Below are 107,089 nucleotides of genomic sequence, written 5' to 3'. Positions count from 1 at the left end.
GTGAAAGTAGGTTATCGTCAGGCTTGTTATTCGAAAAAACCCCCATCGGTGATCCGGTGGGGGTTTTTTTACGTCCATTGATTTTATGCATGGCATCGACCGCGTGCCACCTTGAAAGGAATATCTTGTCTGCCTTGCATACACTGGAACAATTACGCGCTGGTCAACTGGCTGGTGTGCGTCGGCTGAAGCTGTCCTGCGGCTTGACGGAATTCCCCCGCGAAATCTTCGACCTGGCCGACAGTCTGGAAATCCTCGATTTGTCGGGCAATGCGCTGTCCTCGCTGCCCGACGATTTACCGCGCCTGCACCAGCTGCGCATCATTTTTTGCTCGGATAACCTGTTCACCACCTTGCCAACCGTGCTCGGTTCCTGCCCTGCGCTGGAAATGATCGGCTTCAAGGCGAACCGCATACGCCACGTGTCGGCCGCAGCCTTGCCGCCCGTCCTGCGCTGGCTGACCCTCACCGATAACGCCATCGAATCCATGCCGGATGAGCTGGGCAAGTGCGGGCAATTGCAGAAACTCATGCTGGCGGGAAATTGCCTGAGCAACTTGCCGGCATCGCTGGTGAACTGCCGCAAGCTGGAACTGGTGCGCATCGCCGCCAATCGCTTCACGGCGCTGCCCGATTGCCTGCTGTCCCTGCCACGCCTGGGCTGGCTTGCCTATGCAGGCAATCCCTGCACGGAGGCGCGTGAACTGGCAGCCCTGAGCGGCGCCGCTACGGCGGGCGTGGCCTGGCAGCGCCTGAAACTGGCGCAGCAGCTGGGCGAGGGGGCGTCGGGCGTGATTTATCGCGCCCGCCTCGATGATGCCGAGTATGTCGCGGTGAAAGTGTTCAAGGGGGCGATGACCAGCGATGGCTTGCCGCGCAGCGAGATGGCCGCCTGTGTCGGCGCGGGGGCGCATCCGGGCCTGATTCCCATCCTGGGCACTATCGATGCGCATCCGCAGAGGGCGTCCGGGCTCGTCATGCCGCTCATCGATGCGGCCTACCGCAACCTGGCCGGCCCGCCCAGCCTGGCATCATGCACGCGTGACGTGTATGCCGAGGGCGTAAGCTTTGACGCAGTGCAAGCCCTGGCCATTGCCCGGGGCATCGCCTCGGCCGTGTGCCAGCTGCATGCGCACGGCATCGTGCATGGCGACTTGTATGCACACAATATCCTGCATGCGGACGGTGGCGCCTGCCTGCTGGGCGACTTCGGCGCAGCGTCCATGTTTGCGCCAGGCACGCCGCAAGGGGACTTGCTGCAGGGCATGGAGGCGCGCGCCTTTGGCGTGTTGCTGGGCGAGCTGATTGCGCACTGTGCGGCACCCTTGCCGGCCATGCAGGTCTTGCAGCAGGCGTGCCTGCAGGAAGAAATGTCGCGGCGGCCCTTGTTTGCCGAGATCGAACGGCAGCTGCTGGCCATGCGCCAGGCATAAAAAATGGCGCAGCCTTCGCAGGCTGCGCCATTTTAATGTCAGACAGGCAAGATTCAGCCGGCGACTGGCTCTTCTTTTTCCGGCAGGGCGATCTGGTTGTCGACGCTGAACTGGTAGTCCTTGAAGACGTGTTCGGCCGTCAGGATCTGGTATTCGCCGTTGTCGAGCTTATGCGTGGTGTCCTTCAGGCGATACGTGTAGTGGCCGCAGGTCCAGCAGTTGAAGTTGCGCATGTGGGTACACAGGCAAGTCTTGTCCATCACGACGACGGTCTTTTGCTCCGGGTGGGCAGCGACTTCGCGGTTGTACGAGTTGATGTACGCGCAGTTGCCTGTCGCGTCGAGCAGGTAGCCATACGATTCGCAGCCTGGACGGATGCCAGCGCCGATGGCGGGCGTGTTTTTCAGCATGCGCATCGGGTAGCCGGTCGGCGAGACGCCGTTGACGATGATGTCTTCTTCCGAGGCCTTGTAGTATTCCTGCTTGACCTTGTTCGGCAAGCCGCATTCCTTGGTGACGGTAAAGCGCGTCGCCACTTGCACGCCGGCCGCGCCCGCTTCCAGGAAGGAGACGGCATCGCTGCCCGTGAAGATGCCGCCGGCGGCGATCAGCGGGATGTCCAGCTGTTCGGCTTTCAGGTAGGCCAGCAGTTCCGCCGTGATCGTGTGCAGGTCGTAATTGGCCCAGTCCATGCCGAAACCCAGGTGGCCGCCGGCCAATGGTCCTTCGACGATGATGAAGTCGGGCAAACGGTCCAGCTTGGCGTTCTTGCGCAGGAAAATCTGCAGGGCGCGCACGGACGAGACGATGATGCCCAGCTTGGCATCGCGGAAACGCGGATGGTCGGCCATCAGGGCAAACGAGCCGAAGTGCAAGCCGGCGGACAGGGTGATGCCGTCGATACCCGCGTCCAGTGCCGCATTCAGGCGCACGCGCAAGGTTTCGCGGGGGCCGTTCATGGTCAGCTTTTCCATGCAGTTGACGAAGATCAAGCCATCGCCTTTTTTCGCTTCCATGGTGCGGCCGATATGCAGGCGCTGCGCTTCCGCCAGGCGGCCCAGGTCGAACTGCACCACGGCCTTGTCGCTGTTATTGATGTTGAACTTGTACAGTTTCGTCTTGTCTTTGACGAAGGTGGTGTCGAAACGGCGATCCGACACGTCTTCCACCATGGCATCGGAGATATGGCCGATACCGTTCAGCCGGGCCGCTTCCAGGGCCAGCTCCGACGTGGAAATATCCACACCCATTCCGCCTATCATGATGGGCACATATTCTTTTTTGCCAAATCGCAGGCGGAAATCATCAACACGTTTCATTGCTATCCTTAGACTACCGTGGTTATCACTGAGCCAGATGTACGGTCATGCCCGCTGCCGGTCAGGCGAGCGGGCGCGCATGTAGCTGTGCACAGCTTCAATTCTACCCCAAGCGGGCGGGCTCTCCGAGGCAGAGCTTGCCGCCATGCCGGCGCAAGCGCAGGCCGGAGCGTGCGCATCATCGAAATTAATCGCGGAAATTGTTAAATTCCAGCGGCATGTCGGGCACGTCCTTGCGCAGCATGGCCATGGCCGCCTGCAGGTCGTCGCGCTTGGCGCCCGTGACGCGCACGGCTTCGCCCTGGATGCTCGCTTGCACTTTCATCTTGCTGTCCTTGATGACGCGCACGATTTTCTTGGCGTCATCCGATTCGATGCCATTCTTGATCTTGATGATCTGCTTGACCTTGTCGCCGCCGATCTTCTTGATGTCCCCTTCGTCGAGGAAGCGGACATCGACCTTGCGTTTGGTCAATTTGTTGGTCAGCACGTCGCGCACTTGGCTGAGCTGGAATTCCGAATCCGCGAACGCGGTCAATTCGTTTTCCTTGTGTTCGACGCGGGCATCGCTGCCCTTGAAATCGAAACGGGTCGAGATTTCCTTGTTGGATTGCTCGACTGCATTCTTGACTTCGATCATATCGGCTTCGGAGACTACGTCAAATGACGGCATGGTCTGTTCCTTTTCTTGTTAAAGCGAGCGCGCGCTCGGCGCGCTGGGCCTTGGCGGCTGATTCTGCGCCATGGGACGGCCCTGTTAAAGATGCGACATTTTAACGGACAACGGGCAAGTCGCCCTTGTCCTGAGGTGGTTTTTTGTCGCTTTCGCTCTATAATCGAGCAAAATTTCCCTATCCCATGCATCCAGAGCTCACCATCGAACACAATTACTCCCTCCAGCGCCTGAATACCTTCGGCATCACGGCCAATGCGGCCGCCTACGTACGCATTACTTCGCAGGCCGAGCTGCAGGCCGCACTGCAGGATCCCGCCCTGTCCGCCATGCCGCGCCTGATCCTGGGCGGCGGCAGCAACATCGTCCTGACCGGCGACTTTCCCGGTGTGGTGCTGCACATGGCCACGCGCGGCATGCGCCTGGCACAGGCGGATTTCGAGACGATACTCGTCACGGCCGCGGCCGGCGAAAACTGGCACGATTTCGTGCAGTGGACCCTGGCGCAAGGCGTGGGCGGGCTGGAAAACCTGTCGCTGATCCCCGGCACGGTGGGCGCGGCACCTATCCAGAATATCGGCGCGTATGGCGTTGAAATCAAGGATTATCTGCATAGCGTGAGCGTCATGCACAGCGCCAGCGGCATCGTCTTCAACATGGACCGCGAAGCTTGCCGCTTCGCCTACCGCGACAGCATCTTCAAGCAGGCGGACGGGCGCGAGCTGATCGTGCTGGAAGTGACGTTCGCCTTGCCGGCCGAGTGGCAGCCGAATTTGCGCTATGCGGAACTGGCGCAGGCCGTGGCCGAGCGCAATCTTGCCGAGCCGACAGCACAACAGGTGGCCGAGACGGTGATGGCGATCCGCCGCAGAAAATTGCCGGACCCGGCCGTCATCGGCAATGCGGGTAGCTTCTTCAAGAATCCGGTGGTGTCACGGGAGCAATGTCTTGCCTTGCTGGAACGTTTTCCTGCGCTGGTGCACCATGCGCAGCCCGATGGCACGGAAAAGCTGGCGGCCGGCTGGCTGATCGACCAGTGTGGCTGGAAGGGAAAAAACCTGGGGCCCGCGGGAGTGTATCCCAGGCAGGCGCTGGTTCTGGTGAATAATGGCGGCGCTCGTGGCGCGGACATTACCCGGCTGGCGGAAGCGATACAGGATGATGTAGAGGCGAAATATGGCGTGCGCCTGTCGCCCGAGCCTGTGTTTGTTTAATCTTCATCAAATCCATGCCTGAAAAAATGTTCAGGGCAAGGCGCATTGCCGAAGACAGTACGCATAGTACGGCGAGGCAGTGCAACGCAGCCATGGACGTTTTTTCTGCATGGATCAGCCGAAGTGGCAGACGTAATCCACGGTTTCGATTGTTTCAATATCAAAATGGCTATTGCCGGGGATTTTGAATTCCGTGCCGGCGCCATAGCTGTTCCACTCCGTCGCATCGGCCAGGCGCACCTTGCACAGGCCGCCGACGATTTCCATCGTTTCCGGCGCGCCCGTGTTGAAGCGCAACGATGACGCGAAGATCACGCCCACGCTTTTCTTCGTGCCATCGGCCAGGATGACGTTGTGCGACACGCACTTGCCGTCAAAGTAGATGTTCGATTTCTTGACGACGCTGACATTGTCCAGTTGTGTGCTCATGCTTCACTTTCCTTGGGGTTAAAAACTATTCGCTGGCGTCATCGGCGCTCAGCACGCTGTTGCGTCCGCCGCGCTTGGCCGCGTACAGGGCCTGGTCGGCGCGGTTGATCAGTTGCTCGATCGTCGTCCGTGGCGACGGCACCACCGTGGCCACGCCGATCGAGATGGTGACGATGCCGGTCGCCGCTGCCGGGTTCTCGATCTGCAAGCCTTCCAGATGGCGCCGGCAGGCTTCGGCGATCAGCAGCGCGCCGGCCGCTTCCGTTTCCGGCAGGATCAGGGCGAATTCCTCGCCGCCGTAGCGGGCCGCCAGGTCGGCAGGCCGCTTCAAATGTTCGGTCAACACGGCAGCCACCTTCTTCAGGCACAAGTCGCCCGGCAAATGGCCGTAGTGGTCGTTATAGCTCTTGAAATGGTCGATGTCGCATAGCAGCAGGCTCAAGGGTGTCTTGTCGCGCTGGCCCCGCTGCCATTCGAATTGCACGGTTTCATCGAAGCGGCGGCGGTTGGCGATGCCCGTCAAGCCGTCGAGGGCCGCGAGCTTCTGCAATTCAATATTCGCGTCGGCCAGGTTTTTTTGACTTTCACGCAGGAAACGAAATGCCTGGTCGCGCTGCAGCCGGCTGATGTGCGCGTTGGAATGGTAGCGTATGCGCGCCAGCAATTCCAGACGGTCCGGCAGTTTCACCACATAATCGTTGGCGCCGACGGCAAAGCTGTGCGCCTTCAGTTTCGGGTCGTCCTTGGCCGACAGCACGATCACCGGCACATGCGCGAGCGCCTCGTGTTCGCGGTACTGCTGGATCAAGCTGAAGCCGTCGATGCCCGGCATCACCAGGTCTTGCAGGATGACGGTAGGCTGCAAACGCAGCGCCGTGTCCAGCGCCTGGCTGGCGTCGGTCACATAGTGAAATTCGATATCCTGCTGGTCGCTCAGCATGCGCCGGATTGCCTCAGCAATGATCAACTGGTCGTCCACCAGCAGGACGCTGACCTTGAATTCGGTCAGCGCAGGCTCGGGCTGGGTGAAGCTGGAGGAAAATTCTGGCATTGCATTCTTTTCAGATGTTAGGGGAGGGCTCCCACCCATTGTTGAGTTTGGCGCCCAGGCGGCTGCGCAAGCTGGCGCCTATTCTATCCAATGGCAGGATGTATTGCGCCGCATCCAGTTCGGCCGCCGCGCGCGGCATGCCGTAGACGGCGCTGCTGGCCTGATCTTGCGCAATGGTGCTCTTGCCTGCGCGGCGCATGGCCAGCAAGCCGTCGCCGCCGTCGCGTCCCATGCCTGTGAGCAATACGCCGATGGCGTCGCCGCGCCAGTGCTGCGCCACGCAGTTGAAAAAGACGTCGACGGACGGGCGGTAGACATAGTCGCGTGGTGCTGCATCGTAACCCAAACGATAATTCTGATCTAGCAGCAAGTGATCATTGGTCTTGGCGATGAGCACCGTGCCCGATACCAGTTCGTCGCCGTCGGCGATCACGCGCACGGGCATGCTGAGCTGGTCGTCCAGCCATTTGGCGAAGTGCGAGGCGAAGGTTTCATCGATGTGCTGCACCACGACGATGGCGCAGCCGGGCGGCGCCGTCCAGCCGGACAGCACCTTGGCCACGGCCGAGGGGCCGCCCGTCGAGGCGCCGATGGCCACCAGCGTCGATACCTGGCCGTCGCCCCGTTCGCCGCCGTTGCCGTTCGCCTGGCGCGGCGGCGGTGCCTCGGCGCTGTGGCGTATCAGCTTGCCGATGGTCTTGATCTTGGCCAGCAGTTCGCTGTCGCCGCCCACCTCCCCCTGCAGCACGGGCGTGGCCGTGACGTCGAGCGCGCCCGCGCCCAGCGCGCGGAAGACCTGGTTGACATTGTCCTGCGGGCGGCCCGTGACGACCAGGATGGCGCACGGGCTTTGCTCCATGATCAGGCGCGTCGCTTCCACGCCATCCATCTCCGGCATGTTCAGGTCCATCAGGATCAGGTCGGGACGGTTGCCCTCGCACATGCGCACCGCTTCGAGCCCCGTGCGGGCGATCCACAGCACCTGGTGCTCCTGCGTGCTGGCGACCACCCGGCGCAGGGCCTCGGCAGCCATGGCGACATCGTTGGCAATGGCAATTTTCATGTATGACAGCTCATAAGCGGGCATCTCCTATCAGGTCGGCCACCGCGTCGAGCAAGGTCTCGTCGTGGAAGCTGCCTTTGGTCAGATAATAGTCGGCGCCGGCCGACAGGCCGCGCGCGCGGTCTTCCGGGCGGTCCTTGTACGAGACGATCATCACCGGCAGCTTGTGCAGGTGCAGGTCCTTCTTGATCAGCGAGACCAGTTCGATGCCGTCCATGCGCGGCATGTCGACGTCGGTGATCACCAGGTCATACTCGCCGCTGCGCACCACGTTCCAGCCGTCGATGCCGTCGATGGCCACGTCGACCTCGAAGCCGCGCGCCAGCAGCAGCTTGCGCTCCATTTCGCGCACCGTCAGCGAATCGTCAACGACGAGGATGCGCTTGGCGCGGCGCTGCTGCGCGTGACCGGCCTGCGCAAGCTGGTGCAGGCCGCCTTCGTGCAGCAGCTTGTCGATCGACAGCAGCAGATCGGGCACATCGAGGATCAGCACCGGCTCGCCGTCGTCGAGCAGGGCGGCGGCGGAAATGTCGCGCATCTTGCCGAAGATCGGATCAATGGCCTGCACGGCCAGGCTTTGCTCGCCGCGGATGGCGTCGACTACCAGCGCATAGCTTTGCTTGCCGCGGCCGATCACCACCACCGGCAGGTCGGTGGCGCCCGTATTCGCTTCGCCCAGCTCGAGCACCTGCGCGGCCGATACCAGGCCCAGGTGCTCGCCCTTGAGCTCGAAAAACTGCTTGTTTTCCAGGGTGTGGATGGCCGCCTGCGGTACGCGCACCACGCTTTCCACCTTGACGATGGGGATGGCGTAGGCTTCGCCGTGGATGTCGATCACCAGCGCGCGCACGATCGATTGCGTCAGCGGCAGGGTAATCAGGGCGCGAAAACCGCGGCCCGGCTCCGATTCCAGGCGCACCGTGCCGTTTTGCTGGCGTATCGTCTCGTGCACGATGTCGAGGCCCACGCCGCGTCCGGACAGCTGGTTGGCCGTGGCCTTCAGGCTGAAGGCGGGCAGGAACAGGAATTCCAGCAGTTCGCCCGGCGACAGCGCGGCCGCCATGGCGGGGCTGGCCATCTTGCGCTCGATGACGGACTGGCGGATTTTTTCCAGGTCGACGCCGCGCCCGTCGTCGCTGATTTCGATGCTCAGCATGCCGGCGCGGTGGCGCGCCTCCATGCGTATCGTGCCCAGCGCCTCCTTGCCCGCGTCGATGCGCTCGTACGGGCCTTCCATGCCATGGTCGATGGCATTCCTGAGCATGTGGTTCAGCGGGCTTTCGATCTTTGCCAGGATGTCGCGGTCGACCAGGGTGTCTTCGCCGTCGATTTCCAGCTGCACTTCCTTGCCCAGGCTGCGCGCCAGGTCGCGCACCATGCGCGGAAACGCGTGGATGCCGTCGCGGAAGGGGCGCATGCGCAGGGCCAGCACTTCGTCGACCATGCCCTGCGAGACGGCCAGCAGGCGCCGTTCATAGGTTTCGATGTCGGCGATGTGCTCGAGCATGAACTGCTTCAGGGGCTGCGTCTTTTGCAGCGTCAGCAGCGACTTTTCCATCAGGCCCGCGTCGCCCGAGCGGGAAATGGCGACGTGCAGGTGCTCGATGGCGGAAAACAGGCTGCTCTGGTTGCGCTTGAAGCGCTGCAGGGCGCCGATAAACGGATGCATCTGGTGCGCGTTGATGCGCGATTCGCTGGCCAGCGACAGCAGCTTGTCGAAATTTTGCGCCTGGGCCTTGGCTGGCGCGCTGGCGCCCGGCCGTGGCGCGGCGGCCGCCGTTTCTTCGCCGGCCAGGCCGCTGGCCACGGGGGCTTGCTGTTCAGCAACTTCCGCCGGCAATGGCGCCGGCACCGCTGGCGGGGCCGCAGGCAGGGCCGGCAGTTCCGGCAGCTCGCCGATGCCGGCGATGGCGTTCAGGGTCTGGTCGATCTGCGCCGCGTTGGCGGCCAGCCACGCTTCGGCGCCCGCATCGTCGAGCCGCGACAGCTGCACGATCAGGTCGACGCCCGACAGCAGCACATCGACCCGCTCCGGCGTGAGTTTCAGGCGTCCATGCTGGGCGGCAACAAAACTGTCTTCCATGCCGTGCGCCAGCTGCACCACCACCTGCAGGCCGACGATGGCGGCCGCGCCCTTGATCGAGTGCGCCGCGCGCATCATCGACTCGACGGCGGCCGCGTCGCCCGCATGGCGCTCCATGGCCAGCAAGCCGTCGGTGAGAATCTGGGTCTGGCTGTCCGCCTCCATGCGGAACAGGTCCAGCATGGAAAAGGCACTCAGGTCGCCGTGCTGGTCCTGGCTCATCGTAATAGTCTCGCAAGTTGAAAGCCGATCAGCGCCGTGTCCAGGCAGCCGATGCGCATGTCGCCCTCGGTGATGACGCAGGACAGGAAGCGCGACAGGCCCTTGTTGATGGTGGCCGCCGGCGCCTGTACGGCGCCCGACGCATAGCGCACGATGCCGTGCAGGTCGGCCACGGGCAGCGCGTAGGCCTGCTCTTCCCAGCGCATCAGCAGCAGCCGGGCGAACGTGTGGCGGCCGCGGGCCGGCGGCGCGCCCTGTTCGTCTATGCCCAGCAGGTGCGCCAGCGACATGCATGGATACAGCTTGCCGCTGATATTGACGATGCCCGCCAGGCCACGCCCGCTGCGGTGCGGCAGCACGTGCGGCCTGGCCTGCGGCGCCACCGAGTCGAACACCTGCGTGGGCAGCGCCAGCCATTCGCGGCCGATGCGAAATACCAGCGCCGAGCTGTCGCGCACTGCGCCGCCGCCGTCCAGCTGGCGGAAGTGGCTGGCCCATTCCTGCCGGTAGTGCGCGTCCACGGGGCGCTGCAGGTTGCGCTGGGCCGCGCCGGCGTATACCTCGCAGTTGCGGCAATGGACGTTGGCCGGCAGCTTTGGGCAGCTCTGGTCGCCGACCACGCCGATATGGTTCCAGCAGTCGTCGATGGCGGCGGGGGACTCGATGGCGATGAGGTTTGTCATGCTGCTTGCCCCTTAGTTGGACGCCTGGCGGCGCTGGTAGATGCGCGCCGCGCGCGCCTTCAGGGTGGCGGCGGCCGTATGGTTGCCATTGCGTTCGGCCAGCAGGGCCAGGTGGCACAGCGCCTCGTAATGGTCGGGCTGCAAGTAGATGCAGCGGCGCCAGTAATCGTCGGCCAGGTCCATCTTCCCGGCCAGTTCATTGATGATGCCCAGCATGAAATACGCTTCCGCCGCCTCGGGCACCCTCGCCAGGTGGGCGTGGCATTTTTCGCCGGCTTCGCGCAGCTGGCCACGGTCGGCCAGCAGGCGCGCCTCGGCCAGCAAATCGGCTGGCGCGGCCGGCGCCGGCGGGGACGACGGCACGGACACGGGCCGCGCGCGCGGCGCTGCAGGGCCGGCGGCGCGCGGTGGGACGGCAGGCGGCATGGCCGGCGGCACGCTGCGCAAGGCGTGGCGCGGCGCCACGGGCGCGACCTGCATGACGGACGCCCGCGGCGCGGCCTCCTTTTTCAGGGCGAAGGCCTGGCGGAACTGCAGCGGCGCAAAGCCGTTCTGGCAGAACGACGGCACTTCCGCATAGCCGGCCAGCAGCATGCCGTCGTCGGCCAGCAGGGCGGACAGGTTCGCGATGGCCGCGCGCGTGGTCGGTTTGTCGAAATAAATCAGCAGGTTGCGGCAGAAGATGACGTCGTAGTGGCGGCTGTAGGCGGCGATATCGAACTGCAGCAGATTGCCTTGCCGGAAAGTGACCTGCTCGCGCAGGGCGTCGATGATGCGGTAGGCGTCATCGGCCACGTGCGTGAAATAGCGTTCGCGGAAGGCCACGTCCTGGGCGCGGAAGGCGTTGCGGCCATAGATGCCGGCCTGCGCCCGCTCGATGCAGCCGGGACTGAGGTCGTAGGCGTCGATGCTGAACGCCTGTTTCGGCACGCCGCCGTCGCGCAGCGCCATGGCCATCGAATACGGTTCCTCGCCGCCGGCGCAGGGAATCGACAGGATGCGCGTGGCGCGCCCCCGTGCCCAGCGTTCCTGCACCAGTTCGACGGTGGCGTAGAACGCCTGCGGATCGCGGAACAACCACGACTCGGGCACCACCACCAGCTCGATCAGCTGCGTCATTTCCACCGGCGTGAGCGCCTGCAGGTAGGCTGCGCTGTCGCTAAAGCCCGTCTGCTCCATGCGCTGGCCGACGGCCCGCTCGGCCACCGATTTTGACACGGACAGGCCGGTGGCGCGGCGCAGCAGCGCTTGCGCCGTCATGCCGCGCTCCCGCCCTGGAACAGCAGCGCGCGCACGTCGGGCGGCAGCAGCTGCTGCAGTTCCACCAGCTGCACGATGCCGTCGGCGTCGCTGGCCACCTGGCCCAGGAAGGGCGCCATGGCCAGGCCGCTGTCTTCAAGCTTGTCGGTATCGATGTCGGCGATGCCGCGCACCTGCGAAGCGAGCAGGCCCAGGGCGTGCGTCGTCCCGCCGCCGGGCGCGCGGTAGTCGACGACGACGATGCGCGTGTCGAACTGCGCGGCGGCGGCCGGCAGTCCGGCCAGGCGCGCCAGGTCGATCACCGGCACGGGCACGCCGTGCAAGTCCATCAGCCCGGCCACGTAATCGGGCGTGAGCGGCAGCTGCTTCAGTTCCAGCAGCGGCAGCACGCGCACGATGCCGGCCAGCGGCAGGCCGTAGCGGTCGCGTCCGATGTGAAAGAGCAGTACTTTCATGGGATCAGATGGTCACGGCGAAGGTCGACACGCTCGACTGCAGGTCGCCCGCCGCATATTGCAGCTGGTGCACGGCTTCGCTGGTGGCTTTTAATGACTCCACCGTCTGCTGCGTGGCGTCATTGAGCTGCATCATGGTGTCGGAGATTTGCGAGGCGCCGATGGCCTGCGACTGCATGCCTTGCAGCACGGCGTCGAACTGCGGCGTGAGTTTCTGCACCTGGTCCATGACGGACGACAGCTGCTCGGCCACTTGGCGCACTTCGCCCACGCTGCGGCGAATTTCCTCCGAGAATTTATCCATGCCCATCACGCTGGCCGACACGGCAGATTGCATTTCCTTCAACATTTGCTCGATATCCCAGGTGGAGACCGAGGTCTGGTCGGCCAGGCGGCGGATTTCCGTCGCCACGACGGAAAAGCCGCGGCCCGCCTCGCCCGCCTTTTCCGCCTCGATGGCGGCGTTCAGCGACAGGATGTTGGTCTGGTCGGCTACTTTCGTGATGGTGATCAGTACGCTGTTGATATTGCTGGCCTTTTCCGACAGGGCGGCCAGCTTGGCGTTGATGGAATCGGTGGCCGAGACCATATGCTGCATGGTCGAATCCATGCGCTTGAGGTTGTTTTGCGCTTCGGCCGTCGCGTTCGTCGTGTAGTCGGCCACGGCGGTGGCGTCTTCCATGGTTTTGAGCAACTGGCTCGTGTTGGCCGAAATTTCCTTGGTGGTGCTGAGAATTTCCACGCTCGTTTGCGCTTGCTCAATACCCGTGGCTTCCTGCTGGCGCGCCGAGGCGGCAATTTCCGTGGCCGACGTCGTCACCTGGATGCCGGCCTTCTGCACATTGTTGAGCAGGCTGCGCAGGTTTTCAAACATCTTCGCCAGGCCGTTGCCCAGCTGGCCGATGGCGTCGCTGCCCGTGATGCCGACCTTGCCCGTCAGGTCGCCCGAGGCCGCCTTGGATACCACTTCCAGCAGCGAATCGACCTTGGCGCGCAGGGTATTCGTGGCGGCCAGCTCATTGGCCTGGTTGTCCTGGATGGTTTGCGCCATGCGGTTGAATTCTTCCGTCACCTTGCCCAGTTCGTCGCGCGAGATGATGGCGGCGCGCGCGCCCTGTTCGCCGGCGGCGATGCGGCCGACGGCGTCCGTCAGGTTGTTCAGCGGACCGAGGATGGAACGGCCCAGCAGGTAGGCAATGCCCAGCGCCAGCACGACGCACAGCAGGCCGCCCAGGGCCAGCGTCAGCATCATGGTTTCCTGCAGTTTTGCCGTGTTGGCCGTGCGCTCGGCCAGCAGGCGCGATTCTTCCGCCGCCACTTCGTCGAGCAGCTTGTTGGCCTGTGCCACGGCCGGATAGCCCGATGGCGGCATGGTGCGCGCCACCGCTTCCGTGGCGCCCGGCGCATTGCCCAGCGCGCGGCGTTTTTCGATCAGGGGATTGATCCAGTCCTTGACCCAGGTGGTGGTCAGCTGGTCGATCTTGCGGAAGCGTTCCGACTGCACCTTGTTATCGGCCGTCATGGCGATGGCTTTTTGCGTGTGCTGGCTCAACACTCCGGTTTCATCCGTTTCCGGCGTCAGCGAGGTTTCATTGCCGGTCAGGATGTAGCCGCGGGTTTCGACCTGGATTTGCAGGATGGAATTGTGAATCTTGTCGATCTCGATCAATACTTCCATCGTGTGCCGGTCCCATGCATTGGCATCCGACAGGCGCGAAAAGCTGTTGTAGGCCACGCTCAGCAGGATCAGGATGATGGCCACGATCGAGCCGAAGCCCAGGTACAGTTTATTCTTGATACTCAGGTCTTTGAACATGGTGGCTCCGGAAGCGGGAAGTTTTCGACTAAGAGCGCCTAACAGAACCGTAGCGAGCGGCAGCGAGTTGCGGCTGAGAAGCGCAACTGTGCGCATGCACAGTGAGCATCGCAGGCCGCAAATCGCGACGCGCAGTAGGTTATGTTAGGTGCTCTAAATTGCACTGTAGCATTTTGCCATGCAGACAGCAAAATGGGGGCGATGTCGGCACGTGCACGGCCGTAAATCGCGGCCGAGTGCGCTCCAGACGTAAAAAAGCCGCCCGGGGGCGGCTTTTGCTGGTGCGGGAGGCGGTGCCTCCCGGCAATTACTTCTGGCCCCGTTTTTCGCGGGCGATGGCGGCGATGCGCATGCGCAAGGCGTTCAGCTTGATGAAGCCGCCGGCGTCGGCCTGGTTGTAGGCGCCGCCGTCTTCGTCGAAGGTGGCGATGTTCATGTCGAACAGCGAATCGGTCTTCGAATCGCGCGACACGACGATGACATTGCCCTTGTACAGCTTGATGCGTACCCAGCCGTTCACGGTTTCCTGCGTGTGGTCGATCAGGGTTTGCAGGGCCACGCGCTCGGGCGCCCACCAGTAGCCGTTGTAGATCATCGAAGCGTAGCGCGGCATCAGGTCATCTTTCAGATGGGCAACTTCGCGGTCCAGGGTGATCGATTCGATGGCGCGGTGGGCCTTGAGCATGATGGTGCCGCCCGGGGTTTCATAGCAGCCGCGCGATTTCATGCCGACGTAGCGGTTTTCCACCAGGTCCAGGCGTCCCACGCCATGCTTGCCGCCAACTTTGTTCAGTTCTGCCAGCACGGTGGCCGGCGACATGCGCACGCCGTTGATGGCGACGATGTCGCCTTTTTCGTATTCGATGTCCAGGTATTCCGCCTCGTCCGGCGCCTTTTCAGGGCTGACGGTCCAGCGCCACATGGTTTCTTCCGCTTCGGCGCTCGGGTTTTCCAGGTGGCGGCCTTCAAAGCTGATGTGCAGCAAGTTGGCGTCCATCGAGTACGGCGCGCCGCCGTTCTTGTGCTTCATGTCGATTTCGATGCCGGCGTCTTCCGCGTATTTCAGCAGTTTTTCGCGCGACAGCAGGTCCCACTCGCGCCATGGGGCGATGATCTTCACGCCCGGCTTGAGCGCATAGGCACCCAGTTCGAAACGCACCTGGTCGTTGCCCTTGCCGGTGGCGCCGTGCGAAATGGCGTCGGCGCCCGTGGCGTTGGCGATTTCGATCAGGCGCTTGGCGATCAAAGGACGGGCGATCGAGGTGCCCAGCAGGTATTCGCCTTCATACACGGTATTGGCGCGGAACATCGGGAAGACGAAATCGCGCACGAATTCCTCGCGCACGTCTTCGATGTGGATGTTTTCCGGCTTGATGCCGAACTTGATGGCCTTGGCGCGTGCCGGTTCCAGTTCCTCGCCCTGGCCCAGGTCGGCCGTGAAGGTGACGATTTCGCACTGGTAGTTATCTTGCAGCCATTTCAGGATGACGGAGGTGTCGAGTCCGCCGGAATAGGCCAGGACTACTTTTTTAATGTCGCTCATATTGCTTCCAGTTGTCGTTGTCGATGTATGTGGTGCGATGCTGCCGGGATTTCTGCAATTCCAGGCGAATTATTGGATTTTACCGAGTAACAGGTATTCGATCAGCGCTTTTTGCACGTGCAGGCGGTTTTCCGCCTCGTCCCACACGACCGATTGCGGGCCGTCGATGACTTCGGCGGCCACTTCCTCGCCCCGGTGCGCAGGCAGGCAGTGCATGAACAGGGCGTCGGGCGCGGCGCGGGCCATCTTTGCGCCGTCGACGATCCAGCCGTCGAAGGCGGCAATGCGGGCCGCGTTTTCCGCTTCGTAGCCCATGCTGGTCCACACGTCCGTGTTCACCAGGTGCGCGCCTGCGCAGGCGTCGGACGGGTTGTCAAAGAAAGTGTAGCGCGCCGTCTTGACTTGCGCCAGGTCAATGTCATAGCCCTTCGGCGTCGACACGTTGACGTGGAAGCCGAATACCTCGGCCGCCTGCAGCCACGAGTACAGCATGTTGTTGGCGTCGCCGATCCAGGCGACGACCTTGCCGGCGATCGAGCCGCGGTGTTCGATGTAGGTGAAGATATCGGCAAACACCTGGCACGGGTGGTGTTCATTGGTCAGACCGTTGATCACGGGCACGCGTGAATTGGCGGCGAAACGCTCGATGATGTCCTGGCCGAAGGTGCGCACCATGATGATGTCGCACATGCGCGACATGACCTGGCCCGCGTCTTCCACCGGCTCGCCGCGGCCCAGCTGGGAGTCGCGCGTGTTCAGGTAGATGGCGGCGCCGCCCAGCTGGTGCATGCCGGCCTCGAAAGACAGGCGCGTGCGCGTGGAATTCTTTTCAAAGACCATCACCAGGGTGCGGTCGATCAGTGGATGGTAGATTTCGTAATTCTTGAACTTGCGCTTGATCAGATGGGCGCGTTCGATCACGTATTCATACTCGTCCAACGTGAAATCGGAGAACTGGAGGTAGTGCTTGATCGGTTTTTTTGTCGACATAATGACCACTTGAAGATGCGCAGGCCGCCGGCGGCGTGCCTTTCCCGCCGGCTTGCATCAGCTGAAACCTCTCTCGCTGATGACGGCCTTGCCCGGCGCGCTGCTGTGTTGATCGTCGTCCGCGCACGCTGGCGGCGCGGAACGATGCGGTTTGCCACGTTGAAAATAATGCAATGGCAGGGACTTCAGCCGTTCAATTATAAGGGTTTTGCTTTTAGATTGGAAAGTCCGTCCGGACGGGTACTTGTATAGGCAAGCAAGCCCGTCCTCGCCGCATGCTAGTAGATGCTGGCCGGCGCGGCGGCGTCGAGCTGGGGCGCCACCAGCGGCAAGTCCAGGGTGAAGCGCGTGCCGGCCGGGCTGCTGGCCACCTCGATGGTGCCGCCCAGCAGGGCCGTGACGATGTTATAGCTGATCGACAAGCCGAGGCCGCTGCCGCCCTGGCCCAGCTTGGTGGTAAAGAAGGGGTCGAAGATGCGCGACAGGTGCTGTTTCGCGATGCCGCCGCCATTGTCGGCAAACACGATCTGCACGCGGGCCCCGTCGAGCGTGGCGGACAGGCGCATGCAGCCCGTGCCGGCGGCGCCGTCGTTGGGCGCGGGGGCGAAGGCGTGCAGCAGGGCGTTGTTGATCAGATTGGTGATCACCTGGCCGAACGGCCCCGGATAGCTGTCCATGGCGATGCCGAAACCGATCTCCATCTCGATGCGGTGGCCCGAGCCGCGGATGCGGTTCATGACGGTGGCGATGATTTCATTGCTCACTTGCTGCAGATCAAACTGGCGCCGCTGCTCGGTGGTGCGGTCGACGGCCACCTGCTTGAAGCTGTTGACCAGGTCGGCCGCGCTGTGCAGGCCGCGCATCACCAGCGCCGCCGCCTTGCCCGCATCGTCGATGTAGGCGGCCAGGTCGGAGCGGCGCAGGCCGGGACCGTTCATCAGGCGTTCCACGTCCTCCGTCTTTTGCTGCATGGTGCTGGCGATCAGCAGGCTGTTGCCGATCGGGGTATTGAGCTCATGCGCCACGCCGGCCATCAGCGAGCCGAGGGCGGCCAGTTTTTCCTGCGACACCAGTTGCGCCTGGGCATCTTGCAGCTGGCGGTAGGCGCTGGCGTTGTCGAGCGCGATGGCGCCATACGCACACAGGGTGCGGAAGATCAGGCGCTCGCGCTCGCCATACGCGTCGGCATGGCAAGCCTGCACCGTCATCACGCCCAGCACGCGCTCGCCCACCGTCAAGGGCACGTACAGCACGCTCTGGTTATGCAGGGTGCCGGGCACCGTGTAGGCATGGCGCTTGGGCGGCACCTGGGCGATATACACTTCGCGCCGGCCCAGCAGGCAGCGCACGGAATAGGCGCGCGGATTGCTCAGCGGAATGGCGTTGTCGGGCAGGGGACGGCCCGCTTCCATGCCGTGCGCGCGCCGCAGCGCCGTGCCGGCAGGATCGAGCATGTAGACGGCGAAGGTGTTGACTGGAAGCAATGCGTGCACATGGCGGTCCAGCACCTGGAACACGGCGCCGGCGTCGAGGTGGGTGGTGATTTCCTGGCCGATGGCCGACAGGCGCTCCAGGGTGTCGCTGGTCTGCTGCAGCACTTCGGCGCGGCGCGCCTCGGAGGCGGCCAGTTCGCGGTGGTGATAGCCTTCCGAGCGCGCGTGCTCCGTCTGGTGGTAGACCTGCATGGCCGTGGCGCGGTTGTTCGCCTGCTGGGTGTGGCTTTTTTCGCGCGCCACGCCCGCGTCGAGCGCGATATCGTAGGCGCGCGCATAGTCGCCCGCGTGCGCATATTCGCGCGCCAGCGCATCGAGCAGTTCGCCGGGCGGCACATAGCCGTCGATGGAGGCGGCCACCTGCAGCGCCTGGTGCAGGAAATGCAGGGCCGGATTGCGTTCCTGCATGCCGGGCGGCGGCGGCAAGTCGTGGCGCGCATGCAGCATGGCCAGCACGCGCAGCGCCGCCACCTGGTGCATGGCGTCGCCCTGGGCGGCGGCCAGCTGGCACGCCCGCTGCGCCGCCTGGTGCGCCTCCTCCGGGCGGTCCAGGTAGGACAGCGCGTGCGCGCTGCCGCGCTGCGCCACGCTGCGGAAATCCGCTTGCCCCAGCGCTTCGGCGCGCTGCGCCAGGCGGCTGAAGGCGTCGAGCGCCGTATCGTAGTCGCCCTTGTCCAGGCTCAGTTCGCCCAAGTGCAGCAGGGCGTTGGCATAGGTGCGCGCGCCCGTGACGGGCGCCAGGGTCTGCAGCGCTTCGCGCAGCAATTCCTCGGCGGCGGCCAGGCGCCCCAGTTTGCGCAGGGTTTCGGCCGCATGCGTCTGGCAAGCTCCGATGCTGCGCGGCCAGCCTGTCGGGCGCGCCAGGTCCAGTGCGCACTGCATCCATTCCAGCGCCGATTCGTGGTCGTTCAGGCTGGCGAAGCAGTCGCCGATATTGATGGCGGCCGTGATGGCGCCGCGCAGCTGGCCGCTTTCCAGCGCCGCCTCATAGCTTTGCATGTAATGGCCGGCGGCCGTGCCCAGGTCGCGCGAGGTATGCGCCAGCAAGCCGTGGAAGTCGTGCACCCAGGTAGCCAGCGGCGCGGGCAGCTTGCCGCCGTCGGCCGGAAACTGCCTGCCCCAGCGGGCCTGGGCGGCTGGCGCATCGTGCAGGACGGCCCAGCGCGCCGTTGCCGCGTCGGCCAGGCTGGCGCGCAAGGCGTCGCCGGCGCGGCGCGCCTGCTCGGCCGCCGCCTGCAGTTCCGCATCGCGGCGCGCATGGTCGCCCCGGTCGACGGCGATCGAGGACAGCAGCCAGTGGGCGTCGGCGCAGGCGGCGCCGTTGCCGTGCGCACACGAGATGGCCTGCGCGGCCAGCGCCAGGCTTTCTGCCGCATCGAGCGAACCTTGCAGCCATGCTACTTCCGCCTGCACCAGCTGCAGGCGCGCACGCGCCTGTTCCAGTGCGGCCGGTTCCAGCCCGGCCAGTGGCAGCAATAAATGGGCTTCCTCGCTCAGCGCAATGGCTCTGGCGCAATTACGCTGGCGCAAATGCCAGGACAGCAACAGCAGCAGCGGGACGCGCCCGGCGCCGCGCAACGGCAGCAAGGCACTGTCCCACTGTGCTACGTCATGTTCGAGCGCGAACATTTCCATTCAAGCATACTCCCCGCAAACAGTGGCGCCAGCCTGCGACGGGACAGGCCATGCGTCACCGCATTGTAAGCTGCATTCAGGGGAATTGTTCAGTGTGCAGGACAGAATTGTGCGCCGCGCGCCGACACCGCGGCATGGCGATTCATGCCCGCCGCGCCATCGTCCGGCGCCGGGTTTAGCGCGATACCAGGCGGATGCCGGCGTTGCCGGAGGCGGTGCTGGCGCTGCGCATGGCGGCAGGCATGTGCAGTCCCGGCAAGAGCTGGGCGTCGTCGATCACCACATGTTCGCCTTCATTGCTGAAGACGAAGGTCGTCCCCCGTCTGGTGACGAATTGGCCGGGTCCCGTCGGGTAGATTTCCACGGCGGGCTTTTCCTGCCATTCGCGCTCATCGATCAGGCGGCCGTAGAAATGGTTGCTTGCCTGATCGATTTGCAGGCGTTGGCCGTTCGACAGCCGGTATTGCTGCTCGATCTCGAAGGCTTGCCGTGCCGTGACGTGGTAATAGGTGCCGGACGTGACGCGCACGCTGTCGGCGGCTTGCGGCGCGGCGGCAGTCTGGGCCTGGGCGGCGCTGCCGGCGAGCGCGAAGACGGCGGCAAGGACGGGGAGGAAGCGTTTGGTATGCATGACATTCACCTTCGATCAGGGTGGCGGGATTGCTCGGAGTTAGATCGCGTGGTCGCTGGCGGGTTTCCGGCAGGGACTGGTGTCAAGTTAACAAACGCGCCGGGCCATCGCCAGCGGCAGGCGATGGATGGCGGGTTTTATGCGATGAAGCGCATAAAACGGCGAATGAACGGTTTTCGGATTAAAGTCGGAAGGCGGGCTCGGCTGCAAAATTATATTTTGCCGGCCGAGGTTTTTATATTGCGATATTTTCTTGGCGGCAACTGCTTAATACAGCGTCTGCGCCGATTCGTGCAGCAGCTGGCCGTACAGCGTATGGCGCATCCTGGTGATCTTGCCTTCAGACAAGGCTTGCAGGATGGCGCACTGCGGTTCGATCAGGTGGCGGCAGTTGTAGAACTTGCAGCCGCCCAGGTAGGGCTGGAATTCGCGGAAAGCGCGCTCGAGCATGCCTTCGCTCAAGTGGTACAGGCCGAATTCCTGGAAGCCGGGCGAATCGATGATGGAGCTGTTGGCGCCCAGTTCGTCGAGCTTGTACAGGCGCGTAAAGGTCGTCGTGTGCTTGCCCGTGTCCAGGGCGGCCGAGATTTCGCGCACGGCGATGTCGGCGTCCGGCACCAGCAGGTTGATCAAGGATGACTTGCCCATGCCCGACTGGCCGATGAGGATGGACGACTGGCCCGCCAGCAGCGGCGCCAGGGTGGCCACGGCGTGCTCCGGCTCGGCGCGCGCCGACACTTCATCGACGGGATAGCCCATCGATGAATACGGCAGCAGGCGCTCGCGGGCCCGCTCCAGCGAGGCCGTCACGTCCGTTTTGTTCAGGATGATGCGCGCCTCGATGCCGGCCGCGTCGGCCGCCACCAGCGAGCGCGAGATCAGGTCGTCGGCAAAGCCCGGTTCCGTCGCCACGACGATGAACAGCTGCGTCAAATTGGCCGCCAGCAGCTTCGATTTGTACTGGTCGGAGCGGTACAGCAGGGTCTTGCGTTCCTCGATGCGGTCGATGACGGCCTGGTCGCTGGAGGTGCGGGTCAGGTGCACGATGTCGCCCACGGCCACATTGGTTTTCTTGCCGCGCGTCACGCATTGCAGCTTGGCGCCATCCACGTCGGCCAGGTAGTGGCGTCCGTGGGCGGCGATGATGACGCCCGTCAACTTGCCTTCGCTCATGGGGCCACCTGGCTGCTCTGGTAAATGAGGTCGGCCTTGGCGGCGCAGATGAAGTCGTTTTCGGACAGGCCGCCGGCGCCCTGGTTGACCGAATGCGTGTCGTAGCGCACGGCGCAGGTTTTGTAAGTAATGATGAGCTCCGGATGATGGTCTTGCGTATGTGTCATGTAGGCCAGGGCGTTCACGAACGCCAGGGTCTGGTAGTAATTCTTGAAGCCGAAGTCGCGGCACAGCTTGCCTTGTCGCACGCTCCATTGCGGCAGCAGCGCGTGCAGGGTGGCGACACCGGTGTCGCCCAGCGCGTGCTGGCGCGGTGCGCAGGACAGCTGGGCCAGCTCTTGCAGTGTGGATGGCGTACTCATGCGGTTGCTCCTTTCAGGTGGCGGATGCGCACGCTGGCCGGCGGATGGCTGTCGTAGAAGGCCGAGTGCAGCGGGTCGGGCGTCAGCGTCGACGCATTGTCTTCATACATCTTCACGAGGGCCGAGACCAGGTCGTCCGCCTGCGTGTGCGTGGCGGCAAAGGCGTCGGCCTCGAATTCATGCTTGCGCGAGCTGAGCGAGGCCAACGGTCCCAGCAGGAAAGTGAATACCGGCAACACCAGCAGGAACAGCAGCAAGGTCAGCGCATCCGTCGGCTGGCCCGTGAGCGCCAGCGCCACGGGATCGACGCCCAGGCCCGCATAGAACCACGGCTGCGTCTTCAAATAGCCCAGCAGCGCCAGAAAGCCCAGCGAGATGACGAACATCATGGCGATGCGCTTGACGATGTGCCTGAGCTTGAAATGGCCCAGTTCGTGCGCCAGCACGGCTTCGATTTCCTGCGGCGCCAGGCGCGACAGCAGGGTGTCGAAGAAGACGATGCGCTTGTTGGCGCCAAAGCCCGAGAAATACGCATTGCCGTGGGCGCTGCGCTTCGAGCCATCCATGACGAACAGGCCTTTCGAGGCGAAACCCACGCGGCGCATCAAGCCTTCGATGCGGCTTTTCAGCGCTTCGTCGGCCAGCGGCGTGAATTTGTTGAACAGCGGGTGAACAAAGTTGGGGATGATGATCATCATCAGCAAGGAGAACGCGCTCCAGACGAGCCAGGCATAGAACCACCACAGGTCGCCACTTTTCGCCATCAGGACAAGAATGACCCAGAGCAGCGGCAGGCCAAGTACCGCCGTGATGCCTATGTTCTTGAGCAAGTCAGTGAAAAACAGGCTCTTGCTCATCATGTTGAAGCCAAAACGTTGCTCCAGCACAAACTGCTGGTAGTACTCGAAGGGCAGGTCGATCAGGCCGGAAATGGCGGCGAAGGCAACGATCAGGCCGATCTGGTATGCCATGCCCGGGCCCGTCAGCTCGTGCATGTGCAGCGCCAGCCATTGCAGGCCGCCCAGCAAGGTAAAACCGATCAGCACGGCATAGTTGACCAGCAGGGTCAGCAGGCCGAACTTGGTCTTCGCCACAGTGTAGTCGGCCGCCTTCTGGTGTGCCGCCAGCGGGATTTTTTCCGCGAATTCGTGCGGCACAAGGGCGCGGTGGGCCAGCACGTGGCGGATTTGCCGCGAGGCCAGCCAGAAGCGCACGGTCAGGGTCAAAACGAGGACGGAAACAAACAAAATCGAAAACGCGAGTGAATACATTCTGTGCCTGTGAGAAAATGGCTGATTATTTAGTTTGATTAGGCCAAGAGAGAATTATGTCACAAGCGACCGACTTAGCTGCATCCACCCCCGCACCCACCGTGCCCGCACGTCCAAACGAAATGAACCTGGTCTGGGTCGACATGGAAATGACGGGCCTGGAGCCCGATACCGACCGCATCATCGAGGTGGCGGTGGTGGTGACGGACATGCACTTGAACCTGCTGGCCGAAGGCCCCGTGTTTGTGATTCATCAATCCGATGAAACCCTGAACAAGATGGATGCCTGGAACAAGGGCACGCATGGCCGCTCTGGCCTGATCGACAAGGTCAAGGCGTCGACCGTGACGGAAGCGCAGGCGGAAGCGGAACTGATCGCGTTCCTGAAGAAATACGTACCGGCAGGCAAGTCGCCCATGTGCGGCAACACCATCGGCCAGGACCGCCGCTTCATGGTGCGCGGCATGCCGAAACTGGAAGCGTTCTTCCACTATCGCAATGTTGATGTATCGACATTAAAAGAGCTGTGCAAGCGCTGGAAGCCGGAAATCGCCACCGGTTTCAAGAAGCACCAGAAGCACACGGCCCTGGCCGATATTCTGGAATCGATCGAAGAGCTCAAGTACTACCGCGAGCACTTTATTAAACTGTAACGTGAAGACGCCTCGCAAAACCCGCTGCGCGTCGGTATAGGCGACCTGCGATGCTCACCGGCTCGGCGCCCCCGTACAGAATACGGGGGCGCTTCTTAGCCGCCTCTCCCTTCCGCCCGCTACGGTTTTGCGGGGCGTCGCGAAGTTTCCATTACAATCGTTTCAAAGTCGAAATCGAGGCCGTGCCAAGCCCCATCCTCATCCCGCCATTCCAGCGCAAACGCTCCCGTTTGCCGTAAAGCCGCGATCCAGCGCACTTCGCCCGGCTGGCGGAAGTATTCCACGCACGGGCCGAACGGCTGGCCCAGCCGGCACAGCACCAATCCCTCGCCCGCCACGGCGCACCATTGCTCATTGACGTCGATCAAGGCCGCGGCCGGGTCGCCATAGAATTCGCCCAGGCTGGCGTGACGCCCATCGGCGGCCAGTACGCTGGCGTGTTCGTATTCGTGCTGGACAATATATGCGGCGCTGCGCGCCAGTTCGTGTGTCGTCATGCGGTCTCCACGGCGGGCCAGACGGTTTCCTGGTCGGCGCGCGCCTCGGCGATCAGCCATTCGCAGAACGCGTGCACGAGGGGCCGCGTTTCCGCCTGGGGCGAACGCAGCAGGTAGTAGCAGTGGGGGCCGCGTACCGCGTGTTCGAACACGCGCACCAGGCGCCCCGAGCGCAGGTCGTCGCCGATCAGGGGGCTGGCGGCGATGGCCACGCCCTGGCCGCTGGCGGCCGCGTCCAGGCATAGATAGGTGTGCGAAAAGCGCGCGCCGCTGTTGCCGCTATTGCCGCTGTAATGCACGCCGCAGCTGTGCAGCCAGCGCGTCCAGTCGATTTCGCCGGGCAGGTGCACCTCCGGCTCGTCGTGCAGCAGCGGGTAGCGCAGCAGGTCGGCCGGCTGGCGCAGGCTGGCCGCGTTGGCGCGGAAATCGGGGCTGCAGACGGCGGAAAACCATTCTTCCATGAGTAAATCCACTTTGAGACCCGGATAGCGGCCCGGTCCCAGGCGGATGGCCACGTCCACGCCATCGCGCGCCAGGTCGACCGGGTGCATGGACGCCAGCACGCGCAGCTCGATCTGCGGATAGCGGTCGCGCAGCCGGCCCAGGCGCGGCATCAGCCAGCGCGAGACGAGCGAGCTGGTGGCCGTCACCGTCACCACCTTGTCGTCGCCCTGGCGGCGCGCCTGCTCGGAGACGTCGGCCAGCTGGTTCAGGATGGGGCCCAGCGACGCCGCATAGCGCTGGCCGGCGCTGGTGAGCACCACGCCGCGCGGCAGGCGCTGGAACAGCACGATGCCCAGCCACGCTTCCAGCTGCTTTACGTGGTGGCCGATGGCGCCGGCCGAGACGTGCAATTCCTCGCCCGCGCGCTGGAAACCTTCATGGCGGGCGGCCGCCTCGAAGGCGTGCAGGGCGGCGAGCGGTGGCAAGGGACGTGACATGGCAGTCTTCAAGAGAATTGAGCCTCAGTATTATTTGGCCTATCCGTGAAGAATATTGGTTTGTTTCATTTTGCGCAAGCGAATATGATGCCGTCACTGCATGAAGTGACCCGCAATAGGATTCACGCACGCATCATCTTCCAGCCTTGCTTGGCATTAATATTTACAACGTCTGGGAAAACCGTCGCGAGCGGCAGTGATTTGTGGCTGAGAAGCGCAACCGTACTTGTACGGGGCCGCCGAGGCGGTGAGCATCGCCGGCCGCAAAGCGCGACGCGCAGCAGGTTTACCCAGGTGTTACTGAAAGAGGTTTAGTCATGTCTGATCGCCGCGCCGTTGCGCTGGTGTTGCTGTCGGCCGCCGGTTTCGGCAGTTCCGCCGTGTTTGCCAAGGCGGCCTATGCGTCCGGGGTCAACCCGTCGACCATGCTGGCCTTGCGTTTCGTCATCGCCGCCATGCTGTTGCTGCCGCTCGTGTGGCTGGGCGGCTGGCGCCTGCCGCGCGGCCGCCTGCTGGCCGGCTATATGCTGATGGGCCTGATGTACACGGCCCAGTCGCAAGGCTATTTCAATGCCCTCATGTATGCCAGCAGCGGCCTGTGCGGCATGCTGCTGTATGTGTATCCCGTGCTGGTGACGATCCTGGCGCTGGCGCTGGGCTGGGAAAAGCTGGACCGGCGCATGCTGGTGCTGATGGCGCTGGCCATTGCCGGCATGGCCATCACCCTGGGCGGCAAGCTGCAGGGCCAGCCGATCGGCATCGCGCTGGCGCTGATGGCCGCCGGCGTGTACGCCGTCTACATTCTGTTTGGCAACAGCCTGTCGAAAAGCCGCGAGAATATTCACCCATTGGCCGCTTGCGTGGTGATTCTGGGCACGGCAGGCCTGTCGAACAGCGCAATTGCTCTATGGCAAGGTGTTTCCTTCCCGGGCACGGCGACGGGCTGGCTGGCCGTCAGCGCCATCGCCCTGTTCTCGACGGCCATCGCCATTGCCGCCTTCTTTGCCGGCGTGGCGCAGATCGGCGCAGCCAAGGCTTCCATCATTTCCACGTTCGAGCCCGTCATCACGATGGCCTTCGGCGTCGCCCTGCTGAAGGAATCCGTCAGCGGCACGCAATTGCTGGGCGGCGCCATGGTACTGGCCGCCGTGGTCTTGCTGGCGCAGCGCCCCGCGGCGAAACCGGCCGCCATGCCGGCAGTACAGGCCAGCGCCTGAGTTCAACGCTGACATTTTCTCAACACTGATCAGTCGTATCGATCGGTCTCCTTTGGCGCCGCGACGGGTTTCCCGTCGCGGCGCTTTTTTTTTGCTCCGTCCTGCGCGCGCACAAATAAGTCTTGATTGCGAATGATTCTCATTTATAATTGATTTCAAGATTCCCCCACCACCAGCCAGCCCATGCCAGCCAGTGTTCGCCCTGAAAGGAGACACCGTGTCGAGCATGCCCCCTGTTTGCAATACCGAGCTGATCGTCAGCGAATTCGCCCGCCTGCGCCGCGAAAGCAAGGCCCGCCACCGCGATATCGCCGAGCAACTGGCCATTTCCGAGGGCGAACTGATCGCCGCGCATGCGGGCCTGTCGCTGGCCGATGGCGCCTTGCTGGGCGCCGAGCGCCTGCAGGCGGACTGGCCCGCCATCCTGGCCGCGCTGGAACCGCTGGGCGAAGTCATGGCGCTGACGCGCAACGCCTCGTGCGTGCATGAAAAGACAGGCGTCTACCGCAAGGCCAGCCACAACAGCCACGTGGGCCTGGTACTGGGCGGCGACATCGACCTGCGCGTGTTCTATCGCCAGTGGGCGCATGGCTTTGCCGTGCGCGAGGTGGACGCGGGCGGGCACGAGGTGCAGCGCAGCCTGCAATTTTTCGACGCTGCCGGCCACGCCGTGCACAAGATTTTTCTCAAGCCGCAAAGCGAGCTGGCGGCCTACGACGCGCTGGTGGCGCGCTTTGCCGACGCCGACCAGGCAGCCGGCATCGCCGTGATGGCGCCGGCGGCGCCACCGGCCGAATTGCCCGACGCGCAGATCGACGTGGCCGGTTTTCGCGCCGCCTGGGCCGACTTGCGCGACACGCACGAATTCTTCACTTTGCTGAAAACATATGCGGTCTCGCGCCTGCAGGGCCTGCGCCTGGCCGAAGCGCGCTTCGTGCAGCAGATCGACACCTCCTGCGTGCTCGACCTGCTCAACGATGCCGCGCGCGAAAAAGTGTCCATCATGGCCTTCGTCGGCAATACCGGCATGATCCAGATCCATTCGGGACCCGTGCACAAGGTTGCCGTGATGGGGCCGTGGATCAACATCCTCGATGCGAGCTTCAACCTGCATTTGCGCGAAGACCATGTCGCCAGCGCCTGGGTGGTGAAAAAACCGACCGTCGACGGCCTGGTGACGTCCGTGGAACTGTTCGACGCCAAGGGCGACACCATCGTCATGTTCTTCGGCGAACGCAAGCCGGGCGTGCATGAATTGTGCGAATGGCGCCATATCGTCGACAGGGTGGCGCAGGAGGGCGAACTATGCGCCGCATGATCGCCGCCAGCGTGGCGCGCCGCATCGCGCTGAAAAAAATGGGGGCCGGAGCGCTGGCCCTGGCCGCGCCCATGCAGGTGCTGGCGGCAGTGACCGACGCGGGCAAGCCGCTGGCCAAAGTGCGGCGCATCGTCAGCGTGGGCGGCGCGCTGACGGAAATCGTGTATGCGCTCGAGGCGCAGGGCGAGCTGGTAGGCGTCGACACCACCTCGCTGCACCCGGCCGTGGCGCAGCAACTGCCGCAGGTGGGCTATGCGCGCACCTTGTCGGCCGAAGGCGTGCTGTCGCTCGCTCCCACGCAGCTGATCGCCACCGAGGAAGCGGGGCCGCAAGCGGTGCTGCGCCAGGTGCGCGACGCAGGCGTGCCGGTGGCGGTGCTCAGCGCGAACAACCGATTCGAAGGCTTGCTCGAGCGCGTAAAGCAGGTGGGCCGGATCACGGGCCGTCCCGACCCCGCCGCGCGCCTGGCGCACAGCCTGCAGCAGCAGTGGGACGGCGCCCTGGCCAAGGTACAGCAGCGCCAGCATGCGCCCGTGCGCGTGCTGTTCATCCTCGCCCATGCGCCCAACCAGGTGATGGTGGGCGGGCGCGAGACGGGCGCCGACGCCATGCTCGCGTATGCGGGCGCCGTCAACGTGATGGGCGGCCAGGGTGGATTCGCCGGCTACAAACCGCTCACGCCCGAAGCCGTGATCGCCGCGCGGCCCGACATCGTGCTCGTCACGGACCAGGGCTTGAAAGCGTCGGGCGGCGTGGATGGCATCCTGAAACTGCCAGGGCTGGCGCAGACGCCGGCCGGGCGCAAGCAGCGCATCGTCTCGCAGGAAGCCATGCTGCTGCTGGGCTTTGGCCCGCGCATGCCGCAGGCGCTGGCCGAACTCGATGCCGCGTTTGCCCAAGCCATGGCGGCATGAACGTGGCTTCCCTGGTCTGCGCCGCGCCCTGGCGCTGGGCGCCTTGGGGCGCCGGCGGGCTGCTGGCCGCGGCCCTGGCTGGCGGCTTGCTCGTCGCCGTGCAGGCGGGCGCCGTGTCCGTGGCACTGGCCGACTGGCTGGCGCCGTTTCAAGCGGGCGACGCGGCGCTGTCCGGCGGCGCGTATGTGCTGTGGCATATCCGTTTGCCGCGCGCGCTGTTCGCCATCCTGATCGGCGCCGCGCTGGCGCTGGCCGGCGGCTTGACGCAGGGGCTGTTCCGCAATCCGCTGGCCGACCCGGGCCTGCTGGGCGTGAGCAGCGGCGCCGCCTGCGCGGGCGCGGCCACCATCGTTTTCGCCGCCAGCCTGCACGTGGCGCCCGAACTGCGCGTGTGGCTGCTGCCGGCCGCCGCGTTTGCCGGCGCCATGCTCGTCTGCGTGCTGCTCGACCGGGTCGCCCGCTGGGCCACGCCCGGCTCCATCGTCGGCCTGCTGCTGACGGGCGTGGCGCTGAACGCCATCACGGTGGCCGTCATGGGCCTGTGCATCTACCTGGCCAGCGACGATCAATTGCGCACGCTGACTTTCTGGACATTGGGTTCGCTGTCGGCCGGCAGCTGGCGCCAGGTGGCGGCCCTGCTGCTGGTGCTGGCGGGCGCGCTGTGGGCAACGCGCTACCTGATGCGCGCGCTCAATGCGCTGGCGCTGGGCGAAGCGGCCGCATCGCACGTGGGCGTCGACGTGGGCCGCCTGCGCACGCAGGTGATCGTGCTGGTGGCCGTGCTGACGGGGTTTGCCGTCGCCTGGTGCGGCGGCATCGGTTTTATCGGCCTGATCGCGCCGCACCTGGTGCGCACCTGGCTGGGCGCCGACCAGCGCAAGGTATTGCCGCTGGCGATGCCGATGGGAGGCTTGCTGCTGCTGTCGGCCGATACCCTGGCGCGCACGGTGGCCATACCCGCGGAAGTGCCCGTCGGCATTTTCACGGCCTTGCTGGGCGGGCCATTTTTCCTGATGCTGTTGCGGCGCTTCCGCCACGGCACGGCCTGAAAGGATGGGCATGACGCCTTTATTGGAACTCACGTTCGCCACCACGCAACTGGGCCAGCAGTATTTCGGCCCCTTCAATGTGCGGGTGGCGCCCGGCGAGCGCATCGCCATCCTCGGCCCCAGCGGCGCGGGCAAGTCGACCCTGTTGAAACTGATGGCGCGCGAACTGCGGCCGCAGGCGGGCCAGGTGGCGTTCGCGGGACGGCCGCTGGCGCAGTGGCCGCTGGCCGAACTGGCGCGGCGCCGCGCCGTCCTGCCGCAGGGCTCGAACGTGGCCTTCGGTTTGCTGTCGGACCTGGTGATCGGCCTGGGCCGGGTGGCGCGCCTGGCCGACCCGCAGCTGGAACGCATCGTGCGGGAGGCGGCCGCCCTGGCGCACGCCGCGCATTTGCTGGGGCGGCGCCTGGACATCCTGTCCGGCGGCGAACAGGCCAGGGTGCAGCTGGCGCGCATCTTCGCGCAGATGTGGGATGTGGAAAATGGCTTGATACTCGTCGACGAACCGCTGGCGGCGCTCGATCCCGGCCTGCAGTTCGAGCTGCTCGACAGCCTGCAGCAGTTTTGCGCGGCGCGCGGCCACGCCGTCGTCGCCATCCTGCACGACATCAACCACGCCTTGCTGGGCTTCGAGCGGCTGCTGCTGGTGCGTTCGGGCCGGCTGGTGGCCGATATCGCCAGCGATGCCGGCGCCGTGCCCGCCCTGGCCGCGCTGTACGGCATCGCCCTGACGACGGCGACCAGCAGCGATGGCGACGTGTGCGTCATCCCCGCCAGAAGCGCCATACGCAGGGCCGCCTGACCGACACATTTATTTACTCGCTCACCACACGTCCGCCGCGCGCGGCCGCGCCATCTGGCCGCTGCCCAGCAGCCAGACCATCAGGGCATCGGCCTGTTCGCGCGTGGCCGTCACTTCCTGCACGATGCCGAAGGCTTTCATGGCGCCGGCCGCCATGGCCTGCAGGCGCGCGCGTTCCTGCGCATCGGCTTCGACGGAGACGAGGCCACGGCAAAGGGCAGCCAGCGCCACCTTGTTGTGCTTGAGCCACAGGCCGCGCCGCTTGCGGTCGATGTGCGCTTCATCGCTGCGCTCCTCTTCGAACAGCATGACGAACGGTTCGCCGTGGCGCAGCAGGGCGTCCATGTCGTTTTCCCACAGCGGGGCATAGCCGGTGACGGCCGTTTCAGGGCGAAAGCGCACGATGGGAAAGTCGCTGACGTCGTGGATGGAAAATTGTGCGGGATTCGGTTTCATGGCGTGCTTCCTAGCGAGGTGGTTGAAAATGCCTGCCAGCCGCCGCCCAGCGCCTTGTAGACCTGGACCAGCGACAGCGAGGCGGTGGCGCGGCTGTCGACCAGCGCCGCTTCGTTGTTCAATAAGGTGTTTTGCACATGCAGCACGTTGAGCAAGTCCGTGCCGCCCTGGCGGTACTGCAGTTCCGCGCTGCCCAGCGCGCGGCGTCCCTGTTTGATGGCTTCATCGAGGCTGGCCTGGCGCCGTTCGTTGGCCTGGTAGCCAGATAAGGCATCTTCCACCTCGTGCCAGGCGGCCAGCACCGTCCGGCGGTAGGCGATGGCCGCTTCCTGCTGCTGCGCCTCGCGCAATTGCAGCTTGCCGCGCAGGCGGCCGCCATCGAACAGGGGCACGCTGAAGCCAGGACCGAAGGCGAAGCGCTTGGCGTCCCAGCCGATGTCGGACAGCTGCATCGCCTGCAGGCCGATGCTGCCCGACAGCGTGATGCGCGGATAAAAATCGCCTTGCGCCACGCCGATGGCGGCGGTGGCCGCGTGCAGCTGCGCTTCGGCGCGGCGGATGTCGGGACGCCGCCCGGCCAGGCTGCTCGGCACGCCCAGCTGCACCTGCATGGCCACGGCGGGAATGTCCTTGTCCGCCGCCAGTTCCGCCCGCAAGCCTTGCGGCGGCAGCGCCAGCAAGAGGGCGAGGGCATTGCCCAGGCGCGCTTCGCGCTGCTGCAGCGGCGGCAGGCGCGCTTCGATGGTGGCCACGTGGGCCGCCGCCTCGGCTTCGTCGAGCTGCGTCGCCGCGCCTTCGCGCAGGCGGATGCGGGTCAGGTCCAGCGTATGGCGGGCGATATCGAGCAGCTGCCGCGTGATGGCCAGGGTCTGCTGCGCGCCGCGCAGTTCGATGTAGTCGCGCGCCGTTTCGGCCAGCACGGCCAGCAGCACGCCGCGCTGCGTTTCCAGCGCCACGCCGACATGCGCGTCGGCCGCTTCCACTTCGCGCCGCACGCGGCCCCACAGGTCCAGCTCCCAGGCCGCGTCGAGGTTGCCTTGCCACAGGCTGTAGGCGGACTGGCCGTTGTTGCGCGACGGGTCGCTCAAGCCTTGTTCGCTGTTGCGCGCGCGGCTGACGCTGCCATTTGCGCCCAGCGAGGGGCCTTGCGCGGCGCCCGCCACGCCCCGTGCGGCGCGGCTTTGCTCCAGCCGGCTGCCAGCCGCCAGCACGTCGAGGTTGGCGCCGGCGGCGCGCTGCAGCAGGGAAGACAGGGTGGTATCGCCAAAACTGTCCCACCAGCGCTGTTCGAGGGCGGCGTCCTGCCGGGCGGCGAAACGGGCATCGTGCGCCTGGCGCCATTGCTGCCCCAGCTCGTGGTGCGGGCGCTGGAAGTCGCTGCCCACGCTGGCGCAGCCGGCCAGGCCCACGGCCATGATGAAGATCAAGGTTTTCATCGCGCGCTCACCTGTTGCAGGTCCTGACGGCGCATGGCCGTATCGATGCGCACTTCGGCCGACATGCCCACGCGCAGGCGGCTGCCGTCATCCTGGCCGGGATCGAGCGCGATCCTGACGGGGATGCGCTGCACCACCTTGGTGAAGTTGCCGGTGGCGTTTTCCGGCGCGATGGCGGCAAACGTCACGCCCGTGGCGGGCGCGATGCTGTGCACCGTGCCGCGCAGGAGCATGCCCGGATAGGCGTCGACGGCGATCCTGGCGCGCTGCCCCTGGCGCACGTGCGTCAGCTGGGTTTCCTGCAGGTTGGCGACGACGAAGCTGCGGTTCAGGGGCACCACGGCCATCAGGCTGGCGCCGGGAGCGACCAGGGCGCCGACGCGCACGGCGCGGCGTCCCACGATGCCGTCGATGGGGGCGCGCAGCTGCGTATGCGACAAATCAAGTTCGGCGCGCTGCAGGCTGGCGCGGGCGCGCAGCAGGGCCGCTTCGGCGGCGCCTTGCTGCGCCTGCAAAATGTCGGTCTGCTTGCGCGTGGCGACGAGGGCGGCGCGGTTCTGCGCCAGGCGCGCGCGGCTCACGTCGAAGCGCGATTGCGCCTGCTGCGCGCTCTGCACGCTGCCGGCGCCCTGGCCGGCCAGGTGCTGCGAGCGGGCCAGTTCCTGCTGCGCCAGCTTTTCCTCGGCCTGGTTGGCCTCGACCAGGGTGCTGGCCTGCTCGATCAGCGCTTGCTGGCGTTCCAGAGTGGCATGGGTATTGAGCCGCTGCGCTTCGGCGCCGGCCACGTCGGCGCGGGCCGAGGCGAGGGCCGCCTGGTAGTCGCGGTCGTCGATGCGGGCCAGCAGCTGATCCGCCTTGACAGTCTGGTTGTCTTCCACCAGCACCTCCCGCACGATGCCGCCCACCTTGGGCGAGAGCACGGTGTAGTCGGCGCTGACGAAGGCGTCGTCGGTGCCTTGTTCTTCGCTGGGGGAAAACAGCAATTGCCAGGCGCAAAAGGCGAGGGCGCAGGCCAGCAGGGCCAGGCCGAGGAGAAAAGCGCGCGAGCGCAGGATGGGGACATTCATGGTGAGGCTCTTTCGTGAAATAAAAGTCAGGCTGCGCGCGGCGCATAGACGCGCGTCGGCAGGATGGGAATGATCACAATCATGGCCAGCGCGATGGCGGCGACAATGAGGTACAGGTCGGACGAGGTCAGGGTGACGACTTGCGCATGCATGCGCGCGCTCAAGCCGGCCATGTTCAGATCGCCGGGCAGGTTACCCAGGCGTTCGCTGAGCACCGTCGAATGAAAGTGGTTGCGGCGCGTGATCAGCGTGTCGAGCACGCCCGTGGCGACGACGGCCGACATGCCCTTGATGGTGTTGAACCAGGCCGAGGCGAAGGGGCCGTCCTGCGGCGCCAGGCCCGTGGTGGCCAGCAGCAGCAGGGGAATCACGGCCATCGGTTGCGCAAAGACCTGCACCGCCTGCAGCAGGTAGAAGTGTGTGCGTATCCAGTCCGGCGACATGCGCGCGCCGAGCACGCAGGACAGCGCCAGCAGGGCCAGGCCGATGGCCAGCACCCAGCGGCAGTCGACGGCGCGCAGATTGCACAGGGCGGCCACCAGCGGCAGCGCGATCAACTGCGGCATGGCCACCATCAGCATCACGGGCGCCGTCTGCAGCGGGCGGTAGGCGTGCACCTGCGCCAGGTAGGACGAGGGGATCAGGATCACGGCCAGCAGCACGAACAGCACGCCGCCCAGGGTCAGCAGGGCGTGGCTGAGGTTGCGCCGCGACAGCAGCTGCAGCTTGAAGAACGGCAGCGGATGCGACCATTCATTGATAAAGAACAATACCAGCAGCAATAGACCGCCGCCCAGCAGCACGCAGATCAGCGGCGAGGCGAACCAGGCCAGGCGCTCGCCCTGCAGCAATCCGACTACCAGCATGCTGATGGCGGGCAGGCCCAGCAGCAGGCCGCGCCAGTCGAATTGACGGAAACGCTCCAGGCGCAGCGGGTCTTGCGGCAAGCCCCACGACACCATCAAGAGGGCGGCGATGCTGCCCGGGACGACTTGCCAGAACGCCCATTGCCAGCCCAGGTATTCGCTCCAGAAGGCGGCCAGCGGCGTGCCCAGGCTGGGGCCGAAGGTGGCGCTCAGCGCATAGCCGCCCAGGCCATACAGCTTGATGTTCGGCGGCAGGAAGCGCAGCGCCACCGTCATCAGCATGGGCGGCAGGGCGCCGCCGGCCGCGCCCTGCACCACGCGCAGGACGAGCAGCACGGAGAAATTCGGCGCGAACGGGCACAGCACGCCGGCAGCCATGCAGACCACGATGGCGGCCAGGGTGACGCGGCGCAGCGAGAACGTGACGGAGCACCATGGCGCGAACGCCATGGCCGACACCGAGGCGGCCGCGTACAGGGCGACGAGCCAGCTGGCGTCGTCGCGCGCGATGCCCATGGCGCCGCGGATGTCGGCCAGCGCGATCTTGGTGATGTTTTCGTTCAGGCCGGACACCAGCACGGCCAGCAGCACGCCGGCCAGGCCCGTGGCCAGGCGCAGGCCAAAGACAGGTGGGGCGGGAGGCGCGGCCGCGGGGGCGGCGCCGGGTAGGGGTACAGCGGACACAGGGAACTCCGTGGATGAGAATCAGTCCACGCAGTATAGGTAGCCGTTAATCTTGTGAAAATTGATCATTGAGGAAGTCTGAATTGCGTCTGGCGCAATGATTCATTCGTCCGGCGGCGCGCTGCCGCACAGCTCCTTGATCATCCGCCGCAGCCAGCGGTGCGCATGGTCGTGGTCGAGGCGCGGGTGCCAGGCCTGCATCACGTCGACGCTGTCGACGGGAATCGGCAGCTGGAAGGTGCGCAGTTTCAGTCCCAGCCGCTCGACGATGGGCAGCAGGGGCGTGGGCATCAGGGGCAGCAGCAGGCGCGAATCGGCCACGGCGAAGATGGCGGACTGGAAGTTGGGGCTGATCAGCGAGACCCGGCGCGTGTAGCCCCGCTCGGCCAGGGCCGTGTCGAAGGGGCCGCGCGCCAGGCCGCGCCGCGAGACGCTGATATGTTCGTACTCGGTAAAGCTGTCGAGGTTGACGGGGCCGTCGAAGATCGGGTGGTCGCTGCGGGCGATGCCGACAAAGCCGCTGCTAAACAGCTGCTGCAGCTTGATGTCGGGCGCAAAGGCGCGCCGCGCGCTGATGTACAGGTCGATGCGGCCCGCGTGCAGGGCGTCGTTTTCCGTGGCGCCATCGCCTTCGGGCACGAAGCGCAGCACCGTATTCGGCGCATGGCTGGCCAGCAGGTCGCGCAGCTTGCCGCCGTAGGCGCCGACAAACACGTCGTTGGCGCACAGGCTGAAGGTGCGTTCCAGGGTGCGCAGGTCGACTTCGCGGCCGGAAGTGAAGATCGCGTGCGCCTGCTCCACCACGCTGCGCACCTGCTCGCGCAACTCCAGCGCGCGCGGGGTGGGCGCCAGGCCGCGCCCGGAGCGCACGAAGACGGGGTCGCCGATGGCGTCGCGGATGCGCGCCAGGGTGCGGCTCATGGCCGGCGCGCTCAGGTTCATGCGCCGCGCGGCGGCCACGGCGCTGCCTTCCTCGAGCAGGATGTCGAGGGCGACGAGCAGGTTCAGGTCGGGGAGTTTCATGCGGCGATTATAGCCCGGAGGCCAGCGCCAGCGCTGCGCCGGCAGGACGCCGGCGCAGGGGGAGATGCTATAGCGTTATTACTCGGCTGCCGGCTCTGCGCCGCAGCATTTCTTGAACTTCTTGCCGCTGCCGCAAGGGCAGTCGTCGTTGCGGCCCACTTTCGGCTCTTCGCGCTTCATGGTTTGCACCGGTGCCTTGCGGCGCGGGACCCAGAAACGGTGGATGGCCGGCAGGTTCGCTTCCAGTTCCTGCGCCAGCTTGTGCGCCTTGACCGGGTCTTCCACCAGTTTCAGCTCTTCTTCCTTGATTTCGTCGGCGCCCAGCAGGTAGATCGGCTGCATCAGTTCGGCCACTTCGGAATCCCAGATTTCGTTCCACGAGCCTGGACGCAGTTCCATGCCGTCCCAGAAGCCCCAGCACCAGGCTTCGGCGTCGATCAGGGTCTGGCCTTCGTAGTCGTGTTCGACGAACAGGGCTTCGAATTCCTTGGGCGCGACTTCAAACGTCACCAGCACTTCGTTCATGAAGCGCATGATCAGGTTGACGATGCGCTCTTCTTCCTTGCCGTTCTTGAATTTCGGCGCATCTTCGGCATCTTCGCCCCACACGCGCGGCAACCACTCGGCCGGCATGATCGGTTCCGGGCCGATGGCCACGGCCGTCAGATAGCCGTGCAGCATATCCATGGTCATGGCGTCTTCGGAGCACCGGTCCGACAACAGGAATTGGTCTAATTCGTCGAATTCTTTTTCTGATAATGGCTGTTCGAGTTGCATGGCTTGCTCTTTGATTGAATGTAAGCCGCCAGTATACGCCTTGCGGTGCATCATCACCGAAGTGTTTGCACCGGCGGCACGCGCGCGCCTTACAATGTCGCTTATGCACAATGAAAACCAGCCGCACGAGGACGACCGGCCCGTCCATCCCTTTTCCGCACTGAGCCCCGACTGCGTGCTCGACGCCCTCGACAGCGTGGGCTTGCGCGGCGATGGCCGCCTGCTGGCGCTCAACAGCTATGAAAACCGCGTCTACCAGGTGGGCATCGAGGATAGCGCGCCCCTGGTGGCCAAGTTTTACCGTCCCGCGCGCTGGAGCGATACGGCCATCCTGGAAGAACACGCCTTCGTGTCCGAACTGGTCGAGCGCGAAATCCAGGTGGTGCCCGCGCTGGCCATCAACGGCAGCACCCTGCACCAGTACCAGGGCTTCCGCTTTGCCGTCTTTCCCCGCCACGGCGGCCGCGCGCCCGAGCTGGACGACCCGGCGACGCTGGAATGGATAGGGCGCTTCATCGGCCGCATCCACGCCGTCGGCGCGCTGTCCGCCTACAAGGAACGCCCGGCGCTCGATCACCAGACGTTTGGCGTGGAACCGCGCGAATTCTTGCTGGAAGGCAACTTCTTGCCGCCCGAACTGCTGGCCGCGTATTCCAGCGTGGCGCAGCAGGCGCTCGACGGCGTCAAACGCTGCTACGACCGGGCGGGCGACGTGGCCGTGTTGCGCACGCACGGCGACTGCCATGGCGGCAACGTGCTGTGGACGGACGCCGGCCCCCATTTCGTCGATTTCGACGACAGCCGCATGGGTCCGGCCATCCAGGACCTGTGGATGATGCTGTCGGGCGAGCGCGGCGACCAGGTGCGCCAGATGAGCGACATCCTGGCCGGCTACGAAGACTTTTGCGATTTCGACCCGCGCCAGCTGTACCTGGTCGAAGCGCTGCGCACCCTGCGCCTGATCCATTATTCGGCCTGGCTGGCGCGCCGCTGGGACGACCCCGCCTTTCCCGTTGCCTTCCCCTGGTTTAACACGCAGCGCTATTGGCAGGACCGCATCCTGGAATTGCGCGAGCAGGTGGCGCTGATGGACGAGGCGCCTTTGTGGCCCATCTGAATGCATATTTTGCCAATCAAACCGTAGCGAGCGGCAGCGCGACGCGCAGTAGGTTTGATTGGTGAAATGATGAAAAGGGCGGTAAAACTGGCTCTTCTTGCCGCGCTGATTTGTGCATGCCTGTTCGATAATGGTGGTAATAAATTCCCATAAGCAACGGAATTCACCCGAATAAGCGAGAAATCATGCAAGCACAGCAAAATCAGCGCCAGGCCGTTTCCCTCACCGTCGCGTATTCCGCCGACGACGAGTTCGACCAGGACAGCATCGTTTCGCTGCATGATTTCAAGGACCTGGAGAGCAAGGCCGAGGCGCCTGCGCCTGTCGCCGCCGCCCAGCCGCAGGCTGCCGCCGAGCCGGAGCAGGAAGCCGACATCAAGGCGCCGGCCGCCGAACGCCAGAAAATGGAATTGAAGGCCATCCACGAGGCGATCGCCCGCGTGGAAGCGGAAGCGAAAGCCACCTGCGCCGCCGAAAGCCGGGCATTGGCCGAGGCGCGCGTGCGCTCGCTGGCCGAGGACCGCGCCGCCATCGATGCGGCGGCGGCCGCCGCCGCGCAGCAAAACGCGCAGGCGGCCGAGGAGGCCATCGCCGCCAACCGCGAGCGCCTGGAAACCATGCGCGCCGCCGCGCAGGCGAGCGTGGCCCGCCTGGAAGCGGTCAAGCAGGAGACGGCCGAACTGCGCGCCCGCGTGGAATCGGACAATGAAATCCGCCTGGCTGCCGAACAGCGCGCCCGCGCCGAGCAGGAAAGCCGCCTGCGCGCCAGCGAACAGGTGGCGGTGCAGTCGGAACTGGCCGAGCAGGCGGCCCGCGCCGCCGAGGAATTGCAGGTGCAGACGGAGCAGGCGCGCCTGCAGGCCGTCGAGCGCGTCGCCGCCGTGCAGGCGGCCAAGGAAGAAATGGTGGGCATCGCCTCGGCCGACGCCCGTGTCGCCGTGCTGGCGCGCGAACGCGAGCGCCACGCCCACGGCGCGCGCCAGACGGCGCAGATGCTGGCCGAAGCGGAAAGCGAGGCGCTGGAACTGACGGTGCAGCGCGAGCGCGCCGACCAGATCGCGCTGGAATCGGCATTTAATCGCGCCGCCGCCGAAGTGCGCGCGCTGGAAGAGGCGCGCGCGCTGGCCCACCTGGAGCAGGAACGCGAAGCCATCGCGCTGGCGCAGGCGGAGTCCGAGCGCCATGCGGCGCAATCGCTGCACCTGCGCCTGCAGACGGAAAAGGAACTGCGTGACGCGGCCGTCCACCGCGAGCGCCTGGAAATGGTCGCCGCCGCCAGCGCCCAGGCGCGCCGCGACGCCGACATGCGCATCCTGGCTGCCACCGAGGCGCGCATCGAGGTGGACCGCCAGCTGCGCGCCGTGGCGCTGGCCCGCGTCGCCGCCGAACAGGATGCGGAAATCGCCGGCCACGCCAAGCTGGAAGCGGAAACGGCCGCGCTGGAACAGACCAAGGCGTTGGAAGCTGCCGAGCAGGCGGCCGCCGTGGCGGCGGCCCGCGCACTGGAAGAACAGCAGCGCGCCGCCAGCCTGGCGCAGGAACGCGCCGAACTGGCGCGCCAGGCGGCGGAACTGGCTGCGCGCCAGAACGCGGCCGAGGAACAGGAAATCGCCAGCAGCGGCGCGCACCTGGCCGCGCAGGCGCAGTCCTTAGCGCTGGCCGAGGAAAAGGCGGCGCAGGCCGCGCGACTGCAGGCACAGGAGCAGGAGCGCCTGGCCGCCGAACAAGCCGCCATCGTCGCCTTGAACGAGAAACTGGACGCGGAAGCGCTGGCCTTCAACGCGGCGCAGGAACGCATCGCCGCCGAAGCGGCGCAAGCGGAACTGCTGCGCGGCCAGCACGCGGCCGAGCAGGCCTTGCGTGTCGCGTCGGAAAAGGAGGCGGACGCCATCCGCATCCTGATGGACCAGGCGCTGGTCGAAGGCGAACAAAAGGCGGCCGCCGCGCAAGCCGTGCAGGCGCAGGCGCGCCTGGCCGTGGAACTGGGCCAGGTGCATAGCGAGCGCGCCCGCGTGGAAGAGGACAAAGCCCGGGAAGCCGATGCGCTGCTGGCGTCCGAACGCGACTTCGTTGCCGCCGAACGCGAATCGCTGGCGCTGATCGCGCAAAAACTGGTGCAGCAGCGCCAGACGACGGCCGCCGAAGAGCGGGCGTCGAAAGCCATCGCCGGCCGCCTGGAAGCGGAAAAGCAGGCGACGCAGGCCGCCGAAGCGCGCGCCGGCATGGAACAGGAAGCGCTGGAGGCCATGCGCCAGCGCGAGCAGCTGGAACTGGCCGCCCGGCAGGCCGCCAGCGAGAAACTTGACGCGCAGCAAGCCTTGCTGGCCAGCGCCCAGGCCCATGCGGCCCTGCAGCGCAAGGCGGCCGACACGACGCGCGCCATGGCCGCCGCCAAGCAGCAATTGCTGGAACTGGATATTGCTCGTGCGCAACAGCAGGAGCGCGAACTGGCCGCCCTGCGCGCCAGCCTGGACCAGCAGCAAAGCGCGTTTTCCAGCTCGCTGGCCGCCGCCCGCGCCAAGGCTGAACAGGTAAGCTCGGCCAGTCTGACGCGCGAAGTGATCGAGCGCCTGACGCAGCCTAACGAGTCGGCCGGTGCAGTCTGGCGTTCGCGCTAGGCAGGATACCGAACCAAACCTACTGCGCGGCGCGCTTTGCGGCTGGCGATGCTCACCGGCTCGGCGCCCCCCGCACTAAAGTACGGTTGCGCTTCTCAGCCGAAAATCACTGCCGCTCGCTACGGTTTTGTTCGGCATCGTTACTTTGGCGGAAGAGCGAGTTTTTTTAGTTTTTTTCATCAGAATTTTCTTCCCACCCCCACCAAAATCACATCCGCATCGCGGTGGTAGTCCGTCACCACCCGGTTCCACGCCACTTGCGCCACCCAGCGGCGGTCGACGTGGTAGCGGGCAACGGCTGACAGCAATCCCGTCAGGCGCGTGCTGTGGCCCTGGGTGTCGCGCGCATCCCACGCCAGGTAGGGGCCGCCGCCCATGCCGAATTCCACCTTTGCATTGAGCGAGCGGATCAGCCACAGCTGCGCGGCCACGCCGCGCCGGTGCGCCAGGTCCGTGTCGCCTTCATCGAGGGCGGTGACGGTCCAGTCCACGTATTTTCCCGCCGCGCGCCGGTATTCCAGGGTGAACGGGCGCGAGGACTCCGAGCGCAGGCTGTTGACGATGGTGTGGCCCGTCGAGACGGTCAAGGTGTCGTCGTGCGCCCAGTTCTGCAGGTGCAGCTTGGCGCCGGGCACGCCGTCATAGCGGTAGCCCGCGCCGATCAGCAGATGCGTGGTGTTGTCCTTGCCATCGGGCTTGATGCGGTTGATCTGCGCCTGCGCATACCAGCGGTTGTCGAATTGCCAGCGCGCCTGCAGGCTGACGATGGAGCCCCAGCCGTGGTCGTTGTCGAAGTTGTGCAGGCTGTCGTCGGTCCTGGCCGTATCGAAGAAGAAATAGCGGCCCGCGCCGGCGCCCAGCATCAGCCCTTGCTCCACCTTTTTCGTGCGCAGCCAGAACTGGCCCGCCATGCCGTCGCGGTGATGGTCTTGCGGGTGGCCCTCATTGATGTAGGACAGGCTCATGGCGTTGTAGTCGCCTACCGGCTGCGTGTAGCTGACGGCGGCGACGAAGGTGCGCTCCTTGGTTGAACTGACTTTCAGGGCGCCGGCCATGCCGGAGATATCCTGCGCCTGCAGCGACAGGGGAAGCGAGCTGGCCAGCAGGAGCAGGCCGGAGAGGCGGATGCGCATGGTGTTTCCGGTAGTGGTGATACACGCTATTGGTCGGCTGGCTGGGCGTCATGCGATAGCGCAAAGGTCACGCACATTTACTACATTAGTAAAATGTCTCAGTCAGAACTAATTGCTGTAGTGTATAAGAAAGTGAGAATGTGTGAGGCACGTAACAAATTTCTTGCTAGAAATTCATTGCCGCAAAGACGAGGGAAAGGCGGGGAAGAGGGCGCCGGCCTGGAATGGCCGGCCGGCGCGGCAGTGCTGGAATGCGCGGCTTACTGGCTCAAGACCACTTTGTCGGCAAAGTATTCCGTCTCGCCGAAGCATTGCGTGGGCACGCCCTTGTGCTGGCTGTAGGTGACGAGGATGCGCTTGCCGGCTGCGGCCGTCAGCTGTTTTGCCACTTCCTCGTCGCGCACGCTGAACTGGAATTTTTCCGGGATGGTGCCGGGCAGCGCCGTCAGCAGCAATTCCCCTTCCCACGTCTTGCAAATCCAGCCCCGCTTGGAAAACTTTTGCAGGTAGCCCGCCCGTTCGCCTTCCGAGTACGAGAAGCTGAGGGCCATCCACGTATAGGCGGCCAGCAGCAGGAAGCCGGCCACGAGGAAGATGGCGAAGGCGAAGGTGACTTTTTTGCTCGTAGGGGTCATGGTAGGGTTGTCTAGGTAAAAAAAATGGGGATGCTTAAAAATGTTCAGGGCAAGGCGCATTGCCGAAGACAGTACGACTAGTACGGCACGGCAATGCAACGCCGCCATGGACTTTTTTAAGCGTTCCCTCAGTCTTTGCGGCCGGCTTTCCAGTTCAGGCCAAAGCTGTAGCGCTCGTCCATGGCCTGGTGCGCCGTGATTTTACCTTGGCCGCCGAAGTATTCCACCAATTTTGTCACCTGCAGGTTGCCGCCGTGGTTTTCCAGCATGGCGATGGCGCACATGGCGTGCTGGCTGTCTGTGTCGAGGCGTACTTCCACCGTGGGCTGGCCGGGAATCTCGATCGTCACCACGCCATCCGTGGCAGCCCAGTTCGGCACGCCTTCGTAGATGAAGGCGTAGACGAGCACGCGCTTGATCTGGTCGAAATGGCTGCCGTTGATGAAGATGTTTTCGCCGCTGCTGACGCTGCCCGTGCGGTCGTCGCCTTCCAGGTGGATGTACGGTGGCCTGTCATACGCGCCCCAGCTGTTGCCCAGCGCCTGCACGGCGCTCTTGGCGCCATTGCTCATCTCGAACAGGCAGCCGATATCGAGGTCGATGCCGCCCGCGCGGCCGGCCGGCTTGTTGAACAGCTTGCCCAGGAAGCCCGTGTCGAGCTTGGACGCGGGCGCCTGCCCTTGCGACGCGTTCTGGTTCCAGTTCAGGTTGACGCGGATGCGGCCATAGCCGCCGCTGTCGCGCTTGTCGAGCGAAATCTTGTCGCCGCGCTTTTCCAGGCGGATTTTCGACAGCGAGATTTTATTTGCCGCCGGCGGTGCCGCCGGTGTGGGGACGGGAACCGGTGCAGGAGCCGGGGCCGATTGGGCCGCTTCGCTGCCGCCGAAGTGCTTCAGCAGCGCCGCCAGGCCGCCCGCAAAACCCTGGCCCACGGCGCCGAAGCGCCAGCTGCCGTCGCGGCGATACAGTTCACCGATGATGACGGCTTTCTCGTCCTGGAAGTCCGTGCCCGTGAAGGCAAACGTGGCCGCCTGGCCCAGCGCCATGCTGGAGTTGCCCAGCGCGCGCATGCCGCCCTGTTCCGTCGCCGCCGTAAACACCAGCTTGTCGATCGAGGCGGGCAGGCGGGCAAGGTCCACCTGGAACACGGAGCGGGAACCGTTCAGTTCCACGGTGACGGCGTTGTCCGGCGCGCTTTTCTGGTTGTAGAACACCATGTAGCGGTCGTCCGACAGCTTGCCGGCTGCATCGACGCCGAAGCAGCTGACATCCACTTCCATCGAACCGGAAGCGATATCGAGCGTGACGGCGAACGGGCCGTTCAAGCCCAGGTCAGCCAGTTTGCCTTTTTGTCCGCGTGTGAAATTGGTCATGGTCGTGCAGTCCCTTCGTCGCTGGAGAGTTGAGTATTCAAGGAGTGATGCAAATGGGGGGGCGATGCCGCCGCGCCGTCGGCGTGGCGGATGCCGAACAGGCGCGCCTGCTCGATGATGCGCTGCGCCCAGCTGCTGTGCGTGGCCACTTCGCACATCGATTCCTGCATGCGGAACACGGCCGGGCTGTCCGGGTCGATGATGCGCAGCGCCAGTTCGATATCCGACTGCGCCACCTGGTAGTGGCGCTCGATCTGCGGCACCTGGTCCGGGTGGATGGCCGTCTTGGCGATCATGCCGTGCGCCATGTCCTGCGCCACTTCGGCGTCGAGCCAGCTGCCCTGCGACAGGTGCTCGAAGACGGGCGCCGTCAGCTGGAAGCCGTGCGGCTTGAAAATCGTCACCAGGCGGCCGATGACCTGGCCCAGCGGCGTCTGGTAGATGGTGCCGCTGGTGGGGCGGCGCAAGCCCAGCAGGGCTAATAAATCGTTGCCGCCGATGCGCAGGGCCAGGATGCGGCGCCGCACTTCCGGCGCGGACAGGATGAGGCGGAACTGCTTCATTTCCTCGTCGTCGAACACTTCCGCCGTTTCCAAGGTCGGCATCAGCAGATGATGCGTGTGGCGCACGAGGTCGAAGTAGGCGGCGAAGTTGTGGCGCGTGGACTTGGGCAGCACGAAGCCGCTCAATTTGTCGGCGCCGGGCATGGCCAGCACGCGCGCCAGCACCTCGAGGTTACGCACGCGCACGAAGCGCAAGGTATCGGATTCGTCGGCCATGTTTTGCAGCGCCAGCGACAGGTTGAACAGCGCGTAGCTGAGGTCGCGCTCGGCGATGGCGTCTTCGGTGCAAAGGATGACCGAGCGCAAATGGCTGAATTTGTCGCCATTGGCGATCGCCAGCAAGTCCTTGTGCGTGGTCGGCACATACATGGAGGCGCCCAGCGCCGCCTTGTGCTCACTTTGCGGGTGTAGGGAGTTGTTATCCATCGACTGCGCTCCTGATAAGGGCGACCGCCTGGTAAGGCAGCGCCGGTTCTACGGTGACGGGTATGGCTTTTTCCTGCGCCAGAAGCAGCAAATGTGCCACGTCCGGCGCATTCGTGTCGCGCACGATCAGGCGCTCGGGCACGCGGCGCAGCAGCACCCGCGTCGCTTCGCCGATGCCCGGTTTGATCAGGTTGATGTCGCTGATGCCGTATTGCTGCTGCGCGGCGGCCATGTAGGCTTGCGAGCGGGCCGCCATGGCGGGCGCGTCGCTCGCCTCGGCCAGCGGGATGCCGCTGCTGGCGGCAATGGCCATGGCGTCGGCCACCAGGCCGTCGGCGAAAGCGCGCGACTGGTCGTGCTGCTCGAACTGCGCGTAATACACGCAGCCGTGGAAGTCGTTCGGACCAATGGCTTCATTGAGCACGGAGCGGCTGACCAGGCCCGAAACGGTGGCGTTCAGGATGCTCGACGGGATCAGGTAGTCGCCCGACGAGGCGGCGCAGGCGGCCGTGCCGGCCAGGTCGGACAGCACGAACAGGCCGCCGTCGATGGCCGTGCCATTGGCGGCGTTGAAATCGTGGACCGTCTGGCGCAGCTCGCGCGAAATCACGCCCTTGCCCGTCCAGCCGTCGACGAAGACGAGGGACGCGTCACTGTGGCCCTGCGCCAGGATATGGTGCAGGGCGTTCGCGTCGATGCCGCGGTCGCGGATGATGGAGACGGAATAATGGCTGCACTCGCGCTGGAAGACCTGGCGCAGCAAGTGCCCCAGGATGACGCCCACGGGCGTGCCGGCGCGCGCCAGCGACACCAGCGTGATGGGCCCCGTGCGGCGCGCCGCGATCAGGGCTGCCAGGCGCAGGCAGTCGCGCGCCATCTGCAGGCGGTTGGCGGCGAATGCGCTCTGGAACAGGGCCAGGTAGGCGGGCGAGGGCAGGGACTCCGGCGACAGCATCTCGCTGTAGTGGCGCTGGCCGGACTGGATCAGGCGCTCTTTCTCGGCCAGGTCGAGGATGGGCTCGAGCGCCATCGGCGTGAGGAGGAACTCCACGTCTTCCTGGCGGTAGCTGCCGCTGAAATGCTGCGTGCTGTCGGTCATAGCGCCGCCACCGTGAGGGCCGCCAGCTGGGTGCCGTTGGGGATGATGGCGTAGTCGCAGGCGGCCATGAAGCGGGCGTCCGAGCGGCTGTCGCCCATGCCGAAGCTGACGATGGGGCCATGCTCGGCTTCCAGCTCGGCGCGCAGGTAAGCGACGGCGCGCGCCTTGTTCAGGGTCTTCGGCAGCACGGCCAGGTTGTTGCCGTTGCGGTGGATGAAGTAGTCGGACCCTTCGGTCGCGATCCACTGCTGCAGCACCTGCTCTTCGATGTCGGCCAGGCGCTCGCCGCGCGCTTCATGGTCCTTGACGACGATGTAGAACGGCGTGTTGTAATCCTCGATCAGGCGCGCGCGCGAGGGCATGCCCGTCCTGGCCTGGAAATCGTCGATGATGCGCATGGCGTCCCGCAGGCCGGGCAGCGCCGTCTGCATGTCGTTCTGCATCAGCGCCAGCCAGCCCGCGTCGAGCGCGCCGCCCGGCTGCAGCACGATGCCGCCGTAATCGAGCACGCTGTAGCTGGTAAACGGCAGGTCGACGCGGCGGAAGGCGTCGCCATTCCTGGCCGTGGCGGGTATCAATGTCATGCCGCTTTGCGCAAACTCAAAGAAGGCGCGCTGGCGCGCCGTCGTAAACGAGCAGGCGTCGCCATTTTTCAGGTAGGCGGCCGGCTGCAGGCCGGTCTCGCCCGGGCATTTTTTCGGCGTCTGGAACAGTGTGTCGTCCAGGTCAACAAACAGGAATTTCTTCAATTTTGGTCTCTGACTGAAAGTGGAACAGGCGGCCGTTCAACTGGCCGGCGAGTTGCATGAGGGCCGGGCTGGCCGGGGTTTCATGGCAGATGAACACGTGCTGGTACTGGCCCGGCGCCACGTTGTACAGGTAATTGGCGATGCCTTCGCCGTAATTGTCGTCGCAGTGGACGATATGCCCGACGGAGCCCCACGACAGGATGGGCGAGCGCGTGGTCGATTGCACCACCACGTTCTTGCCCAGGCTTTCCAGTTCGCGCGCCAGCAGGAAGGACGGGTGCATGAATTCGCCCGTGCCCAGCACCAGCACGGAGTCGCCGGCGCCGATTTCCTGCGCCAGCTGCACGGCCAGGCCTTGCGGCGGCGCCAGGGCGCGGCCCACGCCGATGCGCCCAAAGGCGGGGCTGGCGCCCCGTTCTTCGTTGGCCTCGAAGCGCTGCGCGCTGGCTGCCACGGGCGCGGGCGCCTCGCCGGCCTGGAAGGCGTAATGGCCGGACAGCGCCGCGCCGATGGTCGTGGGCAGGCCGAAACGCTCACTCAAGCCCGCGTTGGCGGCCTGGCCCATGAAATTGGTGATCACGCCCAGGTGCAGCTTTTCCAGCTGCGCATAGCGCGCGCGGCACACTTGCACCAGATTGGCGAAGGTATTGCCGGTCGACGCTTCATCGTCGATCAGCACCAGGCTGCGCGCCGTGGAAAACAGGGCGCTGGCCGCGTCCGACAAATGCAAAAACTGGCGCGGCGCGTGGCTGTGCGACTCCTCGAATTCGAAGAAGGGCACCGTGCCCACGCGGTAGCGCGAGCTGTGCAAAAATAAGGCCTTGCCGTTCGGGTTGGCGCGCAGCCACGCCTCGAACACGCCCTGGCCCAGGCCGACGGCCGTTTCCGCCATGGCGATGAAGACGACGGGGCCGGGCAGGCTGGGGGGAATCTGCGCGGCCAGGTCGTCGTGGATGGCTTGCATGGCGCGCGGCGTGACGGGCCAGTGCTTGCCCAGCACTTTTGACAGGAACAAAAAGCCCCGCTTGGCGTTGGCGCGCGCGGCAAAGCCGATCAGCCAGTCCAGCGGAAAGCGCGCCTCGTCCACCTTCAGGGTCAGTTCGCCCGTGGGCATCTGCTGCTTGACGAGGTTCATGGCAGCTCCACGGCGTAGGCGGCTTCGCCCACGCGCATGCCAGCGCGGATGGCGGGCACGGTGAGCTTGTCGAAACCCTGGTCGAAGCCGGCCAGCGCCAGGTAGGGCAGGTTGGGGCCGGCCGCGCACGCCATGCCGATGCCGCCCGACATGCGCGGATTGATCTCCAGCAAAGCCAGGCCGTTGGCGCCTTCGCGGAACTGGATGTTGAAGACGCCGTTCAGGCGGTAGTCGCGCGCCAGTTTGTCGCAGGCGGCCAGCAGGTCGGCGCGCAGCTCGATCAGCTGGCCGCTGCCGCCCCCATGCAGCTTCTTGCGCGGCACGGCGCAAATGAGCGTGCCCTGGTCGGCGACGCAGTCGGCGCTGTATTCGTGGCCGTCGAGGTATTCCATCAGCAGCAGGGTCTTGAACGATGCCATCTGCGCCAGGCCGTTGCGCAGCTCTTGCGCATTGATCTGGTAGGCGGCGCCGGCCAGCAGCAGCTGGGCGCTGGTGCGCTCTTCATCGAGAATGGCAAAGCCCAGGGCATACACGGATTCGGACGGTTTGATGCACAGCTTGCGATGCAGCGGGCGCAGTTCGGCGTAGGCGGCGTCGTATTCCGCGATGCTGGTCACGGCGCGGTAGTCGGCCGGGCGCGCCATCGGCAGGTCGAGGCCGTCGCAGAAGCGCGCCTTGTCGTGCATCAGGGTCAAAGTCTCTTCGCTGGCCACACTGAGCACGCGCGTGCCGAGGGCGGCGAAGCGCGCGCTGGCGCTGCCGATCAGTCCCGCTTCCTTGCCGGGCCAGAAAATCGTGATGCCCCGGTCGCGGCAAAACTCCAGGCACCACTCGACATAATTGTGGCCCGTCAGTCCAGACGGTTCGACCACATATTCGTGGGCCGACAAAAAGGCGGCCGCATGCGCATTCGTATTGCTGCACACGATGTGATAGCGCGGCGCGCCATTGGTCGCGGCCATATCGGCTTCGCGGATCAGGCGCATGGCCGTGCCGACCGAGGAAAATGTTTTGTTGAACCAGACTCTTTGCATGTACGGGGACCGGGTGGAAATAGGGGAAGCTGCGCGCAGGTGCGCGCGCGGGGAGTCTAAGCGACCAGACTTAACCTGGCCTTAGAAGTTTTTCGAACAACAAACTAACAGCGCCTGACAAAACCGTCGCGAGCGGAAGGGAGAGGTGGCCGAGAAGCGGAACCGTACTCTGGTACGGTGAGCATCGCAGGCCGCCTATGCCGACGCGCAGTAGGTTTGGTCAGGTGCCCCTAGCCGGCTTTGCCGCTGGCTGTCCATTTGAGGAAGGCGTCGCGGTTGCGCGAGCAGATGAAGACCTTGCCCGAGCCGGAAAAGCGCAGCACGATGCCTTCGCCGCTGGTCACGCTGTTGACGATATTGCCGAGGAAGCCGCCGATGCCGCCGCCGCTGGCACCGCCGCCCGTGGTCACGGAAATCTCGTATTTCAGGCTGTTGTCCCAGCAGACCACGTGGGAATTGTCGATCACGACGTCCTTGCCCGGCTCGACGTCGAGCTGGAACATGGAGCCGAAGCCCGACACCACCACTTGCCCAGTGCCGGCCGTCTCCATGACGAAGAAGCCGCCCGACTGCGCGAACAGCGCGTTGCCGATGCTTTGCGTGCGCACTTTCATTTCCGTGCCCGAGGTGGCGGCGACAAAGGCGCCGTCATTGAGCAGGTACTGGCGCGCGCCCACGTCGACCACTTCGATGGCGCCCGGCAGGGTGGGCGAGAGCAGGCAGTCGCCGCCGCCGCGCACCGCTTCGATATGCTGCTGGAAGAACGATTCGCCGTTGGCGAAGCGGCGCATGATGGCGCTGCCCAGGCCGCCCGTCATCTTGCCCTTCAAATCGAGCGCCGTTTCCATCATCACCATCGCATCGGATTCGCAATAGATGGTTTCGCCCTGCTTCATGCTGACGTGGAGGAAGGGATCGACGTCGCCCGTGACACTAAATACTGGCATGATTAATCTCCAAAAAAAAGCCGCCTGAACTGTGCAGGCGGCAGCAATGATATGACAAAAGTGCAATTCACCTCGGAAAACCGTCGCGCGCACGCTCGATGCGCGGCGCAGCAGGTTTAACGAGCGTGAATTTTAGGCGTTCACGCCGAACGAGCGGGCCAGAGGGCCCAGGCCGCCGTTGAAGCCCTGGCCGATAGCCTTGAACTTCCATTCGCCGTTGTAGCGGTAGATTTCGCCAAAGATCATCGCCGTTTCCGTCGAGCTGTCTTCGGACAGGTCGTAGCGGGCGATTTCTTTTTCGCCTTCCGCGTTCAGGCAGCGGATGAAGGCTTTCGAGACCATGCCGAAGTTCTGGCGGCGCGCGTCGGCGTCATGGATGGTGACGGTGATGCTGATGCGGTCGATGTCGTTTGGCACGCGGGTCAGGTCGATTTCGATGCGCTCATCGTCGCCTTCGCCTTCGCCGGTCGTGTTGTCGCCCGTGTGCACGACGGAGCCGTCGGTCGACTTCAGGTTGTTGTAGAAGATGAAGTCAGAGTCGCCGCGGACTTTGCCGTCGCTTTTCAGGAGGAACGCGCTACCGTCAAGGTCGAAGGTGGCGCCGTCCGTCGAACGAGGATCCCAGCCGAGGCCGACGATGATCTTCTTCAGGTTCGGTGCTTCCTTGCTCAGGTTGACGTTGCCGCCTTTTTGCAAACTGATTGCCATGTGGTGCTCCTTAAAAAATTAAACTCGATCATGCCTTCATGGGATGAGCGCGTAAGGCGCTCGTGCCATCACTCTCTCAATTGGGGACGATCGCCCCGATTTCAAGCTTGTGCCGCGTGCCGTTTGCGATAACGCAAGGACGACCACAGCGAGACCAGGATGAAGGCCACGCCCGACAGGCCCGTGAACCACTCCGGAATATGGTACTTGACGGACGCCAGCATGATCAAGGCCAGGATGCCGATCGCATAATGGGCGCCGTGCTCGAGGTAGACGAATTCGTCCAGCGTGCCCTTGTGCACCAGGTACACCGTCATCGAGCGCACGAACATGGCGCCGATGGCCAGGCCCAGCATGATGATGACCACGTCGTTGGTGATGGCAAACGCCCCGATCACGCCGTCAAAGCTGAACGAGGCGTCCAGCACTTCCAGGTACAGGAAGCCGCCGATGCTGCCGCGCGCCACCGTTTTTACCAGCTCGCCATTGCCGTTTTTGGCTGGCGCGGCGCCTTCCTCCTCGTCATCCTGCAAGTCCGGCTCGCCTTCTTCCAGCAAGCCGCTGATCCAGTTCACGCCGATGTAGACGGCGATGCCGACGATGCCCGAGGCCAGCACGCTGTATTTGGCTTCCGCAGGACCCATGGCCACGCAGGCGGCCACGGCGCCCATGGTGATCAGCACGGCCAGGCTTTCGGTGCCCAGCGCGTTGACTTTTTCCTCGGCCCAGCCCAGCCAGTGCAATTCCTTCTCGTCGTCGAATAGGAAGTTCAGGAACACCAGCAGCAAAAAGGCGCCGCCGAAGGCCGCCACCTGCGCGTGGTTGTCCGTCAGGTGTTTCGCATACACGTCGGGCGTGGTGGTGGCCATGGTCCACACGTCCACCAGGCCCAGGCCCGTGGCGACGGAAACGATGACCAGCGGAAACAGCAGCCGCATGCCGAAGACGGCCACAAGAATACCGACCGTGAGGAACAGTTTTTGCCAGAATTCATTCCAGTGGCGCAAGACCGAGGCGTTGACCACGGCATTGTCGAACGACAGCGACACTTCCATGACGCCCAGCACGCCCGTGATCCACAGCGCGTTGATCAGGCCGGGCATGCCGCCGTGGCTGTAACCCCACCAGCCGGACACCGCCATGAGAAGGAAGCTAACTAAGAAAGAAATTCTGAAATGCCGCATGAATACCCCGTTGTGTGAAAGACGTTTGATGCGCAGCGCCGCGCGGTGCGCCACTGCTGGTGTTGATATACGTCAATTGTTGTATATGCCATGATTTTATATTAGTTGCCGCCGGGGGCGGCGTTTTGCAGGACGCGGATGGACAGTTTTGCTGGCGCGGGCGATCTGCGATAATTGCGGCGCGCCTGTCTCTCCAGACACACTCTCTACCTATAAAAGAAGGAATACCCCGTGGATATCGCTTACCTCGTCACGCCCCTGATCACCTGGATCCTGGTCGGACCGATCAAATTCCTGATCAACAGCGCCCGCACCCGGCAGTGGGCCTTCGGCCTGGTCGGCAACGGCGGCTTTCCCAGCAACCATAGCGCCGTCGTTTCCAGCATGGCCACCCTGATCGCCCTGCGCGAAGGCATAGGCCATCCCGCCTTCGGCGTGGCCGTGACCCTGGCCTTCATCGTCATCATCGACGCCAACAGCCTGCGCCAGCACGTGGGCAAGCAGGCGGCGGCCATCAACCGCCTGGCCGGGGAAGCGGCCAGCGCCGCGCACAAGACCTTGCGCGAGCGCATGGGCCATACCCTGGTGGAAATCGCCGGCGGCCTGTGCACGGGCGTGGCGATCGGTTTCCTCGTCAATTACGTCTTCGCCCGCTAAGCACTCGTTTCCTCCCGTGCAAACCCCGCCTGAAGGCGGGGTTTTGCGTTTCAGGGCGCAAAAACTACGTTTCATCCATTGATTAAAGCATTACAGGAAACGGCCGATTGACATGGCCGGACACGCTCATGGATACTTTGGCGCTTGTGGTTTTAATAAAAATAAATGCCCGCTATCGATTGCCGCCCTATCCGGGCGGACGGACCGATAGCGGTCCTATCTATCCGGAGAATTACCCATGTTGCGCAAAACCCTGTTTGTTCTGGCAATCGCTTCTGCCCTGGCCGCCTGCGGCAAAGAGTCCAAAGATCCTGGCAAGGGCGCTGGCAAAGGGGGCAAGGACGAGAAGGCCGCCGCCGCCGTCAATCTGCTCGTGTCCCCGGAAGACATGCTGACCATACAGAGCAATGCGCTGGCGTCCGGTCCCGTGATTACCGGTTCGGTGCAGCCCGAGCGCAACGCGGACTTGCGCGCCGAAGTGTCGGCCGTCGTGATCCAGGTCATGAAGGAAAATGGCGAAGTCGTCAAGCGGGGCGACGTGCTGGTGCGCCTGGACGAAACGGCCATCCGCGACAGCCTCAATTCGGCCGAGGAAGCCAGCCGCGCCGCGGGCCAGGTGCTGGAGCAGTCCGAACGCATGTTCCAGCGCATGAAAACCCTGCGCGCCTCGGGCATGACGTCGACGCAGGCGCTGGAAGACGCGGAAATCCGCCGCAACAATGCGCAAAGCGATCTGTCCGCCGCGAAGAGCCGCGCCGTGCTGGCGCGCCAGCAGCTGCAGCGCACGCTCGTGCGCGCGCCGTTCGACGGCATCGTGAGCGAGCGCAAGGTATCGAATGGCGATACGGCGCAAATCGGCAAGGAATTGATCAAGGTCATCGATCCGACCAGCATGCGCCTGGAAGGCCTGGTGTCGGCCGACAAGATCGGCGTCGTCAAGGTGGGCCAGCCCGTGTTGTTCCGCATCAATGGTTATCCGGGACAGGATTTCGCGGGCAAGGTGCGCCGCGTCGATCCGGCCGCCAACGCCGTCACGCGCCAGGTGGCCGTGCTCGTCGATTTCAACGACAAGCAGCAGCCGCGCGTGGCCGGCCTGTACGCGGAAGGGCGCATCGAGACGGAAACCGTCAGCGCCCTGATGATACCCGACTCGGCCCTCGTGAAGGCGGGCGACGTCACGTACACGTGGAAAGTCAAGGACAAGGCCTTGCATAAAACCAATTTGCGCATCGGCGCGCGCGACGTGCGCACGGGCCAGTGGGAAGTACAAAGCGGCCTGGCCAGCGGCGACACCGTGCTGCGCACGCCCGGTTCGACCTTCAAGGATGGCCAGAAAGTGGAACTGACGGCGGCCAAGGCCCTGCCGGCGGCCGCCATGGCCAGCAGCAGCACCGCCGTTGCCGGTAAAGGAAACTAAGCCATGTTCCTTTCCGATTTCAGTATCAAGCGGCCTACGGCCACCATCGTCCTGATCCTGGCGATGATGTGCGTCGGCTTGCTGGCGCTCAAGAAACTGCGCGTCAACCAGAACCCGGACGTCGAAGTGCCGTTCATCGTCGTCAGCATTCCTTACCCTGGCGCCTCGCCCGATACGGTCGAGCGCGAAGTGGTCAACCGCCTGGAAAAGTCGCTGCAAAGCATTTCCGGCGTGACCGAAGTCAACAGCGATTCGAACGAAGGTGCGGCCAGCATCTTCCTGAAGTTCACCTTCAATACCAATCTGATCGAAGCGTCCGACAATATCCGCAATGCCATTGCCGCCGTGCGCTACAAGTTGCCGACGGAAATGCGTGAACCCATCCTGCAGCGCATCGACCCGGCTGCCGAACCGATCATGCAGCTGGCCCTGTCGTCGAACTCGCAAAGCCATGCGGAAATTTCCCGCCTGGCCGAAGACGTGCTGTCGGACCGCTTCCGCACCGTCGACGGCGTGGCGCTGGTCAACGTGGGTGGCTCGCTCAAGCGCGAACTGTCCGTGCTGTTGCGCGCGGAAAAATTGCGTGAATACAATGTTTCCGTCAGCGATGTCGTCACCGCGCTGCGCAACCAGAACACCAACGCCCCTGTCGGCAAGGTGCGCGGCACCCTGGACGAGAAAAGCATCCGCCTCGTGGGCCGCATCGAGTCGCCAAGCGACTTCGAGAAAGTAGTGATCAAGCGCCGCGGCGAGGAAATCGTGCGCCTGGCGCAAGTGGCGACCATCGAGGATGGCTTTGCCGAGGTCAACAGCCTGAGCATGCGCAGCGGCAAGCCCAACGTGGGCATGTCGATTACCCGCGTGCGCGACGCGTCCACCGTCAGCGTGGCCAACAAGATCCGCGACATGGTGGCGGAAATCAACAAGACCTTGCCGCAAGGCACGATCCTGCAAGTGACGCGCGACGGCGGCGAAAACGCCCAGCATAGCCTGAACAACGTGATCGAATCGCTGGTGCTGGGCGCCGTGCTGACGATTTTCGTCGTCTACGCCTTCCTGAACTCGTGGCGTTCGACCCTGATCACGGCGCTGAGCCTGCCAACGTCCGTGATTGCCGCCTTCATCGCCGTGTGGCTGTGCGGCTTTACCCTGAACTTCATGACCCTGCTGGGCCTGTCGCTGGCCATCGGCGTGCTGATCGATGACGCCATCGTGGTGCGTGAAAACATCGTGCGCCACATGCAAATGGGCAAGGACCGCCGCACGGCCGCGCTGGAAGGCACGGCCGAGATCGGCATGGCCGTGGCCGCCACGACCTTCTCCATCATCGCCGTCTTCATTCCCGTGGCCTTCATGCCGGGGATCTCGGGCGAGTGGTTCCGTCCGTTTGCCCTGACGGTGACGTGCTCGGTGCTCGTCAGCCTCGGCATCTCGTTTACGCTCGACCCCATGTTGTCGGCCTACTGGGGCGACCCGGTCGAGGAACACGCGGCGCCGAAAAAGGGCATCGGCCGCGTGCTGGAGAAATTCAACCACTGGTTCGACCACCAGGCCGACCGCTACGGCCGCGTGATCGCCTGGGCCCTGCATCACCGCCGCTGGATGGCCGTCATCGCCTTCGGCAGCCTGGTGGGCGCCATCGTCCTGCATTCCACGCATGGCGGCACAAGTTTCTTGCCGGCATCTGATTCCGGCAATCTGATGATCAATGTGCGCACGCCGTCGTCGAGCAGCATCGAGTACTCGCGCCTGAAGCTGGAAGCGGCGGCCGTGCTGGCGCGGTCCTTGCCTGAAACCAAGGATACCAACAGTTCCATCAATGCGGGCGGCGGCCGCGTGTATGTCGACATCGGCAAGCGCAACACGCGCAAGCGTTCGGCCAAGGAAATCGCCGTCGAGCTGCGCGAGAAGATGTCGCGCCTGGTGGGCGCCGAATATGTGGTGCAGGACGATTTGAGCAACGGTTCGCAAAAGCCGATTCAGGTGGAATTCACGGGCCCGGATTCGCGCAAGCTGATGGAAATCACGAATGCCTACATGGACAAGCTGCGCGCCATACCCGGCGCCGTCGACGTGGGCCTGTCGGAGCAGGACCCGAAGAACGAGCTGCAGATCGAGCTCAACCGCGGCCTGGCCAACTCGATGGGCATTTCCGTCAATGACGCGGCGCAATCGCTGCGCGTGGCGTTTGCCGGCGTGGAAGTGGGCGACTGGGTCGATCCGACGGGCGAAACGCGCGACGTGGCCGTGCGCCTGCATCCCGACGACCGCGTGGCATCGGAAAACATCGAGCGCCTGCCGATCAGCGTGACGGGCACCTCGCAAATGGTGCCGCTGGACCAGATCGCCACCATTACCATGGGCAAGGGCCCGTCCGGTATCGAGCACAAGAATGGCAAGCGCACGATCACCGTGTCGGCCAATGCGCAGGGCCGCTCGAACGGCGAAGTGACGAGCGACGCCATGAAACTGGCCAACTCCATCGACTTCCCGCCCGGCTACGGTCTGGCGCTGGGCGGCGCCGGCCAGGACCAGCAGGAGCTGTTCACGGAAATGCTGATCGCGCTGGTGATGGGTATTGGCCTCATGTATTTGATCCTCGTCATGCAGTTCGGTTCCTTCACGGCGCCGGTGGCCGTGATGATGTCCCTGCCGCTCAGTTTGATCGGCGTGGTGGTGGCGCTGGTGATCACCAACAACACCCTCAACCTGATGAGCTTTATCGGCATCATCATGCTGATGGGCCTGGTCGCCAAGAACGCCATCCTGCTGCTGGACGCGGCGCGCAAGCGCGAGGAAGAAGGCCATGGCCGCGAAGACGCGCTGATGTATGCGGGCCGCATGCGTCTGCGCCCTATCCTGATGACGACGTTCGCGCTGATCGCCGGCATGTTCCCCGTGGCGCTGGGCCTGGGCGAGGGTGGCGAGTTCTACCGTCCATTGGCGATCGCCATCATCGGCGGCACCATCACCTCGACGATCCTGACCCTGCTGGTCGTGCCGACCTTCTATGACAGCATCGAGATCGCCCGCGATGGCGCCGTGGCCAAGTTCCACCGCCGCGCCGCGCGCATGCCCGTGGCCGTGGCCCTGATATTGACCTTGCTCGAGTGCGTGCTGACCCTGCTGCTGGTGCGCTTCGTCTACCGCATGCTGAAGAAGGCCGTGCTGTTCCTGATGGGCCGCCGCGCGCCGAAAGCGGCGTCCGTCAGCCTGCAAAAGTAATTCAAGCCGGCCTCAACTGCGCAATCCTTGTGCCAGGTCAAAGAGCCTTCTTCGGAAGGCTCTTTTTACGTCTGGTGCTCTACAATCGTAGAACGGATGGGCAGATTCGCCGGTCCGTATAGGGATATTTTTCAACGGCGATGTGGCACGGCAACGTATCGGACCAGCACCATGTTTTCCAGCATCCGGCAGCCCATACTCGGCATCCTCACGGCATGCCTGCTGGCCGCTTGCGCCGTCGGGCCGGACTTCCAGCGTCCCGCCGCTCCCGGCGGTGGCGAGCGCTACACGCCGGCGCCCTTGCCGGCGCAAACGGCGGCGGCGCCTGGTCCCGCCGGCCAGGCGCAGCGCTTTGTGGCCGGCCAGGATATCCCCGCGCAATGGTGGTCGCTGTTCCAGTCGCCGGCGCTGGACCAGCTGGTGCGCGGCGCCCTCGCGCGCAATCCCGGCCTGGCGTCGGCCCAGGCGGCCCTGCGCCAGGCCGATGAAAACTACCGCGCCCTGTCCGGCAGCCTGCTGTATCCGGACCTGCGCGCCCGGCTGGGCGCCAGCCGCGAGAAGAACAGCAGCCTGGAGGGCGTGGGCGGCGTCCTCAATTTGTATAACGCCTCGGTGAACGTGTCGTATGCGCTGGATGTGTTCGGCGGCAACAAGCGCCAGCTGGAAGGCTTGCAAGCCCTGGTTGACTATAGACAATACCAACTGGAAGCGACGTGCCTGGCCCTGACGGCCAATCTGGTGACGACGGCCATCCGCGTGGCGTCCTTGCGCGCCCAGCTGCAGGCCACCAGCGAGATACTCGGGGCGCAGCAGAAGCAGCTGGACCTGATCGAACAGCAATTCCAGTTTGGCGCCATCGCCCGTGCCACGGTACTGCTGCAGCGCAATACGGTGGCGCAGACGCGCGCCGGCGTGCCGCCGCTGGAAAAAGCCCTGGCCCTGGCCCGTCACCAGCTGTCCGTGTATGCGGGCCGGCTGCCCAGCGAACCCGGTATGCCTGAATTCGACCTGGCGTCGCTGCATTTGCCGCAGGACTTGCCCGTCTCCCTGCCGTCGGCCCTGGTGCGCCAGCGCCCCGACATCCGCGCCAGCGAGGCGCTGCTGCAGCAGGCCAGCGCGCAGATCGGCGTCGCCACGGCAGCCATGTACCCCCAGTTCACCCTGACGGGCAATGTCGGCGCGCTGGCCACCAGCATTCCCGCGTTGCTGCACGGCGGCTCCTCCGTGTGGGGCGTGGCGGCCGGGCTGGCCCAGCCCATTTTCAATGGCGGCGCGCTGCGCGCCGGGCGGCGTGCCGCCATCGCCGCCTACGAGGGCGCGGCCGCCGATTACCGCGCCACCGTGCTGGGCGCTTTCCAGAATGTGGCCGACAGCCTGCGCGCCCTCGAGACCGACGCTGCCGCCTTGCAGCAGCAGGCCGAGGTGGAGGCGCTGGCCGGCGAATCGCTGGCGCTGAGTACGCAGCAATTCAAGCTGGGCGCCATCAGCTACCTGAGCCTGCTGGACGCCCAGCGCACCTACCAGCAGGCCAGGGTGGGCCTGGTGCAGGCGCAGGCGGCCCGCCATGCCGATAGCGCCGCGCTGTTCCAGGCGCTGGGCGGCGGCTGGTGGAACCGCCCCGCGCTGCCGGCCGTTTCCACGGCAACGACTTTGCCGGTGGCGGCAGGCAGGGACTGAGGGGCTTGCAACATATGGCCTTGCAACAATATGGCCTTGCAACACGGGGCCTTGCAACACGGCACGCGCAATGGCAGCGGGACGCAATGACAAGGAGCGCATCCATGACGAAACGCACGAAACGCATGCTCATCATGCTGGGGGCGGTGGCGCTGTTGATTGCCCTGCTGGCTCTGGGATTTTTCCTGCACATCCGCCAGCTCATGGCCAGCTCGCCCAAGCCCGCGCCGCAGACGGTGTCGGCGACCATCATCCGCAAGGTCGACTGGCAGCCGCATCTGTCCTCCGTGGGCACCCTGGTGGCCGTGCGTGGCGTCGACGTGACGAGCGAAATCGCCGGACTCGTCAGGACGATCAACTTCAAGTCCGGCCAGGAGGTGAGGGCAGGGCAGGTGCTGCTGCAGCTGAACGCCGACGCCGACCTGGCGCAGCTGCGCGCCCTGGAGGCGGCCGCCGAACTGGCCGCGTCCGTGCTGGCGCGCGACCGCCAGCAATTTGCCGTGCAGGCGATCAGCCAGGCGCAGATCGACAACGACGCGGCCGACCTGAAAAGCAAGCAGGCACTGGCGGCCCAGCAGGCGGCGCTGGTGGCAAAGAAAACCATCCGCGCGCCGTTCGCGGGCAAACTCGGCATCACCACCGTCAATCCGGGTCAGTATCTGAATCCCGGCGACAAGATCGTCACCTTGCAAACCATCGATCCCATCTACGTGGACTTTTATATTCCGCAAAAGCAGCTGGGCGGCCTGCAGGTGGGCCAGGTGCTGAACCTGACCAGCGATGCACATGCGAATACGGCGTTTGCGGGCAAGGTCAGCGCCATCAGTTCCAAGGTCGACCCCGCCACGCGCAATGTGCAGGTGGAAGCCACGGTGGCCAATCCGCAGCGGCAGTTGCTGCCGGGCATGTTTGCCAATGTCCATGTGGAAGTGGGGGGCAAGCAGCCGTACCTGACCTTGCCGCAGACGGCCATCACCTATAACCCTTACGGTTCCACCGTCTTCGTCGTGCATCCGGCGCCGCCGCCCAAGGCCGGCGCGCCGCCGCCGAAGGCGGGCGAGCTGGTGGTGCAGCAGGTGTTCGTGACGACGGGCGAGACGCGGGGCGACCAGGTGGCCGTGCTGACGGGGCTCACCGAGGGACAGCAGGTCGTCACCAGCGGGCAGATCAAGCTCAAGAACGGCAGCCCCGTGGTGATCAGCAACGTCGTCGAGCCGCGCAACAATCCGCAGCCCACGCCGCAGGAACATTGAGTCGAGGCGCCGCCATGAACTTCACCGATCTCTTTATCCGCCGGCCCGTGCTGGCCATGGTGGTGAGCCTGCTGCTGGTGGTGCTGGGCTTGCGCTCGCTGTTCAGCCTGCCCATCAACCAGTATCCGAAGACGCAGAACGCCGTCGTGACGATCTCCACCACGTATTACGGCGCCGACGCGCAGACGGTGGCCGGCTTCATCACGCAGCCGCTGGAATCGGCCATCGCCCAGGCGCAGGGCATCGATTACCTGTCCTCGTCCAGCAGCAGCGGCGTGTCGACCATCACGGCCACCTTGCGCCTCAATTACGACGCGAACCGGGCTTTGACGCAAATCAATACCCAGGTCAGTTCCGTGAAGAACCAATTGCCCGCCCAGGCGCAGACGCCCGTGCTGACGGTGCAGATGGGGCAGACGACGGACGCCATGTACCTGGGTTTTTACAGCAAGACCTTGCCGACGAATAATGTGACGGATTACCTGAGCCGCGTCGTCAAGCCCAAGCTGGACGCCGTCGCCGGCGTGCAGACGGCGGAATTGCTGGGCGCGCGCCTGTTCGCCCTGCGCGCCTGGCTGGACGCGGACAAGATGGCCGCGTTCGGCATGACGGCGGCCGAGGTCAGCAGCGCCCTGGGCAACAACAATTACCTGGCCGCGCTGGGGGCCAGCAAGGGCCAGATGGTGACCGTTCCCCTGACGGCCGGCACGGACCTGCACTCGGTCGAGGAATTCAGGAAGCTCGTCGTCAAGCGCAGCGGCGACTCCATCGTGCGGCTGGAAGACCTGGCCACCGTCGTGCTGGGTTCTGAAAACTATGATTTCAACGTCGCCTTCAGCGGCGTGCGCTCCGTCTTCATCGGCATCAAGGTGGCGCCGGAAGCCAATATCCTCGACGTGGCCGAGCGCGTGCGCGCCAGCTTTCCCGATATCCAGTCCCAGCTGCCGGCCGGGCTGACGGGGGAAATCGTGTACGACTCGACTTTCTTCATCAATACGTCCATCAAGGAGGTCATCAAGACCCTGGTCGAGGCGCTGCTGATCGTCACCATTGTCATTTATCTGTTCCTGGGCAGCCTGCGGGCCGTGATCGTGCCCGTGATCGCCATGCCGCTGTCCCTGATCGGCACGTTTACGGCCATGCTGGCGCTCGGCTATTCCATCAATCTGCTGACCCTGCTTGCCATCGTGCTGGCCATCGGCCTGGTGGTCGACGATGCCATCATCGTGGTGGAAAACGTGGACCGCCACATGAAGCAGGGCCAGTCGCCGCTGGAAGCGAGCCTGCTGGCGGCGCGCGAGCTGGGCAGCCCCATCCTGGCGATGACGGTGGTGCTCGTCGCCGTGTACGTGCCCATCGGCTTCCAGAGCGGCCTGACGGGGGCGCTGTTCACGGAATTCGCCTTCACCCTGGCCGGGGCCGTGGCCGTGTCGGGCATCGTGGCCCTGACCCTGTCGCCCATGATGTGTTCACGCTTTTTCCGCCCGGAACAGGACAGCGGCCGCTTCGTGCAAGCCATCGACCGCGTCTTCGGCAAGGTGCACGACAGCTACCGGCGCCTGCTGCGCGCACTGCTCGATACCTGGGTGGTGCTCATCGTCATGGCGGCGCTATTGATGGTGGTGCTGGGCCTGATGTTCAGGATGTCGCAGTCCGAGCTGGCGCCCGAGGAAGACCAGGGCGTCGTGCTGTCGCAGGTGGTGGGCGACCCGACGGCCACCTCGGACCAGATGCAGGTGTATGCCGAGCAAATCTACCAGGTGGCCAAGGCCATGCCTGAATACAGCCAGATGTTTCAAATTACGGGCGTGCCGACGGTCAACTCGGGTTTTGGCGGCATGCTGATGACGCCGTGGGGCGAGCGCGCGCGCAGCGCCCAAGAGGTGCAGCAGGACTTGCAGGCGGGCTGGAACCGGATCGCCGGCGCCCGCGTGGCCGCCTTCCAGTTTCCCGCCTTGCCCGGCTCCTCGGGCTTGCCCGTGCAATTCGTCATCGCCACCACGGAACCGTTTGAAAACCTCGACGCCATCGCGCAGCAGGTGCTAGAGAAGGCGCGCGCGTCGGGCAAGTTTTATTTCATCGACACGGACTTGAAGATTGATAAACCGCAAGCCACCGTCGTGATCGACCGCGACAGCGTGGCCGCGCTGGGCATGACGCAGCAGGATGTGGGGCAGGCGCTGGGCGCGGCCCTGGGCGGCAACTACGTCAATTATTTTTCCATCGCCGGGCGTTCCTACAAGGTGATCCCGCAGGTGCTGCAGGTGGACCGCCTGAATCCGTCGGCCGTGCTGGACTTTCATATCAAGACGCCTGACGGCGCGATGATACCGGCCAGTACCGTCGCGCATATCCAGTACGACGTCGTGCCCGAGTCGATCAACCGCTTCCAGCAACTCAATTCCGTGACGCTTTCCGGCGTGTCCGGCGCCTCGCAGGGCGAGGTGCTGGCCTTCATGCGCGAGACGCTGGCCCAGCTGGCGCCCAGCGGCTACACGGCCGACTATGCGGGCCAGTCGCGCCAGTTCGTGCAGGAATCGGGCGGCTTCATCGTCACCATGCTGTTTGCCGTGGTGATCGTCTTTCTGGCGCTGGCGGCGCAGTTCGAGAGCTTCCGCGACCCCGTCGTGATCCTCGTTTCCGTGCCGCTGGCCCTGTTTGGCGCCACCATGTTCATCTTCCTCGGCTTTGCCTCGATCAACATCTACACGGAGGTGGGCCTGGTGACCCTGATGGGCCTGATCAGCAAGCATGGCATCCTGATCGTGCAAGTGGCCAACCAGCTGCAAAAGACGGGCAAGAGCAAGCGCGAGGCCGTGGAAGAGGCCGCCGCCGTGCGCCTGCGTCCCATCCTGATGACGACGGCGGCCATGGTGTTTGGCGTGCTGCCGCTGGTGATCGCCTCGGGCGCGGGCGCGGCCGGGCGCCACGCGATGGGGCTGGTGATTTTCACGGGCCTGTCCATCGGCACCCTGTTTACCCTGTTCGTGGTGCCGGCCATGTATCTGTTCCTGGCCGCCGACCACCAGGCGCTGGGCGCCCGGGCCGCGGCGAAGGCGGCGCCGGCCCATTGACGCGCTGTGGCAGGAAGAACTGTCGCGCTGCGCAAAGAGCCTTCGTCGGAAGGCTCCTTGCATGTATTCCTCTGTATTCTGCCGCCGGTGTGTGGCGCCGGCTGTCCGGCCCGCCGCCGGGGCGGCGCGGGCGCGGCTGAATGCAGCCGGGTACGGCTGCTAGCTGCGGCGTGGCGGCGGCGTGGTGGTCTCGGACCCGGTCCCGGTTCCGGTTCCGGTTCCCGGCGTGGTGCCGGGCGGGGTCGCCGGCGGCGTCGTCGTGCCGTCGGGGTTGGCGGTGGTGCCCGGTGCAACGGATGGGGTGGCGGGCGTGGTGGCATCCGGCGTGGTGGTGCCGCTGGTGCCCGAGGTGCCGCTGCCGCCCGTGCCGGGCGTGGTGGCGGGCGCCGTGTTGGGCGTGGCTGCCGGCGCCGTGGTGGTGGACTCATTGTGCTTGTTGCAGCCGCCCAGCAACGCGCACACGATGGCGGTGCCGAGGACAAGCTTGCTGGTGCTAGGGAGTGGGGCCGTCATGATTGTTCCTTTCTCGTTGGAAAGCTTTCGTGGGTGAGCATCGCTTGCCAGGCAGGCTGCCACGGCGCGGGCAGGCTGTCTTAGCAAGGCTGGCATCGCTTGCAAAAATTAGAGTAGGCAGGCGCGCGCAGGTTCACGGGATTTACAAATCAGCAGCCATCGGCGGGGAGAGAGACGATCTGCTTTGACATGGCGCAAGCGCGCCACGTGAACGGGAGGGGAGGCGCCAGGACAGGACGTCCCGGCCGCCGGCCATGCTTATTTCGACGACGAAACCTTGCTCACTTCCACTTCCCAGTCCACGCCCGATGCGACGTGGTGCTTGGCGGCAAAATCGCCCTGGCTGATGGCCACGGCCACGTCGAGCAGGCTGTTCAGGTAGACCAGGGGCTTGCCCTTGGCGACGCCGCCAAACGTGTGCTCGAACGGCGCCGTGACCTTGGCCACTTGCTTGCCCTTGTGCAAGATGCGCACCTGCAGCGGATCGTGCAGTTTCACCTGCAATTCGTCGAGCAGGGATTTCGGGATATTCGTCCAGACATTGCCATATTTGACGTCCAGCACGGGCACGATGCCGCGGATGGTATTGCCGTCGCGCACAGGTTTTTGATAGGCGATCTTGACCACGGATGCGCTGGGCAATGTCGGTCCCACCTGTTCATAGCTGATGGCGCCCGAGGCCAGGCGCGCACCGACATACGCGTACACGTCGCGGCCATGGAAGGTGTAGGACTCGCCGGAGCCCGCCAGACGGTTGACGTTTTCATCGATTTCGCGCAGTTCGGCCACGCCGTCGCGCTCGGCGATCAGGGTGAACAAGCCGTTGTCCGGCCCCACGAAATAGCGGCCACCCTGGGTTTTCAGCACCACCGACTTGCGGCTGGTACCCACGCCCGGATCGATGACGGAGACGAACACCGTGCCTTGCGGCCAGTAGTTGGCCGTCTGGTACAGGCGGTAGGCGCCCAGCCAGATGTCGTAGTCGGGAATCTGGTGCGTCAGGTCCGAGATGGTGAGCTGGGGATCGACGCCATAGGCGACGCCATGCATGGCGGACACGGCGCCGTCGGCCGTGCCGAAGTCCGTCATCAGCACCAGCGGCGCGGCAGCCTGGGCGGCGGACAACAGGAGGGCGTTCAGGCAGGCGCCGGCGACGAGATGGGATACGTGGTGGGAAATCCGGTTGATGATCATATGCTCTTTCCGTGACGTTAGAAGGTGTAGTTGAGTTTGGCGTAAAAATACGCGCCATTGACGCCGATGGGGTTGATGAAATTGTAGGGCAGGGCGCCGCCATACGTGGCGTTGTTCGTCTGGCGCACGCGTTGCGGATAGCGGTCGAGGATATTGTTGCCGCCCACGCTCACCGTCACTTGCTTGCTCAATTTCAATTGGCCTTCCAGGTCCAGCGACCAGACGGCGCCGAAGCGCTGGGCGGGGATGCCGTCGATCAGCGGCGCATCGCTGTCGTAGGAAAAATCTTTCAGCTCGCCAAAGCGCGTGGCGCGCGCCTGCACGCCCCAGCCGGCCGCCTGCCAGTCGGCGCCGAGTATCAATTTGCTGTTGGGTGATGCATGTTTGATGCGGAACAAACCCGTCTCCGTCAACAGGCTCAAACTGGGATCGATGGCGGCCAGCGCGGCGGAACTCTGGCGCACCTTGTCGAGCGTCGTCTTGTTCAGGTTGAGGGCCGCGTTCAGGTTCAGTTTGCCTGACGCGAATGCCAGGTCGTGGTTCAGCACCACGTCCAGGCCTTTGGTGCGCGTGTCGAGCAAATTGGCCAGGTAGGCCACGGACTGGATGTCGCTGCGGCCATTCGCGGCCAGGTAGGCCGTGACGGCATCGCTTTGCAAGTCGCTCGAGCGCGTGATGCGGTCGCGGATGCGGATCACGTAGGCGTCCACCGTCAGGCTGGTGGCGGGGGCCGGTTTCCAGGCCAGGCCCAGCGAGACGTTGGCCGATTTTTCCGGCTTCAGCTGTTGCGCGCCGAAGCTGCGCGCCAGCGCGTCGCTGGCCGGCAGCAGGGCCGCCGTTTGCAGGGCCGTGCCATCGGCGTTGAAGTTCAAGGTGGCGAAGCGGAAACCCGTCTGCACGAGGGCCGGCGCACGGAAGCTGTTCGACAGCGAGCCGCGCACAAGAAAATTGTCCGTCACTTTATAGCGCGTGGACAGCTTGCCCGTGCTGGCGCTGCCGAAGTCGCTGTAATGGGAATAGCGGGCGGCGGCGCCCACCAGCAGGCGCGGCGTGAGGTCGCTTTCCACGTCCGCATACACGGAGCGGATCTGCCGGCTGCCGTCGTAGGCGTCCGATGGGCGCAGGCCAGGTCCCGCCTGGGCCCCCGGTGGCGCGTCCGTGAAGCTGCCGGCCGCATACGAGGCGGGGTCGCCGGCCGCGCTTTGGTAGGTTTCGCGCATCCATTCGGCGCCCACGGCCACGCTCAACGCTGACGGCAGGCCGATGTCGAGGCTGCGCGTGGCATCGATGTTCAGGGCGTCCTGGCGGAAGTCGAAGCCGGCCAGGTGGAAACTGGTGGGGCTGGCCGCGCCCAGCGAGGCGTTGACGGAGTGACTGACGCCGTAGTCAAAACGGTCGCTGCCGTGGCGTGCGCTGGCGTCCCAGTTCCACTCGCCCGCGCTGCCGCGCACGCCGGCCACGATGCTGAGGTCGCGCTTGTCGCCGTTGGTGACGGGGCGGTAGCCGTGCGGATACAGGGACGTCACGTTCGATGGGTCGCCCGGATAGCGGAAGTAGGCGCTGCCGTCGGATGCGCGCTCGTTGAGGGTGGCAAACGAGTACAGGTCGAGGCCGTTGGCCAGGGTGAGCTGGGTGTTGTAGAACAAATAGTTATTGCGCTGGCGCGAGTCGCCCGACTTGAACAGCACCTTGCCGTCGAGTGCCTGGTCGGCCGGCGTGAAGTTGTAGGACGTCCAGCCCGCGTCGCTGGGACCGGCCCGTTCCGTGGGCGAGCGGCGCCGCGTTTCCGCGCCGAAGCGGAAGAATCCCGCCTCGCCCAGCGGCACGCCATAGTCGGCGTTGACGATGACGGTCTGGCCATCCGTCAGGGTTTGATCGGTGGGATCGAAATGCGTGTGGTTGGCGCCATAGCTGACGGCGGCGGCGCCGCCCGTGCGGGCCTTTTTCAGCACGATGTTGATCACGCCCGCCACGGCATCGCTGCCGTACTGGGCGCCCGCGCCGTCGCGCAGGATTTCGATGTGGTCGATGGCGTTCGGCGCAATGGCGTTGATGTCGACCGGCACGGTGCCGGCAAAGCTGCTTTCCGTGTCGAGTACGGCGCTCGTGTGGCGGCGCTTGCCGTTAATCAGCACCAGCACCTGGTCGGGCGCAAGGCCCCGCAACTGGATGCCGCGCACGGAGTCCGACGCGCCGCTCGACTCGATGCGGGGGAAGTTGATCGAGGGCGACAGGTTTTGCAGGGCCGCGCCCACGTCGCCCGTCGACAGCGCATTGCTCACTTCGCGGGCGCCGAAGCGGTCGATGGGCACGCTGCTGTCGAAGACGGTGCGGTTGCGCGCGCGCGAACCGACGACGGTGACCTGGTCGATGCTGGCGCCGGCCGTTTCAGTGGCGCCGCCGGTGCTGGCGCTAGCTTGCGCATCCTGGGCCCAGGCGGAAGGCGCGCCCAGCATGGCGCAGGCCAGCACGATGGCGCGCAGCGGCGTGGCGGGAAGGGAATGGGGGGCGTATGAATGGCGCAGGTGCACGGCGGTATCCTTTAAGCTTGTTCATCTGAAAACAATGGGATGAGCTTAAGGGAGGTTGTTGCCTGGGCGAACGATTCTTTATGGATATGCTTATGGCTGTTGTTTCCATGCCGCGCCGCTCAGGGTGGCAGCGCTCAGGGCGCCAGCTCAGGGCGCCAGCTCATGGCGCCAGATTACGCAGCAGGGCCGGAATCTCGGCCGGGATTTCGCGCGCCAGGTAGCCGAGGATGCCGAAGCGCAGGGCCAGCTGCTCGCCCGCCAGCGCATGCAGGGCAATGCCCCAGGCGCAGGCCTGCTCCAATGGCGCGCCGCGCGCGGCCAGGCCCGTGATGATGCCGGCCAGCGTGTCGCCGGAACCGGAGATGGCCAGGCCGATATTGCCGCCTGCGTGTGCCCCATGCGTCCAGCTTGTGCCATCGGGCATGGCGATGACGGTCAGCGCGCCTTTCAGGGCGACGATGGCATGCCAGCGCCGCGCCGCTTCCACGGCGCAGCCATGCGGGTCGGCCAGCACGGCGTCCTTGTTCAAGCCCATCAGCTGGGCCAGCTCGCCCGCATGCGGCGTCAGCAGCACGGGCTGCTTAAAATTGAACTGCGAGCCCTGCTGCGCCGGCTGGCGCACGACTTGCATGGCGCGGGCGTCGAGAATCAGCCGGCTGTCGGCAAACAGGGGCAGCAGGTGGCGCATCAGTTCGCAGCAGGCGGTCGTGTCGCACATGCCTGGCCCGACGAGCACGGCATCGACCTTGCCCGCCAGCGGCGCCAGCTGGTGGCGCGCCTCGTGGCGGAAGCCGCCCTGCGCCGTTTCATCGAGGCCGATGACCCGCGCCTCCGGCATGGCGATGGCCACTTGCGCCGCCACCGACGCGCCCGTCGCCAGGGTCAGCTTGCCCGCGCCCGCGCGCATCGCCGCCGTGGCCGCCAGCACAATGGCGCCCGGCATTTCCGCCGAGCCGGCGACGATCAGCAGATGGCCGCGCACTTCCTTGTCGCCATCGGGGGCGGGCATGGGCAGGGGCCAGGAGCGCAGCAGGGAAGGGGTGATGGCAGTGGCGTCCAAGCATACCTCCGAAGGATCAGGATTTCGGCGCGGCCGGCATGTCGGGCTGGGCCGTGACGGGCGTGCCGGCCGCTTCCAGCGGCGCGACGAAGTTGCACAGGTCCAGCTGCAGCTTGCCGTGCCTGCCCAGGGCGGGATTGAAGGCATACGAGGTGATGCCGCAATTGGGGACGTCGGCCGCCTTGTCGATGGCCAGGATGGCGTGTTCGTCGCAGCGCTCGAGCAGGTAGCGGAAGCAATTGACGATGACCTGGTGGCCGACGATCAGCACCCGTTCGCCCCGGTATTCGCGCGTGATGGTGTCGAGCACGCTGCGCAGGCGCAGGATGACGTCGCACCAGCTTTCGCCGCCCGGCGGGCGAAAGTAAAATTTACCGACGTGCTGGCGCTGTTCGTACAGCTCCGGGTATTTGCTGGCGATGCCGTGCACGGTCAGGCGGTCGAGGATGCCGAATTCCTTTTCGCGCAGGCGCTCGTCGGCCGCCACGGAGTTCAAGCTGTCGGCACCGATGCGCGCCAGCACGGCTTGCGCCGTCTGCTGCGCCCGCACATACGGCGAATACAGCACGACGGTCGGTTGTCGTTCAGGGGGAAGGGTGGCGAACCAGTCGCCGAGCGCTTGCGCCTGGCGCGCGCCAAGCTCGGAGAGGGGGACGTCGACGTCGCGCTCGGCGATGGCGATCAATAACTGTTTTTCCGCTTCGGCGGCATCGCGCGCCACGTTGCCGGCACTTTGGCCGTGACGCACGATCCAGATTTGCTGCGGCCATTTCTGTTCCATCGCCTTGCGCCTTCCTCCGTATTGACTGCGATTCAATATAGACGAAAGCGGCAAGGCGCGGCGCGCCGCTGCGGACAGCCTTAGGCGGCGTGTTCCGCTTCGTCCAGGTCCGGCGCGTCGTCGCTGTTGTAGACGGCCAGGTCGGTTTCGCCCATGACCCGGCTGGTGACGGTGCCGGCCGTGATCGAACCGCTTACGTTGAGGGCCGTGCGGCCCATGTCGATCAGCGGTTCGACGGAGATCAGCAAGCCGGCCAGCGCCACGGGCAGGTCCATTGCCGACAGCACGATCAGGGCGGCAAACGTGGCGCCGCCGCCCACGCCGGCCACGCCGACGGAACCGATGGTGATGATGGCCAGCAGCGGCAGCAGGAAGCTGAGCGTAAATGGATCGACGCCGACGGTGGGGGCGATCATCACGGCCAGCATGGCCGGATAGATGCCGGCGCAGCCATTCTGGCCGATGGTCGAACCGAACGAGGCGGCGAAGTTGGCGATGCCTTCCGGCGTGCCCAGGCGCTGGGTTTGCGTCTGCACGCTCATCGGGATCGAACCGGCGCTGGTGCGCGAGGTGAACGCGAAGGCCAGCACGGGGAAGACTTTCTTGACGAAGCGCAAAGGGTTCAGGCCCACGCCGGCGATGATGGCCAGATGCACGAGGAACATCAATATCAGCGCGCTGTAGGAGGCGACGACGAAGTTGATCAGTTTCAAGATGTCCGTGTAGCTCGACGACGCCACCACTTCAAACATCAGCGCAAACACGCCGTAGGGCGTCAGGCGCAGCACCAGGGTGACCATGCGCATGACGACGGCGTGCGCCACTTTCATGAAGTGCTCGAAGGAGGCAAAGATTTCCGGCTTTTTCGCCGCGATGCCCGTGGCCGAGATGCCGATGAAGATCGAAAACACGACCACGGCGATGGTCGACGTCTTGCGCGCGCCCGTCATGTCGAGGAAGGGGTTGGTCGGCACGAAGCTGACCAGCAGTTTCGGCAGCGACAGGGCTTTCGCCGTTTCCAGCGAGCCTTGCAGCTGCACGCCGCGCGCCACTTCGGCCGCGCTCGATGTCAGGCCGACGGCCGTCAGACCGAACAGCTTGGCCATCAAAATGCCCAGCGCGGCGGCGATCGTGGTGGTAATGAGCAGGGTGCCGATGGTCAGCGCGCTGATCTTGCCCAGGGAACTCGCATCCTTGAGCTTTAAAATGGCGGAAATGATGGACACCATGATCAGCGGCATGATGATCATCTGCAGCAGTTTGACGTAGCCGCTGCCGACGATGTCGATATATTCATTGGTGCCGGCGATGATGGGCGAGCCAGCGCCGTACAGCCACTGCACGGCCGCGCCCAGCAGCACGCCCAGGCCCAGGCCCGTGAAGACGCGCACGGTGAACGTCGCGTGCTTGCGTTGCTGGTGGAACATGAAGGCGAAGACGAGCAACGCAACGAGCAGGTTCAGAATGATATTAATTGCCATGTAGGGGCCTTATCTTGGTTTTATTCGAGACTGCAGGGGGTAAATGCAACTTTGCCACAGTGAATATTTGCGACAGCCCGGTGCGGAAGGGCAAGCACTGTACAGTACTATGGTGGCGTTTTGCGCAATACCGCTGCGAATATTACGCTATATGAATATGCTCCACAGGCATAAGTCTTTCGGCCGATTGTGAAAAAGACGATTTCATGCCAGCATGTTTTGCATGTCTTGCCTGTTTGTTAACGTTGTTATAATTATTTTCAAGGAAAAAGATGAATGCTTTAACGGAAGTGCAGGTACTCGATGCCGAGGAGCGCTTGCGCCTGGCCATGATGGCCTCGGACGTGGCCGCGCTGAATGGCTTGCTGGCCGATGAATTGCTGTTTACCAATCATCTGGGTCATTTGCTGAGCAAGCATGCGGACCTGGCCGCGCACGAGCAGCGCCTGCTGACCATCACGGACTTGCGTGCCTCCGAGCGCCATGTGCGCATCAACGGCAACGTGGCCGTGGTCTCCGTGCGCATGCAGCTGACGGGCAGTTATCACGACGTGGAAACGCATGGCGACTTCCGTTTTACGCGCGTCTGGGCGCAGGACGCGGCCGGCGCGCTGCAAGTGATCGCCGCCCATTCCGGCGTCGTGGCTTGAGGAGCATCAATTAGTGGATCATCGTTCCAAAGGGCAGCTGTTTGAAGCTGTCATCGCCGCCGGCCCCGCCACGCTGGCCGTCACGGCCGGCTATCCCGTGCTGCTGTACAACCTGGTGCGCACCTGGTCTGACGCCCCCGGCGCCAACGCGCTGGCCGCGCTGCTGCTGACGGGCGGCCTGTGGGCCTTGCTGGAATTCTGGCGCATCGCGCTGGCGACAGTGGCGCGCAAGGCCTATGCATTCAACTGGCGCTTCTGGCTGGCCATCGCCGGTTTTCTCGCCTGCTTCGTGCGTTTCGTGCCGGACATGCCGGCCGGACTGATGTTACTGCTGATGGTGTTGCCGGCGCTGGCGTGGACGCATTTCATCTTGTTGCAGATCAAGCGCCCAGGCAGGACTTGATTGCAGGAAGTGTCGTAGCGGGAGCGATATATCATTATTGAAATCCAAAAACTGGGCGAGCAATTCCACGCGATAGCGTCAGAATCCGACTTTTTCATGGCGACTTATTCAGATGCCGTCAAACAGCGCGCGGCGCGAACGCTGATCAGCAAAGGGCCGTTGTGTAACGTCAGGCCATTCGAAGCGCAAAGGGCCGGTTTTAAGCCGGGAAAAGCGCTAAAGTCACTGCCCGCGAAGTTGAAAGACACTCATGTCTACTATCTCGATGGGGAGGGCAGGGTCATCTTGGCGGAAAGCTATGGCGTATCTGCTGCTGTCATCAACAGGAGCTTCTATTTTCATGAGCGCGGCGAGCTTAAAAGCGTGCACTTCAATGCCAGCGGGAGCTTGAGGAATGTCATGCTCAGTTTTCTTGACGGGGCACGCATCGCGCAGGACATTAATTTCGGAAAATTTGGAGAAGCTAGTTACGATTACCTGTATGAGGACGATCTCCTCCAGTCCATCAAGGTCTACCAGAAAGAGCATGGCCAGGAAAACCATACCGAATATCAGATTCTGTTCGGCTATGTAGACGGACAGATGGACAATATTTTCCACGTGTTTCCGAATGGATATCTGGAGCAGCGCTATCCATGACGATGGTGCTTGTTAAGGCAAAGCCATGAAAAAATGCATGTGGCATCTGTATTATTGTGCAACAGATGTGGTGGACGCCAATGATGCGTGGACGAGCGGGCATGTCGGTGCAGGCATCTGTACGGACTGCGGAAGTTATATGCCCGGGAATGAAGGCGATTTCGCCGTGGTCGTAGATCAGCGCATTCCTACAAAAGCAGATATGTTTTCAGTGGGACGGTTATCGCCGTCCATCTTGTCCGCCAGACTGCGGAAATTGCTGCCGGAGCGCATAAACGAATTCTTACGCTTCGGCGACATCTATCTCGGTGATCCTGCGAGGAAGATGGCGAGTCACTTCGCATTTGTTGGCCAAGCGCCATGGGTTCTGCTCTTTGGTGATCAGCCAGCAGTAATGGATGGTGAAAGAGTCGTGGCTGCAAAAATTGCGGCTTGCCCTGCCTGTGGTGTGACATTCGGCTTTGGGCGAGGGAGGAGGTATGCCAATACCAGCGTCAACGTGATCCGTGAAATTTCCTGGACTGAATTTGGTGGAGTGTTAATTTCTGACGAAATAATGCAGTCCTTGACCGGCATTAAATTGAACAATGTCAGAGTTGAAAAGATAGAAATCCGTTAGGCGCGCCTCCGGTACGCATAGATAACCGAATGTGACTGATGGCGCCCGGCAGCAATGCGCCTGTTGACTATGACTCGCCGTCGCTATCCTGCGCGTCCAGCCACTGTATCCGCCCATTGCCCGCCTCATGCAGGTGGGCCAGCAGGGCGGTGGCCGCCGTTTCAGGCAGGCTGAAGTCGAACAGCACGGCGTCGCCGTGTTCCACGTTCAGCAGGGTGGCGCCGGCGCCGTCGAGTTCGCGGCGCAGCATGCCTTCCATCGCATACGGCACCGTGCAGCGCAGGCTGCGCTGGCGCACGATGGCCGTCTTTTCCGCCTGCAAGAGTGCCTGTGCCACGCTGTCCGTGTAGGCGCGCACCAGGCCGCCCGCACCGAGCTTGATGCCGCCGAAATAGCGCACGACGGTGGCCAGCACGCCTTCCAGGTCCTGGTGGCGCAGCACGTCGAGCATGGGCCGCCCGGCCGTGCCGCTCGGTTCGCCATCGTCGACGGCCGCCGACTGCCCGCCCGCCAGCAGCGCCCAGCACACATGGCAGGCGCCCGGATGCTGCGCCTTCAAGTCATTGACCACCTGCTGCGCGCTGGCGCGGTCCGTCATCGGCTGCACGCAACCGATGAAACGGCTTTTCTTGATGATCAGTTCGCTGTGGACGGGGCTGGCGATGGTAAACGGCATGGCGGGTGCGAAGGCGGGCAAAGCAGCATGATAGAGGAAATGCGCGCCGTGGACGAGCCGGTGGCCGCTTACTCCGTTGCGACGGCGACCAGTTCGCGCAGCGCCGCATCGCGCACCTGCACGATGTCGAACAGTCCCAGCGCGTGCAGGGCGGGCAGGGCGTCGACAATGTCGCGCTCGGCGATGGCCTTGTCGTCGCTGCTGCTGGCGTCGTCCAGCCACAGCCGGGCATTGGCGAGAAAAGCCCCCACCGTGCCCTTGCGCACGGTGACGCCGTTGAACTGGCCCTGGTTTTGTTGATCGGCTAAGACGTCTTCTGCACGCATGGTGAACTCCTGACAGTTGGAAAGACTTCACTGTATGATGGGCGGATTGTCTTGTCTGCGCTGTTTATGTCATTCGATACGTCAAATCCGCCAAATATGTCTGCCGCGCTGCTGCGCGCCATGCGCATTGTCCAGCCGCAAGAGCGGGTGACGGGGGCGCACCGCCATGCCAGCGGCCAGCTGTTCGGCGCCATGCGGGGCTTGCTCTCCGTTACGGCCGACAGCGGCCAGTGGGTGGTGCCGGCCAGCCACTGCGTGTGGATGCCGCCCCATCACGTCCATGCGCTGCGTTCGCATGGCCCGTTTGCGGGCTGGAGCGTGTATGTGGAGGAGGCCAGCTGCGCCGGCTTGCCCGCCGCGCCGTGCGTGATGCGCGTCTCGGGCTTGCTGCGCGAGGCGGTGGGCCGCGCCAGCACCTGGGACGAGGGCGCACCGGACGCGCGGCAAGCCCGCGTGGCGGGCGTGATCCTCGACGAGATCGCCGCCGCGCCGCACGAATCCTTCGGCTTGCCCCTGCCCACGGACCCGCGCCTGCTGCGCGTGGCGCGCGCCGTGCTCGACGACCTGGCCGACGAACGGGGCGTGGAAGCGCTGGCCGCCTGGGCCGGCGTCTCGCCGCGCACCCTGGCGCGCCGTTTTACCATCGAAACGGGCTTTACGCCGTCCGCCTGGCGCCAGCGCGCCCGCATCCTGCGCGCCCTGGAACGATTGGCCGCCGGCCAGCCCGTCACGACGATTGCGCTGGACCTGGGCTACGACAACGTCAGCGCCTTCATCGCCATGTTCAAGAGGGTGATGGGGGTGACGCCGGGCAGGTATGGGGAAGAATAGCTGGCGCGCAAAACAAAAAAGCCAACCGCGAACGGTTGGCTTCTCTGAGTATTTGGTAGGCCGTGCGGGATTCGAACCTGCGACCAACGGATTAAAAGTCCGCTGCTCTACCAGCTGAGCTAACGACCCAAAAACTTTTACAACTGCACTGCGGTAACGCTTTGCCGTATCAACATGCTTGCCATGATGACGGCTGAATCTTGGTAGGCCGTGCGGGATTCGAACCTGCGACCAACGGATTAAAAGTCCGCTGCTCTACCAGCTGAGCTAACGACCCAAGGGCGGCTATTATGACGGCCAACGGCGGTTTTGGGAAGGGCGGGGAGGAAAAAAGCCTTGCGTGGCCCTCATGCACGGTCTAGTATAGGTAGATAGCCTACCTATTTATATATTCCCATGCCCACTACCGAAGACCTTCCCATCCCCGAGCGCGCGCTGGCGCTGTCCGATGACTTGCGCCTGGCGTTCAAGCGCCTGCTGCGCTCCATGCAGCGCGAAGGGGGCGAGCTGGAGGGCGGCGTATCGATGATGCAATACATGCTGCTGGCGCTGATTCACGAGCAGCCCGGCATCGGCGTGGCCGCGCTGGCGCGGCTGCAGAACGTGCGCGGACCGACCGTCAGCGCCCAGGTCAAGTCGCTCGAAGAGGCGGGGCTGGTCGGGCGCAGCGCGCCCGATCCGCAGGACCGCCGGCGCTCGGGCCTGCAGGTGTCCGCGCAAGGCCTGGCCATCCTCGACACCTTGCGCGCGCGGCGCCGCGATGCGCTGGCGCGGCGCATCGCCCGCCTGACGCCGCAGCAGGTCGATGCGCTGGAAGCGGCCATGCAGCCGCTGCTTGAGATCGGCCAGGCATGAGCGACCACGATCACGCCGCAGGCGCAGACAAAAACGCCGCGAAATCCGTCACCGGGCGCGAAGTGCGCGCCATCTATCTGGGCCTGATGGCCGTGCTGGGCCTCGGTGCGCTGGACCAGAGCATCGTCGCCACGGCCTTGCCGCGCATCGTCGACGACCTGGGCGGCATGGCGCACCTGTCGTGGGTGGTGACGGCCTACGTGCTGGCGTCGACGGCCACCATGCCCCTGTATGGCAAGCTGGCCGACCAGTATGGCCGCCGCCCGATGATCTTTACGGCGCTGCTGACCTTTTTGCTTGGTTCCGTGCTGTGCGGGCTGGCGCAGAACATGACGGAACTGATCGTCTTCCGCGCCATCCAGGGCCTCGGTGCGGGCGGCTTCATGCCGCTGGCGCAGATCATCATCGGCGACATCGTGCCGCCGGCCGAGCGGGGCAAGCGGCAGGGCATGGTGCCCATCGTGTATGCCATCACCAGCGTGCTGGGGCCCGTGCTGGGCGGCGTGATCACGGATGCCCTGTCGTGGCACTGGATTTTCTATGTCAACCTGCCCGTGGGCGCGGCCGCCTTCGTCATCATCGCGCGCGCCATGCGCAAGCCGGCGCGCACGCATGCGCACAAGATCGACTACCTGGGGTCTGCGCTGCTGACGGGCGCCGTCACGGCAGCCCTGCTGGTGCTGGCGCTGGGCGGCACGGAGTGGCCGTGGGATGCGCTGGCCATCAAGGTGTGCGGCGGCGTCGCCGTGCTGCTGGGCGCCTGGCTAGCCTTCCACGTGGGCCGGGTGGACGAACCCGTGCTGCCGCCCGAGCTGTTCGAGAACCGCACCTTCAATATCGCCAGCCTGGTGATGGCCATGACCTTCATGGGCCTGATGGGCGCCAGCGTCTTCTTCCCCCTGTTCTTCCAGCTGGTGATGGGCACCACTCCGGCAGAGTCCGGCGTGATGACGGTGGCGATGATGGTGGGGCTGGTGGCGTCGTCGATGTTCAACGGCCGCGTGCTGTCGCGCTCGGGCAAGTACAAGATGGTGCAGGTGGCGGGATTGGCGGTGGCGCTGCTGGCGTTTGCCGTGCTGGCCTGGGCCATGGAAACGTCGCGCGGCTACTGGATCATCGAGCCGGCCATCTTCCTGCTCGGCACGGGATTAGGATTGGTGATGCCGAACATGACGATCGCCGTGCAAAATGCCTTGCCCCTGGCGCGCCGGGGCGTGGGCACGGCCATGCTGGCCTTTTTCCGTTCGCTGGGCGGCTTGCTCGGCGTGACGGCGTCCGGCGCCATCCTGGCGCACCAGCTGCACCAACATGGCGTGGAAGCCGTGTCGGCGCTCGGCGCGCATGCGGCGGCGCAGACGGTGGAGGTGTACCGCCATGCCATCGCCAGCGTGTTTGGCGCCGGCGCCGTGCTGCTGCTGGTGGCGCTGGTTTTCCTGCTGTTCCTGCCGGAACTGCCCCTGGAGGGGCATCCGGCAACGGTGAAGGACGATCAGTAGCGTTCCAGCCAGTGCGCGTACGGCGCCGGCAGGGTCCACGAGGCGCGCTCCACGCCGAGTTCCTTGGCGGCAAAGTATGCCCAGTGCGGATTGGCCAGGTGCGCCTTGCCCACCATCACCACGTCCAGCTGCTCTTCCTTGACGACGCGCTCGGCGATGGCCGGCGTGCCGAAGCCCCAGGCGGACGAGACGGGCACGCCCGCTTCGCGGCGCACGCGCTCGGCGATCGGCCCCATGAAGGCGGGACCCCACGGGATAGCCACGTCGGGAATGGTAAAGCCCATGCTGACGCTGAGCATATCCATGCCCGCATCCTTGAACTGGCGCACGAGGCCGATCGATTCGAGCAGGGTTTGCTCGTCGCGGCCGTCGAATTCCAGCACGCCGAAGCGGATGGTCAGCGGCAGGTGCTCGGGCCATACTTCACGCACGGCTTTCAATGTTTCCAGCAGGAAGCGGCTGCGGTTTTCCACGCTGCCGCCATAGATATCGTCGCGCTGGTTCGAATGGGCGGAAAAGAAGCTTTGCGCCAGGTAGCCGTGGGCGAAGTGCAGTTCCAGCCACTCGAAGCCCACTTCGCGGGCGCGAACGGCCGCGTCGACGAAGTTCTGTTTCACGCGGGCGATATCGTCGAGGTCCATGGCGCGCGGCACTTTCGGCAGGCCGCCGCCGAAGGCGATGGCGGACGGGGCGATGGTTTGCCAGCCGCGCGCGTCGCCTTCAGGAATGTGGTCGTCGCCTTCCCATGGGCGGTTGGCGCTGGCCTTGCGGCCCGCGTGGGCAATCTGGATGCCGGGCACGGAGCCGGCCGCCTTGATGGCTTTCACGACGGGCACGAACGCTTGCGCCAGATCATCGTTCCAGATGCCCGTGCAGCCGGGCGTGATGCGGCCTTCGGGCGCCACGGCCGTCGCTTCGACGATCACCAGCCCCGCGCCGCCACGGGCCATGCCCGCGTAATGCGACAGATGCCAGTCGTTGGCCTGGCCATCGACGGCCATGTATTGGCACATGGGCGGCACGGCGATGCGGTTGCGCAGGGTGATATTTTTGAGGGTGTAGGGCTGGAAGAGGGCGGACATGGTGGCCTTTATGTTTGTTGGTAGGAGAGTGGGGAGATGCTGATTCGGTAGTTCGTAAATATTCGAATAATGGAATTAGTATAGCGCATGCTGTATGATTGTGCTCATGCGTCCACACAAACATCCCGCCGCCAGCGAATTCGTGCTTGAAAGAGTGCTGTATGCCTTGAGCGATTCCATACGCCTCGACATCGTGCGCCACCTGGCCAGGGTGGAGGCGGCCGCTTGCGGCGACCTCGACGGCGGGCGGCCGAAGTCGACCGTCTCCCACCATTTCAAGGTCTTGCGCGAAGCGGGCCTCGTCCATACGGAAAACGCGGGCACGACGCACATGAACACCCTGCGCCGCGCCGATATCGAGAGCCGCTTCCCCGGCTTGCTCGGCGCCATCCTGGCGCAGCAGCCATTGGCGCCCGGGCAGCCGGAGGCGAAAAAGCCGGCAGCTTAGCCGCCTGCCGTGCCCCGTCATTTGCCAGGCTCGGCTATCATGTCGGCCTTTCGGTAAATCCCCGGCCGCGCGCCCGTTGTGCGACGGGCCGGCGATACTACCTGGCACGGCAAGGGATGGGAATGACGGCAGCAGCAGTGGTATCACAGGCGGACCTGGCACATCGTCCGCAGTTTGGCTGGATCAATGGTTTGAAGGCGGGCGCGGCGCAGTTGATCGTGTTGCATCACCTGGCGTTTTACGGCCCCATGTCCGATTACGTGCAGCCGCTGTGGCCCGCGTTGCTGGACTGGCTGGGCGGCAGCGCCCGCATCGCCGTGCAAGTATTTCTCGTCATCGGCGGCTTCCTGGCCGCCAAGTCGCTGTCGCCGGCCGGCCAGCCCGGCATTGCCGCTCCGCTGCGGGCGATCTGGCGCCGCTATGCCAAGCTGGCGCCGCCTTTCCTGGCGGCCACCCTGCTCGCCGCCGTCATTACGCCTGTGGCCGGCATCTGGATGCAGCACGATTCCATGTCGGCCGCCGTCACCCTGGGCCAGCTGAGCGCCCATGCCTTGCTGCTGCACGGCGTGCTCGGCTATGAATCGCTGTCGGCTGGCGCCTGGTACGTGGCCATCGATTTCCAGCTGTACCTGCTGACGGTGTCGCTGCTGTGGCTGGGCGGCCGCCTGGCGGGCCGGCGGCGCCGGAACTGGCTGATGCCGCTGGCCGTCGCCGTGGGCATCACCTTTTCCCTGCTGTATTTCAATCTCGACGCGGGCTGGGATAACTGGGCGCCGTACTTCTTCGGCAGCTATGGCCTTGGCATGCTGGCCTGGTGGGCCGGCGACCCGGCCCGCAAACCGGGCGCCATGGCCGCGCTCATGGCCATGGCCGCCGTGCCCGTGCTGCTGGGGTTGCCCATCGACTACCGCAGCCGTATCGCCCTGGCCCTGATCGTCGCCTGCGCCCTGTTCCTGTTCGGCCGCGCCCGCACGCCAGCGCAGGGCGGCGCGTGGAACATCGTCAACACCCTGGGGCGCATCTCATATGCCGTCTTCCTCGTCCACTTTCCCGTCAGCCTGCTGGTGAATGCCTTGTTTATTACTTATGTGCCGCTGGAACCCGAGTGGCAGGCGCTGGGCATGCTGACGGCCTGGGGCGCCAGCCTGGCGTCCGGGGCCGCGTTTTACCGCTGGGTGGAGGTGCCGCTGGGACGGGCGATGCAGGCGTGGGTGGGGAGGGCCGACATGCGGACCGTTTCGGCCTGAATCCCGCCATGGGTGGCGGTAGTTGCTATGCGGAAATGTCAATCTCTGTTAGTCTTGCTTGTTCGAAATATAACGATAGCAAGGAGACGCATGCGTTCCACCATCACTTTCATGAAGGTAACGGCAGTCGTGCTGGCGACCACCTTGGGCCTGAGCGCCTGTTCCTGGACGCGCCTGACAAAAGAGGCGCACCTGAAGCAGGTGGGCCAGTTCAATATCATGGGCATCGACAAGGGTGAGGCGATCAAGCGGATCAGCGATGCGGGATTTACTTGCACGGAGGGTGAGTATTTCCGCAAGGGGGAGGTGCTTATCATCACTGGCTACGTAAAGGGCAGCGGGAAGGAGCCCGTCGTCGTGGAGAGGGTGAGTTGCAACAAGCGAAATCTGGAACTGATGTGTCCGCAGCGCCGCTTTATTGATTTTGAATACGCAAAAGCCGACAATAAAGTGGTGTACATGCGCCCATGGATCATGGAGCAGAGCTGTTTCTAGGCAGGGCTGAAACGGCGGTGCAAAACAAAAAAGCCAACCGCGAACGGTTGGCTTCTTCATAGTATTTGGTAGGCCGTGCGGGATTCGAACCTGCGACCAACGGATTAAAAGTCCGCTGCTCTACCAGCTGAGCTAACGACCCAAAAACTTTTTACAACAACTTCGGTAACACTGTGCCGTAAAAAAATGCTTGCTATAACAACTCGCAAGCAGATCAGTACTGCGTATTCGTGGTAGGCCGTGCGGGATTCGAACCTGCGACCAACGGATTAAAAGTCCGCTGCTCTACCAGCTGAGCTAACGACCCGAAGAAGAAAGATTATAGGGGGTGCCCGGGATTCTGTCAAACCTAACGGGCAACTTTTTCCCCGGTTTTACTTTTTACCGGCCCGTTCCTTGGCCGTCTGGGCGGCGCTGGACTCCGGATAGCGCGAGATCAGCGCGTTGTAAGTCTTGGTGGCGTTGGCCTTGTCTTTCAGCTCCGTGTAGCAGCTGGCGATGTTGAGCATGGCGTCGGCCGCCTTCGGGCTGTCCGGGTAGTTCTTCACGACGGCTTGCTGGGCGCTGATGGCGCTCTTGCAGTCGCGCTGGGCGTAATAGGCGTTGCCCAGCCAGTATTGCGCATTGGCCGCGTAGGCCGATTCCGGGTAGCGCTTGACGAAGCCGTCTAGTGCCGAGACGGCGCCCTTGTAGTCGCCCGACTTGAACAGGCCGAAGGCGGCTTCATACGCGCTTTGCTCGGACACGCCCACGGCCGCTTCCTGGCCGTCGATGTTGACTTGCCGTGGTTCGAGCTTGCGCAGGCGCGCGTCGAGGTCGGCGTAGAAATCCTTCTGGCGCTTTTGCGCGTTGGCCAGGTCGTTGCCCAGCACTTCGATCTGGCCGCGCAGGCGGGCGATCTCCTGCATGGTCTGGTCGTGCTGGTTGATCAGGCTCAAGGTGCTGGTCTTGTCCGCCTTGGTATCGATGCGGCTGTTCACGTCGCGCGCCAGTGCGTCGACCTTCGAGCGCAGTTCCAGGATGGCCTTGCGGGCTTCGTCGTCGTCGAACAGGGCTGCGTTGGCGTGCAGGGGCAGGTAGGCAAATGCGGCCATCAGGGCGGCGGCGACGCCGGCTTTCGAGAATGTCATCATGAGTCGGGCTTTCAAAGGTTACGCAAGCATGCAAACGGGGCGCCGGGCGGTGAATCACCGCGCTGCGCCCCATTATTATGCCTATGACTGGCCAGTTAGGTAAGCGTCAATGCTGCCGCGCTCACCTGTATACATCAATAAACGATGTCAGCGCGGCGGTTTTCTGCCCATGCTGCTTCGTTGCTGCCTTGTGCCTTAGGCTTTTCTTTGCCCAGCGACACGGCTTCCATCTGGCCTTCCGGCACGCCCAGGGCGGCCATCGACTTGCGCACGGCTTCAGCACGTTTCTGGCCCAGGGCCAGGTTGTACTCGGCGCCGCCGCGTTCATCGGTGTTACCTTGGATCAGGATCTTGCGCGATGGGGTTTTTACCAGGTAAGCAGCGTGGTTTTGCACGACTGGGGTGTCCGCTTCGCGCACGACGTATTTGTCGAAGTCGAAGTAGATGCTGCGGTTAGCCAGCACGCCTTTTGGATCGTCCAGTGGATCGACCGATGCGGTCGTTACTGGCTGAACTTGACGGGTGTCAACTGGTGCTGCGACTTTTTCAGGAGCGCGCTCGACGACTGGGGTTTCTGCCAGTTTCACAGGGGTGCTGCAAGCCGACAACAGGGCGGCGGTAGCGGCGATGAAAGCCAAACTTTTAAAGTTACTCATTTTTATTCTCCGGGTCATGGTTAAGGTAAAACGTACTGCATTACTTCATGAAAGGACCCCAGGTGGGCTCCTTGATATTGCCAGCTTGCGTAGTCAAACGCTGTTTGACGCGGCCATCCACCGATACCACTGCCAGCGACTTGCGTCGTCCGGATTCGGTCGCGTACATGATATATTTCCCGTTGGGCGAAAAGCTCGGTGATTCGTCGTTGGCGGTGTCCGACAGGCGCAGTTCCTGGCCACTAGCCAGGTCGAGCGCGTAGAGCTGGAAATTGCCGTCGCGACGGGAAATATAAGCGAGTGTCTTCCCGTCGGACGAAATCCGCGGGCTGATGTTGTAGGAGCCGCCAAACGTCACGCGCTTGGCTTCGCCGCCGCTGACCGACATGCGGTAGATTTGTGGTCCGCCGCTGCGATCGCTGGTGAAGTAAATGCTTTGGCCATCGGCCGAGAATTGGGGTTCCGTATCGATGCCGCTGCTGCTGCTGACGCGGCGCAAGCCGCTGCCGTCGGCATTGACGGTGTAGACCTGGGTATGGCCGTCGCGCGACAGGGCCACGGCCAGGCGCGAGCCGTCCGGGCTCCAGCTTGGCGCCGAGTTGCTGCCTTTTTCATTCGATACGATGGTGCGCTGGCGCGTCACCAGGTTTTGCACGTAGACGATGGGCTTTTTCTTTTCAAACGATACATACGCCACCTTGGTGCCGTCCGGCGACCACGACGGCGAAATGATCGGCTCGTTCGAACGCAGGGCGACCTGGATGCCTTCGCCGTCGGCGTCGGCGATTTCCAGGCGGTATTCGCGGCCCGATTGCGTGACGTAGGCGATGCGCGTGGCGAACGCGCCTTTGACGCCCGTCAACTTTTCATAGATGTCGTCGGCGATTTTATGCGCGAGCAGGCGGTTGAACTGCGGCGCGGCCGCATTGTTCATGCTGGAGATCTGCGCGCCCTTGATGGTGTCGAACAGCTTGTAGCGCACGTCCAGGCGGCCATCGGCCATGCTTTGCACGGTGCCGGCCGCCAGCGCGTCGGCGCCGCGCGACTTCCACTGCTCGTAGCCGACGGGCGCCGTTTCCGACACGGGCGCATCGGCGTCGATCAGCTTGAACACGCCGCTGCGCGCCAGGTCGGCCTTGATAATGCCCGACAGCGATTGCGGCGCCGCCGATTCATTGACAAAGCTGGCGACGGCCACCGGGATCTGATTGCTGCCTATCCCTGTAATTTCCACGCGCAATTGCGCCTGGGCGCCGGCCGCGCCCAGCATCAGGCCGGCGCAGAGCACGACGTAGCTCATTTTTTTCATGGTCATCATTTAGGCAAATCCTTCATCTCGAATATGAGTTCAATCTCGCGCTCCACGGTGCCGTCTTTTTTCTTCGGCAGTGGCGACGATTTATTAATGGCGTTTTCCACCGAGCTGTCATACGCCGGCAGGCCGCTACTTTTTATCTTTCGGACCGAAATAATTTCCCCAGTTGGCAGTTGCTCGATCTTGAACACGGCGCGCGGGTTGCCCGGCACGTCCGTGCTACCGCTGTACGCGATATTGCTCTTGATCTTGCTCGTCAGGGCAGCGACATAGCCGCTGTCCTTGCGCGGCGCGGTCGCTTTCGCGGCCGTGCCCGTTGTGCCGGCGCCCGCCGCACCCGTGATGCGGCTCATTTCCGCGGCGCGCGCCTTGTCGGCTGCTTTTTTCTCTTCCGCCGCTTTTTTCGCCTTGGCCGCTTTTTCCGCCGCGGCTTTTTTCTCGGCCAATTCTTTCTCGGCTTTCTCTTCCGCCGCTTTCTCTTTGGCCTGCTTGGCTTTTTCCAGCTTGTCGGCCTTTTCTGCCTTTTCTTTCTCCAGCTTGTCAGCCTTGTCTTTTTCTTTCTGCTTCTGTTTTTCCAGCTCGCGCTTTTCTTCCTCGCGTTCCTTCTGTTCCTGCTTGCGGCGTTCTTGCTCTGCCGCTTTTTCTTTTTCTTCCTTCAGCTTGGCCTTCTTGCGCTCGAGGGCGATTTCCGCCTCGCGCAGGTCGACCTTCGGCTCGGGCGCGGCCACGGGCGGCGGTGGCGGCGGGGCCGGCTGTTCCACTTGCGGTTCCGGCGCCGGTGTCGGCTCCGGTTCCGTCGCCACCTCGGGCGGCGGCGCGGCCGTCTGCACTTTCAGGTCCCACACTTCCGCTTCGACGGCGACAGGTTCCGTACTTTGCCAGTGTACGCCCACCCACAGGAAAAACAGCAGGCCAAGGTGCATCGCCAGCGCCAGGCCCAGCGAGGGCCAGCGGCTGCGTTCGCGCGGCACGCTGTAGGGCTTGCCGAGTACATGGTCGATTGGTTTGGTCTGCAAAGTCTAGTCTATCTAAAAACGGTCAAGTCTGGAAACAGGGTGCTGCGCTTACTTGGTGGCCAGGCCGACTCTGGTAATGCCCATCTTTTTCGCTTCCGAAATGAGCTGGATCACGTCGTCGTACTTGCTTTCCTTGTCGCCCGCGATCATCACGGGATAGTCGGGATTGCTTTCGTGCAAGCCGCGCAGCTTGCGCAGCAGGGCGTCGCGGTTCGGTTCCGTTTCCGGCGCCAGCTGTTCCTTGCCGATCACGCCGATCGACAGCGAACCATTCGGTTTGAGCACGATCTGGATATAGTCATCGGGCGGTTTCGCCGACCTTTCCGCGTTGGGCAGGTTCACCACGCTGGGATTGTTCGACGACGGCATCACCATGAAAATGATCAGCAGCACCAGCATCACGTCGATATACGGCACGACGTTGATCTCGGACTTGAACTTGCGGCCGCGGCCGCCGCGCATGCCGCCGCTATTGAAGGAGGAACCCATGGACCTTGCCCCCTCTTAGCGCGACTGGCGCTGCAGGATGTTGGAGAATTCCTCGACGAAGCTCTCGAAGCGGATCGCCAGGCGGTCGATGTCGTGCGAAAAACGGTTGTAGGCGACGACGGCGGGAATGGCCGCGAACAGGCCGATGGCCGTGGCGATCAGTGCTTCGGCAATGCCGGGCGCGACGGCGGCCAGGGTGGCTTGCTGCACGTTGGCCAGGCCGCGGAAGGCGTTCATGATGCCCCAGACGGTGCCGAGCAGGCCGATGTAGGGCGAGACGGAGCCGACGGAGGCGAGGAAGGCCAGGTGCGATTCGAGCGCGTCCATTTCACGCTGGAAGGCGGCGCGCATGGCGCGGCGGGCGCCGTCGAGCACGGCGCCGACGTCCAGCGCTTCGCGCGAGCCGTACGATGCCTTGCCCTTGATGAATTCGCCCATGCCGGCATCAAAAATGCGGGCCAGCGCGCCGCTCTGGTCGCGGTTGCCGCTGGCGTTCTGGTGCAGCGCATGCAGGTTGCCGCCGGCCCAGAAGCTGCGTTCGAATTCGATGGTCTGCTTGCGCGCCTGGCGCACGGCAAACATCTTGCGGAAAATATAGGTCCAGCTGGTCAGGGAAATCAGCAGCAGCAGGGCCATGATCAGTTGCACGATCAAATGGGCATTGGTGATGAGCGCGAGGAAAGAAAGATCTTGTGTAACGTTCATTGGCTGGCAGTCTGTTGTGTGAATTATCCGGGGTGGCGGGCGGGGCTCAGGCGGCGCGCATGCGGGCCGCTACCGCATCGGGCACGGCGCGCGGGCGCAGTGCCGAATCGACGCAGCCGATCTTGACGCGTGCCGTGTTGAGCAGGACGTCGCCGCACCAGGCTTGTTGCAGGAAAACGATGGAGGCGCGCCCCATTTTCTCTATGCTTAATGTCAATCTTACCGTGTCATCGAGCCTGGCGGGCGCATGATAGTCGGCGTTGACGCTTTTGACAACGAACATCGCGTCGTGTTGTTGCAGCAATTCCTGCTGGCCCACATCGATGGCGCGCAGCCATTCGGTGCGCGCGCGTTCGAAGAATTTCAGGTAGTTTGCGTAGTAGACGATGCCGCCGGCGTCGGTGTCTTCATAGTAGACACGTACGTTCCAGGTAAAGACTGAAGGCATGTTTATTGCGCCAGTAGTGAGATTGAGCAACATTTTACGCGATTTTTCTTGTTGTGACTGTGGGCGCTTGCTGGAAAGCCATGCAAAAGCTGCATATAAGTTGCACCGCAGCATTGTAAATCCGGGGGGCGCAATGGCAAGCTTCGTAACATACGCTTACATGCCGCCGCCAGGTTTAAGGCCAGCTTAAGGGCCGCAGCCATGCCCCGCGGCGGCCTGCGGCCATGCCTCGGCTGCGGCGGCGCGCGGCGGCGCGCGGCGATTATAGCCGCACGGTTGCATTCCTTGCTCAATTTGGGCACTTAACTTACAATTTGATTTCCATTACGTCTCACGTGACTGGCGAAAAGTCGGGGCGATCTCCACCATGTGGCGGTCGGCCAAGCGGCGAAAGGTGGACACCCACCGGGAAACGTGAGATTTCATCAGCCGTTCGCCTGGGCAGCCCCTATGGAAATGCACGAAGAGGCTGCCTGTCCAGTGTTGTTATTCAATTAACGCCGGCTCCCCTCATTCGATCCAACCTGCCAGTACAAGAACCCTCATACTTGGAGTTTTTACATGTTTGCAAAAGATCACAACCTCGCCAACGTCGATCCTGAATTGTTCGCCGTCATTCAAAAAGAAAACGTGCGCCAGCACGATCACATCGAGTTGATCGCGTCGGAAAACTACACGTCGCCAGCCGTAATGGAAGCGCAAGGCTCGCAGCTGACCAACAAGTATGCCGAAGGCTATCCAGGCAAGCGCTACTACGGCGGCTGCGAATACGTCGACGTGGCCGAGCAGCTGGCCATCGACCGCGTCAAGCAGCTGTTCGGCGCCGAATGCGCGAACGTGCAGCCGAATTCCGGCTCGCAGGCGAACCAGGGCGTGTTCTTTGCCATGCTGAAACCGGGCGACCTGATCATGGGCATGTCGCTGGCCGAAGGCGGCCACCTGACCCACGGCATGCCGCTGAACATGTCCGGCAAATGGTTCGACGTCGTCTCCTACGGCCTGACGGCGGAAGAAGACATCGACTACGAGGCGATGGAACGCCTGGCCCGCGAGCGCAAGCCGAAGCTGATCATCGCCGGCGCGTCGGCCTTCTCGAAAAAGATCGACTTCGAGCGTTTCAGCAAGATCGCCAAGGAAGTGGGCGCCTACTTCATGGTCGACATGGCCCACTACGCCGGCCTGATCGCCGCCGGCCTGTACCCGAACCCAGTGCCGTTCGCCGACTTCGTCACCTCGACCACGCATAAATCGTTGCGCGGCCCGCGCGGCGGCATCATCCTGATGAAGGCCGAGCACGAAAAAGCCATCAACTCGGCCATCTTCCCCGGCATCCAGGGCGGCCCGCTGATGCACGTGATCGCCGGCAAGGCCGTTGCCTTCAAGGAAGCGCTGAGCCCTGAATTCGTCGAATACCAGAAGCAAGTGATCAAGAACGCCGACGTGCTGGCGAAAACCCTGATCAAGCGCGGCCTGCGCATCGTTTCCGGCGGCACCGAATCGCACGTCATGCTGGTCGACCTGCGCGCCAAGAACCTGACGGGCAAGGAAGCCGAAGCCATCCTCGGTTCCGCGCACATCACCTGCAACAAGAACGGCATCCCGAACGACCCGCAAAAACCTTTCGTTACCTCGGGCATCCGCCTGGGCAGCCCGGCGATGACGACGCGCGGTTTCAAGGAAGCGCAAGCGGAAGAAGTGGGCAACCTGATCGCCGACGTGCTGGACAATCCACATGACGCCGCCACCATCGAGCGCGTGAAAGCGGCCGTGAAAGTGCTGGCCGACGCGCATCCGGTCTACGCAGCTTAAGGGCCTGTTCCGGTAAAGGAATACAGCCGCAGCAGACAGGCCCTCGGAAGCGGGTACTGCGTTGCTCGTCGTAGCATGGCTCGCCATGCGTCCGCCTCGCGACCGATGAGCAATCTGCTGCAGACGCTCCTTACCGGAATCGTCTCTAATTATTTGTCCAGAATGTGTCATACGGAGTAAGATTCTGTCTGACACATTCCAGTCGTGCCCAAGGGCGCCCGGAGTGATTCGGGCGCCTTTTCATTTAAGGGCGGTGATTTCCCGTAATTATTACTATAAAGTTGTAGCCAGCCCATGAAATGTCCATTTTGCCAGCATGGCGACACCCAGGTTCTCGATACGCGCGTATCGGAGGAAGGGGATGCCATACGGCGCCGCCGCCGCTGCGGCAAATGCGACAAGCGCTTCACCACCTACGAGCGCATTGAACTTATCATGCCGGCCGTCGTCAAAAAGAATGGCAGCCGGACGGAGTTCGCTGCGGATAAGTTGCGCGGCAGTTTGATGCTGGCCTTGCGCAAGCGTCCCGTCGCGGCCGCCTCGGTGGATACGGCCATCGCGTCCATCCAGGAAAAGCTGCTTACCAGCGGCTTGCGCGAAGTCGATTCCGGCTATATCGGCGAACTTGTCATGCAGGAACTCAAGCGCCTCGACAAGATCGCCTACATCCGTTTCGCTTCCGTCTACAAGAATTTCGAAGACCTGGCCGAGTTCCAGGATGCGATTGCCGAAGTGGGGCAGGCGCGCGGCAAGCCCTGACGCAGTGCCGGCATCCCTTGCGCCATCCCCGGCGCGCTGGCGCCATCGCATGGCGTGGACGGGGCCGGCGCAGCGTGCCGTCCCCACCATGCCAACGCTGGCCTGGCAAGCGGCCTGATCAATCCACACGCGTTTATGTCCCGGTTTCTAGCTGACTTTCTCCTTTTCGCCGCGACGTTTGCGCTGCCTCATGCCTGAATTCTGGCGCGCGCCTATCGTGGAGCTGGGCCGTGCGTCCGTGCGGCTCCAGTCCTGGTTTCATTCCGGCAGCAGGAGAAGCTCATGCACGGCGTCGCGCGCGGTTCCATGGATGGCAGCAGCCTCGTCGAGGTGCTGGTGGCGCTGCTGTTGTTGGCGCTGGGCCTGCTGGGTGCCAGCATTTTGCAGCTCAGTTCCCTGCGCGCGCGCCATGAATCGGCGCTGTTGTCGGCGGGCGTGCAGCTGGCCGCCGGCATGGCCGAACGCATGCGCGCGAACAGCCTGCTCATGCAAGGCCCCGATGCGGGCAATCCCTACCTGAACGTGGAGTATGCGGCGGCGGACGGCGCCGGGGCGGCAGGCGGCGCGCCCGACTGCTACGGCGCCTGCGGCGCGGCCGAACTGGCGCAATTCGATATCGCCGAGTGGAAACAGCAACTGCAATCGGCCTTGCCCGGCGCCCGCCTGCGCATCTGCCGCGACCTTGCCGCGTGGGACGCCGCCGCCGAGGGCTTGCATTGGGCGTGCAGCGGCGGCCAGGGCGCGCCCGTCGTCATCAAGCTGGGCTGGCGCGCCCGCCTGCCCGACGGCCAGCCCGCCGTGAACGGCGCAGGCGAGTCGCTGCCCAGGCTGGCGTTCCAGCTGGGCGGAGGCGGCGCATGAACGCCGTGTGCGTCCAGCGGCGCCGGCATCGCGGCATGGGCCTCGTCGAATTACTGGTGGCCCTGGCGCTGGGCGCCATGCTGATGCTGGCGGCCAGTGCCGTGCTGCTGGCCGCCAGCGGCAGCTATGGCGACCAGTCCGCCAGCGCGCGCCTGGACGACAACGGCCGCTATGCACTTGACACCATCGCCCGCGCCGTGCGCCAGACGGCATATGTCAACTGGGACAGCAGCGCCGCGCCCGTCGCCCATGCCGATTACGACAGCGCCAATCTCGCCGGACTCGACGCGCGCAGCCTGGGCAAGAACAGCGAAGGCATCAGCGAGGCCTTGCCCGACGCCCTGCACGGCAGCGACGTGCTGGCCCTGCGCTATTACGGCGCCGGCAAGGAAGAGGGCGGCGACGGTTCCGTGCTCAATTGCGCCGGTTTCGGCGTGGGCGCCGCGCAAACGCAGGCGCAGCGGGGCTGGAGCATTTTCTATGTGGCCCAGGGCGCCGATGGCGTAGGCGAGCTGCGCTGCAAGTACCGGGGCGCAAACGGCTGGGGCGCGGACGCCGTCATCCGCGGCGTCGACAGTTTCCAGGTGCTGTATGGCCTCGACACGGACACGCCGCCCGATGGCGTGGCGAACCGCTATGTCAACGCCGGCGCGCTCGACGCCTGCGATGCGGCGCTGCTGCTGGCGGGCGCGGATGCGGCTGCGCGCCAGCGCGATCTGCACCGGCGCACGCACTGGAAGCGCGTGGCCAGCGTGCGCGTGGCGCTGTTGCTGCATGGCGAGGCGGGCCAGGCGGACAAGATGACGGAACTGGGGCCGGCGCAGTTCGACCTGTTCGGCAAGGCGTATGCCGAGGCGCACGGCGCCGGCGACGCGGGCGTGCGCATCATGCGCGCATCGTTGCCCGCCGCAACGCGTTCCCGACCGCGGCAAGTGGTGCAGGCGAGCATCATGCTGCGCAACGGGCCGGTCTAGGCGGGCGGCACGATGGCGCGCTGCAGCTTGCCGCGTGCGCGCCATCGTGGCGCCACCCTCGTGTATGTGCTGTGTTTGCTGGTGATCATCTTGCTGCTGGGCATATCGGCGGCGCAGATGGCCTTGCAGGGCGAAAAGGCGGCGCGGGGCGAGCGCGACCGGCAGTTCGCGTTTCAGGCGGCGGAGGAGGCATTGGTGGATGCGCAGAACGATATCGAAGGCTTGCCCGGCGCGCCGGGCCGCAGCAGCCTCTTCGCGCCTGGCAGTGCGGCCGGGTTCGCGGACGGCTGCGGCGAGGGAGGCGCACTGGGCCTGTGCCTGCCCGCGCCCCGGGACGGGCCGGCCCTCTGGCTAAGTGCCGACCTCGATGGCGCCGAAGGGAGCGGCCGAGCGGTGCCGTATGGGCAGTTTACGGGCGCCGTCATGCAGACGGGACAGGGTTTCCTGCCGTCGCGCCGGCCCCGCTACCTGATCGAACTGCTGCCGTTCCACCCGCCCGGCGCGGAGGCGGCCGGCGGCCTGGCCACGGCAAGTTATGTCTACCGCATCACGGCCATCGGTTTTGGCGCGCAGGACAGCACGCAAGTCGTGCTGCAAACTTATTACCGCAAGCAGGCGGCCGGAGCGGGGCCATGACGCCTGTGTCCTCCGTCCTGTACTCCGCCTGGTACTCTGCCTGGCGGCGCGCCGGCCGCGCCTGGTTGCTGGCGGCCGGCCTGGCTGCCATGGCGTGCTGTGGCGCCCCCGCCGCCGTCCCCGCGGTGGAACTGGCGCGTGCCGACGCCGGCCTGCACGGCGCCAGAGTGCCGCCGAATCTGCTGCTCAACCTGTCCCTCACGCATGCGGCGGCCGCTGCGGCGCATGGCGGCGACTATGCGCCGCAGCGCGCGTACCCAGGTTACTTCGATGCACGCATGTGCTACAGCTATCCGTACCGCAGCAAGGATGGCGTCCTGTTGCCGGACTTGCGCGTAGCGACCGCTTACTTCTCCGTGCTGAAGCGGGCCGATGCGCTGCACGGCTGCGGCGGCGATAGTTTCAGCGGCAATTTTCTCAACTGGGCCAGCGCCAGCATGCTCGACATCGTCCGCTATGCGCTGACGGGCGGCGACCGCGTCATCGACGAAGTGCGCAAGACGGTGCTGCAGCGCGCCTACCTGCCGGACGCGGCCGGCCCGCTCGACTTCTTTGCCCACCCCGATTTCTTTCCACGCAAGGTCCTGCAGGCTGGCGTGGCGGCGGCCACGCCGTTTGCGCTGGCGCAACTGGCCATCGTTTCCTGCCGCAACCGCCTGCTGTTCGGCGACGCCAGCCTCAGCCAGCCATCGGGCGCCAGCTGCGACGCGCCTGGCGTTGCGGCCACGCACGGCGTGTTTCTCGCGCGCGTGCGCGTGTGCGATGCGGTAGAAGGGCCGCTGCGCGACGACCTGTGCCTGGCGTATGGCAAGAACTACAAGCCCGTGGGGGCCGTGCAGCGCCATGGCGGCCGGGTGCGCGTGGGCGTGTTTGGCCTCCTGAACGGCCTGCCCGCCAGTGCCGGCCCCGTGTATGGCGGCGTGTTGCGCGCGCCGCTGGCCCACGTGGGCAGGCAGCGCTGGGCGGCGCCCGATTTTCTGCCGCAAGACAATCCCGCGGCCGAGTGGAATCCCGCCACCGGCGTGTATGCATCTCCGGCCGGGGCCCAGGGCGCGGGGCCCGGCGGCGGGGTGACCGCTTACATCAATGGCCTGGGCCGCAGCAACGCGGGGCATCCGGGCGCCTACGCGAGGGCCGCGCCGCTGGCCGAATTGCTGTACGAATCGCTGCGCTATCTGCAGGGGCGGCAAGCGAGCGCCGCGGTGCCTCCTGCCACGGCCCCGCCTGCCGTCGACGAGGGTTTGCCGGTCGTGAGTCCCTGGTCCGACCCGCAGACGGCCAGCTGCCAGCGCCATATCGTCGTCAGCCTCGGCGATGCGGGCATGGCGGCCGACCGTTACGTGCCCGGCAATGTCCCGGCGGCTCCCGCCTCTCCAGGCGACAGGGCGCGCGCGGCGGACGGTTTTGCGCCGCCGCCGTTCGACGCGATGGCCTGGACGCATGCGGTGGGCAGCCTGGAAAGCGGCGCGGCGCAGGGCAATCCCGCGCCACGCCCGGACCTGGCGGCGCTGGAGCTGCTGGCCGACGGGCCGGGCGGCGCCAGCTACCATGCGGCGGGCCTGGCTTACTGGTCGCATGTGCAGGCGCTGCGTCCCGGCGGCAAGAACGACGGCCAGGCAAAGGTCGGGCACTATGCGGGCGACTTGCGCCAGGGCGACGCTGCCGGCGCGCCCGCCTCGACGCCCTTGCTGCTGGCGGCCAAATACGGCGGCTTTCTCGATGCGAACGGCGACGCCAACCCGTTCAAGAGCCTGGCGGGCGGCGCGCTGGAAGAGTGGAGCGCGGACGGCCGCCTGCCTGGCCATTACCTGCCGGGCAGCGATCCGGCCGCCCTGATCGCGGGACTGCGCGCGGCCTTTGTTTCCGCCGACAAGGGGACGCAGGCGGCGACGCTGGCCGGGCCGGCCCTGATGGCACTGGCCGGCGGCGCGGAAGACGCATACTGGTTCCAGACGCAGATGCGCCTGGACGACGGCAGCATGACCTTGACGCGCACCGCGTTTGCCGTGGGCGCCGATGGCGCATTGCTGCCCGGCAAACCATGGTGGCGCGCGGGCGGGCAGGATGGCGCATCCACGCCCATGCGCCCCGTCTACACGCTCGACGCCCAGGGCGCCCTGATGCCGCTGGCCTGGGACCGGCTGGACGCGGAGCAGCGCGGCGCGTTCGACGGCGGCGATGGCCAGGCGGGGCAGGGCGAAGCGCGTCTGGCGTATCTGCTGGGCCAGCGCACGCACGAAGCGGGCCAGCCCGGCGGCTTCCTGCGGCGCCGGGCTGGCAGCCTGGGGGCGGCACCGTACGGCAATCTCGTGTACGTGGGCGCGCCGGGGCTGGGCATGGCGGGCGCCGGCTATGGCGCGCACCGCCAGGCGCTGCTGCAGCGCCGCAAAATGCTGTATGTGGGCGCCAACGACGGCTTGCTGCACGCCTTCGATGCGCGCACGGGCGGCGAATTGTTTGCCTATCTGCCACGGGCGCTGCTGCACCCGGCGGCAGCGGCTGCGAGTACTCACTACAGCCCCGGCCCGCTGCTCGATGGCGCGGCGGCCACGGCGGAAGTGCTGGCGGCGGGCCGCTGGAAGACGGTGCTGGTGTCGGGCATGGGCGGCGGGGCGCAGGGCGTGTTTGCGCTCGATATCAGCGCCCCGGCCCGCTTCGCGCAGGACGGGGCGCTGTGGGAATTTACGGACCGCGACGACAAGCTCATGGGCAATGTGCGCGCACCGCCCGTCTTTGCCCGCATCAATATGGGCGGCAAGGAGGGGGCGGCGGCCTACCGCGACTTCGCCGTCGTCGCCAGCGGCTACAACAACCAGGTGGACGACGGCAAGGGGACGACGGCGCCCGCAGCGGCGGCCGCCATCTTCCTGCTGGCGCTGGACAAGGCGCCCGGCACGCCGTGGGTGTCAGGGAGTAATTACTTCCGCCTCAAGGTGCCCGTGGCCAGCGGCGATGGCGGCCACGACAGTGGTGCCGCTGGAAATGCGGGGGCGGACGCGGGCGCCGTGGCCCACGCGCCGGGGCCGCCCGCCGTGGTGCCGGGCGCCGACGGCGCGCTGGCCCATATCTATGCGGGCGATATGCAGGGCAATATCTGGCGTCTCGACATGGCCGGCGGGCCGCCGTGGGCGGGGGGCCACGGGCGCAAGCTGGTCTTTGTCGCGCGCGATGCGCAGGGACGGCGCCAGCCCGTGACGCAGCAGCTGAAAGTGGCGTACGCCCCCGATGGCGGCTATTTGCTGCTGTTCGGCACGGGCAAGCTGGTCGAAGCGGGCGACACCTGGCCTGCCGCTTTTCTGTCGCAGTCGTTTTACGCCGTGCACGATGATTTGCGGGAAGGCTCTCCCACGCGCAGCCGCGCCGACCTGGTCGCCCGCAGCCTGGGCGAGGCGGCGGGCGGCATGCGCGTCGACGGCGCCGAGCTGCGTTACACGGGCAGCGGCGCCGGGCGCGGCTGGTATCTCGATTTCCTCGACACGGCGCAGGCGGGCGAGCGCAGCGTCAACAGTGCCTTGCTGGCCGCCGGCAAGGTGATGTTCAATACCGTCCTGCCCGGGCGCGATCCCTGCGCCAGGCCCGCCACGCGCCTGTACGTGCTCGATGTGCTGAGCGGCTTTGCCGCCGATGGCGCGGGCCTCGTGCAGGCGGGCGAGCAGACGGGACGCTTGTTCGACGGACTGGCGCGCGCGCCGCCGCTGGCGCTGGAACTGAACAGCACCGTGGGCGCCGTCACGGCGACAGGGCGGGCCGAGGGGCGCAAGGAACTGGCCGTGCTGCAACCGGGCTTGCCCGGCGCGGCCAGCGGGGCGGCGCTCAAGGTCGTCAGCGCGCCGCTGCCGGCGGGGCGCCTGAGCTGGCGCGAAGTGGCGAACTGGCGCGAATTGCACGAAGCGGCCAAGAAAAAGTAGATCCTGGCAAGGCCGGCGCAGCGATAGTCGCCCGCCCCAAGGCGGACGCCGGAATGAACCTCGCGGCGAGGGCCGGCGCATCGCTTCGGCCGGCGTTGTTGAAAGGAGGGCGCATATGGACGCAGTGGCAAGGCGGGCACGGTCCGCAGCGAACGGCGGCGGCATCGCGGGCTTCAGCCTGATCGAACTGCTGGCCGCGCTGGCGATCATGGGCCTGCTGCTGGCGCTGGCCGTGCCCGCTTATCACGGCCATGTCGTGCGCGCCAAGCGGGTGCAGGGGCAGGCATCCCTGCTGCGGCTGATGCAGCAGCAGGAGCGCTATTACTCGCAAAACAACCGCTATCTGGCGTTTTCCTCGGCGTCGCCGGCGCCCCAGGCGCAGCAGTTTCCATGGTGGTCGGGCGAAGGCCCGGCTGCCGGCAGCGCGTATGAAATCGAGGCGCTGGCCTGTCCCGGCATGACGATAGGGCAATGCGTGCTGTTGCGCGCCATGCCGGGCACGCCCAAGGTCGATGGCCAGTTCCATGATCCCGATTGCGGCATATTGTCCTTGAGCAGCACCGGCCGGCGCGGCAGCAGCGGCCCGGCCAGCCATTGCTGGCGCTAAGTAACCCCCAATAAATTATTGTGATTTCTGACTTCCATAACCGGCCCTCTGCGGCGTTGCCCGCTGCTAGCAGTGCTCGCACTGCGTCGCAGCGGGCGCCTTGCGTAGCATCCGGTTCTGTTCGTCATAAATTCACAATAATTTCATGAGGATTACTTAGGCCATGGCCACGCGCAAGCAGCCGCCCCGGGCGGGATACACCTTGCTGGAATTGCTGGCCGTGCTGGCGATTGCCGCGCTGCTGGCGGCCGCGGCCCTGCCCAGCTTGCAGCAGCTGCTGGCGCGCCAGCAGGTGCGCGCGGCGGCCACGGACTTGTTTTCGGCCATCGAATTGACGCGGGCGCAGGCGATGGCGCGCGGCCGGCGCGTGCTGCTGATGCCGGCCGGGGACGGTGGCACGGACTGGCGCACGGGCTGGCTGGTGTTTATCGACAGCAATACCAACCTGGTGTTCGACGATGGCGACGAATTGCTGTTCCGCCAGGGGCCGTTGCCGGCGGGCATCACGGCCCAGTTCGCGTTTTCGTCGGCCACGGCGCCGTTTTATATCGCCTACAATGGCGCAGGACGCAGTTGCAGCGCGGCCAACAGCCTGGCGGCGCGCTGGGGAACCTTGTCGCTGGCTTTGGGAAAGCAGGTGCGCCATATTAAAATCAACATGCTGGGCCGGGTGCGCGTGTGCGACCCGCAGCAGCAAGCGGTCAATTGCAGCGGCGTGGCCGACAGTTCGTAACCCGATTCATTTATCACTCACTAGCAAAGAAGCCCGTGGAAATACTCAACGATATCGATGGCATGCGCCTGGCGCTGGAATGGGCGGCGCGCGGTTTGTACACGACCTCGCCCAATCCCCGCATCGGCTGCGTGATCGTCCGGGATGGCCAGGTGATCGGCGCGGGCGTGACACAGGCGGCAGGGCAGGATCATGCCGAGGTGCAAGCGCTGGCCAATGCGGCGGCGCGCGGCAACGACGTGCGCGGCGCCACCGCCTATGTCACGCTGGAGCCGTGTAACCACCATGGCCGCACGCCACCGTGTTCCGATGCGCTCGTGCGCTCTGGGCTGGGGCGCGTCGTGGCCGCCATGACGGACCCGAACCCGCTGGTGGCCGGACAGGGACTGGCCAAGCTGGAAGCGGCCGGCATCGCCGTCACCACGGGCGTGCTGGCGGACGAAGCATATGAAATGAATATCGGTTTCTTTTCACGCATGCAACGCGGCAAGCCGTGGGTGCGCATGAAGACGGCGGCCAGCCTGGACGGCATGACGGCCTTGCACAATGGCCAGAGCCAGTGGATCACGGGACCGCAGGCGCGCGCCGACGGCCACGCGTGGCGCGCGCGCGCCTGCGCCATCCTGACGGGCATCGGCACGGTCAAGGCGGACGACCCGCAATTGAACGTGCGCGCCGTCGAAACGCCGCGCCAGCCGCGCCGCATCGTCGTCGACAGCCGGCTCGACATCCGCCTTGACGCGCGCATCTTGCAGGGCGGCGGCACGTGGGTCGTGGCGGCCGTGGCCAACCCGGAGAAAGAGGCGCAGCTGCAGGCGCTGGGCGCGGAAGTCATCCTGCTGCCGAACGCGGCAGGCAAGGTCGACCTGGCCGCGCTGATGCTGGAGCTGGGACGCCGGCAAATCAATGAAGTCCACGTCGAGGCGGGCGCCAAACTGAACGGCTCGCTGATCCGCGAAGGCTGCGTCGACGAGCTGCTGGTCTACCTGGCGCCCACCTTGCTGGGCGACGCGCAAGGGATGTTTGCCTTGCCGGCATTGACGGATATTAAACAGCAGCGGACCTTGCAATTTCACCAGGTTCAGCAAGTGGGCGAAGATTTGCGTATCCTTGCAAGATTCGCCCAGCGCAATTAATACTTTTATACTTTTATAGGGTTAGTTCATGTTTACAGGAATTGTTGCCGCCATCGGCAAGATTGAAACCGTGCAAGCACTCGAAGGCGGCCTCGACGCAGGCGTGCGCCTGACCATCCACGCGGGCGGCTTGCCGCTGGCCGACGTGGCCCTGGGCGACTCCATCGCCATCAATGGCGCCTGCATGACGGTGGTGGCAAAGTCGGACACGGGTTTTGCCGTCGATGTCTCGCGCGAAAGCCTCAATTGCACCGTGGGCCTCGATACGCCGACGGAAGTGAACCTGGAAAAAGCCCTGACCCTGGCCGAGCGCCTGGGCGGCCACCTGGTGTCCGGCCACGTCGACGGCCTGGGCGTCGTGCGCAAGTTCGAAGCCGTGGGCGAATCGTGGGAACTGGTGATCGAAGCGCCGCGCGAACTGGCGAAATACCTGGCCTTCAAGGGTTCCGTCGTCGTCAATGGCGTATCGCTGACCGTCAACCGCGTGGAAGACCTGGGCGCGGGCGCCGTCGACGGCTGCCGCTTCTCGATCAATCTGATTCCCCACACCATCGCCATGACGACCCTGAAACATTTGACGGTCGGTGGCAAGGTCAACCTGGAAATCGATTTGATCGCCCGCTATGTCGAGCGCATGCTGTCGCTGGACAAGGCCGCCGCCTGATATAAGAACAGCGCAACACATGCTTCGCCTGGCCAGGCGTGTGTTGCTTTTCCTGCAGACGCGCATACTATGAAGCTTTCCGCAGTGGAGGCCAGTCATGGACCCGATTTCGCGCGCAACCGTGCCCAATACCATACCGGCCACGCCCCGCGTGGGCGCAACGGCGCCGCTGGCGCCGCCGGCGTCGGCGCTGCCCGTGCCTTCCGGTGCAGCGGCGGCCCTCGCCGCCCTGTCTTCGACCCAGGTCGACATTTCCCCGCTAGGGCAGTTCCTCTCCGGCGTGGCCTTGTCGCGCCGGCAATTGCTGGCCTTGCAGGGCGCCACGGACGAAGCCAGGGCGGCGACTACCCCCGTCAATGTCAATGAGGACTTGCTGGCGCTGGCGCGGCAGCTGACGGAATCGTTTGCCCAGCTGCAAACGAGCGGCATCGACGCCAGCCAGCTGGCGACGGCCGGCGACGCGCCGGGCAGCCTGGCGCAGCGCTACGATTTGCTGTCGGGCGACGGCACGACCGATGCGGCCGCCGCGCTGGCGCAGGACGGCAGCCTGCTCACGCAGGCGGGCCTGGCCCGCATCGGCATCGACCTGCGCAATGCGGATGTCAATTCAGCAACTTTGCAGGCCGCGTATGCGGCCGACAGCCATGCCACCCTGGATGCCATGCGACAGGGAACGGACGTGCTGGCGCAAGTGGGCGCCGTGCTGGCCCAGCGGCAGGGGGCGCCGGTGGCCGCTGCCGTCGACGCGGATTTGACGGGCACGGCAGCCCCATCCAGCGCCGCGCAGCCGCAGGCCGCCGGCGGGACGCCGCCGCAAACGGCCGCTATTGCACAGCGACAACTGGAACTGCAGCAGCAGCTGGAAGCGGAAGAGCTGAACCTGGACTTGCAGGAACTGCGGCCGCAGGCCCAGGCCACCGCCGCCGACCAGCAGGATTTGCTGCAGGCACAGCGCACGGACAGCCAGCGCGTGGATGCCCAGCGCCTTGACGCCGAACGCCTGGGCAGCGAACGCATCAATTCCGATCAGCAGGCGCAGCAGCAGGAAGCGGCACGCGTGGACGAGTTGCGCCAGGGGCAAGTGCAGCAGCAGGGCTTGCAACAGCAGGCGCAAGCGGCGGCGGACGATGCGGTGCGGGGCCAGCTGGCCGCCAGCGACGCGCACATGGCGGCCCAGGCGGCCGGCGAGCGGGCCCAGTCGCTGGCGCGCGCGGCACTGGGGCAAGCCGATGCGGGCCTGGCGACGGCGCAGGAGCAGCTGGACCTGCAAAATGCGCAGGCGCAAGCGCTGGCCGCGCAACATGCGGGCATGGCCGTGCCGCCCCCCTCGTCGCAAGACCCGTCCGTGGCGGCCGCCATCGCCGCCTACAACCTGAACAATGCGGCCCTGAATCCCGGCCTGATGCACCGGCCATTGCCGGCCAGCGACTCAAGGTTGCCGCTGGTGGCGCCCGTCGCCCCCGTGGAACCGGTCAAGCCCGTGGATAAAATCTAGGGCAGCAGGGTGGCGTCCAGGGTAATGTTGGCTTTAAGTAACTTCGACACGGGGCAGCCGGCCTTGGCCTTGGCCGTCAATTCCTCGAATTTTGCCTGGCCGGCGCCCGGTATCTTTGCTTTCAGGATCAGGTGGACGGCCGTGATGGCAAAGCCGTCGTCCACTTTATCGAGCGTGACTTCGGCCGTCGTCTCCATCTTTTCCGCCGTCAGGCCCGCTTCGCCGAGGATCAGCGACAGGGCCATGGTGAAGCAGCCCGCGTGGGCGGCGCCGATCAGTTCCTCGGGATTGGTGCCGGGCTTGCCTTCGAAGCGGCTGGCAAAGCCGTAGGGATATTCGTGCAAGGCGCCGCTGCGCGTGCTGATGGCGCCCTTGCCGTCCTTGATGCCGCCTGACCAGATGGCCGATCCATTGGTTTTCATATTGCCGCTCCTGTGTCGGGATGATGCGAAACATACGAAAGCGCCGGCTGCGGCGCCAGCCGCGGGGCGCGAAGGGATAAATCCATGTGCTGACCCGATAATCTTATGCTCTTTGCAAGGCCGGCGGCGCGCGTCTCGCCGCCGCCGTGTGCGCTGGATCAGGGAATGGGTGCTTTGCGGGACAAGCTGCGGCATCCGTGCCGCGAAGCTGTCTTATTTCAGGCCTGCAAGCGCTAAATCCTTTAAAATAGCAGGTTATAAGAAAATTCCCGGAAATCTGAGGATATTCGCACTTGATGTTGTTTCAGTTTTTAGTTTCACTAACAACGTCTGGCAAAACCGTCGCGAGCGCAAGGGAGAGGTGGCTGAGAAGCGCAGCCGTACGAAGGTACGGTGAGCATCGCAGTTTGCCTGTGCCGACGCGCGGCAGGTTTTGGCAGGCGTCCTACGAGGATGAATAATGTCTATATCCAGCACCGAAGAGATCGTCGCTGAATTGCGCGCCGGCCGCATGGTGATACTGGTCGATGAAGTAGACCGGGAAAATGAAGGCGATCTGGTGCTTGCCGCCGATTTCGTGACGCCGGAAGCCATCAATTTCATGATCACGCATGCGCGTGGCCTGGTCTGCCTGACCCTGACGGAAGAACGTTGCGACGAGCTGAACCTGTCGATGATGACGTCGCGTAATGGCACCGCCTATGGCACCAACTTTACCGTGTCCATCGAAGCGGCCGAAGGCGTGACGACGGGCATTTCCGCCGCCGACCGCGCCAAGACCATCCAGGTGGCCGTGGCCAAGGGCACGCAGCCCAGCGATATCGTCCAGCCTGGCCATATCTTCCCGCTGAAAGCGCAAAAGGGCGGCGTGCTGATGCGCGCAGGCCATACGGAAGCCGGTTGCGACCTGACGGCCATGGCCGGCCTGACGCCCGCGTCCGTGATTTGCGAAATCATGAAGGACGACGGCACCATGGCGCGCCTGCCGGACTTGCTGGTGTTTGCCGAGCAGCACGGCCTGAAAATCGGCACGATTGCCGACCTGATCCATTACCGCAGCCAGACGGAGTCCCTGGTCGAGCGCGTTGCGGAGCGCACCCTGCACACGGCGCACGGCGAATTCCGCCTGATCGCCTTCCGCGACAAGCCCAGCGCGTCGGCCCATCTGGCCCTCGTGCATGGCGACCTGGCGCCCGGCCTGGAAGCGCTGGTGCGCGTGCACCAGCCCGTTTCCCTGCTGGACGTGCTGGAAAGCGAAGCGACCACCCACTCGTGGACGGTAGCCGCCTCGATGGCCGCCATCAAACAGGCCGAGCGGGGTGTGATGGTCTTGCTGAACTGCGGCGAAACGTCGAGCGAGCTGTTTGCCCAGTTCGCCGCGCTTGACACGCCGCAAGCCAAGCCGAAAGGCCGCGCCGCCAGCATGGACCTGCGCAGCTACGGCATCGGCGCGCAAATCCTGCGCGACCTGGGCGTGAGCAAGATGCAATTGCTGGCCAGCCCCCGCAAGATGCCGTCGATGGTCGGTTTCGACCTGGAAGTGACGGGTTTTCAGTGCCATCCAGGCCAGGACGCCTGACCAAATCTACTGCGCGTCGCGATTTGCCGCTCGCTACGATTTTGTCAGGCGTCAATGTAAGAGTTAATGATGGCGGCATGTGCATGTCGTCCTGAACCACCAGATTAAAGAGGCATATGATGACCGTAGGAACCTATGAAACCAATTTTGCCGGCGAAGGTTTGCGCGTCGGTATCGTCCAGGCACGATTCAATGAAATCGTCGGCGGTGGCTTGCTGTCGGCATGCCTGGAAGAGTTGAGCAAGCTGGGCGTGGCCGATGAAGATATCCTGCACGTGACCGTGCCGGGCGCCCTGGAAATCCCACTGATTCTGCAAAAAATGGCGGAAACCGAGCAATTCGACGCCCTGATCGCACTGGGCGCCGTGATTCGCGGTGAAACCTACCACTTCGAGCTGGTATCGAACGAATCGGGCGCGGGCATCACGCGCGTCGGTCTCGATTACGGCATCCCCATCGCCAACGCAGTGTTGACGACGGAAAACGACGAGCAGGCGGAAGTGCGCATGCTGGTCAAGGGGGCGGAAGCGGCACGCGTGGCAGTGGAAATGGCTAATCTGGCGCAAGCGCTGGAAGAGTTGCAAGAATCCGAGGAGGACTAGCCGTGTAGTGAACGTCCGATAAAACGCCCATAGCTGCGTTGCAAGCCCTCGCCGTACATTCGTACTGTCTTCGGGCTCGCGCCTTGCTCTGAGCATTTTCTCGAACGTTCTGACACGCGGTTGGCTGCGGCGCGTTGAAAAGCGCGCCGTGCTGTCTCGCCGGAATTTGTAGTGAACACGTACTTAAGAACAGGTAACAATCATGACTGAGAAAAATTTGCTCGCCAACCCCAGCAAAAACCGCACGCCGCGTCACCGCGCGCGCGAGTTCGCGCTGCAGGGCTTGTACCAGTGGCTGCTGAACAATGAGGATGCGACCACCGTCGTGAACAATATTCGCGCGGCCCACGGCTTCGACAAGGCCGATGGCGATCATTTCACGGTGCTGCTGTACGGCGCCATCAAGGACTCGCTGGCGCTGCGCGACAGCATGGCATCCTTGATCGACCGCAATATCGCGGAACTGTCGCCCATCGAACACGGCATCCTGCTGATCGGCGCCTTCGAGCTGAAGAACAACGTGGAAATCCCCTACCGCGTCGTCATCAACGAAGCGGTCGAGCTGGCCAAGTCGTTTGGCGGCATCGACGGCCACAAGTATGTGAACGGCGTACTCGACAAGCTGGCAGTGAAATTCCGCGAGGAAGAAGTGGGCGCCAACAAGCGCAAGTAATATATAGCGGAGTTCCTGCGGCTGCTGCCGCAGGGCAACAAAAAAGCCACCGGCACTTGCGTGCGGTGGCTTTTTCTTTGGGTGCTGCTTTTTGGATGCCCCTGTGAGGGCTTTTAAAGGGTCACAGGCCGGCGATCTCGTTGTGGGGCAGCACTTTGATCGTGATGCCGCTTTCCGCCGCAGGCGCCTTGGCTGGCGCCGGCGTGTTCGATGCCATCACCGGTGTCGTGGTCGGCACGCGCTGGCCGGCCGACACCTGCTTCAGGCGGCGGTATTCGGCCAGCACGCGCGAGCCGTAGCCCGAGTCGGTGGCGAAGTTGGCGGCGCCCACATAGGTTTTCAAGCCCGCTTCGACGGAACCGCCGCGCGTGACGTAGTCTTTCAGGATCAGGGAGCCGACGCGGATGTTGGCCACCGGGTTCAGCGCCGCTTGCACGCCGCCCATTTCCTGGAAGCGCTCATGGTGTACTTTTGACATGACCTGCATCAAGCCTTGTGCGCCGACCGGGCTTTCCGCGAACGGGTTCAAGCCCGATTCGATGGCCATCACGGCCAGGATCAGCAGCGGGTCCAGCTTGATTTCACGGGCCGTCAGGTAAGCCGTCGAAACGAGCATATTGGTGGCGTCGTTGGCCACGCGGTAGCGCTTGGAGAGCCAGTTGGTGACCCATTGCTGCTGCTTTTGCGTGCCCAGCAAGGCTTTTTCTTCCTTGGTCAGCGGTGCGTCGCTGGCGGCGGCCGTTTGCACGGATGCAGGCGCTTCCATCAGTGCCGACAGGGCCGGCGCTTCAACGGCTTGCGCCTCTGCCATCGGCAGCGGGAACAGGCTGTGCGTCAGTTGCTTGCCCAGGTCGGGGCGGAACATCAGCAGGGCGATCAGCGCCAGGGCGGAAATGCCGAAGACTGTCAGTGTGTGTTGTGCCGTGGTCAATACGCCACGCGCCGAGATGGCTTGTGCGCGGGCGCGCAAACGCGCCAACGCTGGCTGGCCAGCCACGGTTGAAGCAGGCAATGCTGCTTCAGTGCTACGATGAGTCATAGAGTTCCCCGAAATGTCGCGTCAACAGGCAGCCCCTCCGCGGTCTCGCGGTGTTGTGGGTACTGCCAATGCCGTGCATCAGAAATATCATCGTTTCCGCCGCGTATGGATGCGTGCGAGAAACGCCGTCATTGCTTGCCTGAGCTGATCGGTCCCATGCTGGTATTGGATCAGTCGCAATACAACTTTTACCGGGGGTAAGGCAGACGCCTTTTGAAAACACTCCTTAAAATGTCATGTGGAGCCCCGACTCCGTGAATGAAAGAGAAACGCTAAAATCAAGCTCTGGGCCGGCGTGCTCTTTCAAGTTGGGCGAATTGTAGAAGCCGTTTTATATCAAGTCAATACTAACGAATCGTTTCTTTATTACTTTTATGTCTTACTTTTTGTCTTGCATTGTGCCAAAAGCCAATAAAATCAATTACTTGGCATAGATCCTTCAGCAACGGCGTCCGACGTCAAAAAAAATTAAAAACACATGAAATATTCAGATTTGCGAGATTTTATTTCTCAACTGCAACAAATGGGTGAACTTAAGCCCATTTCGACCCCCATTTCACCGATTTTGGAGATGACGGAAGTGTGCGACCGCACCTTGCGCGCGGGCGGACCGGCCTTGCTGTTCAACAATCCGACGGGACACAAGATGCCGGTGCTGGGCAACCTGTTCGGCACCACGCGCCGCGTGGCGCTGGGCATGGGGGCGGAAGACGTCAGCGAGCTGCGCAAGATCGGCCATGTGCTGGCGCGCCTGAAGGAGCCGGAGCCGCCGAAGGACTTCAAGGATTTGCTGGGCCTGGGTTCCTTGGTGAAATCCGTGTGGGATATGTCGCCGAAGGAGCTGCGCGGCGCCAAGTGCCAGGAAATCGTCTGGGAAGGCAATGACGTCGACCTGGCGCGCCTGCCCATCCAGCATTGCTGGCCCGGCGACGTCGCCCCCCTGATCACCTGGGGCCTGGTGATTACCAAGGGCCCGAACAAGAAGCGGCAAAACCTCGGCATCTACCGCCAGCAGGTGCTGGGACGCAACAAGGTCATCATGCGCTGGCTGGCGCACCGGGGCGGGGCGCTGGACTTCCGCGAACATGCCATTCAAAGCAAGGGCAAGCCGTATCCGATCGCCGTGGCCCTCGGCGCCGATCCCGCTACTATATTAGGGGCCGTCACGCCGGTGCCGGACAGCCTGTCCGAATACCAGTTCGCCGGCCTGCTGCGCGGCAGCCGCACGGAGCTGGTAAAAGCCATCGGCAGCGAGCTGCGCGTGCCCGCCTCGGCCGAAATCGTGCTCGAAGGCCATATCTACCCCGATGAAAATCATCCGAGCGGCTATGAACATGCGCTGGAAGGGCCGTATGGCGACCACACGGGCTACTATAATGAGCAGGACAGTTTTCCCGTGTTTACGATCGACCGCATCACCATGCGCCGCGACCCGATCTATCACTCCACGTACACGGGCAAGCCGCCGGACGAGCCGGCCGTGCTGGGCCTGGCCCTGAACGAAGTGTTCGTGCCGCTGCTGCAAAAGCAGTTCAGCGAAATCACGGACTTCTATCTGCCGCCCGAAGGCTGCAGCTACCGCATGGCCGTGGTGCAGATCAAGAAACAGTACGCGGGCCACGCCAAGCGCGTGATGTTCGGCGTGTGGAGCTTTTTGCGCCAGTTCATGTATACCAAGTTCATCGTCGTCGTCGACGAAGACGTGAACATCCGCGACTGGAAGGAAGTCATCTGGGCCATCACGACGCGGGTCGACCCCATCCGTGACACCACCCTGGTCGACAACACGCCCATCGACTACCTGGACTTCGCCTCGCCCGTCAGCGGCCTGGGCAGCAAGATGGGCATCGACGCGACGAATAAATGGCCGGGCGAAACGACGCGCGAGTGGGGCACGACGATCGCCATGACGCCGGAAGTGAAGGCGAAAGTGGATGGCATCTGGCAGGAGCTGGGCTTGTAAGGTATCAGTTAGTTGCCTGCGGGGCGGGGCGGTTTGCGCGCCAACTTCCCCATTCCCTGCAGACCGGTTATAATTGTCCCCGGCGGGCCCCTGCGCATCGTGGCATGGCTAACCTGGTCAGGTCGGGAACGAAGCAGCCACGGCTATTAACCATGAGTGCCGCAGATCAGGCTCGCCTCCTTCGGGAAAGTTTTAATCAGGATCAACAATCAAGCTGCCATGGGCAGCTTTTTTGCTTTTGCGGCCCCATTTTTCTGCGATCCCGCAGCATTGCCGGGCTTGCCGTGTTTTCCATATTTCCAGCTGGCCATGTTATACAATTGCTGCTTTGCCGCGTTTGCCAGGTTTGCCTGGCCCGGCCATGAGGCTTGCGCCCGCCGCGCAGGATCACCCGCAAAATCGCATGGTAAAATCTCAGCATGTCCTATCAAGTCCTCGCCCGTAAATACCGCCCCAAGAATTTCGAGACGCTCGTCGGCCAGGAGCACGTCGTGCGCGCGCTCACGCATGCCTTGCACAGCGGCCGATTGCATCACGCCTATCTGTTCACGGGCACGCGCGGCGTCGGCAAGACGACCCTGTCGCGCATCCTGGCCAAGTCGCTCAATTGCATCGGCCCCGACGGCACGGGCGGCATCACGGCCCAGCCGTGCGGCCAGTGCGAAGCGTGCACGGCGATCGACGCGGGACGCTTTGTCGACTATATAGAGATGGACGCGGCGTCGAACCGCGGCGTCGATGAAATGGCGCAGCTGCTGGAACAAGCCGTGTATGCGCCAAGCAATGCCCGCTTCAAGGTCTATATGATCGATGAGGTGCACATGCTGACGAACCACGCGTTCAATTCCATGCTGAAAACCCTGGAAGAGCCGCCCGAGCACGTCAAGTTCATCCTGGCCACGACGGACCCGCAAAAGATACCCGTGACCGTGCTGTCGCGCTGCCTGCAGTTCAACCTCAAGCAGATGCCGCCCGGCCACATCATCAGCCACCTGGACAATATCCTGGGGCAGGAAGGCATCGCCTTCGAACAGCCGGCCTTGCGCCTGCTGGCCCAGGGCGCCCACGGTTCCATGCGCGATGCGCTGTCGCTGACGGACCAGGCCATCGCCTACGCGGCCGGCGCAGTGACGCTCGATGCCGTGCAAGGCATGCTGGGCGCGCTCGACCAGTCGTACCTGGTGCGCCTGCTCGACGCGCTGGCGCAGCAGGATGGCGCGGATTTGCTGGCCGTGGCCGACGAAATGGCCTCGCGCAGCCTGTCGTACAACGGCGCCCTGCAGGATCTGGGCACCTTGCTGCACCGCATTGCGCTGGCGCAAACCGTGCCGGCCGCCTTGCCGCAGGATTTGCCCGAATACGCGGACATCGTGCGCCTGGCTGGCGCGTTCGACGCGGAAGAAGTGCAGCTGTTTTACCAGATCGCCGTGCATGGCCGCAATGAGCTGGGCCTGGCGCCCGACGAATACGCGGGCTTTACCATGACCTTGCTGCGCATGCTGGCCTTTCGGCCCGGCATAGGCGGCGCCGACGGCGTGCCGGCTGCGGCACCGGCGGCAGCCCCTGGCAACCGTCCCGCCGCTGTCGCCGCCGCGCGCGCCGCCGCTGGCGCGTCCGCAC

General features: G+C 64.5%; 96 protein-coding genes, 4 tRNA genes, 1 other RNA gene and 1 riboswitch. Of the genes, 43 read left to right on the top strand and 58 right to left on the bottom strand.

All coding sequences use genetic code 11. The annotated features are described in order from the left end of the window. Positions 1–134: 134 nt before the first annotated feature. The gene (locus AC07VI_RS23935; protein WP_492996270.1) at positions 135–1,433 is read left to right on the top strand and encodes a leucine-rich repeat-containing protein kinase family protein; all 1,299 of its coding nucleotides are present in this window, start codon (positions 135–137) and stop codon (positions 1,431–1,433) included. Positions 1,434–1,486: 53 nt separating this feature from the next. Here AC07VI_RS23935 and AC07VI_RS23930 read toward each other — a convergent pair whose 3' ends face one another. Then, entirely contained in the window at positions 1,487–2,752 is a 1,266-nt protein-coding gene (locus tag AC07VI_RS23930; protein WP_076573004.1) for a nitronate monooxygenase, read from the bottom strand. Between the two features lie 187 nt (positions 2,753–2,939). Then, on the bottom strand, positions 2,940–3,425 hold the full coding sequence (locus tag AC07VI_RS23925; RefSeq protein ID WP_076573005.1) for a YajQ family cyclic di-GMP-binding protein: 486 nt from the start codon (positions 3,423–3,425) through the stop codon (positions 2,940–2,942). Positions 3,426–3,610: 185 nt separating this feature from the next. Here AC07VI_RS23925 and murB point away from each other — a divergent pair, with 185 nt between their 5' ends. Further along, a complete protein-coding gene (murB, locus tag AC07VI_RS23920; RefSeq protein ID WP_086148397.1) occupies positions 3,611–4,639 on the top strand; it encodes a UDP-N-acetylmuramate dehydrogenase in 1,029 nt (342 codons plus the stop codon). A 114-nt stretch (positions 4,640–4,753) separates the two neighbouring features. Here the strand turns inward: murB and ppnP are convergent, their stop codons facing one another. The 15 genes from ppnP to AC07VI_RS23845 all read right to left on the bottom strand — a co-directional run bounded on the left by ppnP (position 4,754) and on the right by AC07VI_RS23845 (position 22,799). Beyond that, a complete protein-coding gene (ppnP, locus tag AC07VI_RS23915) occupies positions 4,754–5,068 on the bottom strand; it encodes a pyrimidine/purine nucleoside phosphorylase (RefSeq protein WP_086148396.1) in 315 nt (104 codons plus the stop codon). A gap of 25 nt (positions 5,069–5,093) precedes the next feature. Beyond that, positions 5,094–6,119 (bottom strand): diguanylate cyclase, encoded by a 1,026-nt coding sequence (locus AC07VI_RS23910; RefSeq protein ID WP_086148395.1) that lies wholly within the window; start codon positions 6,117–6,119, stop codon positions 5,094–5,096. A 10-nt stretch (positions 6,120–6,129) separates the two neighbouring features. Beyond that, a complete protein-coding gene (cheB, locus tag AC07VI_RS23905) occupies positions 6,130–7,182 on the bottom strand; it encodes a chemotaxis-specific protein-glutamate methyltransferase CheB (protein WP_086148394.1) in 1,053 nt (350 codons plus the stop codon). Between the two features lie 10 nt (positions 7,183–7,192). Beyond that, positions 7,193–9,487 carry a hybrid sensor histidine kinase/response regulator gene (locus tag AC07VI_RS23900; RefSeq protein ID WP_492993002.1) on the bottom strand — a complete coding sequence of 765 codons (2,295 nt, stop codon included), beginning with the start codon at positions 9,485–9,487 and terminating at the stop codon, positions 7,193–7,195. Next, the gene (locus AC07VI_RS23895; RefSeq protein WP_086148392.1) at positions 9,484–10,170 is read right to left on the bottom strand and encodes a chemotaxis protein CheW; all 687 of its coding nucleotides are present in this window, start codon (positions 10,168–10,170) and stop codon (positions 9,484–9,486) included. The genes AC07VI_RS23900 and AC07VI_RS23895 overlap by 4 nt, the downstream gene beginning before the upstream one ends. Before the next feature lie 12 nt (positions 10,171–10,182). Beyond that, the gene (locus tag AC07VI_RS23890; protein ID WP_492993004.1) at positions 10,183–11,430 is read right to left on the bottom strand and encodes a CheR family methyltransferase; all 1,248 of its coding nucleotides are present in this window, start codon (positions 11,428–11,430) and stop codon (positions 10,183–10,185) included. After that, positions 11,427–11,885 (bottom strand): chemotaxis protein CheW, encoded by a 459-nt coding sequence (locus tag AC07VI_RS23885; protein ID WP_492993006.1) that lies wholly within the window; start codon positions 11,883–11,885, stop codon positions 11,427–11,429. Before AC07VI_RS23885 ends, AC07VI_RS23890 begins: the two co-directional genes overlap by 4 nt. A gap of 4 nt (positions 11,886–11,889) precedes the next feature. Further along, positions 11,890–13,701 (bottom strand): methyl-accepting chemotaxis protein, encoded by a 1,812-nt coding sequence (locus tag AC07VI_RS23880; protein WP_086146121.1) that lies wholly within the window; start codon positions 13,699–13,701, stop codon positions 11,890–11,892. A gap of 307 nt (positions 13,702–14,008) precedes the next feature. Further along, on the bottom strand, positions 14,009–15,244 hold the full coding sequence (locus AC07VI_RS23875) for an argininosuccinate synthase (protein WP_034759383.1): 1,236 nt from the start codon (positions 15,242–15,244) through the stop codon (positions 14,009–14,011). A 69-nt stretch (positions 15,245–15,313) separates the two neighbouring features. Continuing rightward, complete coding sequence (gene argF, locus AC07VI_RS23870) at positions 15,314–16,234, bottom strand: ornithine carbamoyltransferase (RefSeq protein ID WP_086146120.1); 921 nt, start codon at positions 16,232–16,234, stop codon at positions 15,314–15,316. A 278-nt stretch (positions 16,235–16,512) separates the two neighbouring features. Next, on the bottom strand, positions 16,513–19,356 hold the full coding sequence (locus AC07VI_RS23865; protein ID WP_492993009.1) for an ATP-binding protein: 2,844 nt from the start codon (positions 19,354–19,356) through the stop codon (positions 16,513–16,515). Positions 19,357–19,537: 181 nt separating this feature from the next. Continuing rightward, a complete protein-coding gene (locus AC07VI_RS23860; RefSeq protein ID WP_086146118.1) occupies positions 19,538–19,993 on the bottom strand; it encodes a hypothetical protein in 456 nt (151 codons plus the stop codon). Positions 19,994–20,260: 267 nt separating this feature from the next. Further along, complete coding sequence (gene rsgA / locus AC07VI_RS23855) at positions 20,261–21,166, bottom strand: ribosome small subunit-dependent GTPase A (protein ID WP_086146117.1); 906 nt, start codon at positions 21,164–21,166, stop codon at positions 20,261–20,263. After that, the gene (locus tag AC07VI_RS23850) at positions 21,163–21,528 is read right to left on the bottom strand and encodes a 4a-hydroxytetrahydrobiopterin dehydratase (protein WP_086146116.1); all 366 of its coding nucleotides are present in this window, start codon (positions 21,526–21,528) and stop codon (positions 21,163–21,165) included. The genes rsgA and AC07VI_RS23850 overlap by 4 nt, the downstream gene beginning before the upstream one ends. After that, complete coding sequence (locus AC07VI_RS23845) at positions 21,525–22,799, bottom strand: M48 family metallopeptidase (RefSeq protein WP_086146115.1); 1,275 nt, start codon at positions 22,797–22,799, stop codon at positions 21,525–21,527. Before AC07VI_RS23845 ends, AC07VI_RS23850 begins: the two co-directional genes overlap by 4 nt. A 56-nt stretch (positions 22,800–22,855) precedes the next feature. Between AC07VI_RS23845 and orn the strand changes: the two genes are divergently transcribed. Further along, positions 22,856–23,452 carry an oligoribonuclease gene (gene orn / locus AC07VI_RS23840; protein WP_170909761.1) on the top strand — a complete coding sequence of 199 codons (597 nt, stop codon included), beginning with the start codon at positions 22,856–22,858 and terminating at the stop codon, positions 23,450–23,452. 119 nt (positions 23,453–23,571) lie between these two features. Here orn and AC07VI_RS23835 read toward each other — a convergent pair whose 3' ends face one another. Then, complete coding sequence (locus tag AC07VI_RS23835) at positions 23,572–23,949, bottom strand: hypothetical protein (protein ID WP_099420684.1); 378 nt, start codon at positions 23,947–23,949, stop codon at positions 23,572–23,574. Then, a complete protein-coding gene (gcvA, locus tag AC07VI_RS23830) occupies positions 23,946–24,890 on the bottom strand; it encodes a transcriptional regulator GcvA (RefSeq protein ID WP_086146113.1) in 945 nt (314 codons plus the stop codon). Before gcvA ends, AC07VI_RS23835 begins: the two co-directional genes overlap by 4 nt. Before the next feature lie 317 nt (positions 24,891–25,207). On the opposite strand from gcvA, the gene AC07VI_RS23825 reads away from it, so the two are divergent. The 5 genes from AC07VI_RS23825 (at position 25,208) to AC07VI_RS23805 (ending at position 30,187) form a co-directional block, all read left to right on the top strand. Beyond that, positions 25,208–26,107 (top strand): DMT family transporter, encoded by a 900-nt coding sequence (locus AC07VI_RS23825; RefSeq protein WP_086146112.1) that lies wholly within the window; start codon positions 25,208–25,210, stop codon positions 26,105–26,107. A 226-nt stretch (positions 26,108–26,333) separates the two neighbouring features. Beyond that, positions 26,334–27,425: a hemin-degrading factor gene (locus AC07VI_RS23820; protein WP_492996271.1), complete on the top strand. Its 1,092-nt coding sequence runs from the start codon at positions 26,334–26,336 to the stop codon at positions 27,423–27,425. Beyond that, positions 27,413–28,339 carry a heme/hemin ABC transporter substrate-binding protein gene (locus AC07VI_RS23815; protein ID WP_086146110.1) on the top strand — a complete coding sequence of 309 codons (927 nt, stop codon included), beginning with the start codon at positions 27,413–27,415 and terminating at the stop codon, positions 28,337–28,339. Before AC07VI_RS23820 ends, AC07VI_RS23815 begins: the two co-directional genes overlap by 13 nt. After that, on the top strand, positions 28,336–29,388 hold the full coding sequence (locus AC07VI_RS23810) for a FecCD family ABC transporter permease (RefSeq protein ID WP_492993014.1): 1,053 nt from the start codon (positions 28,336–28,338) through the stop codon (positions 29,386–29,388). Before AC07VI_RS23815 ends, AC07VI_RS23810 begins: the two co-directional genes overlap by 4 nt. Positions 29,389–29,398: 10 nt before the next feature. After that, entirely contained in the window at positions 29,399–30,187 is a 789-nt protein-coding gene (locus AC07VI_RS23805; protein ID WP_492993016.1) for an ATP-binding cassette domain-containing protein, read from the top strand. A 21-nt stretch (positions 30,188–30,208) separates the two neighbouring features. Here the strand turns inward: AC07VI_RS23805 and AC07VI_RS23800 are convergent, their stop codons facing one another. The 6 genes from AC07VI_RS23800 to AC07VI_RS23775 all read right to left on the bottom strand — a co-directional run bounded on the left by AC07VI_RS23800 (position 30,209) and on the right by AC07VI_RS23775 (position 36,496). Further along, positions 30,209–30,643 carry a hypothetical protein gene (locus AC07VI_RS23800; protein WP_193068917.1) on the bottom strand — a complete coding sequence of 145 codons (435 nt, stop codon included), beginning with the start codon at positions 30,641–30,643 and terminating at the stop codon, positions 30,209–30,211. Beyond that, positions 30,640–32,079, bottom strand: a complete 1,440-nt coding sequence (locus AC07VI_RS23795; protein ID WP_492993018.1) for an efflux transporter outer membrane subunit — start codon at positions 32,077–32,079, stop codon at positions 30,640–30,642. Before AC07VI_RS23795 ends, AC07VI_RS23800 begins: the two co-directional genes overlap by 4 nt. Next, positions 32,076–33,146, bottom strand: a complete 1,071-nt coding sequence (locus tag AC07VI_RS23790) for an HlyD family secretion protein (protein ID WP_492993020.1) — start codon at positions 33,144–33,146, stop codon at positions 32,076–32,078. Before AC07VI_RS23790 ends, AC07VI_RS23795 begins: the two co-directional genes overlap by 4 nt. A gap of 26 nt (positions 33,147–33,172) precedes the next feature. Then, a complete protein-coding gene (locus tag AC07VI_RS23785; RefSeq protein ID WP_492993022.1) occupies positions 33,173–34,696 on the bottom strand; it encodes an MFS transporter in 1,524 nt (507 codons plus the stop codon). Between the two features lie 102 nt (positions 34,697–34,798). Beyond that, the gene (locus tag AC07VI_RS23780; protein ID WP_086146106.1) at positions 34,799–35,719 is read right to left on the bottom strand and encodes a LysR family transcriptional regulator; all 921 of its coding nucleotides are present in this window, start codon (positions 35,717–35,719) and stop codon (positions 34,799–34,801) included. Positions 35,720–35,797: 78 nt separating this feature from the next. Beyond that, positions 35,798–36,496, bottom strand: coding sequence for a UPF0149 family protein (locus AC07VI_RS23775; protein ID WP_086146134.1), 699 nt, complete (start codon positions 36,494–36,496; stop codon positions 35,798–35,800). A gap of 103 nt (positions 36,497–36,599) precedes the next feature. On the opposite strand from AC07VI_RS23775, the gene AC07VI_RS23770 reads away from it, so the two are divergent. Further along, positions 36,600–37,613 (top strand): serine/threonine protein kinase, encoded by a 1,014-nt coding sequence (locus AC07VI_RS23770; protein WP_086146133.1) that lies wholly within the window; start codon positions 36,600–36,602, stop codon positions 37,611–37,613. Between the two features lie 185 nt (positions 37,614–37,798). Beyond that, positions 37,799–40,231 carry a coiled-coil domain-containing protein gene (locus AC07VI_RS23765; RefSeq protein WP_492993025.1) on the top strand — a complete coding sequence of 811 codons (2,433 nt, stop codon included), beginning with the start codon at positions 37,799–37,801 and terminating at the stop codon, positions 40,229–40,231. A gap of 179 nt (positions 40,232–40,410) precedes the next feature. On the opposite strand, the gene AC07VI_RS23760 is transcribed toward AC07VI_RS23765, so the two are convergent. From AC07VI_RS23760 to AC07VI_RS23710, 11 genes are all read right to left on the bottom strand, one after another. Then, positions 40,411–41,364 (bottom strand): hypothetical protein, encoded by a 954-nt coding sequence (locus AC07VI_RS23760; protein ID WP_492993027.1) that lies wholly within the window; start codon positions 41,362–41,364, stop codon positions 40,411–40,413. Between the two features lie 260 nt (positions 41,365–41,624). Further along, a complete protein-coding gene (locus AC07VI_RS23755; RefSeq protein WP_086146132.1) occupies positions 41,625–41,999 on the bottom strand; it encodes a DUF8785 domain-containing protein in 375 nt (124 codons plus the stop codon). Positions 42,000–42,127: 128 nt separating this feature from the next. Further along, positions 42,128–43,372, bottom strand: a complete 1,245-nt coding sequence (locus AC07VI_RS23750; protein ID WP_086146103.1) for a TerD family protein — start codon at positions 43,370–43,372, stop codon at positions 42,128–42,130. After that, the gene (locus AC07VI_RS23745) at positions 43,369–44,361 is read right to left on the bottom strand and encodes an HpcH/HpaI aldolase/citrate lyase family protein (RefSeq protein ID WP_086146102.1); all 993 of its coding nucleotides are present in this window, start codon (positions 44,359–44,361) and stop codon (positions 43,369–43,371) included. Before AC07VI_RS23745 ends, AC07VI_RS23750 begins: the two co-directional genes overlap by 4 nt. Next, positions 44,354–45,460: a cysteine protease StiP family protein gene (locus AC07VI_RS23740; RefSeq protein ID WP_086146101.1), complete on the bottom strand. Its 1,107-nt coding sequence runs from the start codon at positions 45,458–45,460 to the stop codon at positions 44,354–44,356. Before AC07VI_RS23740 ends, AC07VI_RS23745 begins: the two co-directional genes overlap by 8 nt. Then, a complete protein-coding gene (locus AC07VI_RS23735; RefSeq protein ID WP_099375194.1) occupies positions 45,457–46,209 on the bottom strand; it encodes an HAD family hydrolase in 753 nt (250 codons plus the stop codon). The genes AC07VI_RS23740 and AC07VI_RS23735 overlap by 4 nt, the downstream gene beginning before the upstream one ends. After that, positions 46,187–47,344, bottom strand: a complete 1,158-nt coding sequence (locus tag AC07VI_RS23730; protein WP_086146099.1) for a phosphoribosyltransferase domain-containing protein — start codon at positions 47,342–47,344, stop codon at positions 46,187–46,189. Before AC07VI_RS23730 ends, AC07VI_RS23735 begins: the two co-directional genes overlap by 23 nt. Then, positions 47,341–48,378, bottom strand: coding sequence for an ATP-grasp domain-containing protein (locus AC07VI_RS23725; protein ID WP_492993031.1), 1,038 nt, complete (start codon positions 48,376–48,378; stop codon positions 47,341–47,343). Before AC07VI_RS23725 ends, AC07VI_RS23730 begins: the two co-directional genes overlap by 4 nt. 230 nt (positions 48,379–48,608) lie before the next feature. After that, positions 48,609–49,325 (bottom strand): TIGR00266 family protein, encoded by a 717-nt coding sequence (locus tag AC07VI_RS23720; protein ID WP_086146097.1) that lies wholly within the window; start codon positions 49,323–49,325, stop codon positions 48,609–48,611. A gap of 132 nt (positions 49,326–49,457) precedes the next feature. Then, positions 49,458–50,033: a TerD family protein gene (locus tag AC07VI_RS23715; RefSeq protein ID WP_086146096.1), complete on the bottom strand. Its 576-nt coding sequence runs from the start codon at positions 50,031–50,033 to the stop codon at positions 49,458–49,460. A gap of 101 nt (positions 50,034–50,134) precedes the next feature. Next, positions 50,135–51,217: a DUF475 domain-containing protein gene (locus tag AC07VI_RS23710; RefSeq protein WP_086146095.1), complete on the bottom strand. Its 1,083-nt coding sequence runs from the start codon at positions 51,215–51,217 to the stop codon at positions 50,135–50,137. 231 nt (positions 51,218–51,448) lie between these two features. On the opposite strand from AC07VI_RS23710, the gene AC07VI_RS23705 reads away from it, so the two are divergent. From AC07VI_RS23705 to AC07VI_RS23680, 6 genes are all read left to right on the top strand, one after another. Next, positions 51,449–51,874: a divergent PAP2 family protein gene (locus tag AC07VI_RS23705; protein WP_086146094.1), complete on the top strand. Its 426-nt coding sequence runs from the start codon at positions 51,449–51,451 to the stop codon at positions 51,872–51,874. 238 nt (positions 51,875–52,112) lie between these two features. Continuing rightward, positions 52,113–53,291, top strand: coding sequence for an efflux RND transporter periplasmic adaptor subunit (locus AC07VI_RS23700; protein WP_086146093.1), 1,179 nt, complete (start codon positions 52,113–52,115; stop codon positions 53,289–53,291). Positions 53,292–53,294: 3 nt separating this feature from the next. After that, positions 53,295–56,516, top strand: coding sequence for an efflux RND transporter permease subunit (locus tag AC07VI_RS23695; protein WP_086146092.1), 3,222 nt, complete (start codon positions 53,295–53,297; stop codon positions 56,514–56,516). A gap of 171 nt (positions 56,517–56,687) precedes the next feature. After that, on the top strand, positions 56,688–58,193 hold the full coding sequence (locus AC07VI_RS23690) for an efflux transporter outer membrane subunit (protein ID WP_492993035.1): 1,506 nt from the start codon (positions 56,688–56,690) through the stop codon (positions 58,191–58,193). A gap of 104 nt (positions 58,194–58,297) precedes the next feature. After that, positions 58,298–59,446, top strand: coding sequence for an efflux RND transporter periplasmic adaptor subunit (locus tag AC07VI_RS23685; RefSeq protein ID WP_086146090.1), 1,149 nt, complete (start codon positions 58,298–58,300; stop codon positions 59,444–59,446). Positions 59,447–59,460: 14 nt separating this feature from the next. Next, complete coding sequence (locus AC07VI_RS23680) at positions 59,461–62,520, top strand: efflux RND transporter permease subunit (RefSeq protein ID WP_492993037.1); 3,060 nt, start codon at positions 59,461–59,463, stop codon at positions 62,518–62,520. 159 nt (positions 62,521–62,679) lie between these two features. On the opposite strand, the gene AC07VI_RS23675 is transcribed toward AC07VI_RS23680, so the two are convergent. The 6 genes from AC07VI_RS23675 to AC07VI_RS23650 all read right to left on the bottom strand — a co-directional run bounded on the left by AC07VI_RS23675 (position 62,680) and on the right by AC07VI_RS23650 (position 70,080). Further along, positions 62,680–63,033: a hypothetical protein gene (locus AC07VI_RS23675; RefSeq protein ID WP_492993039.1), complete on the bottom strand. Its 354-nt coding sequence runs from the start codon at positions 63,031–63,033 to the stop codon at positions 62,680–62,682. Between the two features lie 258 nt (positions 63,034–63,291). Continuing rightward, on the bottom strand, positions 63,292–64,227 hold the full coding sequence (locus AC07VI_RS23670) for an SAM hydrolase/SAM-dependent halogenase family protein (RefSeq protein WP_099375191.1): 936 nt from the start codon (positions 64,225–64,227) through the stop codon (positions 63,292–63,294). 17 nt (positions 64,228–64,244) lie between these two features. Next, entirely contained in the window at positions 64,245–66,758 is a 2,514-nt protein-coding gene (locus AC07VI_RS23665; RefSeq protein WP_492993041.1) for a TonB-dependent receptor plug domain-containing protein, read from the bottom strand. A 160-nt stretch (positions 66,759–66,918) separates the two neighbouring features. Then, a complete protein-coding gene (locus AC07VI_RS23660; RefSeq protein WP_226936193.1) occupies positions 66,919–67,818 on the bottom strand; it encodes an NAD(P)H-hydrate dehydratase in 900 nt (299 codons plus the stop codon). Between the two features lie 16 nt (positions 67,819–67,834). After that, a complete protein-coding gene (locus AC07VI_RS23655; protein ID WP_492993043.1) occupies positions 67,835–68,599 on the bottom strand; it encodes a histidine phosphatase family protein in 765 nt (254 codons plus the stop codon). Positions 68,600–68,679: 80 nt separating this feature from the next. Beyond that, complete coding sequence (locus AC07VI_RS23650; RefSeq protein ID WP_099375189.1) at positions 68,680–70,080, bottom strand: L-cystine transporter; 1,401 nt, start codon at positions 70,078–70,080, stop codon at positions 68,680–68,682. A gap of 272 nt (positions 70,081–70,352) precedes the next feature. On the opposite strand from AC07VI_RS23650, the gene AC07VI_RS23645 reads away from it, so the two are divergent. The 4 genes from AC07VI_RS23645 (at position 70,353) to AC07VI_RS23630 (ending at position 72,391) form a co-directional block, all read left to right on the top strand. Beyond that, positions 70,353–70,730 (top strand): nuclear transport factor 2 family protein, encoded by a 378-nt coding sequence (locus tag AC07VI_RS23645; protein ID WP_086146084.1) that lies wholly within the window; start codon positions 70,353–70,355, stop codon positions 70,728–70,730. A 13-nt stretch (positions 70,731–70,743) separates the two neighbouring features. Further along, a complete protein-coding gene (locus AC07VI_RS23640) occupies positions 70,744–71,133 on the top strand; it encodes a hypothetical protein (RefSeq protein ID WP_086146083.1) in 390 nt (129 codons plus the stop codon). 96 nt (positions 71,134–71,229) lie between these two features. Next, positions 71,230–71,772 carry a hypothetical protein gene (locus tag AC07VI_RS23635; RefSeq protein WP_099375187.1) on the top strand — a complete coding sequence of 181 codons (543 nt, stop codon included), beginning with the start codon at positions 71,230–71,232 and terminating at the stop codon, positions 71,770–71,772. A 25-nt stretch (positions 71,773–71,797) separates the two neighbouring features. Continuing rightward, complete coding sequence (locus AC07VI_RS23630; protein WP_492993046.1) at positions 71,798–72,391, top strand: hypothetical protein; 594 nt, start codon at positions 71,798–71,800, stop codon at positions 72,389–72,391. Positions 72,392–72,458: 67 nt separating this feature from the next. On the opposite strand, the gene AC07VI_RS23625 is transcribed toward AC07VI_RS23630, so the two are convergent. After that, positions 72,459–73,067, bottom strand: a complete 609-nt coding sequence (locus tag AC07VI_RS23625) for an IMPACT family protein (RefSeq protein ID WP_099375186.1) — start codon at positions 73,065–73,067, stop codon at positions 72,459–72,461. A 68-nt stretch (positions 73,068–73,135) separates the two neighbouring features. Then, complete coding sequence (locus tag AC07VI_RS23620) at positions 73,136–73,393, bottom strand: hypothetical protein (RefSeq protein ID WP_086146079.1); 258 nt, start codon at positions 73,391–73,393, stop codon at positions 73,136–73,138. Positions 73,394–73,489: 96 nt separating this feature from the next. Here AC07VI_RS23620 and AC07VI_RS23615 point away from each other — a divergent pair, with 96 nt between their 5' ends. Next, on the top strand, positions 73,490–74,224 hold the full coding sequence (locus AC07VI_RS23615; protein WP_492993049.1) for an AraC family transcriptional regulator: 735 nt from the start codon (positions 73,490–73,492) through the stop codon (positions 74,222–74,224). Positions 74,225–74,277: 53 nt separating this feature from the next. Here the strand turns inward: AC07VI_RS23615 and AC07VI_RS23610 are convergent. Next, positions 74,278–74,353: transfer RNA gene (locus tag AC07VI_RS23610), tRNA-Lys, on the bottom strand. Between the two features lie 72 nt (positions 74,354–74,425). Continuing rightward, positions 74,426–74,501 (bottom strand) — tRNA-Lys (locus AC07VI_RS23605). 119 nt (positions 74,502–74,620) lie between these two features. Between AC07VI_RS23605 and AC07VI_RS23600 the strand changes: the two genes are divergently transcribed. Together AC07VI_RS23600 and AC07VI_RS23595 are read left to right on the top strand one after the other, a co-directional pair. Continuing rightward, positions 74,621–75,079 carry a MarR family winged helix-turn-helix transcriptional regulator gene (locus tag AC07VI_RS23600; RefSeq protein WP_492993051.1) on the top strand — a complete coding sequence of 153 codons (459 nt, stop codon included), beginning with the start codon at positions 74,621–74,623 and terminating at the stop codon, positions 75,077–75,079. Beyond that, a complete protein-coding gene (locus AC07VI_RS23595) occupies positions 75,076–76,575 on the top strand; it encodes an MDR family MFS transporter (protein WP_492993053.1) in 1,500 nt (499 codons plus the stop codon). The genes AC07VI_RS23600 and AC07VI_RS23595 overlap by 4 nt, the downstream gene beginning before the upstream one ends. Here the strand turns inward: AC07VI_RS23595 and AC07VI_RS23590 are convergent. Beyond that, a complete protein-coding gene (locus AC07VI_RS23590; RefSeq protein WP_492993055.1) occupies positions 76,569–77,657 on the bottom strand; it encodes an NADH:flavin oxidoreductase/NADH oxidase in 1,089 nt (362 codons plus the stop codon). The genes AC07VI_RS23595 and AC07VI_RS23590 overlap by 7 nt on opposite strands. 106 nt (positions 77,658–77,763) lie before the next feature. On the opposite strand from AC07VI_RS23590, the gene AC07VI_RS23585 reads away from it, so the two are divergent. From AC07VI_RS23585 to AC07VI_RS23575, 3 genes are all read left to right on the top strand, one after another. Then, a complete protein-coding gene (locus AC07VI_RS23585) occupies positions 77,764–78,105 on the top strand; it encodes an ArsR/SmtB family transcription factor (protein WP_492993057.1) in 342 nt (113 codons plus the stop codon). Between the two features lie 122 nt (positions 78,106–78,227). Then, positions 78,228–79,352, top strand: a complete 1,125-nt coding sequence (locus AC07VI_RS23580) for an acyltransferase family protein (protein ID WP_492993059.1) — start codon at positions 78,228–78,230, stop codon at positions 79,350–79,352. A 90-nt stretch (positions 79,353–79,442) separates the two neighbouring features. Next, positions 79,443–79,847, top strand: coding sequence for a hypothetical protein (locus AC07VI_RS23575; protein WP_086146075.1), 405 nt, complete (start codon positions 79,443–79,445; stop codon positions 79,845–79,847). Positions 79,848–79,913: 66 nt separating this feature from the next. Here AC07VI_RS23575 and AC07VI_RS23570 read toward each other — a convergent pair. From AC07VI_RS23570 to ybgC, 9 genes are all read right to left on the bottom strand, one after another. Beyond that, positions 79,914–79,989, bottom strand: a tRNA-Lys gene (locus AC07VI_RS23570). Between the two features lie 89 nt (positions 79,990–80,078). Further along, positions 80,079–80,154, bottom strand: a tRNA-Lys gene (locus tag AC07VI_RS23565). Between the two features lie 67 nt (positions 80,155–80,221). Next, positions 80,222–80,980 carry a tol-pal system protein YbgF gene (gene ybgF / locus AC07VI_RS23560; protein ID WP_086146074.1) on the bottom strand — a complete coding sequence of 253 codons (759 nt, stop codon included), beginning with the start codon at positions 80,978–80,980 and terminating at the stop codon, positions 80,222–80,224. Positions 80,981–81,114: 134 nt separating this feature from the next. Continuing rightward, the gene (gene pal, locus AC07VI_RS23555; protein WP_086146073.1) at positions 81,115–81,636 is read right to left on the bottom strand and encodes a peptidoglycan-associated lipoprotein Pal; all 522 of its coding nucleotides are present in this window, start codon (positions 81,634–81,636) and stop codon (positions 81,115–81,117) included. Positions 81,637–81,676: 40 nt separating this feature from the next. Then, positions 81,677–82,945, bottom strand: coding sequence for a Tol-Pal system beta propeller repeat protein TolB (tolB, locus tag AC07VI_RS23550; protein WP_086146126.1), 1,269 nt, complete (start codon positions 82,943–82,945; stop codon positions 81,677–81,679). A gap of 5 nt (positions 82,946–82,950) precedes the next feature. Continuing rightward, the gene (gene tolA / locus AC07VI_RS23545; RefSeq protein WP_492993062.1) at positions 82,951–83,967 is read right to left on the bottom strand and encodes a cell envelope integrity protein TolA; all 1,017 of its coding nucleotides are present in this window, start codon (positions 83,965–83,967) and stop codon (positions 82,951–82,953) included. Positions 83,968–84,015: 48 nt separating this feature from the next. Further along, a complete protein-coding gene (locus tag AC07VI_RS23540) occupies positions 84,016–84,456 on the bottom strand; it encodes an ExbD/TolR family protein (RefSeq protein ID WP_226936199.1) in 441 nt (146 codons plus the stop codon). 15 nt (positions 84,457–84,471) lie between these two features. Further along, positions 84,472–85,161: a protein TolQ gene (gene tolQ / locus AC07VI_RS23535; RefSeq protein WP_076570585.1), complete on the bottom strand. Its 690-nt coding sequence runs from the start codon at positions 85,159–85,161 to the stop codon at positions 84,472–84,474. Positions 85,162–85,207: 46 nt separating this feature from the next. After that, on the bottom strand, positions 85,208–85,609 hold the full coding sequence (gene ybgC, locus AC07VI_RS23530) for a tol-pal system-associated acyl-CoA thioesterase (protein ID WP_086146071.1): 402 nt from the start codon (positions 85,607–85,609) through the stop codon (positions 85,208–85,210). A gap of 325 nt (positions 85,610–85,934) precedes the next feature. After that, positions 85,935–86,059, top strand: a riboswitch (ZMP/ZTP riboswitch). A gap of 111 nt (positions 86,060–86,170) precedes the next feature. On the opposite strand from ybgC, the gene glyA reads away from it, so the two are divergent. The 11 genes from glyA (at position 86,171) to AC07VI_RS23475 (ending at position 99,191) form a co-directional block, all read left to right on the top strand. Then, entirely contained in the window at positions 86,171–87,418 is a 1,248-nt protein-coding gene (glyA, locus tag AC07VI_RS23525; protein WP_086146070.1) for a serine hydroxymethyltransferase, read from the top strand. A gap of 294 nt (positions 87,419–87,712) precedes the next feature. After that, on the top strand, positions 87,713–88,177 hold the full coding sequence (nrdR, locus tag AC07VI_RS23520; RefSeq protein WP_086146069.1) for a transcriptional regulator NrdR: 465 nt from the start codon (positions 87,713–87,715) through the stop codon (positions 88,175–88,177). Positions 88,178–88,459: 282 nt separating this feature from the next. After that, a complete protein-coding gene (gene pilV / locus AC07VI_RS23515; protein WP_086146068.1) occupies positions 88,460–89,038 on the top strand; it encodes a type IV pilus modification protein PilV in 579 nt (192 codons plus the stop codon). Beyond that, complete coding sequence (locus AC07VI_RS23510) at positions 89,035–90,012, top strand: PilW family protein (protein ID WP_086146067.1); 978 nt, start codon at positions 89,035–89,037, stop codon at positions 90,010–90,012. The genes pilV and AC07VI_RS23510 overlap by 4 nt, the downstream gene beginning before the upstream one ends. A 12-nt stretch (positions 90,013–90,024) precedes the next feature. Further along, complete coding sequence (locus tag AC07VI_RS23505; RefSeq protein ID WP_492993067.1) at positions 90,025–90,648, top strand: pilus assembly PilX family protein; 624 nt, start codon at positions 90,025–90,027, stop codon at positions 90,646–90,648. Next, a complete protein-coding gene (locus tag AC07VI_RS23500) occupies positions 90,645–94,556 on the top strand; it encodes a pilus assembly protein (protein WP_492993069.1) in 3,912 nt (1,303 codons plus the stop codon). The genes AC07VI_RS23505 and AC07VI_RS23500 overlap by 4 nt, the downstream gene beginning before the upstream one ends. Positions 94,557–94,671: 115 nt before the next feature. Next, positions 94,672–95,163 (top strand): type IV pilin protein, encoded by a 492-nt coding sequence (locus tag AC07VI_RS23495; protein WP_086146064.1) that lies wholly within the window; start codon positions 94,672–94,674, stop codon positions 95,161–95,163. Between the two features lie 163 nt (positions 95,164–95,326). Further along, positions 95,327–95,896 carry a GspH/FimT family protein gene (locus AC07VI_RS23490; protein ID WP_226936202.1) on the top strand — a complete coding sequence of 190 codons (570 nt, stop codon included), beginning with the start codon at positions 95,327–95,329 and terminating at the stop codon, positions 95,894–95,896. A gap of 35 nt (positions 95,897–95,931) precedes the next feature. Next, entirely contained in the window at positions 95,932–97,032 is a 1,101-nt protein-coding gene (ribD, locus tag AC07VI_RS23485; protein ID WP_086146063.1) for a bifunctional diaminohydroxyphosphoribosylaminopyrimidine deaminase/5-amino-6-(5-phosphoribosylamino)uracil reductase RibD, read from the top strand. 28 nt (positions 97,033–97,060) lie between these two features. Further along, positions 97,061–97,696 (top strand): riboflavin synthase, encoded by a 636-nt coding sequence (locus AC07VI_RS23480; RefSeq protein WP_086146062.1) that lies wholly within the window; start codon positions 97,061–97,063, stop codon positions 97,694–97,696. A 97-nt stretch (positions 97,697–97,793) separates the two neighbouring features. Beyond that, the gene (locus AC07VI_RS23475) at positions 97,794–99,191 is read left to right on the top strand and encodes a hypothetical protein (protein WP_492993072.1); all 1,398 of its coding nucleotides are present in this window, start codon (positions 97,794–97,796) and stop codon (positions 99,189–99,191) included. Here the strand turns inward: AC07VI_RS23475 and AC07VI_RS23470 are convergent. Beyond that, complete coding sequence (locus AC07VI_RS23470) at positions 99,188–99,613, bottom strand: OsmC family protein (protein WP_086146060.1); 426 nt, start codon at positions 99,611–99,613, stop codon at positions 99,188–99,190. The genes AC07VI_RS23475 and AC07VI_RS23470 overlap by 4 nt on opposite strands. Before the next feature lie 460 nt (positions 99,614–100,073). Here AC07VI_RS23470 and ribBA point away from each other — a divergent pair, with 460 nt between their 5' ends. The 3 genes from ribBA to nusB all read left to right on the top strand — a co-directional run bounded on the left by ribBA (position 100,074) and on the right by nusB (position 102,467). Then, positions 100,074–101,192: a bifunctional 3,4-dihydroxy-2-butanone-4-phosphate synthase/GTP cyclohydrolase II gene (gene ribBA, locus AC07VI_RS23465; protein WP_492993074.1), complete on the top strand. Its 1,119-nt coding sequence runs from the start codon at positions 100,074–100,076 to the stop codon at positions 101,190–101,192. 119 nt (positions 101,193–101,311) lie between these two features. Continuing rightward, complete coding sequence (gene ribH, locus AC07VI_RS23460; protein WP_070219579.1) at positions 101,312–101,794, top strand: 6,7-dimethyl-8-ribityllumazine synthase; 483 nt, start codon at positions 101,312–101,314, stop codon at positions 101,792–101,794. Positions 101,795–101,996: 202 nt separating this feature from the next. After that, complete coding sequence (nusB, locus tag AC07VI_RS23455) at positions 101,997–102,467, top strand: transcription antitermination factor NusB (protein ID WP_086146058.1); 471 nt, start codon at positions 101,997–101,999, stop codon at positions 102,465–102,467. A gap of 121 nt (positions 102,468–102,588) precedes the next feature. Here nusB and AC07VI_RS23450 read toward each other — a convergent pair whose 3' ends face one another. Further along, positions 102,589–103,506, bottom strand: a complete 918-nt coding sequence (locus AC07VI_RS23450; protein WP_172404761.1) for a lytic transglycosylase domain-containing protein — start codon at positions 103,504–103,506, stop codon at positions 102,589–102,591. Between the two features lie 478 nt (positions 103,507–103,984). Here AC07VI_RS23450 and ubiD point away from each other — a divergent pair, with 478 nt between their 5' ends. The 3 genes from ubiD to dnaX all read left to right on the top strand — a co-directional run. Next, complete coding sequence (gene ubiD / locus AC07VI_RS23445; RefSeq protein WP_086146056.1) at positions 103,985–105,469, top strand: 4-hydroxy-3-polyprenylbenzoate decarboxylase; 1,485 nt, start codon at positions 103,985–103,987, stop codon at positions 105,467–105,469. Positions 105,470–105,550: 81 nt separating this feature from the next. Further along, positions 105,551–105,649, top strand: an RNA gene (gene ffs / locus AC07VI_RS23440) — signal recognition particle sRNA small type. A 239-nt stretch (positions 105,650–105,888) separates the two neighbouring features. Next, positions 105,889–107,089: DNA polymerase III subunit gamma/tau (gene dnaX / locus AC07VI_RS23435; protein ID WP_494808825.1), on the top strand; the 1,201-nt coding region annotated here is incomplete at its 3' end.

Source organism: Janthinobacterium sp. GW821-FHT03A03, from assembly GCF_059421435.1.
The sequence above is the reverse complement of the archived record's forward strand: the minus strand, read 5'-3'. Positions and strand labels throughout refer to the sequence as shown.

What these genes read in the sequence shown, in the direction of transcription:
- AC07VI_RS23615 (WP_492993049.1), top strand. Translation starts at nt 73,490, where the DNA reads ATGTCTGCCGCGCTGCTGCGCGCCATGCGCATTGTCCAGCCGCAAGAG.
- AC07VI_RS23730 (WP_086146099.1), bottom strand. Translation starts at nt 47,344, where the DNA reads ATGAACCTCGTCAAGCAGCAGATGCCCACGGGCGAACTGACCCTGAAG.
- nusB (WP_086146058.1), top strand. Translation starts at nt 101,997, where the DNA reads ATGACTGAGAAAAATTTGCTCGCCAACCCCAGCAAAAACCGCACGCCG.
- AC07VI_RS23790 (WP_492993020.1), bottom strand. Translation starts at nt 33,146, where the DNA reads ATGAATGTCCCCATCCTGCGCTCGCGCGCTTTTCTCCTCGGCCTGGCC.
- AC07VI_RS23540 (WP_226936199.1), bottom strand. Translation starts at nt 84,456, where the DNA reads ATGGGTTCCTCCTTCAATAGCGGCGGCATGCGCGGCGGCCGCGGCCGC.
- AC07VI_RS23780 (WP_086146106.1), bottom strand. Translation starts at nt 35,719, where the DNA reads ATGAAACTCCCCGACCTGAACCTGCTCGTCGCCCTCGACATCCTGCTC.
- AC07VI_RS23655 (WP_492993043.1), bottom strand. Translation starts at nt 68,599, where the DNA reads ATGGAACAGAAATGGCCGCAGCAAATCTGGATCGTGCGTCACGGCCAA.
- AC07VI_RS23505 (WP_492993067.1), top strand. Translation starts at nt 90,025, where the DNA reads ATGGCGCGCTGCAGCTTGCCGCGTGCGCGCCATCGTGGCGCCACCCTC.
- AC07VI_RS23835 (WP_099420684.1), bottom strand. Translation starts at nt 23,949, where the DNA reads ATGACGACACACGAACTGGCGCGCAGCGCCGCATATATTGTCCAGCAC.
- AC07VI_RS23760 (WP_492993027.1), bottom strand. Translation starts at nt 41,364, where the DNA reads ATGCGCATCCGCCTCTCCGGCCTGCTCCTGCTGGCCAGCTCGCTTCCC.
- AC07VI_RS23775 (WP_086146134.1), bottom strand. Translation starts at nt 36,496, where the DNA reads ATGCAACTCGAACAGCCATTATCAGAAAAAGAATTCGACGAATTAGAC.
- AC07VI_RS23770 (WP_086146133.1), top strand. Translation starts at nt 36,600, where the DNA reads ATGCACAATGAAAACCAGCCGCACGAGGACGACCGGCCCGTCCATCCC.
- AC07VI_RS23580 (WP_492993059.1), top strand. Translation starts at nt 78,228, where the DNA reads ATGACGGCAGCAGCAGTGGTATCACAGGCGGACCTGGCACATCGTCCG.
- orn (WP_170909761.1), top strand. Translation starts at nt 22,856, where the DNA reads ATGTCACAAGCGACCGACTTAGCTGCATCCACCCCCGCACCCACCGTG.
- AC07VI_RS23895 (WP_086148392.1), bottom strand. Translation starts at nt 10,170, where the DNA reads ATGACAAACCTCATCGCCATCGAGTCCCCCGCCGCCATCGACGACTGC.
- AC07VI_RS23765 (WP_492993025.1), top strand. Translation starts at nt 37,799, where the DNA reads ATGCAAGCACAGCAAAATCAGCGCCAGGCCGTTTCCCTCACCGTCGCG.
- AC07VI_RS23685 (WP_086146090.1), top strand. Translation starts at nt 58,298, where the DNA reads ATGACGAAACGCACGAAACGCATGCTCATCATGCTGGGGGCGGTGGCG.
- AC07VI_RS23650 (WP_099375189.1), bottom strand. Translation starts at nt 70,080, where the DNA reads ATGGCAATTAATATCATTCTGAACCTGCTCGTTGCGTTGCTCGTCTTC.
- AC07VI_RS23875 (WP_034759383.1), bottom strand. Translation starts at nt 15,244, where the DNA reads ATGAGCGACATTAAAAAAGTAGTCCTGGCCTATTCCGGCGGACTCGAC.
- AC07VI_RS23575 (WP_086146075.1), top strand. Translation starts at nt 79,443, where the DNA reads ATGCGTTCCACCATCACTTTCATGAAGGTAACGGCAGTCGTGCTGGCG.
- AC07VI_RS23495 (WP_086146064.1), top strand. Translation starts at nt 94,672, where the DNA reads ATGGACGCAGTGGCAAGGCGGGCACGGTCCGCAGCGAACGGCGGCGGC.
- AC07VI_RS23470 (WP_086146060.1), bottom strand. Translation starts at nt 99,613, where the DNA reads ATGAAAACCAATGGATCGGCCATCTGGTCAGGCGGCATCAAGGACGGC.
- AC07VI_RS23860 (WP_086146118.1), bottom strand. Translation starts at nt 19,993, where the DNA reads ATGCATACCAAACGCTTCCTCCCCGTCCTTGCCGCCGTCTTCGCGCTC.
- AC07VI_RS23600 (WP_492993051.1), top strand. Translation starts at nt 74,621, where the DNA reads ATGCCCACTACCGAAGACCTTCCCATCCCCGAGCGCGCGCTGGCGCTG.
- AC07VI_RS23700 (WP_086146093.1), top strand. Translation starts at nt 52,113, where the DNA reads ATGTTGCGCAAAACCCTGTTTGTTCTGGCAATCGCTTCTGCCCTGGCC.
- AC07VI_RS23680 (WP_492993037.1), top strand. Translation starts at nt 59,461, where the DNA reads ATGAACTTCACCGATCTCTTTATCCGCCGGCCCGTGCTGGCCATGGTG.
- AC07VI_RS23820 (WP_492996271.1), top strand. Translation starts at nt 26,334, where the DNA reads ATGCCCCCTGTTTGCAATACCGAGCTGATCGTCAGCGAATTCGCCCGC.
- AC07VI_RS23695 (WP_086146092.1), top strand. Translation starts at nt 53,295, where the DNA reads ATGTTCCTTTCCGATTTCAGTATCAAGCGGCCTACGGCCACCATCGTC.
- AC07VI_RS23595 (WP_492993053.1), top strand. Translation starts at nt 75,076, where the DNA reads ATGAGCGACCACGATCACGCCGCAGGCGCAGACAAAAACGCCGCGAAA.
- AC07VI_RS23845 (WP_086146115.1), bottom strand. Translation starts at nt 22,799, where the DNA reads ATGTATTCACTCGCGTTTTCGATTTTGTTTGTTTCCGTCCTCGTTTTG.
- gcvA (WP_086146113.1), bottom strand. Translation starts at nt 24,890, where the DNA reads ATGTCACGTCCCTTGCCACCGCTCGCCGCCCTGCACGCCTTCGAGGCG.
- AC07VI_RS23725 (WP_492993031.1), bottom strand. Translation starts at nt 48,378, where the DNA reads ATGCAAAGAGTCTGGTTCAACAAAACATTTTCCTCGGTCGGCACGGCC.
- AC07VI_RS23675 (WP_492993039.1), bottom strand. Translation starts at nt 63,033, where the DNA reads ATGACGGCCCCACTCCCTAGCACCAGCAAGCTTGTCCTCGGCACCGCC.
- AC07VI_RS23925 (WP_076573005.1), bottom strand. Translation starts at nt 3,425, where the DNA reads ATGCCGTCATTTGACGTAGTCTCCGAAGCCGATATGATCGAAGTCAAG.
- AC07VI_RS23865 (WP_492993009.1), bottom strand. Translation starts at nt 19,356, where the DNA reads ATGTTCGCGCTCGAACATGACGTAGCACAGTGGGACAGTGCCTTGCTG.
- pal (WP_086146073.1), bottom strand. Translation starts at nt 81,636, where the DNA reads ATGAGTAACTTTAAAAGTTTGGCTTTCATCGCCGCTACCGCCGCCCTG.
- argF (WP_086146120.1), bottom strand. Translation starts at nt 16,234, where the DNA reads ATGTCGACAAAAAAACCGATCAAGCACTACCTCCAGTTCTCCGATTTC.
- AC07VI_RS23585 (WP_492993057.1), top strand. Translation starts at nt 77,764, where the DNA reads ATGCGTCCACACAAACATCCCGCCGCCAGCGAATTCGTGCTTGAAAGA.
- AC07VI_RS23795 (WP_492993018.1), bottom strand. Translation starts at nt 32,079, where the DNA reads ATGAAAACCTTGATCTTCATCATGGCCGTGGGCCTGGCCGGCTGCGCC.
- AC07VI_RS23910 (WP_086148395.1), bottom strand. Translation starts at nt 6,119, where the DNA reads ATGCCAGAATTTTCCTCCAGCTTCACCCAGCCCGAGCCTGCGCTGACC.
- AC07VI_RS23635 (WP_099375187.1), top strand. Translation starts at nt 71,230, where the DNA reads ATGGCGACTTATTCAGATGCCGTCAAACAGCGCGCGGCGCGAACGCTG.
- AC07VI_RS23720 (WP_086146097.1), bottom strand. Translation starts at nt 49,325, where the DNA reads ATGCCAGTATTTAGTGTCACGGGCGACGTCGATCCCTTCCTCCACGTC.
- ybgC (WP_086146071.1), bottom strand. Translation starts at nt 85,609, where the DNA reads ATGCCTTCAGTCTTTACCTGGAACGTACGTGTCTACTATGAAGACACC.
- AC07VI_RS23745 (WP_086146102.1), bottom strand. Translation starts at nt 44,361, where the DNA reads ATGGATAACAACTCCCTACACCCGCAAAGTGAGCACAAGGCGGCGCTG.
- AC07VI_RS23740 (WP_086146101.1), bottom strand. Translation starts at nt 45,460, where the DNA reads ATGACCGACAGCACGCAGCATTTCAGCGGCAGCTACCGCCAGGAAGAC.
- cheB (WP_086148394.1), bottom strand. Translation starts at nt 7,182, where the DNA reads ATGAAAATTGCCATTGCCAACGATGTCGCCATGGCTGCCGAGGCCCTG.
- AC07VI_RS23750 (WP_086146103.1), bottom strand. Translation starts at nt 43,372, where the DNA reads ATGACCAATTTCACACGCGGACAAAAAGGCAAACTGGCTGACCTGGGC.
- AC07VI_RS23815 (WP_086146110.1), top strand. Translation starts at nt 27,413, where the DNA reads ATGCGCCGCATGATCGCCGCCAGCGTGGCGCGCCGCATCGCGCTGAAA.
- AC07VI_RS23890 (WP_492993004.1), bottom strand. Translation starts at nt 11,430, where the DNA reads ATGACGGCGCAAGCGCTGCTGCGCCGCGCCACCGGCCTGTCCGTGTCA.
- AC07VI_RS23450 (WP_172404761.1), bottom strand. Translation starts at nt 103,506, where the DNA reads ATGACTCATCGTAGCACTGAAGCAGCATTGCCTGCTTCAACCGTGGCT.
- pilV (WP_086146068.1), top strand. Translation starts at nt 88,460, where the DNA reads ATGCACGGCGTCGCGCGCGGTTCCATGGATGGCAGCAGCCTCGTCGAG.
- AC07VI_RS23805 (WP_492993016.1), top strand. Translation starts at nt 29,399, where the DNA reads ATGACGCCTTTATTGGAACTCACGTTCGCCACCACGCAACTGGGCCAG.
- AC07VI_RS23930 (WP_076573004.1), bottom strand. Translation starts at nt 2,752, where the DNA reads ATGAAACGTGTTGATGATTTCCGCCTGCGATTTGGCAAAAAAGAATAT.
- ybgF (WP_086146074.1), bottom strand. Translation starts at nt 80,980, where the DNA reads ATGATGACATTCTCGAAAGCCGGCGTCGCCGCCGCCCTGATGGCCGCA.
- glyA (WP_086146070.1), top strand. Translation starts at nt 86,171, where the DNA reads ATGTTTGCAAAAGATCACAACCTCGCCAACGTCGATCCTGAATTGTTC.
- tolQ (WP_076570585.1), bottom strand. Translation starts at nt 85,161, where the DNA reads ATGAACGTTACACAAGATCTTTCTTTCCTCGCGCTCATCACCAATGCC.
- AC07VI_RS23500 (WP_492993069.1), top strand. Translation starts at nt 90,645, where the DNA reads ATGACGCCTGTGTCCTCCGTCCTGTACTCCGCCTGGTACTCTGCCTGG.
- ribH (WP_070219579.1), top strand. Translation starts at nt 101,312, where the DNA reads ATGACCGTAGGAACCTATGAAACCAATTTTGCCGGCGAAGGTTTGCGC.
- AC07VI_RS23475 (WP_492993072.1), top strand. Translation starts at nt 97,794, where the DNA reads ATGGACCCGATTTCGCGCGCAACCGTGCCCAATACCATACCGGCCACG.
- AC07VI_RS23670 (WP_099375191.1), bottom strand. Translation starts at nt 64,227, where the DNA reads ATGATCATCAACCGGATTTCCCACCACGTATCCCATCTCGTCGCCGGC.
- ubiD (WP_086146056.1), top strand. Translation starts at nt 103,985, where the DNA reads ATGAAATATTCAGATTTGCGAGATTTTATTTCTCAACTGCAACAAATG.
- AC07VI_RS23625 (WP_099375186.1), bottom strand. Translation starts at nt 73,067, where the DNA reads ATGCCGTTTACCATCGCCAGCCCCGTCCACAGCGAACTGATCATCAAG.
- ribBA (WP_492993074.1), top strand. Translation starts at nt 100,074, where the DNA reads ATGTCTATATCCAGCACCGAAGAGATCGTCGCTGAATTGCGCGCCGGC.
- AC07VI_RS23645 (WP_086146084.1), top strand. Translation starts at nt 70,353, where the DNA reads ATGAATGCTTTAACGGAAGTGCAGGTACTCGATGCCGAGGAGCGCTTG.
- AC07VI_RS23715 (WP_086146096.1), bottom strand. Translation starts at nt 50,033, where the DNA reads ATGGCAATCAGTTTGCAAAAAGGCGGCAACGTCAACCTGAGCAAGGAA.
- AC07VI_RS23590 (WP_492993055.1), bottom strand. Translation starts at nt 77,657, where the DNA reads ATGTCCGCCCTCTTCCAGCCCTACACCCTCAAAAATATCACCCTGCGC.
- AC07VI_RS23825 (WP_086146112.1), top strand. Translation starts at nt 25,208, where the DNA reads ATGTCTGATCGCCGCGCCGTTGCGCTGGTGTTGCTGTCGGCCGCCGGT.
- AC07VI_RS23490 (WP_226936202.1), top strand. Translation starts at nt 95,327, where the DNA reads ATGGCCACGCGCAAGCAGCCGCCCCGGGCGGGATACACCTTGCTGGAA.
- AC07VI_RS23510 (WP_086146067.1), top strand. Translation starts at nt 89,035, where the DNA reads ATGAACGCCGTGTGCGTCCAGCGGCGCCGGCATCGCGGCATGGGCCTC.
- AC07VI_RS23630 (WP_492993046.1), top strand. Translation starts at nt 71,798, where the DNA reads ATGAAAAAATGCATGTGGCATCTGTATTATTGTGCAACAGATGTGGTG.
- AC07VI_RS23810 (WP_492993014.1), top strand. Translation starts at nt 28,336, where the DNA reads ATGAACGTGGCTTCCCTGGTCTGCGCCGCGCCCTGGCGCTGGGCGCCT.
- AC07VI_RS23880 (WP_086146121.1), bottom strand. Translation starts at nt 13,701, where the DNA reads ATGTTCAAAGACCTGAGTATCAAGAATAAACTGTACCTGGGCTTCGGC.
- AC07VI_RS23850 (WP_086146116.1), bottom strand. Translation starts at nt 21,528, where the DNA reads ATGAGTACGCCATCCACACTGCAAGAGCTGGCCCAGCTGTCCTGCGCA.
- AC07VI_RS23900 (WP_492993002.1), bottom strand. Translation starts at nt 9,487, where the DNA reads ATGAGCCAGGACCAGCACGGCGACCTGAGTGCCTTTTCCATGCTGGAC.
- AC07VI_RS23800 (WP_193068917.1), bottom strand. Translation starts at nt 30,643, where the DNA reads ATGAAACCGAATCCCGCACAATTTTCCATCCACGACGTCAGCGACTTT.
- AC07VI_RS23755 (WP_086146132.1), bottom strand. Translation starts at nt 41,999, where the DNA reads ATGACCCCTACGAGCAAAAAAGTCACCTTCGCCTTCGCCATCTTCCTC.
- AC07VI_RS23620 (WP_086146079.1), bottom strand. Translation starts at nt 73,393, where the DNA reads ATGCGTGCAGAAGACGTCTTAGCCGATCAACAAAACCAGGGCCAGTTC.
- tolB (WP_086146126.1), bottom strand. Translation starts at nt 82,945, where the DNA reads ATGAAAAAAATGAGCTACGTCGTGCTCTGCGCCGGCCTGATGCTGGGC.
- rsgA (WP_086146117.1), bottom strand. Translation starts at nt 21,166, where the DNA reads ATGAGCGAAGGCAAGTTGACGGGCGTCATCATCGCCGCCCACGGACGC.
- nrdR (WP_086146069.1), top strand. Translation starts at nt 87,713, where the DNA reads ATGAAATGTCCATTTTGCCAGCATGGCGACACCCAGGTTCTCGATACG.
- murB (WP_086148397.1), top strand. Translation starts at nt 3,611, where the DNA reads ATGCATCCAGAGCTCACCATCGAACACAATTACTCCCTCCAGCGCCTG.
- AC07VI_RS23710 (WP_086146095.1), bottom strand. Translation starts at nt 51,217, where the DNA reads ATGCGGCATTTCAGAATTTCTTTCTTAGTTAGCTTCCTTCTCATGGCG.
- AC07VI_RS23885 (WP_492993006.1), bottom strand. Translation starts at nt 11,885, where the DNA reads ATGAAAGTACTGCTCTTTCACATCGGACGCGACCGCTACGGCCTGCCG.
- AC07VI_RS23690 (WP_492993035.1), top strand. Translation starts at nt 56,688, where the DNA reads ATGTTTTCCAGCATCCGGCAGCCCATACTCGGCATCCTCACGGCATGC.
- ppnP (WP_086148396.1), bottom strand. Translation starts at nt 5,068, where the DNA reads ATGAGCACACAACTGGACAATGTCAGCGTCGTCAAGAAATCGAACATC.
- AC07VI_RS23480 (WP_086146062.1), top strand. Translation starts at nt 97,061, where the DNA reads ATGTTTACAGGAATTGTTGCCGCCATCGGCAAGATTGAAACCGTGCAA.